Origin of the sequence: Nocardia xishanensis NBRC 101358 (assembly GCF_001613365.1) — a bacterium.
GTDB classification, from domain to species: domain Bacteria; phylum Actinomycetota; class Actinomycetes; order Mycobacteriales; family Mycobacteriaceae; genus Nocardia; species Nocardia xishanensis.
Window position 1 is genome coordinate 1 of record NZ_BDCF01000026.1, and the last position, 99317, is coordinate 99317.

The 99317-nt window shown below is 64.8% G+C and carries 81 protein-coding genes and 6 pseudogenes; 40 read left to right on the plus strand and 47 right to left on the minus strand.

Going from position 1 to position 99317, the window contains the following annotated elements:
• From NX1_RS37480 to NX1_RS20815, 4 genes and pseudogenes are all read left to right on the plus strand, one after another.
• Positions 1–308, plus strand: a 308-nt coding sequence (locus NX1_RS37480) for a hypothetical protein (protein ID WP_218024160.1), incomplete at its 5' end; no start/stop codon positions are given.
• A 981-nt stretch (positions 309–1289) separates the two neighbouring features.
• Positions 1290–1712: a MarR family winged helix-turn-helix transcriptional regulator gene (locus NX1_RS20805; RefSeq protein WP_084501617.1), complete on the plus strand. Its 423-nt coding sequence runs from the start codon at positions 1290–1292 to the stop codon at positions 1710–1712.
• A 162-nt stretch (positions 1713–1874) separates the two neighbouring features.
• The gene (locus NX1_RS20810; protein ID WP_068062039.1) at positions 1875–2147 is read left to right on the plus strand and encodes a hypothetical protein; all 273 of its coding nucleotides are present in this window, start codon (positions 1875–1877) and stop codon (positions 2145–2147) included.
• A pseudogene (locus tag NX1_RS20815) lies at positions 2123–2458 on the plus strand (transposase family protein); the annotation flags it as partial. The gene NX1_RS20810 and the pseudogene NX1_RS20815, both read left to right, overlap by 25 nt.
• A 171-nt stretch (positions 2459–2629) precedes the next feature.
• Here the strand turns inward: NX1_RS20815 and NX1_RS20820 are convergent.
• The 5 genes from NX1_RS20820 to NX1_RS20840 all read right to left on the minus strand — a co-directional run bounded on the left by NX1_RS20820 (position 2630) and on the right by NX1_RS20840 (position 7476).
• On the minus strand, positions 2630–3919 hold the full coding sequence (locus NX1_RS20820) for an NAD(P)/FAD-dependent oxidoreductase (RefSeq protein WP_084501618.1): 1290 nt from the start codon (positions 3917–3919) through the stop codon (positions 2630–2632).
• Positions 3920–3928: 9 nt separating this feature from the next.
• The gene (locus tag NX1_RS20825; RefSeq protein ID WP_373864896.1) at positions 3929–4240 is read right to left on the minus strand and encodes a 2Fe-2S iron-sulfur cluster-binding protein; all 312 of its coding nucleotides are present in this window, start codon (positions 4238–4240) and stop codon (positions 3929–3931) included.
• Between the two features lie 51 nt (positions 4241–4291).
• Entirely contained in the window at positions 4292–5155 is an 864-nt protein-coding gene (locus tag NX1_RS20830) for an SDR family NAD(P)-dependent oxidoreductase (RefSeq protein WP_068062051.1), read from the minus strand.
• Positions 5156–5514: 359 nt separating this feature from the next.
• On the minus strand, positions 5515–6969 hold the full coding sequence (locus NX1_RS20835; RefSeq protein ID WP_084501635.1) for an aldehyde dehydrogenase: 1455 nt from the start codon (positions 6967–6969) through the stop codon (positions 5515–5517).
• Between the two features lie 177 nt (positions 6970–7146).
• Positions 7147–7476, minus strand: a complete 330-nt coding sequence (locus NX1_RS20840; protein WP_068062055.1) for a hypothetical protein — start codon at positions 7474–7476, stop codon at positions 7147–7149.
• Between the two features lie 319 nt (positions 7477–7795).
• Here NX1_RS20840 and NX1_RS20845 point away from each other — a divergent pair, with 319 nt between their 5' ends.
• From NX1_RS20845 to NX1_RS20855, 3 genes are all read left to right on the plus strand, one after another.
• Entirely contained in the window at positions 7796–9082 is a 1287-nt protein-coding gene (locus tag NX1_RS20845) for an alpha/beta fold hydrolase (RefSeq protein ID WP_068062057.1), read from the plus strand.
• Between the two features lie 42 nt (positions 9083–9124).
• A complete protein-coding gene (locus tag NX1_RS20850; RefSeq protein WP_068062060.1) occupies positions 9125–10561 on the plus strand; it encodes an aldehyde dehydrogenase family protein in 1437 nt (478 codons plus the stop codon).
• Positions 10562–10661: 100 nt separating this feature from the next.
• A complete protein-coding gene (locus tag NX1_RS20855; RefSeq protein WP_068062063.1) occupies positions 10662–11171 on the plus strand; it encodes a nuclear transport factor 2 family protein in 510 nt (169 codons plus the stop codon).
• Between the two features lie 104 nt (positions 11172–11275).
• Here NX1_RS20855 and NX1_RS20860 read toward each other — a convergent pair whose 3' ends face one another.
• On the minus strand, positions 11276–12580 hold the full coding sequence (locus tag NX1_RS20860; protein WP_169812260.1) for an MFS transporter: 1305 nt from the start codon (positions 12578–12580) through the stop codon (positions 11276–11278).
• A gap of 454 nt (positions 12581–13034) precedes the next feature.
• Between NX1_RS20860 and NX1_RS20865 the strand changes: the two genes are divergently transcribed.
• Entirely contained in the window at positions 13035–13829 is a 795-nt protein-coding gene (locus NX1_RS20865; RefSeq protein ID WP_068062068.1) for an enoyl-CoA hydratase/isomerase family protein, read from the plus strand.
• 86 nt (positions 13830–13915) lie between these two features.
• Here the strand turns inward: NX1_RS20865 and NX1_RS20870 are convergent, their stop codons facing one another.
• Positions 13916–15169 (minus strand): cytochrome P450, encoded by a 1254-nt coding sequence (locus NX1_RS20870; RefSeq protein ID WP_068062071.1) that lies wholly within the window; start codon positions 15167–15169, stop codon positions 13916–13918.
• 812 nt (positions 15170–15981) lie between these two features.
• Here NX1_RS20870 and NX1_RS38065 point away from each other — a divergent pair.
• A pseudogene (locus tag NX1_RS38065) lies at positions 15982–16653 on the plus strand (thiolase family protein); the annotation flags it as partial.
• Between the two features lie 439 nt (positions 16654–17092).
• On the opposite strand, the gene NX1_RS20880 reads toward NX1_RS38065, so the two are convergent.
• Positions 17093–18349, minus strand: a complete 1257-nt coding sequence (locus tag NX1_RS20880; protein WP_068062078.1) for an acyl-CoA dehydrogenase family protein — start codon at positions 18347–18349, stop codon at positions 17093–17095.
• A 135-nt stretch (positions 18350–18484) separates the two neighbouring features.
• Positions 18485–19732: a cytochrome P450 gene (locus NX1_RS20885; RefSeq protein WP_068062081.1), complete on the minus strand. Its 1248-nt coding sequence runs from the start codon at positions 19730–19732 to the stop codon at positions 18485–18487.
• A 185-nt stretch (positions 19733–19917) separates the two neighbouring features.
• On the opposite strand from NX1_RS20885, the gene NX1_RS20890 reads away from it, so the two are divergent.
• The gene (locus NX1_RS20890; protein ID WP_245668607.1) at positions 19918–20847 is read left to right on the plus strand and encodes an enoyl-CoA hydratase/isomerase family protein; all 930 of its coding nucleotides are present in this window, start codon (positions 19918–19920) and stop codon (positions 20845–20847) included.
• Positions 20848–21437: 590 nt separating this feature from the next.
• On the opposite strand, the gene NX1_RS20895 is transcribed toward NX1_RS20890, so the two are convergent.
• The 9 genes and pseudogenes from NX1_RS20895 to NX1_RS38830 form a co-directional block, all read right to left on the minus strand.
• Entirely contained in the window at positions 21438–22631 is a 1194-nt protein-coding gene (locus NX1_RS20895) for an acyl-CoA dehydrogenase family protein (protein ID WP_068062086.1), read from the minus strand.
• Between the two features lie 198 nt (positions 22632–22829).
• Positions 22830–23672, minus strand: a complete 843-nt coding sequence (locus tag NX1_RS20900; protein ID WP_084501621.1) for an SDR family NAD(P)-dependent oxidoreductase — start codon at positions 23670–23672, stop codon at positions 22830–22832.
• 34 nt (positions 23673–23706) lie between these two features.
• Positions 23707–24924, minus strand: a complete 1218-nt coding sequence (locus NX1_RS20905) for an iron-containing alcohol dehydrogenase (protein ID WP_084501622.1) — start codon at positions 24922–24924, stop codon at positions 23707–23709.
• Positions 24925–25138: 214 nt separating this feature from the next.
• Positions 25139–25906, minus strand: a complete 768-nt coding sequence (locus NX1_RS20910) for an enoyl-CoA hydratase/isomerase family protein (protein WP_068062092.1) — start codon at positions 25904–25906, stop codon at positions 25139–25141.
• Between the two features lie 38 nt (positions 25907–25944).
• On the minus strand, positions 25945–26748 hold the full coding sequence (locus NX1_RS20915) for an SDR family oxidoreductase (RefSeq protein ID WP_068062095.1): 804 nt from the start codon (positions 26746–26748) through the stop codon (positions 25945–25947).
• 41 nt (positions 26749–26789) lie between these two features.
• Positions 26790–27401, minus strand: coding sequence for an SDR family oxidoreductase (locus tag NX1_RS20920; protein ID WP_068062098.1), 612 nt, complete (start codon positions 27399–27401; stop codon positions 26790–26792).
• 429 nt (positions 27402–27830) lie between these two features.
• The gene (locus tag NX1_RS20925; RefSeq protein ID WP_068062101.1) at positions 27831–28967 is read right to left on the minus strand and encodes a thiolase family protein; all 1137 of its coding nucleotides are present in this window, start codon (positions 28965–28967) and stop codon (positions 27831–27833) included.
• Positions 28968–29004: 37 nt separating this feature from the next.
• Positions 29005–29301, minus strand: a complete 297-nt coding sequence (locus NX1_RS20930; protein WP_068062102.1) for an OB-fold domain-containing protein — start codon at positions 29299–29301, stop codon at positions 29005–29007.
• Between the two features lie 257 nt (positions 29302–29558).
• Positions 29559–29756: pseudogene (locus tag NX1_RS38830) on the minus strand (hypothetical protein); the annotation flags it as partial.
• An 87-nt stretch (positions 29757–29843) separates the two neighbouring features.
• On the opposite strand from NX1_RS38830, the gene NX1_RS20935 reads away from it, so the two are divergent.
• Both NX1_RS20935 and NX1_RS20940 read left to right on the plus strand, forming a co-directional pair.
• Positions 29844–30941, plus strand: coding sequence for a CaiB/BaiF CoA transferase family protein (locus NX1_RS20935; RefSeq protein ID WP_068062105.1), 1098 nt, complete (start codon positions 29844–29846; stop codon positions 30939–30941).
• A gap of 91 nt (positions 30942–31032) precedes the next feature.
• Positions 31033–32868, plus strand: a complete 1836-nt coding sequence (locus NX1_RS20940; protein WP_068062108.1) for an acyl-CoA dehydrogenase — start codon at positions 31033–31035, stop codon at positions 32866–32868.
• A gap of 151 nt (positions 32869–33019) precedes the next feature.
• On the opposite strand, the gene NX1_RS20945 is transcribed toward NX1_RS20940, so the two are convergent.
• Both NX1_RS20945 and NX1_RS20950 read right to left on the minus strand, forming a co-directional pair.
• Positions 33020–33835, minus strand: coding sequence for an SDR family oxidoreductase (locus NX1_RS20945; RefSeq protein WP_068062109.1), 816 nt, complete (start codon positions 33833–33835; stop codon positions 33020–33022).
• A 48-nt stretch (positions 33836–33883) separates the two neighbouring features.
• Positions 33884–34555, minus strand: a complete 672-nt coding sequence (locus NX1_RS20950; protein WP_373864897.1) for a TetR/AcrR family transcriptional regulator — start codon at positions 34553–34555, stop codon at positions 33884–33886.
• Between the two features lie 256 nt (positions 34556–34811).
• On the opposite strand from NX1_RS20950, the gene NX1_RS20955 reads away from it, so the two are divergent.
• The 3 genes from NX1_RS20955 to NX1_RS20965 are packed head-to-tail and all read left to right on the plus strand — an operon-like array spanning position 34812 to position 37705.
• A complete protein-coding gene (locus tag NX1_RS20955; RefSeq protein ID WP_068062113.1) occupies positions 34812–35942 on the plus strand; it encodes a Re/Si-specific NAD(P)(+) transhydrogenase subunit alpha in 1131 nt (376 codons plus the stop codon).
• Positions 35942–36283 (plus strand): NAD(P) transhydrogenase subunit alpha part 2, encoded by a 342-nt coding sequence (locus tag NX1_RS20960; protein ID WP_068062115.1) that lies wholly within the window; start codon positions 35942–35944, stop codon positions 36281–36283. Before NX1_RS20955 ends, NX1_RS20960 begins: the two co-directional genes overlap by 1 nt.
• Before the next feature lie 3 nt (positions 36284–36286).
• On the plus strand, positions 36287–37705 hold the full coding sequence (locus NX1_RS20965; RefSeq protein ID WP_068062117.1) for an NAD(P)(+) transhydrogenase (Re/Si-specific) subunit beta: 1419 nt from the start codon (positions 36287–36289) through the stop codon (positions 37703–37705).
• 399 nt (positions 37706–38104) lie between these two features.
• Here NX1_RS20965 and NX1_RS20970 read toward each other — a convergent pair whose 3' ends face one another.
• From NX1_RS20970 to NX1_RS38440, 7 genes and pseudogenes are all read right to left on the minus strand, one after another.
• On the minus strand, positions 38105–38779 hold the full coding sequence (locus tag NX1_RS20970; protein WP_068062120.1) for a TetR/AcrR family transcriptional regulator: 675 nt from the start codon (positions 38777–38779) through the stop codon (positions 38105–38107).
• A 122-nt stretch (positions 38780–38901) separates the two neighbouring features.
• On the minus strand, positions 38902–39291 hold the full coding sequence (locus NX1_RS20975; RefSeq protein WP_068062122.1) for a hypothetical protein: 390 nt from the start codon (positions 39289–39291) through the stop codon (positions 38902–38904).
• A gap of 355 nt (positions 39292–39646) precedes the next feature.
• On the minus strand, positions 39647–40099 hold the full coding sequence (locus tag NX1_RS20980) for a MaoC family dehydratase (RefSeq protein WP_068062125.1): 453 nt from the start codon (positions 40097–40099) through the stop codon (positions 39647–39649).
• A gap of 19 nt (positions 40100–40118) precedes the next feature.
• Positions 40119–40880 carry a 3-oxoacyl-ACP reductase FabG gene (fabG, locus tag NX1_RS20985; protein ID WP_068062128.1) on the minus strand — a complete coding sequence of 254 codons (762 nt, stop codon included), beginning with the start codon at positions 40878–40880 and terminating at the stop codon, positions 40119–40121.
• Between the two features lie 164 nt (positions 40881–41044).
• Positions 41045–41921, minus strand: a pseudogene (locus NX1_RS35535) (IS5 family transposase).
• Between the two features lie 72 nt (positions 41922–41993).
• Positions 41994–42527, minus strand: a complete 534-nt coding sequence (locus NX1_RS21000) for a TetR/AcrR family transcriptional regulator (protein ID WP_245668608.1) — start codon at positions 42525–42527, stop codon at positions 41994–41996.
• A gap of 356 nt (positions 42528–42883) precedes the next feature.
• The gene (locus NX1_RS38440; RefSeq protein ID WP_084501636.1) at positions 42884–45967 is read right to left on the minus strand and encodes a protein kinase domain-containing protein; all 3084 of its coding nucleotides are present in this window, start codon (positions 45965–45967) and stop codon (positions 42884–42886) included.
• Between the two features lie 311 nt (positions 45968–46278).
• Between NX1_RS38440 and NX1_RS21010 the strand changes: the two genes are divergently transcribed.
• On the plus strand, positions 46279–47262 hold the full coding sequence (locus NX1_RS21010; RefSeq protein ID WP_068062143.1) for an LLM class F420-dependent oxidoreductase: 984 nt from the start codon (positions 46279–46281) through the stop codon (positions 47260–47262).
• Between the two features lie 14 nt (positions 47263–47276).
• Here NX1_RS21010 and NX1_RS21015 read toward each other — a convergent pair whose 3' ends face one another.
• The 5 genes from NX1_RS21015 to NX1_RS21035 all read right to left on the minus strand — a co-directional run bounded on the left by NX1_RS21015 (position 47277) and on the right by NX1_RS21035 (position 52153).
• Positions 47277–48467 carry a thiolase family protein gene (locus NX1_RS21015; protein ID WP_068062146.1) on the minus strand — a complete coding sequence of 397 codons (1191 nt, stop codon included), beginning with the start codon at positions 48465–48467 and terminating at the stop codon, positions 47277–47279.
• A 67-nt stretch (positions 48468–48534) separates the two neighbouring features.
• On the minus strand, positions 48535–49569 hold the full coding sequence (locus NX1_RS21020; protein WP_068062148.1) for a phosphotransferase family protein: 1035 nt from the start codon (positions 49567–49569) through the stop codon (positions 48535–48537).
• Positions 49566–50780 carry an acyl-CoA dehydrogenase family protein gene (locus tag NX1_RS21025; RefSeq protein WP_068062149.1) on the minus strand — a complete coding sequence of 405 codons (1215 nt, stop codon included), beginning with the start codon at positions 50778–50780 and terminating at the stop codon, positions 49566–49568. Before NX1_RS21025 ends, NX1_RS21020 begins: the two co-directional genes overlap by 4 nt.
• Positions 50781–50871: 91 nt before the next feature.
• Entirely contained in the window at positions 50872–51192 is a 321-nt protein-coding gene (locus NX1_RS21030) for a 2Fe-2S iron-sulfur cluster-binding protein (RefSeq protein ID WP_068062150.1), read from the minus strand.
• A gap of 70 nt (positions 51193–51262) precedes the next feature.
• A complete protein-coding gene (locus tag NX1_RS21035; RefSeq protein WP_169812261.1) occupies positions 51263–52153 on the minus strand; it encodes an SDR family NAD(P)-dependent oxidoreductase in 891 nt (296 codons plus the stop codon).
• A gap of 401 nt (positions 52154–52554) precedes the next feature.
• On the opposite strand from NX1_RS21035, the gene NX1_RS21045 reads away from it, so the two are divergent.
• Positions 52555–53196, plus strand: coding sequence for a TetR-type transcription factor C-terminal domain-containing protein (locus tag NX1_RS21045; RefSeq protein WP_068062159.1), 642 nt, complete (start codon positions 52555–52557; stop codon positions 53194–53196).
• Positions 53197–53334: 138 nt separating this feature from the next.
• Here the strand turns inward: NX1_RS21045 and NX1_RS21050 are convergent, their stop codons facing one another.
• Positions 53335–54684, minus strand: coding sequence for a phosphotransferase family protein (locus tag NX1_RS21050; protein WP_068062291.1), 1350 nt, complete (start codon positions 54682–54684; stop codon positions 53335–53337).
• A 500-nt stretch (positions 54685–55184) separates the two neighbouring features.
• On the opposite strand from NX1_RS21050, the gene NX1_RS21055 reads away from it, so the two are divergent.
• The gene (locus NX1_RS21055; protein WP_068062161.1) at positions 55185–56438 is read left to right on the plus strand and encodes an acyl-CoA dehydrogenase family protein; all 1254 of its coding nucleotides are present in this window, start codon (positions 55185–55187) and stop codon (positions 56436–56438) included.
• 994 nt (positions 56439–57432) lie between these two features.
• Here NX1_RS21055 and NX1_RS21065 read toward each other — a convergent pair.
• Positions 57433–59841 carry a CaiB/BaiF CoA-transferase family protein gene (locus NX1_RS21065; RefSeq protein WP_068062167.1) on the minus strand — a complete coding sequence of 803 codons (2409 nt, stop codon included), beginning with the start codon at positions 59839–59841 and terminating at the stop codon, positions 57433–57435.
• Positions 59842–60598: 757 nt separating this feature from the next.
• Positions 60599–61225 (minus strand): GntR family transcriptional regulator, encoded by a 627-nt coding sequence (locus NX1_RS21070; RefSeq protein ID WP_169812262.1) that lies wholly within the window; start codon positions 61223–61225, stop codon positions 60599–60601.
• 248 nt (positions 61226–61473) lie between these two features.
• On the opposite strand from NX1_RS21070, the gene NX1_RS21075 reads away from it, so the two are divergent.
• From NX1_RS21075 to NX1_RS21115, 9 genes are all read left to right on the plus strand, one after another.
• Positions 61474–62721: a cytochrome P450 gene (locus NX1_RS21075; RefSeq protein ID WP_068062173.1), complete on the plus strand. Its 1248-nt coding sequence runs from the start codon at positions 61474–61476 to the stop codon at positions 62719–62721.
• A gap of 402 nt (positions 62722–63123) precedes the next feature.
• Positions 63124–65394 (plus strand): sensor histidine kinase, encoded by a 2271-nt coding sequence (locus NX1_RS21080; RefSeq protein ID WP_068062175.1) that lies wholly within the window; start codon positions 63124–63126, stop codon positions 65392–65394.
• A 17-nt stretch (positions 65395–65411) separates the two neighbouring features.
• A complete protein-coding gene (locus tag NX1_RS21085) occupies positions 65412–65855 on the plus strand; it encodes a roadblock/LC7 domain-containing protein (RefSeq protein ID WP_068062177.1) in 444 nt (147 codons plus the stop codon).
• A complete protein-coding gene (locus NX1_RS21090; protein ID WP_068062179.1) occupies positions 65852–66232 on the plus strand; it encodes a DUF742 domain-containing protein in 381 nt (126 codons plus the stop codon). Before NX1_RS21085 ends, NX1_RS21090 begins: the two co-directional genes overlap by 4 nt.
• Positions 66213–66824, plus strand: a complete 612-nt coding sequence (locus NX1_RS21095) for a GTP-binding protein (RefSeq protein ID WP_068062181.1) — start codon at positions 66213–66215, stop codon at positions 66822–66824. The genes NX1_RS21090 and NX1_RS21095 overlap by 20 nt, the downstream gene beginning before the upstream one ends.
• An 850-nt stretch (positions 66825–67674) precedes the next feature.
• Positions 67675–68418, plus strand: a complete 744-nt coding sequence (locus NX1_RS21100; protein WP_068062183.1) for an SDR family NAD(P)-dependent oxidoreductase — start codon at positions 67675–67677, stop codon at positions 68416–68418.
• A gap of 5 nt (positions 68419–68423) precedes the next feature.
• Positions 68424–69485: a phosphotransferase family protein gene (locus NX1_RS21105; protein WP_068062294.1), complete on the plus strand. Its 1062-nt coding sequence runs from the start codon at positions 68424–68426 to the stop codon at positions 69483–69485.
• A gap of 19 nt (positions 69486–69504) precedes the next feature.
• Positions 69505–70818, plus strand: coding sequence for an acyl-CoA dehydrogenase family protein (locus NX1_RS21110; protein WP_068062185.1), 1314 nt, complete (start codon positions 69505–69507; stop codon positions 70816–70818).
• Between the two features lie 30 nt (positions 70819–70848).
• Complete coding sequence (locus NX1_RS21115; RefSeq protein WP_068062197.1) at positions 70849–71073, plus strand: hypothetical protein; 225 nt, start codon at positions 70849–70851, stop codon at positions 71071–71073.
• Between the two features lie 542 nt (positions 71074–71615).
• On the opposite strand, the gene NX1_RS35540 is transcribed toward NX1_RS21115, so the two are convergent.
• Positions 71616–72044, minus strand: coding sequence for an SRPBCC family protein (locus NX1_RS35540; protein WP_084501626.1), 429 nt, complete (start codon positions 72042–72044; stop codon positions 71616–71618).
• A gap of 623 nt (positions 72045–72667) precedes the next feature.
• On the opposite strand from NX1_RS35540, the gene NX1_RS21120 reads away from it, so the two are divergent.
• The 10 genes and pseudogenes from NX1_RS21120 (at position 72668) to NX1_RS21165 (ending at position 85043) form a co-directional block, all read left to right on the plus strand.
• Positions 72668–73906 carry a PucR family transcriptional regulator gene (locus tag NX1_RS21120; protein WP_068062200.1) on the plus strand — a complete coding sequence of 413 codons (1239 nt, stop codon included), beginning with the start codon at positions 72668–72670 and terminating at the stop codon, positions 73904–73906.
• Positions 73907–74020: 114 nt separating this feature from the next.
• On the plus strand, positions 74021–75667 hold the full coding sequence (locus NX1_RS21125; RefSeq protein ID WP_068062201.1) for a flavin-containing monooxygenase: 1647 nt from the start codon (positions 74021–74023) through the stop codon (positions 75665–75667).
• 120 nt (positions 75668–75787) lie between these two features.
• Positions 75788–76717: an alpha/beta hydrolase gene (locus NX1_RS21130; RefSeq protein WP_068062203.1), complete on the plus strand. Its 930-nt coding sequence runs from the start codon at positions 75788–75790 to the stop codon at positions 76715–76717.
• Positions 76714–78327: an AMP-binding protein gene (locus NX1_RS21135; RefSeq protein WP_068062206.1), complete on the plus strand. Its 1614-nt coding sequence runs from the start codon at positions 76714–76716 to the stop codon at positions 78325–78327. Before NX1_RS21130 ends, NX1_RS21135 begins: the two co-directional genes overlap by 4 nt.
• 36 nt (positions 78328–78363) lie before the next feature.
• Positions 78364–79521, plus strand: a complete 1158-nt coding sequence (locus tag NX1_RS21140) for an acetyl-CoA C-acetyltransferase (protein ID WP_068062234.1) — start codon at positions 78364–78366, stop codon at positions 79519–79521.
• Between the two features lie 245 nt (positions 79522–79766).
• Entirely contained in the window at positions 79767–81446 is a 1680-nt protein-coding gene (locus NX1_RS21145; protein WP_084501627.1) for an acetate--CoA ligase, read from the plus strand.
• Between the two features lie 68 nt (positions 81447–81514).
• Positions 81515–81919 carry a hypothetical protein gene (locus NX1_RS21150; RefSeq protein ID WP_157119911.1) on the plus strand — a complete coding sequence of 135 codons (405 nt, stop codon included), beginning with the start codon at positions 81515–81517 and terminating at the stop codon, positions 81917–81919.
• Between the two features lie 35 nt (positions 81920–81954).
• Positions 81955–83010: an alpha/beta fold hydrolase gene (locus tag NX1_RS21155; RefSeq protein ID WP_169812263.1), complete on the plus strand. Its 1056-nt coding sequence runs from the start codon at positions 81955–81957 to the stop codon at positions 83008–83010.
• 43 nt (positions 83011–83053) lie between these two features.
• Positions 83054–83989 (plus strand): alpha/beta fold hydrolase, encoded by a 936-nt coding sequence (locus NX1_RS21160; RefSeq protein ID WP_084501628.1) that lies wholly within the window; start codon positions 83054–83056, stop codon positions 83987–83989.
• Positions 83990–84063: 74 nt separating this feature from the next.
• Positions 84064–85043: pseudogene (locus NX1_RS21165) on the plus strand (LLM class F420-dependent oxidoreductase).
• Positions 85044–85093: 50 nt separating this feature from the next.
• On the opposite strand, the gene nicT reads toward NX1_RS21165, so the two are convergent.
• From nicT to NX1_RS21210, 9 genes are all read right to left on the minus strand, one after another.
• Entirely contained in the window at positions 85094–86224 is a 1131-nt protein-coding gene (gene nicT, locus NX1_RS21170; RefSeq protein ID WP_373864898.1) for a Nickel transporter NicT, read from the minus strand.
• Positions 86225–86281: 57 nt separating this feature from the next.
• Entirely contained in the window at positions 86282–87100 is an 819-nt protein-coding gene (gene larE / locus NX1_RS21175) for an ATP-dependent sacrificial sulfur transferase LarE (protein WP_068062303.1), read from the minus strand.
• Complete coding sequence (gene larB, locus NX1_RS21180) at positions 87097–87756, minus strand: nickel pincer cofactor biosynthesis protein LarB (RefSeq protein ID WP_068062251.1); 660 nt, start codon at positions 87754–87756, stop codon at positions 87097–87099. The genes larE and larB overlap by 4 nt, the downstream gene beginning before the upstream one ends.
• Complete coding sequence (locus NX1_RS21185) at positions 87753–88658, minus strand: molybdopterin-binding protein (protein WP_068062261.1); 906 nt, start codon at positions 88656–88658, stop codon at positions 87753–87755. Before NX1_RS21185 ends, larB begins: the two co-directional genes overlap by 4 nt.
• Positions 88655–89452 (minus strand): beta/alpha barrel domain-containing protein, encoded by a 798-nt coding sequence (locus NX1_RS21190; RefSeq protein WP_068062264.1) that lies wholly within the window; start codon positions 89450–89452, stop codon positions 88655–88657. The genes NX1_RS21185 and NX1_RS21190 overlap by 4 nt, the downstream gene beginning before the upstream one ends.
• The gene (locus tag NX1_RS35545) at positions 89445–90437 is read right to left on the minus strand and encodes an LLM class flavin-dependent oxidoreductase (RefSeq protein WP_169812264.1); all 993 of its coding nucleotides are present in this window, start codon (positions 90435–90437) and stop codon (positions 89445–89447) included. The genes NX1_RS21190 and NX1_RS35545 overlap by 8 nt, the downstream gene beginning before the upstream one ends.
• 80 nt (positions 90438–90517) lie before the next feature.
• A complete protein-coding gene (locus NX1_RS21200) occupies positions 90518–91882 on the minus strand; it encodes a hypothetical protein (RefSeq protein ID WP_068062275.1) in 1365 nt (454 codons plus the stop codon).
• The gene (locus NX1_RS21205) at positions 91879–92526 is read right to left on the minus strand and encodes a ferredoxin family protein (protein WP_169812265.1); all 648 of its coding nucleotides are present in this window, start codon (positions 92524–92526) and stop codon (positions 91879–91881) included. Before NX1_RS21205 ends, NX1_RS21200 begins: the two co-directional genes overlap by 4 nt.
• A gap of 17 nt (positions 92527–92543) precedes the next feature.
• Positions 92544–93164, minus strand: a complete 621-nt coding sequence (locus NX1_RS21210; RefSeq protein WP_169812266.1) for a TetR/AcrR family transcriptional regulator — start codon at positions 93162–93164, stop codon at positions 92544–92546.
• Between NX1_RS21210 and larC the strand changes: the two genes are divergently transcribed.
• The 3 genes and pseudogenes from larC to NX1_RS21225 form a co-directional block, all read left to right on the plus strand.
• Positions 93133–94440 carry a nickel pincer cofactor biosynthesis protein LarC gene (gene larC, locus NX1_RS21215; RefSeq protein ID WP_157119913.1) on the plus strand — a complete coding sequence of 436 codons (1308 nt, stop codon included), beginning with the start codon at positions 93133–93135 and terminating at the stop codon, positions 94438–94440. The two genes, NX1_RS21210 and larC, sit on opposite strands and share 32 nt — an antisense overlap.
• A gap of 42 nt (positions 94441–94482) precedes the next feature.
• On the plus strand, positions 94483–96165 hold the full coding sequence (locus tag NX1_RS21220) for an FAD-dependent oxidoreductase (RefSeq protein WP_068062282.1): 1683 nt from the start codon (positions 94483–94485) through the stop codon (positions 96163–96165).
• Positions 96166–96775: 610 nt separating this feature from the next.
• Positions 96776–98182, plus strand: a pseudogene (locus tag NX1_RS21225) (ISL3 family transposase); the annotation flags it as partial.
• Positions 98183–98810: 628 nt separating this feature from the next.
• On the opposite strand, the gene NX1_RS36450 reads toward NX1_RS21225, so the two are convergent.
• Together NX1_RS36450 and NX1_RS38865 are read right to left on the minus strand one after the other, a co-directional pair.
• A complete protein-coding gene (locus tag NX1_RS36450; protein WP_156094773.1) occupies positions 98811–99065 on the minus strand; it encodes a hypothetical protein in 255 nt (84 codons plus the stop codon).
• Positions 99066–99173: 108 nt separating this feature from the next.
• Positions 99174–99251 carry a hypothetical protein gene (locus tag NX1_RS38865; protein WP_507762102.1) on the minus strand — a complete coding sequence of 26 codons (78 nt, stop codon included), beginning with the start codon at positions 99249–99251 and terminating at the stop codon, positions 99174–99176.
• Positions 99252–99317: the final 66 nt, after the last annotated feature.

Below are 99317 nucleotides of genomic sequence, written 5' to 3' on the forward strand. Positions count from 1 at the left end.
CGTCTCGGCGACTGAGTGTGTCCGCTGAACGCGCGCTCGTGCCGATGACAGCTAGTCATGAACTTCAGCGGTGCGAGCCCAATCGCGATGCGAGAATGAAGCCCCTCAGCTGCATGCGTTTTCAGGAGCAGGTATGGGTAGCACGGGGGGCGATCCTCAACGCGGTCAGGAGCCGGATTCTGGGACAGCGGGTGGTACCGTACCGCTGCCGAGCCAAGACCTTGGCCCCCGCCAGCCCTGTTCTGGCCGAGCACCCACCCTCGGTCAACCTGCGCGAAGACCACCTCGTCGCACCGATCGACCGCTGACTGGCCACCCTGTTCCATCGGCCCCATCGCGACCGCACCATCGCCAGCCTCCTCTCAGCCCAAGACGACAACGACCACGACACACACCGCGCACTGCTTCGCCGCCGTATCGCCGACGCCGAAGCCAAACTCGAACGCCACCTCGCCGCCATCGAAGCAGGAGTAGATCCCCAAGTCCTCGTCACCGCGATGAACACCGCCCACGCCGACAAAGCCGCAGCACAAACAGAGCTACAAAACCTGCCCACCATCCCCCGACTGACCGAGACCGAGATACGCCAGCTCATCGAATCCCTCGGCGATATTTCAGCTGTCCTCGCCGCAGGTGCCCGATCCGACAAAGCCGAGCTCTACCAGGCCCTCCACCTCGACATACGATATCGGCCCCGACAGCAGCTCGCTGCTGTCGGGGCCGACTTTGGGTTTAACACTGGTGTCCGGAGGGGGACACATGCCTTAACCACAGAGATTCACCTGGGGAAACGGTGACCCTCCGCGTGTTCACTCTGTCTGCCGCGCCTACCTCGACGCAACGGTCGTCGGCGATTTGCCTGACGTGTTACTCGTGCTGTCGACCGCGCTCGACATCGGAGATGATGGGGGGGCGCCCATGAGAGGCTGGAAGGGGTTCTGCAGTCGGGCTGACAGGATTTGAACCTGCGACCACTTGACACCGGTTCCAGTTTTCTGGATGCTCCTCAAAAGCTCCCATTGGTACTGGGCGACAAGACATTCGAGCTCTCGCCGCGTACTGGGCAGCCCCCATCAGACCCGGTTGAATCCCATCAAAAATGTGAGATTTTGGTGAGACGGTCCCGTGAGCGCGAGGAGTGGCCAGACCGTCCGATGCGCACGGTGGACCGATCTAGGGGATTTGGGCGAGGGCGACGATATCGGGCCGGTGACGTGTCGAGCCGGACCGCCTTGGGTAGCCTCGTTCGGTTCCTTTGATCGGCGTGTCGATTCGCGACGCGCCGATCGATGTACAACGATAGCTACTTCTTGGCAAACTGTGAGTCTGCGGCGGAACTTGCGCGTTCGCAGCAAGGAGCGGAACCAGTAACCGTGCTGTCGGATGAGGGACCGGTGGCGCCCTCTCGCATAGCGGCCGCCCTGCAGATGGCCCCCTCCACGCTGAGCAATCTGCTCAAGGCGATGACCGACGCCGGGTTGATCGAACGCGCCCAACGAGCCGACGATCTGCGACGAGTCGACGGCGCGATTTCGTCACTCGCCCGGGAACTGATGGAAACCTACGACGCGACCAGCCTGCGAACCATCGAGAACTTCCTCGACGACCTCGCCGACCATGAGCAGGCGGCCTTCGAGGCGGCTGTCCCGATCTTGCGCCGCAAGTGCGCCACCTTCGCCACCACCCCCGAACACGTCGCGAACCACGACTAGAGCCCCCACGTGCTTGGATTCCGAAGTATGCGGCAGTGCCCCGGCGCAGCAGCCCGCGGACACCGCAGGGAACAGGAGGAACTGGGACGCGATTCTGCCGCCGCCGACCGACGTGCAGGCAAGCGCGCATACGGAGCTTCGAATCACTCCGACCACACAGACGTGACGACTTTGGGCGCCACCGTGGTCGGCCTGGATCAATTCGTGGAGTACAACTTCGCCTTCATCGATGCCATCCCCGACTGGCGTTACGACCCGATTCCGGGACAGTCCTACATCGACGTCACACCGGAGGGCGAGGTACGCATGGTCGTCCGCTACTACGGCAGTGGTCACCTCGCCGACCCACTGGAACTGGACCCCTACGGCGACGACGCCGTCGCCATCCCGGGCAACGGCGCCTTGATCCAATGCACGGCGGTGGACCGAAAGTGAATGTTCCTGTCGACGTCACTTTTTCGGGATTGTCGCCGTTGTTGGTGGAAGCGGTGAGCGACGAGGGCTGCTCGATCGGGGTGCGGGCTCGAACACCAGGCGATCCGGCGGCCTGCCCGGGCTGCGGTGCGGCTTCGGACAATGTGCACAGCTATCAGCACCGCACTGTCACCGACTTGCCGATCGACGGGCGCACGGTGCGTGTCCGCGTGCAGGTGCGGCGGTCGGTCTGCCCAACCATGGGTTGCCGCAACACATTTCGCGAACAGGTGCTCGGAGTGCTGGAACGCTACCAGAGGCGCACCACGCGCCCTATCACACGTGACCACGGCGTGCCGATCCTATAACTGACCGCCGAGATCAAGCACTCGGCTACCGGCGGGCAGAACCTGCTCTACCGCCGTATCAACACACCGCGCCTACAACCCTGCCCGTGATCTCGACGACCACGAGATTCGAGCCGTCGGCCTGCACGGTCTTCCTCACTTCCTTTCGCGGCCCGACACCGCGAGCAGTTCCTTCAGCGGAACCGCCGGATCTGACAGTCGTGCCGGGTCGACCCGAACCTGCGTGGCAACCATCTTCTTCGCGAACATGAAATCCCGAGGGTTGCTGACGACATTGGCGGCACGGACGGTCCCGTCCTTGAGATAGAACAGGCTGAAGCTGCGGCCTTCATCGATACATCCGCGGACGACGATCTCGTCATGGCTCGGGCAGAGCCCCACTGCTTGCAGCTTCACGTCGTACTGATCGGACCAGAACCACGGCACTGCGTCGTGGGGCCGTGCGTCGCCGGTCAGGGTGGCAGCGGCGACCTTCGCCTGTTCCAGGGCATTGGGCACGGACTCCACCCGCCGCAAACCGCCGTTCTGGGCACAGGGATGCTTGGTGCAGTCGCCGATCGCGAGGATGCGGAGGTCGGTCGTGCGACAGAACTCGTCGACCACGACACCTCCGTCGACAGCGAGTCCGGCCTCATGGGCCAGCTCATCGTTCGCCTCCATGCCGATCCCGACGACGACCACATCAGCCGACAGCGTCACGCCATCGGTCAGCTTCACGGCCATGGCCCTGCCGTCCGCCCCGACCTCCACCGAATCCACCGAGGAACTGGTCCGGATGTCGACGCCATGCTGCTTGTGAACCCGTTCATAGAACTCGCTCACGACGGGTACGGTGACTCGTGCCAGCACTCGCGGCGCCGCCTCGATGACGGTTACGTCGAGCCCGGACTTTCGGGCGACGGCAGCCACCTCGAGCCCGACGTAGCCCCCGCCGAGTACGACGAGCCGCGCTCCAGGGGTGAACTGCGAACGCATCTCGTCGATGTCGGCGAGTCGGCGGAGCGTGTGGACGTTGGGGGCGGCGTGCACCGTCGCATCCGGCAGCAGTCGCGCTCGGCCACCTGTTGCCAGGACGAGCCAGTCGTACGACACGTCGTGGACACCGTCAGGGCCCTCGGTGCGGACGGTCTGCGTCGCTCGGTCGATTCCTGTCACCCGAGTCTCGAGCCTGACATCGACCCGCTGGTCGTCGTACGTCGCCGGCGGTCGGATGTGCAGGTCGGCCGAGGCGACGTCGCCCAACAGATAGCCCTTGGACAAGGGCGGTCTGCTGTAGGGGTGCGTCGACTCCTCGGCGAGAATCGTGATCGGTCCGGCGAAGCCGAGCATTCGCAAGGTGACAGCGCACTCCGCGCCGGCCTGGCCACCGCCGACGATCACCACTCGATCGTCGGAGCGTGCGGATTCGATGTTCGGGAGTTTCATGCTTATCTCCTATTGCACATCCGGCACGGTCACCACGATGCCGTCGATGTCGGACGAGAACTTCACCTGGCATGAGAGTCGGCTGCACTCGGTCGGTTCGGCCGCAGCGACCTCCAGCATGTCCTCCTCCTCCTCCGATCGCGGCGGCAGGAGCGAGACCCATCGCTCGTCCACGAACACATGGCAGGTGGCACAGGACAACTCGCCACCGCATTCGGCCTGGATTCCCGGCACCAGGTTGGCGCGCGCCACCTGCATCAAAGACTGCCCATCTTCGGCGGTGGCGTCCGTCTTGGTGCCGTCGGCGCGGATGAAGACCACATGTCCCATAGCGTCACTTTCCTTTTACTGCGAAATCTGCGAGGGCGCCTGTCAGCGGGCGCCCATGAACGGGCACGTCCCGACGTCACCGGATCCGTCATGGGCGTGCTCGCCAGGGGCTTCGACGAGAGGCAACTCCTGCACGTCGATCATGAGCGCACGGGCGTGTTCCATTGCGAATGCCCGGCTGAAGGGGTTCGTCGCGATGACGCGAGTGCCCCCGAGGAAGCCGTCGAACGCCTTCGCCGCGACAACCGACGACTCCTGCGCGAAGGGCAGGATCGCTTGCGCTACCGCCGGATCGGCGTCCACAGCGGCTTGGACCTTCTCGGTCAGCGTCCATCCAGGCGCAAGCATCGAGACGCCGACACCCCAGTCGGCCAGATCGCGATGTGCTGTGAGGGTCAATCCCAGGGTCGCGAACTTGGTGGTGGTGTAGACGCTGAAGGGCTCGACATGCGGGGGGACGCCGAGCGAATGCTCGGAGCCGGTGTTGAGCAGATACGACGGTCGACCGGCCGCCGCGGCGTCGCGCAGGAACGGCGCAAAGACGTGAACGATGTTGATGGCGCCCTCGACGTTGACTCGCACCACGCGGCCTGCGAGCTCGGGGTCCGTCTCCTGCAGTGTGCCCGGCACGGCGAAGACCGCGTTGTTGCACACCACGTTTACTTCACCGAATCGCTCGACGGTCTCGTTTGCCAGGCGTCGCACGTCCTCGATATTCGAGATATCGGACACGACGGAAGCAGCGTCGCCACCGGCCTCACGGAGCTCGTCGACCGCGGCCGTCGCGTCGTCGATGTCCGCGATCATGACCTTCGCACCGCGGTTGACCGCTTCGCGCGCCAGCGCCAGACCGATACCCGTGGCACCGCCGGTCACCACGACCACCGCGTTGCTCAGATCACTCATTCTGGCTGTCTTTCTACTTGGGGCCGTGACGGCCATCACTTTGTATGACGGTATCCCGTAGACTATTTTTCGTCAACTGCCTCGGATAGCCGGAACCCGTTGGCCACACTCCGGCGCGCACCACAGGGCACGACAGGCGGCAACGGGACCGACCGACACCCGAAGAGATCGGCGCATGTCAGAAGACCGGGAAAGAGCCACGACCGCCTGACTGCACGGGCCCGCTGACGCGGGTTCAGATGGCCGCGCCTCAAGGTGGCGAGCCATTGTGCAGCACGGCCGGGATCCGCCTGGCAGCGGCAACAGCGACCCGACCGGCACGAGGCCCTGGGCACCCGAGCCGGTCCAATTGCAAGAGTTCAGTGGCGCCCGAACGTTTGCTGGTTACCCTCATCGATGTACACGGATTTGACCTCGGTGTAAGCATCGAGCGCATTCACCCCGAGCTCGCGCCCGAGTCCGCTCTGCTTGAAGCCGCCGAACGGGGTGGCGTAGTGGACGACCCGGTAGGTGTTGACCCACACGGTTCCGGCCCGCAGGCGCTTGACCATGCGATGGGCGCGGGCGACGTCGGAGGTCCACACAGCAGCCGCGAGGCCGAAATCGACGTCGTTGGCCAGGCGCACAGCCTCGTCCTCGCCGCTGAACCGGACGAGACTCGCCACAGGACCGAAAATCTCCTCCTGGGCAAGGCGCGAACGGTTCTCGACACCAGAGAAGACAGTGGGGCGGACGAACAGCCCCCGCTCGGTCTCCGGAGTGTTCTCGCGTGCGCCGCCGGCGGCAACCACGGCGCCTTCGTCCTGACCGATCTGGATGTACTCGAGCACACGATCGAACTGGTTACGACTGGCCACGGGACCGACATCGACTGTTGGATCCAAGGGGTCGCCGAGCTTGAGGTTCGACGCCGCCTCGGACAGCCGCGCCACGACGTCGTCGTACACCTCGTCCTCGACCAGGACGCGAGATCCCGCCATGCAGGTCTGCCCGGTGGCCGCAAAGATCCCTGCCATCACGCCGTGGACCGCGTTGTCCAGATCGGCATCACGGAAGATGATGTTGGGCGACTTGCCGCCGAGCTCGAGGGTGACGCGCCCGATGCGCGGCGCCGCCGCAGCCAGCATGGCTTTCCCCGCAGCGGTCGACCCGGTGAAGCCGATCTTGTCGACGTCCGGGTGCGAAGCGAGCGCCGCACCAGTGGGCTGACCGAACCCGGTGACGACGTTGACGACGCCGGCAGGGAAGCCCGCCTCCTCGCAGAGCTCGGCAAGGCGAAGAGTGGAGGTGGGCGTCACCTCGGAGGGCTTGATGACGATGGTGCATCCGGCCGCGAGAGCCGGAAACAGCTTCCAGCACAGGAGCATGAGCGGAGAGTTCCACGGCGTGATCGCCGCGACGACTCCGACCGGTTCCCGGACGTTGTAGACAGTGTGACCGGGAACCCCCTGGACAGTCGACCCACCCATTGTTTCTGCCAGCCCCGCAACGAACCGAGCCGTTGCGGCCATGCCGTGCGAGCCGCCGGTCATCTCGCCGATGAGCTTGCCGTTTTCGTGGATCTGGATGCGAGCCAACTCGTCGGCGTTCGCCTCGATCAAGTCGGCGAGCCTACGCAGCATGGTGGCGCGGGTGACAGCTGACGTCTGCGGCCAACCGCCCTCGTCGAAGGCGTGCCGTGCGGCGGCGACGGCACGGTCGACATCCTCGACGGTCCCCACGGGCACACGCCCCCAGGGTTGGTTGTCGAATGGATCGACACAGGTGAATGTGTCGCGCTCCCCGATCTCGATCCACTCGCCACCGATGTACATCGCGTAGTCGCGATCAGTTTCTGCCGGAAATCGGGTCGCCGTGGATTTCACTGGTGCGGTCACACTGAATCAGTCCCTTCGATTGCGGGTCGCCGGCCGCTGGTTCACACGCCGCAGGCAGGCATCTCAGACCTCCCGGCGGCGAAAGACGTTTGTACGACGGTATCCCGTCCGACATTACGTGTCAACGGTCACAAGTTGTGGTCGGCCTCCACTTCGACGTACACGTCGCGCCCAATCCTCGACACTGTCGAGGATGATGACTTCCGACCTGGTGACCGGATCGCCAGGATCGCCCATCGGGACGAGACCACCGGCGCGGACCACGGCGATGCGATGCCGGCTCACCCATCCGATCTCGGCGAACAGCGAGCCCGAGAAGAGCGGCCGTCGCCCGACGACCCCGCCCTCACAGCCCTCGACAGCGACGATGCCCCAGTCGGCCGCCGCCTCCGGCGAGGCCACGGCCAACCCCGCCACGTCGGCCGCCGGTGCGGATGAACTCACCCGGCTCGCGTGTGCCACCGACCCCGGCGATCCGTCACTGACGACACCGTCGCCAGCCGCTCGTTGACAAGTGTATGACATAGGCCCATACTACGAACGTGAGTGAGCAGGGTCACATGACTGCGACTCTGGCTGTGCCATACGGAGATACAACCCTCCGTGGACGGTGGGCCGTTCGCCCGTCGAATGCCGACGCGACAACTCATAGGCGCAGGTGAATAGCAATCCCAGCTGTGCGCGCCGAAGAAGTCTCCAGCCCTGCGGATCAGGCCACTGTGGCCACATTCGGTGGGCTATGTAATGAACAGGATCAATTGCGATGGTGACAAGCAATCAGAACGACCTTCTACAGAGGCTCGGCTCGGACGGGCGCCTGCACATGCTGCTTGCCGGCTTCGATGGAATCGCCGATTTCCGGTTGGGCGGAGATCCGCTCCGCCTGCGAATCCGCGATGGCGCCATCGAGGCGGACTCGAGCGTCGCCGATCCAGACGTGCTGGTTGAGTTCCCGCCGGAACTGTGGGCTGCTGCGACACAGTTGGAGGCACCCCCGGGGACGGAGAGCCTGTCGAGTGCGCTGTCACACGGAGCGACCCTGACCGGTGACTGGCGGGCCGTCATCGCACCGTACCTGGCGGCGTGGAGCCGCATTGTGCGAATCGCGTCGGATGCAGCCGCCGGCCGCAGGGAGGTACATGTGGCGTGCGATCCTTTCGTCGACTCGGACGACGCGGTGGGTCGATACGTCCGCTACTCGGTCGGGTCGGAGAATTACCGCGTCTACTACGAACAGTCGGGCCATGGCGAGATTCCGGTGCTGTTCATGCACACGGCGGGCGGTGATGGCCGGCAGTACCGCAACGTTCTGGCGCATCCCCGGTTGCAGGAGAAGTACACACTTGTCGCGATAGACCTTCCCTACCATGGCAAATCACTGCCGCCGGTCGGTACCTCGTGGTGGGAACGGCCGCTGGAGATCACGAAAGACCTTCTGATGGATTGGATTACCGGGTTCATCAAGGCGACGGGGCTGGACCGGCCCATCTTCGTCGGATGCTCGGTCGGCGGACAACTTGCGTCGGATCTGTGTGCCCACCACCCGGAGTCGATTCGCGGCGCGATCGGCGTGAACGGGCTGTACGACATGCGAGGCCTGACCGAACTCGCAGCCATGAACGCGATGTACCACAATCCGGCGATATCGCCGAATGTGGTGCCGGCGATCATGTATGACGCGAGTGGCCCCGGCGCACCCGAGGAGTTTCGTCACGAGTTGGCCTGGATCTACGCGTCCAACCAACGCGACACGTACCCATCGGACTGCGACTACTACTATTTCGGCCACGACCTGAGTGAGAACGGACATCTGATCGACACCAGCCGAACGCCGTTGACGATGCTCACCGGCGAGTACGACCTCAGTGCTGTCATCCCCGAGCATGGTGGTGAGGCGATCGCTCAGACGATCCCGGGAGCTACTCACCGGGTGATGAAGGGTCTGTCACATTTCGCGCCATCTGATGATCCGGTGCGATTCACCGCGGAACTCGAGCGCGCCCTGGACGAGACAGTCGCCCAATGTACTCCGACACGGGTGTCAGCATGACCTGTCCTGATGTCAGGTGATCAGTGTGCGGAAAAGAGTGTGATGAGCAGACATTCTGAGACCTCGACTGTCCGGCATTACATCGAAGGACAGTGGTCGGGCGCCGACGGATCCGATTTCGCCGAGTTGACGAATCCGGCGACCGGCGGAGTCAGCGGACTACTCCAACTCGGCACTCAGAGCGATGTCGACCGCGCGGTGGAGGCGGCGCAACGGGCCTTCATCTCGTACTCGTCGACGTCGCTCGATGAGCGAGTCGACTTGTTGCGCGCGGTCATCGCAGAAATCGAGAAGCGTGGCGACGACCTCGCCGAGGCAGTCACCACCGATATGGGCATGCCTATCGAGCTCAGCAAGCTGGTGATCGGCTCGGCAGTCCAGTCGTTCCAGGTGCTCGTCGACGAATTGCCGTCGTATCCTTTCGAGAAGCGGCACGGGGACTACCTGGTTGTTCGGGAACCGATCGGTGTTGCCGCGCTGATCCCCCCATGGAACTACCCCTCCAGGCAGATTGCCGGCAAGGTGGCGCCCGCGATCGCGGTCGGATGCACCGCCGTCCTCAAACCGGCCGAACTCGCCGCGCACAGCGGGGCCGTCTTTGCCGAGATCTTCCACAGTGCCGGGGTGCCCGCCGGCGTGGTCAACGTGGTGAACGGGTTCGGGTCCGTCGTCGGTTCGGCCTTGAGCAGGCACAACCACATCGACGTGGTCTCGTTCACGGGATCTACGACGGTGGGAGTGCAGGTGCAAAGAGACGCTGCCGACACCGTGAAGCGGGTGAGCCAGGAACTGGGAGGGAAGTCCGCGCACATCGTCTTGCCCGATGCAGACTTCGAGGCAGCGGTGAAGACGTCGGTGGACGGGGTCATGCGCAACTCCGGCCAGACGTGCTACGCGCCGACACGAACCATCATTCCGCGAGCCGAACGTGACCGGTTCGTCGAACTCGTGCGAAAAGCGGTCGACGCCATCACCGTTGGTGATCCTTCCTCGCCCGTCGCGATGGGTCCGGTCGCATCCGAGAAGCAGTGGCAAACGGTGCAGCGGTACATCGAGACCGGCATCCGAGAAGGCGCAACTCTCGTCGTCGGCGGAACGGGCCGCCCCGAGGGCCTTCCGGACAGGGGCTGGTTCGTACGGCCGACCGTGTTTGCAGACGTCAGCAACGACATGACCATCGCCAGGGAAGAGATCTTCGGACCGGTGATGTCGATAATCGGTTACGACACAATCGAGGAGGCAATCGACATCGCCAATGACACCCCCTACGGTCTGGCCGCTTTCGTCGACGGCGCAGACGTCGAGAAAGCGAAGCAGGTGGCACGTCGGATACGAGCCGGGCAGGTATCGGTCAACGCATCGGCCCTGAACCCGAACGCTCCGTTCGGCGGCTACAAGCGGTCAGGTAACGGACGCGCTTGGGGGATATGGGCCATCGAGGAGTTCCTGGAAACGAAAGCGCTCGTCGGCGCGGTGTGAAAATGACCGAGCGCACATGAGCGGGGAACACAATACCACCTGAGTTCGGCGTCTGCGCTCTCGGCGCAGACGCCGAACTCTCTGCGCGAGAGAGAGAATCATGACGGATACACCCAGCGGCGCCCAAGGCAATGCAGAAAAGTTGCAATGGATGTGGGACATTCTGAGTATCCAACAGATCATCGCGCGGTATGTGCCTGCGCTCGACGGTGAGGTAGGCGAGGTAGTCGCAGGCGACTTCATCGAACATGGTGTTTTCGATCTGGGAACCATAGGTCGATTCGAGGGCCGCGACGAGATCCGCGCGTTCGCCACGCGTGAAACCTGGCAACCCGAGCAACTGGCGACGATCGCCCGGGGCGGCGGACACTTTCTCAGCCCACCCATGATCGAGATCGACCGGGACGAGGCGGTTGCGACGTGTTCTTCCCTTTTCTTCCTCCGCGACGGTGACTACTACACGTTGACCAGGCTGACCGCGGTGCGCCTCGAACTACGCAGGATCGAGGACGAATGGAAGATCGTGCGCCGATTCAATCGGCTGATCGACGAGACCGGCGACGGGGTCGCACTGTACCGGCAAGCGTTCGAGCGTCCGTCGACACGGTAACGTGCGCGCGATCGACCAGCAGACGACACAAATCATGGTCGGCATCGGCAGCGAGCGCCTGTCGCCGAGTCTCCGGCAGGAGTCACTAGTTGCCTACGAACAGGTCATCGGGTAGCTGGAAGCCCCCGGTCTCCCACCACCATGACGACCACGACACCGGCGAGTATCACCATGGTGCATGCGATTCCGGTCAGCCCTGCATCGTTGGCGCCGACTGGATACCAGAATGCGATCACGCCGCTCGAAACGATCGCCGCAACATTGGCGCCCGCTCTCATCGCTCCCGCCGCATTGCCCATGCGCTCGCGTGGCGCCTGCATCAACAGGGCCGACTGGTTGGCCACCGTGGTCAACCCGGTCATGAGCCCCACTCCGATCGCCGTGGGCAGCGCCCACCACAGCGACCCGGAAAGCCCTATTCCGGCCAGCGCTGCGGTTCCGGCCACACCGAGCACGGCGCCGACTACTAGAGGACGGCGGATGCGCGCACTGCGTGCAGCCAAGCCCGCGGTCGCAATCGAGATCAGTGTCGTCGGCGCGACCACTGCGGCTGCCACAAGGCTGCTCGCAGTGCGCATATCCTGCAGCCATTGGACGAAACCGTAGAGGTAGCAGTACATCACGACAGAGGTCAACGCGTTACGCATGAGTGTCATCGCCAGGGCAGGATGAAGCCTGATCATCGTCACGTCCAGGAAAGGCGATCGGGCTCGACTTTCCCGAAATGCGAACAGGATCGCCGCTGCGCCCGCCACCGAGTACATTTCCCAACCTCCGCGAGGGTCGGGTATCAGTGCCAGCGACAACGCCGTCACCACGCCGGCGAACAGGGTCACTCCCCCGATGTCGAGCTGACCGAACACCGATCGCAGTTCGAGATTTTGGCCGCGGTGATCGTCGCGCGGGAACCACGCCAGGCCCGCCAATGCCAAGGCCACTCCCAGTGGAGCGTTGACCCAGAAAACGGCGCGCCAGCCCCACATCGCGGTGAGCACACCTCCCACCGGGAGCCCGAGTGCGCTCGTCACCTGGACCGCGATCGCGATCGCTCCGAGGATGCTCGACGGCACCCTGACACCCGTACTCGACTCACGTTGACGTAGCAGCACCATCGCGGTCGGATATCCAGCAGCGGTTCCGATGCCGGCGAGAACACGCGCCGCCAGAAGCCCGGCAAGGGATCCGGCAGTACCCCCCACCAGCCCGGCAACTGCGACGACGCACATTCCGGCAACGAAAGTGCGCCGCGGACCGACCAGATCGGCCACAGCCCCCAACATCGGCTGCGCGATGGCACTGGCCACATACAGTGTCGACACGAGCGCTATCGCAGCACTAGGCGCGACGCCGAGGTCATCACCGAGGGGCACCAACGCCGTCGCGATCATCGAGGTGTTCAACGCATTCACCGAGGCGCCCCCGACCACCGGCCAGACGATCACACGCGGGTAGGCCCCCGTATGCCACCCCGACTTCATGAGGCGCGCTCACTGCAGGGGTGACCGCTCCGAGAGGCGACCGCTCGTCTCCAAGGCAATGGTGAAGTCACCTCACTGTCTCCATTTCTCGACTGCATCGACGAGGAGGCGACCTCCTCGGCACGACGCAAGCCCAGAAACAACCTCACCCACAAGACATTTCGGGCTGACCAGCCTGTCTTGTCGCGAAGCCTCGGTCACGGGAGAGCGTTGTTCCCCTCACCCGCCTGGACCGAAGCGCGATGGTTTAGTATTACATACTACAAGTCGCATCAGGTCTGTGACTCGAGAGGCCACCGAGGGACACTCCGCGGCGACCGGCCCCTCAGCGCCCTGTCTGGATGCCGCGCCAGGTACTCCCGTCCCCACACCAGAAAGAAGCGGAATGACGCACGATGAACACCTCCCGCCTCTCGTCGAAGACAAAGCCGGGGTTCTCTCCATCACTGTCTCCACGTCGCGAGCAGGTGGCTCCCTCTCGCCCGAAGCAGTCAGCGACGGAACGGTCGCGCTCAAGGAGCTGGCACGTGGCGAGCGAACGTCCGGCGCGATCCTTCTGCTCGGTTCCGGACCGAATTTCTGCGCTGGCGGCAACGTGAAAGTCTTCGCCGACCCCGGCGATCGTCCGCCCCGAACGCGTAAGGCGGCCGACGACTTTCACGACTTCATCTCGGCCCTGGTCGAAGCCCGCCGGCCAATTGTCGCCGCGATTCGCGGTTGGGCGGCGGGTGCAGGCATGAGCGTCGCACTGCATGCCGACATTGCCATCGGGGGCACGTCCACTCGTCTTCGGCCCGCGTACCGCGGCATTGGACTCTCTCCCGACGGTGGGCTGACGTGGACACTGCCACGGGTGGTCGGTGACGCACGTGCGCGGCGGATCATCCTCACCGACGAGATCATCGATTCCGACGAAGCCTTGACCCTCGGACTTCTCGCACGAGTCGTCGAAGACGACGAGGTTCATGCGGCAGCAAGTGCGATCGCAGCCGATCTGGCCGCCGGGCCTCGGGACGCGCTGTCGGCGACCCGAGGCCTCCTCTCGGATTCGGCAACATCCAGCCTCAGTGACCACCTGGCCGCCGAAGCACGGTCGATCTCGCGGCTTGCCGGGCTACCGGACGGGATCGAAGGAGTGGATGCATTCGTCGCGAAACGTCCCGCGCAATTTGGCCGGTAGAGGCCGCGTGGGTGCATGACCTCGCTCCGCGATCGACCGACCCGGCTCACCAGAGGTGAGTACGGCCGGGTCGGCTGAGCTGCTTCTCACGACATGACACGGCGAACCGGAAGTTCCGTCAGCTGGTTGATGAAATTGGAGTAGCCGCGCCGCGGTTCTCCGTCCAGTTCCAGCTTGATTCCGCGCGCCCGCAGTTCTTGCCACAAAATCTGCAACTCGAGCATGGCCAGGTGCGCACCGATGCACCGGTGCGGACCTGTGCCGAACGTCAAGGAATCGACCTCTGCACGCCACGGGTCGAAACGGTCGGGATCGGAGTACACGGCAGGATCGCGATTCGCTGCGACGTAGTACATGACGACCACGTCGTTCTCGCGAATCTGCTGACCCGAGATGACCACGTCTCGCGTCGCGGTCCGAGCCATCTGCATCGGCGGAGTGATGAGCCTCAGGTACTCCTCGACCAAGCGCTCCGTGTGCCCCTCGTCGATGGCCCGGTCTGTGAGCGCCGCGATCTCTGGATCTTCGAGGTACATCCGCATCGACTGACCGATTGCGGTGTGCGTGGTCTCGAAGCCGGCGGCGATCATCACGTGCATCCATTGCAGATACTCGGACTGGTTGATCTCGCCGCGCTCGCGGACTCGAGCCAGTTCCGTGAACATGTCGTCGCCGGGCTCGGCAAGCTTGACCTTCTGCATCTTCTCGGCGTACCGCATCAGCTCCTCGAGGTGCGGGAGCACACTCTGCGCGCCGCCTTCACCCTCCTCGAGGTCCTCGGTCACCATCAGCGCGTCGAAATACGCAGTCACGGTGTCGACGATGTACTTGCGATCCTCGCGCGGGCTTCCGAGCACGGTGGCGATCACATACGCAGGGATGGTCCGAGCGAACTCTTCGACGAAATCGAACTGAGCACGGTCCGCGATCCCGTCGATGACCTCGGTGACGATCTCACGAATCCACGGCTCGAACTTGGCGACGATGCGTGGCGCGAACCCCTTCGCCGCCGCGCGACGCAGATAGTTGTGCCTCGGCGGATCGGTGAACATGATCTCGTCGAGATACGGATGATCACCCGTGATGTTCGTGAGCGGGTACGCCATCCCCTTCATCGATGTGAAGGTCGCCGGATCCTTCTCGATCTCGACGATCTCATCGTAGCGAGTGACGGCCCAGAATCCGCCGTTCGCGGTCGCCACTGTGGTCGGCACCCAGTGCAAGCCGGGCCTCCGGACCAATTCGGCGAAAGCGTCATGAGGTACGGCGGTGCCGAAGCTCGCCGGATCACTCAAATCTGGGATTTCGACGACGTCGGCGTGGTCGAGGGTTTGCGACATCAGTTCACCTTCGTTCGGCTCAGCACCGAGGCACGGGTACCGTTGGTGTCAATTGCCAATTGCCAATTGCCAGAATCTGTTTCGTGCGAGGGCTCAGCGTCCGTCCTGAGGCCGACGGGCCGATGATGATCGGCTATCTGAGGTTCGGCACTCTTTTCGGAACGCCGCGGCCACGATTGTCTGCTGTATCACCGTACCTCGTATGACGAAGCTTACAGGCGAGGTCCCTCACTTGCAAGACGAAAAGTGATGCTGCTCACCGCTATTCGCCAAACGCTTCACCTGACACGCCCCCGTCACGTGCCGCTAGAGGCTGCTATAGCCCTTGCGCGCCGTCACCGTTGATGAGCTATGGCGCCACGGGATATCGCCTTACAACCTGCGATGTCTTCAACGTGACCGAGTTCGGGTGGCGGTGCGGCGAAGTCGCGACAGGGAAACGCAGCGCAATGACCACGTCGAACACGACCGCCGGTTCCTTCCTGGCGAAGACCAGCGAGGGACTGGTCCCGGCCGAAGACCATGACGACTATCGGAGTAGCCTCCCGGCCAGCAGCTCCAACGACAGCGGTGAGACGGCTTCGGGAATCTGCTGCGCGAACTGCAGGATTGCCAGCGGACTGACCGCACTCGCCCCGCGCCGATCGATCAGCCACGCGGTCTCAGAACGGGTGCCGGAGCTGCTCGATTGTGATGCGTGCGTTGGCGATCCATTCACGGACCACGCCTTGACTCGCAAGGGGCGTCTGATTGCCACGCGCTTGCCTGCTCACTCCAAGAGCCTGCCGATCGGCACCTTTGCGAATCCGACCGGAACTGTCTCGCAGGTCGGAGACCAGGGTTTCAGCATCGCCCGCACTGCGACCCTTGTCGCCGGCTTCCCCGAGTCCGTGCCCGCGACCACGATTGACAGGCAATGTGGCTCGAGCCAGCAGGCCGCGCACTTCGCCGCTCCGGCTGTCATGGCCGGAGTCAACGACATAGTCATCGCCTGCGGCGTGGAGTCCATGAGCCGAATCCCTCTGGGCAGCGCCAAAGTCGACGGTGACCCGTTCGGCCCGCTGTCCGTGCGCTATCCCGATGGCCAAGCCAATCAGGGAATCGGTGCCGAACTCATCACAGCACGCTGGAATCTCACCCGCCCCGAACTCGACGAGTTCGCCGCGACCTCCCATGAACGCGCCGCGAAGACAGCAGCGAACGGCGGCTTCGACAACGAGATCATCCCGGTGAATGTGACTCAACCGGACGGATCGACCGCCCCGCACACCGTCGACCAGACCGTACGGGCCGGTTCCACTGTCGAAAGCCTGGCCGGTTTGCGCCCCTTGTTCCGCACAGACGAGTTCGATGCTCGCTTCCCCGAGGTCAACTGGTCCATCACAGCCGGAAACTCGTCACCGTTGACCGACGGTGCCTCGGCCGCGCTGATCATGAGCCGGGCGAAGGCGACAGCACTCGGACTGCGTCCACGCGCCCGCTTTTCTAGGAATCGCCAGTAGTGCCCGTCACGACCCGTTCGGGTAGTGATTGCAGCTACTTGCCGGAATTGCTCGCCTAGCCAGCTCCCACCCGGCGGGCGCCGCGGCATCGACTGCACACACTCGGGGTGGGTCGGGGTGATGACGTGTGGCAGCTCGGCGATTGAGCCGGCGTGTTGGTGGCGTCGGGCGCAGGCGCGCGCAACGCGCCATGCATTCCGGCGCCAGACCGGAGCGGCTGCCGGTGTCCGGTCGTGGGTGTCTGCAACACACTTCGCTGCATGATCGAGACACCGTGAACTCGAGCCCGACCGGAGCCACCACATCTTCCGATCACCCACCGACCAGGGCTTGCCGAGCACCTGCCTGAACTCGGCATCACCGCCCTGTCCGCGCCACGGGGTGGGGCCATCCGGGCGGTTCGACTGTGGTACAGCGTTTCTCAGTCGTCGGTCTTCCGGAGCTCTGCCTTGGCCAGAGTGCGCAGGTGCACCTCGTCGGGTCCGTCGAAGATTCGCATCGCGCGGTGCCAGCCGTACATCGCCGCGAGCGGCACGTCATCACTGACTCCGGCACCGCCGTAAACCTGGATCGCACGGTCGATGACGTCGAGGGCCACGCGGGGAACCGCGACCTTCGCGGCCGACACCAGCGTTGCCGCGGCCTTGTTGCCATGGACATCGATGGTCCGGGACGCAAGCTGGCAGAGTAGCCGCGCCTGATCGATGGCCACTCGGGACTCGGCGATCTGTTGCTGAACCACACCTTGATCCGCGAGCGGCTTGCCGAACGCCACGCGAGACTTCGCGCGTGTCGTGAGCAGGCTCAGAGCCCGCTCCGCCGCGCCCAGCGCGCGCATGCAATGGTGAATCCGCCCAGGACCCAACCGCGCTTGAGCGAGCGCGAAGCCCGCACCCTCCTCCCCCAGCATGTTGCTCACCGGGACACGGACGTCCTCGTAGACCACCTCGCAGTGACCGTGCTGGTCGTAACGGCCGAAAACCGGCACGTCCCGAACTACGGTCACGCCAGGCGTATCCATCGGCACGAGAACCATCGATTGCTGACGATGACGCTCCGCATTGGGATCGGTCTTGCCCATGACGACAAGAAGGGCGCACCGCGGATCGGCGGCGCCGCTCGTCCACCACTTGCGGCCATTGATGACGTACGAGTCACCGTCGCGGACGATCCGAGTCTCGATGTTCGTGGCGTCCGAACTCGCCACCCCGATCTCGGTCATCGAGAACGCCGAGCGGATTCTTCCGTCCAGCAGGGGCTCGAGCCACTGCTTCCGCTGCTCCTGAGTCGCGAACAGGTGCAGCAACTCCATGTTCCCCGTGTCCGGCGCTTGTCCGTTCGTCGCTTCGGGCGCCAGATGGAGACTCCAGCCGGTGATCTCGGCAAGTCCGGCGTAGTCCAGCTGGCTGATGCCGGACTCGGCGGGGAGGAACAGGTTCCACAGTCCCCGTTTGCGCGCCTCTCGCTTGAGCTCTTCGACGACCGGGGGAACTGTGCTGTCGTGCGGCCCTGCCTTTGCGCGGTAGTCCTCGTACACCTGTTCAGCCGGGAAGACGTGCGTGTGCATGAAGTCGACCAGCGCGTCATGCAACTCCAGCGCTCGCGCAGTGGGCCGGAGATCGAGCGATTCGACGTCAGGGATTCCAGACAAGGTGGCAGTGCTCGCGATGTGGTTCATCGAGTCCTCAGATCGTTACGACACAGCAGTATTGAGATATTCCCGAACCGGTTTCGTGGGCCGGCCGACAACAGACCAGCGCGGTTCGGTGGCCTGTTGATCGTGACCACCGAACCGCGCCGCTTCGCCTGACTCTCAGGCCCTCCGCACCGGGAGCTCGGTCAGTAGATTGATGTAGTTGGACCAGCCCCGCTTTGGCTCTCCCGCGAGCTCGAGCTTCACTCCGCGCTTGTGCAACTCTTCCCACAAGATTTGCAGCTCCAGCTTGGCCAAGTGGTAGCCGATGCAGCGATGCACCCCCGACCCGAAGGCCAGCGAGTCTGTCTCCGAACGGGAGGGATTGAACCGATCGGGCTCCGAGAACACCGCCGGATCACGGTTGGCGGCAACGTAATACAGCACCATCACATCGTTCCTACGAATTTGCTCGCCGGCGAACGTCAGATCGCGCGTGGCAGTGCGAGCCATCTGATATACGGGAGTGATGTATCGGAGCAGTTCGGCCACCATCCGCTCCGTCTGCCCGGACTTGACGGCGCTGTCGATTGCTTCGGCAGCTTCGGGATCCTGCAAGTACATCCGCATCGACTGCGCGATCATGGTGTGTGTGGTCTCGTAACCCGCAGCCATCATGACCCACATCCACTGCAGATACTCGTCCTGGTTGATCTCCCCTCGCTCGACACACCGCGCAAGCTCGGTGAACATGTCGTTCTCGGGTTCGGCCAGCTTCTGCTGCTGCATTTTGCGGGCATAGTCGGTGAGTTGCTCGATGATCGGCACGGCGCTGTCGAAGCCTGAGGCACCGTCATCGAGGCCATCGACGTCTTGTTCCGCCTCGAAGTGCTCGGTCACCACCCGGATCATCCACTCGCGGTCTTCGCGAGGACTGCCGAGCACTCTCGCCACGACGTAGGCCGGGATCGTTCGAGCGAATTCATCGATGTAGTCGAACTCGGACTTGCCCTCGACTCCGTCGATCACCTCCGTGACGACCTCGCGGATCCAGGGCTCGAAGTTACTTACGATCCGTGGCGCAAAACCTTTCGCCGCCGCACGGCGCAGATAGTTGTGACGTGGGGGGTCCGTGCACATGATCATGTTCGCCGCCGGATTGTCAGGGCCCATGTTCGTCAACGGAAACGCGGGCCCCTTCGTCGACGTGAAAGCGTCCGGGTCCTTCTCGATCTCGACGATGTCCGAGAATCGGGTGACCGCCCAGATCCCGCCGTTCTCGTTCGCGAGCTTGGTAGGTATCCAATGCAGGCCGGGCCGCTCTCGAACAGCCGCGAAGGCCGAATGCGGCACCTCATCGGCATAGGTGGCGGCATCACTGAAGTCAGGAATGGGCAGTACCTCTGCTTTTTCGTCCAACAACGACACAATGGCTCCTTCTGGGAAATTCGCGAAATAGCGCAGATCGTTCCGGCGGACTGGGATCGAAGCAACAGCGCCGTTTCTGGCGCACGGTCGCGCACTCAAAAGGCGACATACCGATGGTCAACACTTCGACTGGTGTGACCATAACACGTATGACGGTCGACCGTGAAGCGCACCACACTCAATGTATGCTGTATGACAGTGATACCAACTTGGTGACCGCGTCCTCACCAACCTTCAAGGAGAGGCATGATGCGCAGCACAGTCCGATCGAACTACCATGGCCGCCGACTGGGCCAAGGTCTCGACTCATGAGCCGCCAGTCCTACCAGGGACTCACGCTGAGCCGTGAGCATGCCGGCGTTCTTCAGGTGACACTTGATCGGCCTGAGAAGTTCAACGCCCTGACGTTCGACATGTTCGACTCGATCCGCGATCTGTGCGCCGACCTCGAGGGCGACAACGAGACACGTGCCGTCGTGCTCACCGGTGCAGGCCGCGGATTCTGCGGCGGGCTGGACCTCGAGGCGGTGGCCCAGTTGCTCGAAATGTCTCCTTACGAGTTCCTCCGCGGCCAGGAAAAGTGGGCAGGGGCCGCATTGGCGCTGCGCCGACTCACTACCCCGGTCATCGCCGCGGTCAACGGAGCCGCCGCAGGCGCCGGTCTCTCACTCGCCCTCGCGTGTGACATCCGAATCGCCTCGACCCGAGCCAAGTTCAATGCGGCATTCATCCGAGTCGGCCTCACAGGTGGCGACATGGGCAGCTCTTGGCTCCTACCACGCATCGTCGGGGCCGGAATCGCCAATGAGCTATTACTCACTGGACGTTTCGTCGACTCCCAGGAGGCGCTGCGCATCGGTCTCGTCAACCGCGTCTGCGAACCCGATCAGCTGCTCGAGGCCGCATACGAGATCGCGGACGCGATCGCTGCGAACAGCCCGTTCGGCGTCCGATTGACCAAACAGGTCATCCAAGCGAACCTCGGAGCTGGCAGCCTGGAACAGGGTATCGAGCTCGAAAACCGCAACCAGGCGCTCACTGCCGCGACCAACGACATGCGAGAGGCTCTCGAAGCCTTCACCAATCGCCGAACACCGAACTTCACCGGCACCTGAGCACGGTTCGGGCGGACCATAGAGTCCGGAACGTGCGGCCATGGCGATCGTGCGGCTCACCGGCAGCCTGTCGTTGACACAGCCGAACCGCCCTGGAATGTCCGGGGCGGTTGTCCGTATTCGGCCGCGCATCTATCCGGTGAATGTAGAACGCCGCACTCCCTGCTTCCGCAGGCGAACCGCTTCTCCCCGCTGATCAACCACAAGCCCCGCGCTTCGACTGCCGCCTGCAACGGCCGGACCATCCGGACGAACTCCGGATCGTGGATGCCCCACCGACTGCCGACCGACCACTGCCAATTCGACGGAGCTGGTTGTGCCACAAAGTGTCGGGTTGCCTGGGTGATGGCGGAGACACCCCAAGCCAGGGTTCCGGCGACTTGCCACCAGCCGACACGCTCAGGGTCGGGCTGTTCGCCACCAGCCGAAGCGTGCGCGTCGAACAGGTCGGCGAATGAGCCGACGCCGACCACTGGATACCGCTGGCAAGGATCGACCCGGTGGGACGGGCTTGCCGTGACGTGATCTCCCAGCTGGCATCTACGACCCCGGCTGTGAGGCAAGTCGGGTGACCACGTGCGCGTTGACTCTCAGGCCGAGGTGGGCGTCGAATGGAGGGTCCCGCGAGTGTCTTCGGTCATCGAGCGGGCGATGATCGACTTCATGATCTCGTTGGTACCGCCATAGATGCGTTGCACTCGAGCATCCTCATACATCCGACCGATCAGGTATTCGCGCATGTACCCGTATCCGCCGTGGAGCTGAACACACCGATCGACTACCTCACAATGGCGATCGGTGAGCCAGTACTTGGCCATCGCCGCGGTCGTAGCGTCGAGTTCACCACGTAGACGCTGTTCAACGCAGTGGTCGAAGAAGACCCGGCCCGTGTGCGCCATGGTGTGGCATTCGGCCAGCTCGAATGCCGTGTTCTGGAACTCGAACACACTCTGCCCGAATGCTCGACGCTCGGTGGTGTACCGCACTGTTTCCTCGACCGCGCGGCGCATCGCTCCCACCGATTGCGCAGCGATGATCAACCGCTCCTGCCCGAGCTGAGCCATCATCTGCCCGAACCCGCGGCCCTCCTGACCGCCGAGCAGGTTGTCGACAGGCACACGCACATCGGTGAATGACAGCTCCGACGTGTCCGCACCGTGTTGTCCCACCTTGTCCAACACGCGACCGACCGCGAAACCAGGACAATCCCGCACATCGACGAGAATCAACGACACACCCTTGGCTCCCGCTCTGGGGTCTGTCTTGACCGCCAGCACGATCAAGTCCGCGCAGGAACCGTTCGTGATGAACGTCTTGGAACCATTGATCACATAGTGGTCACCGTCGCGCACCGCGCGTGTGGTGATGTTCTTGAGATCCGAACCCGTCCCCGGCTCGGTCATCCCCAGAGCGCCGACGACCTCACCGGCAGCCATCGCCGGCAACCAGGTACTCTTCTGATCCGTTGACCCGTACTCGTTGATGTAATGCGGAACAATCCCGCTGTGAATGCTCAGCCCCAGCGCGAAGTCACCTGAATAGCCTTGTGCTTCGAACACCGCCAGGTCATGCGCAATCGTGCCACCACCGCCGCCGAACTCCTCCGGAATCGAACACAGCAGAAGTCCGAGTTCTCCGGCCCTGCGCCACACCTCTCGCCCCACGTGCCGCTGCGCATCCCAACGCTCCGCATGCGCCACGACCTCGCGCCGAAAGAAGTCGGAAGCGAGTTCGGACACGGCCGCGATCTCGTCATCGTGCCAGGAAGGAGTGTGGGTGATCATCGATATTCTCTCTACGGTCGATCAGGCTGGGCGCCACGTGTACGGACATCGGACGCTGAGTACTCGGCGATATTGGCGCCGAGCGCGATAGCATTGTGCTGCAACTACTTTCGCAATTTCCTGGCACTGTCGGCTGCGCGAAGCAGCTGGCAGTCGCCTCGACCGCTCTCCACAGAGCCGGCCTCGTTCCCCGCGGCACTACAGGTCTGTGGGCCTTCCCACGACGGGTAGCTGCTCGATGTCGGCGATGAGATCTCGCGCCTGCTCCAGCGCGAAGTCCCGGGAGTAGGGATTGGTGGCGATGACCCGTCTGCCTGCCAGCAGGCCGTCGAAAGCCATCAAGGCCACCTCGGCGGTCTCCTGCGCGTAGGGGGCGATTGTCGTCTGTGCTTTCGGATCGGCAGCGATCATCGCCCGGACCCCGTCGGTCAGGGTCCATCCAGGAGCGAGCAACGAAACGCCGACACCGGAGGAGCTCAGATCTCGTGAAGCAGTCCTCGCCAGACCCAGCACCGCATACTTCGTGGCCGTGTAGATGCTGATCGGCTCGACGTGCGGCGGCACTCCGAGCGAGTGCTCGGACCCGGTCAGCATCAGATACGCCGGCCGGCCGGCCGCCGCCGACTTCCGCAATTGATCCGCAAAGACGTGGATCATGTTGAACGTCCCCTCGACGTTCACCCGAATCACTCGTGCGGCGTCCTCCGGCTCGACACTGTCGAGTGGCCCGAAGGCCGCTGCGCCGGCGTTGCTGCAGACGACGTCGACGTTGCCGAAGCGCTGGATCGTCTCATCGAGCACTCGGCGCACATCGGCAACCTCGGAAACGTCGGCCTGCGTCGACTCGACCTCGGCGCCCGACTCCCGCAGGGCCTCAACGGCTTCAGCCGCATCGTTGACGTCGACGATCATCAGCCGTGCCCCGCGTGCCGCGGCTTCCTGCGCCAGTGCGAACCCGATACCCGATGCCCCGCCGGTGACCACCGTTACAGCGTCGCGTAGATCTACGTTGGCCACGCTTCTCCCCATTTCATAAGTCATTTCCAAATACTCTCGTCGACCGTCTTGGACCGGACTAGCCCGACACAGTCGCCAAAGCCCGCCTGATGTCGTCTGCTGTGGTGATCGGAACGACGTTGTGCAGGGTGACGTAGGGATGCGCAAGGGTATGCGGTATCACTTCCTCGACCTGTGCCGCATCGAGCCCGATCTCCGCGAGAGTGGTCGGCATCTCGCACTCGCGCAGCAGATCGAACAAGATCTCGTCAATGGGGTCGTCAGGGCGGCCCATCGCCGCTGCCACCTGCCCGAGCCGCGGATCGCTGTGACCGCGCCACCACCGCGCCTGGGCAAGCATCATGACGCACGCGGTCTCACTGTGTCCGATGTGCGCCCACGGAGCGATCACATGAACCATGAAGTGGCTGAACCCGTGCGGCACCGACATCTGGCACACTCCGCCCAGCCAGGAAGCCTTCTGTAGCGTCGGCATCGCGGTGTCGAGGTCATCTCGCGCTAGAGCACGAATGCCCTTGTGGAACTGCTGGACCGCCTGCAATGCCAGCACGGTGACGATGTCGTTGGGTGCGGTCGTCAACACATTGTTGATCGAGTGGTCCAATCCGCGGATCGCCGTTTTGAGGGCCAGCCCCTTCGGGGTGTGGCGCACTATCGCAGGGTCGAACACGATTGCACGACCGACTCCACGTGGTATCCGCAGGGTGATCTTCTTGTCGGTCTCGTCATCGACGGGCGTTCCTGCGGGCGTCCACTCCGACAGGGAGAACGTGGTCGGGATCGTGATCTGACGCAGCTGCGGATTATCGTCGAGCACCGGCGACTGATCAACCCGTAGCGCACGGAAACAATCGCGGGTCCGGACTCCTTGCGTGACTCCGAGCTGCACGAACTTTCCAAAATCCATGACCGAACCGCCGCCGATACAGATCAGCACGTCCGCGCCGGCGTCGCGAACCTCGTCGATCGCCGCCAGCACATTGGTGATCGGCGCGTGCTCGCCGACCCGGTCACTGACGTTCACCACACTGCCGCCGAGGCCCTCGACGATATCGTTAACCACGTCGGTGGTGCGATTGAGCGTGCGCGAGGTGAACACGAAGGGCCGCTGATATCCGAACTTCTCCACCAGCCGCGGCACATCCCGAGCGGCTGTCGCGCGGAAGAGAACTTCGTCGCAACCGTTGGGAAAGAAGAAGCGTTGCGCCGCGTCTTCGCCTTCGTATGGAAAATAGAAGCGCTCAGAGCGCGCTCTGTCATTAACGGGCACAGTCATTGTTCACCTCTTGCCTGGCCCCGTCTTCGACGAGACCTCGTCATCCCGAGCAACAGCAGCGCCGCCGATCCGTCCGGCGCGGCCCAGACTCTGCCGGTCTGGCCGATGACTACCTGTTGACTTCATTTGTCTCTCGCCGCTCAACTCGGCGCATGGCGCCAAAGCATCAGCCACCTCATCGCCGGTCGGCGCATTTCACCCGCCGGTCGTGCGGCTACCTTGCCTTGTAGACGGGGGGTCGCTTCTCGGCGAATGCACGTCGCCCTTCGATTCGATCCTCGCTGTCCCGGAGCGAGCCCCATAGCAACTGCTCGTAGGAACATCCGTCGTCCAAGTCCAGCATGTCGGCAGCGTCGAGCGCCTTCTTCACGGCGCGCACGGCCAACGGCGCATTCGAGCAAATCTGTTCGGCGAGCACGATCGCCCGCTCCCGCACCGTGCCGACCGGCACCAGCTCTGACACGAGGCCCAACTGCAATGCTGTCTCGGCGTCGATCGGCTCCCCCGTGAGTGCCATACGACGAGCCACGCTCCGCGGGATCGCCCGACCGATCCGCTGGGTACCGCCCGCACCCGGCACCGAACCGATCTTCACCTCCGGCAGCGCGAATCGCGCGGATGAACTCGCAATGTGAAGATCGGCGGACAACATGAGTTCCAAGCCGGCGCCGTAGGCCAATCCGTTCACTGCACAAATCACAGGTTTGAGATACCCGGTGGGAACGGTGAACGGCTCGGCCCCACCGCCCAGAAAGGTACCGGCGAAACTACGTTCCGAGGGAGGCGTCTTGAGGTCGGCACCAGCACTGAACGCACGGGTGCCGACCGCGGTGAGTACGATTACCCACACATCATCATCTGCGGCGAGGCGCGCCCACGCGCTGCGTAACGCGTCACCGAGCGCAGGGTCGACCGCATTCAGCGACTTCGGTCGATTGATGGTCAAGACCGCCGTCTGGCCGACACGCTCCTCCAGCAGCACGTCACCAGTATTCTCGTTTGCTTCTGACACGTCTGCTCCTACCGCTTCGCAGGCATGGCGAAAATACTCTTCCCGCCACACGAATAGATCACCTGACCGGTGATGGAATGGGCACGATCATCAATCAGGAACCGGACCAGATGTGCGATGTCGTCAGCACTTCCCAGAGTCCGTGTCGGCTGCGCGAGGATCAGGTTGTCGAGAATGCTCTGCGGTCCTTTTTCGACTGCGGGCGTGCGGATGAGTCCCGGTGCCACCGCGTTGACCGTGATACCGCTTCGCGCGAGCTCGAGGGCCAACGCCCTGGTCAAGCTCACCACGCCACCCTTGGTCGCCGAGTAGTTCGCCTGGCCCCACCACCCCAGCCATGCTCGCGATGCGATATTGACGATGCGGCCCGACCGCTGCTCACGCATGACCTCCCCGGCGGCCTGACAACCATGGAAGACGCCCGACAGGTTGATACCGGTGACTCGGTCCCACGAGTCGGCCGTAATCTTCCGCAGTGCGGTGTCCTCTCCGATCCCGGCGTTGTTGACGAAGAAGTCCAGGCGGCCCCAGTTGTCGGTCGCTGCTTTGACGAGGGCTCGCACAGCATCCGGATCCCGCACGTCGGCGTGCAGAGCCACCGACTCGGTTCCGTCGTTGGCGCGCAGCGAGTCGGCCACTGCTTCCGCACGCTCCGTGCTGACGTCACTGACGATGACGTGCGCCCCGTCGGACGACAGGCGTCGTGCTATGCCCTCTCCGATGCCGCTACCCGACCCCGTCACAATGGCGACACGACCCGCCAGCCCGCCTTTTCGCGGCGCTCTACGCTCGGAGGCTTGCTCGAGCTTCATGACAATCCTTTCCTGCCGAACGTTTCTTGCACGGCGTCGACTCAGGCACTGAGAGAGCTGAGGACACTGAGTCCGCCGGACACGTGGAGTACCTGGCCGGTGATGTAGCGGGATTCCGGATGCGAGAGAAACTCGACTGCGAATGCGACGTCCTCGGCATCGACCGGTCCCGTGATCGGCGGCGGAGGAGCTGCCCATGGATCGTCGGTGGCCTCGACTGCTCCGAGTTCGTAGGGCGGGCACACGGTGTTCACCGTGAGTCCACGCTGCCCCAGTTCGAGGGCAAGGCTGCGTCCCATGGCCACGATGCCGGCGAGGTCGATCGACGCCTCGGTTCGGCCGGGCCATCCGAGATAGTCACGACCGGACAGCAGGACCACTCGTCCCTCGTCGCGCACCAGGAAGGCTTCGCAGTCGCGCACGATGCGCAATGCGTGCGCTGCGACGCTTCCCGTGTTTCCATCTGGTTCGAACCCCAGAATCAGCGCGGTGATCGCGCACTTGCCATCAGCCGTGAGCTCCGCAACCGCTCGCAGTTGCTCGCTGCGGTCGGCCGACTCGACACGGACGACCGAGTCGCCACGATTGTCGAGCTCTACCTGTACGGCGTTCAGCGCCTGATGATCGCCGATGATGAGTGAGATCGACTCCATTGGACCTCCCAATCTCGTAGTTGCCCCGAGTCGATGTACGCAGCTCGCATGCCACCGCCCGTTGATATTCATGGCCTTCGCCGGGCGGTATGAATCCGCCATATGTCTACCGTATTACATACTATGACATACCGGCAAGGACCCCGCTCTGAATCGATTCGCCTGCGACAGGAGAAGCACCACACAGTTCGAGCGCGCACACGACGTCACCGGAATGGCCACAGGAGAATGTCGATGAGTCCACCGCGCCACCGACACAGTCGATCGCCAGGATCGACTTTGCCGAGAGCAGCTGCGTGGCAATGTGTTTCACCACGACGCCAGCCATTGACCGAATCTCTCCCGCCCACGACGCATCAGGGGCGCCGTCCTGCGGCGGCAAGGTCACATAACGCTTCGCCTCCGCCCCCGCGGCAACGTTGCGAGATCTCACACCGTCAGAACGTGCACTCCGCAAGCACCGTTGTCGACGCCGGAGATGCCGCCTCCGGTCACGTGGGTGACGGCTACGGAGGCATCGGGCACCTGCCGCTTCCCCGCCCGGCCGGTGAGCTGTTCGTACGCTTCGCCGAGTTGCGCGACTCCTGTGGCGCCCACCGGATGGCCGCGGGCGATGAGGCCTCCGCTGGGGTTGACTGCAACATCTCCGCCGATGTGCGCCCTCCCATCTGCAAGGAAGCGTGCTCCTTGGCCTCGTTCACAGAAGCCGAGCGTCTCGTAGTACAGCACTTCGGCGATGCTGAACGCGTCATGCACCTCGGCCAGATCCACATCACCCGGCCCGATATCGGCCTGGGCGTACGCTTCCTTGATCGCTCGAAGCGTGACATCCGGCAGCGTCAGATCGCGCGGCCCGTCGCTGAACAATCCCGACGTGATCACCGACGCTCTCACCTTGATGCTGTCAAGATTCAGTTCACGTGCGGCGTCTTCCGTGCACACGAGTACCGCGCTGGAGCCGTCGCTGTTCGGCGAACACTGCAAGAGGGTCAACGGATCAGCGATGGGCTTCGACTCCAGCACCTCGTCGAGCGTTACCTCGCTTTGGAACCGCGCGATCGGATTGAGCGCACCATTGGCGCGGTTTTTGACCGAAACGCCAGCGATGTCCCGGGGCTTCAGACCGTTCTCCCAGAGGTATCGCGTGGCGCGCATCGCGTACGAAGCCGGCATGATGTTGCCCTGCGCGGCTTCGATGTCGGTGGGATCGAGTCTGAGCGACCCGCCCCCGAACGCGGAAAGTCGCTCGGTGGCCACGACAACGACAACGCGCGCCTGTCCCGACCGCACCATGCTGATGGCGAGATGCGCGGCCGAAGCACCCGAGGCGCACGCGTTCTCCACGTTGAACACCGGAATGCCGGTCATCGACAGACGAGTCAGGATCCGCTGCCCCAGCAGCGTTCCTCCATTGCCACTGGCCGACACGACCGCGTCAACCGCGCCGCGGTCGATGCCGGTGGAGGCGAGTAGCCCGTGAACAGCGCCGGTGCCCAGCGCGACCATGTCGTCGGACTGCTTGACAAAAGGCACGGTGTGCGCCCCGGCGATGACGGGAATCGTCATGAAACTTCCTCTCGTGAATACTCAGTCATCCGCAGGCCTAGAGCGCCGCGACGGTTTCGGTATCGCCGACGGCCGTACGCACCCGGCGAACGATCTTGATGAGCGGGAGGCCCGCATCGGATCTACCCACTTCGGCGACCACGACGGCCGACTCGGGCTGGATAGAACGGTCGTCCTCAACGTCGTACGCAGCCAGGACCCGCAGGCCTACCTCGAGATCGACGTGCGCAAGTCCGTAGGGGAGCTTGCGATCCTTCGGACCGGATCGGACCACCGTGGAGGAGTAGACGATGCCCACGCCGCTGACGGCGTCATCCTCGATGTCTGCACTCATGCAGATCGGACATACCCGTGGTCGAGGAAGTGAGAAATGTGCACAGTCACGACAGCGGCCACCAGAGACGGTAGTTGGACGATCCTCGGTTCCTGGATTGTGTTCGGTCACAGCCGAAAACCTCTCTCCATTTAGCGATGTGTGTTCGACGAGAGCGACACCGCAGTCCGCGGTTGCGACACCACCGCTCTGTCTACGGTATTACATACTACAACAGACCTAGGTATTCGCCGAACGGCAGTAGCGGCCTATCCGCATCACGGAACAGCAGTGGGCGGTGCACGCGATCGGCCATGCTGCGGCGGCTTCCTCACCCTCGACGATGACGCCGCGTTCGAAACAGGCGCGTCTGCGCGCACGGGACCGACCAGGTGCGGCGCGCTGACCGCGCGCCACCGGTTCAGAGCGGCCTCGATCAGCGTGAATGCCATCCCAATGCCGGCGGCGAGTGATCCGAAGACCTCGCCGACCGGACCAATCCTTGAATATATACTGAGTGCTCGCTACATTGATCGGATTACAAACCAGAACCGAGGTAGGTCGTGAGAAGTCCATCCACTGCCAAGCAGGGCCCGCTCGCGGGTATCCGAATTGTCGAACTGGCAGGCATCGGGCCGGGTCCGCACGCCGCACTGCTCCTCGCCGACCTCGGCGCGGACGTAGTGCGGGTACAACGCCTCGGCCAGTTCCCCGGACACACGGAACGTCCGCAGTGGCGCGGGCGGACCATCGTCGAGGCGAACCTGAAGGATCCGGCCGACATCGAGAAGGTGCTCGGGCTGATCGAGAAGGCCGACGTCCTCATCGAGGGCTTCCGCCCCGGCGTCACCGAGCGCATGGGCCTCGGCCCCGACGAGGCGCTGGCGCGCAATCCGCGGCTGGTGTACGGCCGGATGACCGGCTGGGGTCAGGACGGCCCGCTGGCCGACCGCGCGGGCCACGACATCAACTACATCTCGCTGACCGGCGTGCTCAACGCGATCGGCCGCAAGGGCGAGCGGCCGGTGCCGCCGCTGAACATGGTCGGCGACTTCGGCGGCGGCTCGATGTTCCTGGTGTTCGGCATCCTGGCCGCGCTGGTGGAACGGCAGAGCTCGGGCAAGGGTCAGGTGATCGACGCCGCGATGATCGATGGCACGCTTGCCCTTTCGCACATCTTCTGGAGTCTCAAGGGTGTCGGCCTGTGGTCCGACGAGCGCGGCACCAACCTGCTCGACACCGGTATGGCCTTCTACGACACCTACGAGACCTCCGACGGCAAGTACATGGCCGTCGGCGCCATCGAACCGCAGTTCTACGCGCAACTACTCGCGGGACTCGAATTCGATCCCGAGTACCTGCCGCCACAGAACGATCCCGACGGTCAGGAACAGCTGCGCAAGTTGTTCGCGGACAAATTCAAGACCAGGACCCGAGACGAGTGGACGGAAGTGTTCGACGGCACGGACGCCTGCTGCACTCCGGTGTTGACCTGGAGCGAAGCCGAGCAGAACGCTCACATCTCCGCGCGCGACAGCCTGATCGAGCTGGAGGGCGTCGTGCAACACGCGCCCGCGCCGCGCTTCTCACGGACCCCGGCCTACGCTCCGACACCACCGCCGCCGGCGGCCACGACCATCGACCGGATCTGGGTGGACTGAGCGCCCGCCCGGATCGGAATGGCCGACCGGCCCTGTCCCCCATGTTGCCGCGTGCCGATCCGCACGCCGCGCGCCACGGAAAGAACCACTGATGAGCCATTACAAGAGCAACGTCCGAGACATCGAATTCGATCTTTTCGAAGTTCTCCGGATAGGCGAGCTCCTCGACACCGGACACTACGGCGATCTGGACTCGGAGACCGCGCACGATATTCTCGCCGAGGTATCCCGGCTGGCCGAGGGACCGGTCGCGGAATCTTTCGTCCAGGCCGATCGCGACCCGGTGGTCTTCGACGCCACCGCGCACGAGATCCGAGTGCCCGATCCGCTGCGTAAGTCGGTGCTGGCACTCCACGAGGCGGGTTGGTGGCGGCTGGGCCTCCCGGAGGAGCTGGGCGGCGTCCCGGCTCCGATGCCCCTGGTATGGGCCGTGCGGGAGATGTTGTGCGCCGCGAATTCGTCGGCGAAATTCTTCCAGATGGGTCCGCAGATGGCGGAGGTGCTGTTCGAAGTCGGCACACCGCAGCAAAAGCACTGGGCCGCAGCGGGCTTGGAGCGCGGCTGGGCGGGCACCATGGTGCTCACCGAGCCCGACGCCGGGTCCGACGTCGGCGCGGGCCGGACCAAGGCGATCCCACAGCAGGACGGCACCTGGCATATCGAGGGCGTGAAGCGGTTCATCTCGGGGGCGGACGTGGGTGACACGGCGGAGAACGTCTTCCACCTGGTACTGGCCCGTCCGGTCGGCGCGGGACCTGGCACCAAGGGCCTGAGCCTGTTCTATGTTCCGAAGTACCACTTCGACCCGCAGACGCTGGAATTGGGTGAGCGCAACGGCGTTTTCGTCACCGGTGTCGAGCACAAGATGGGCATCAAGTCTTCACCGACCTGCGAGGTCACCTTCGGCAGCACTGACGTGCCCGCCGTCGGCTGGTTGGTCGGCGAGGTCCACAACGGCATCGCTCAGATGTTCAAGGTGATCGAAGGCGCCCGAATGATGGTGGGCAACAAGGCCGCGGGCACTCTTTCCACCGGATATCTGAATGCTCTCGAGTACGCCAAGCAACGCGTCCAGGGCTCGGACCTCATCCAGTTCACCGACAAGACCGCGCCGTGGGTGACCATCACCCGTCATCCCGAGGTGCGCCGCTCCCTCCTGACGCAGAAGGCCTATGCCGAGGGGCTCCGGTCGCTGTATCTGTTCACCGCTGCCCACCAAGGCAACGTTCCGCGTCTGGCAGAGGTCGTTTCGGGTGCGGACGCGGAGCTGGCGGCCCGGGTCAACGACTTCCTCCTGCCGATCGTGAAAGGCGTGGGCTCCGAACGCGCCTACGACACACTCAAACTGAGCCTCCAGACCCTCGGCGGCTCCGGATTTCTGCAGGACTACCCCCATGAGCAGTACATACGCGACACGATGATCGACACCCTCTACGAGGGCACCACCGCCATCCAGGCACAGGACTTCTTCTTCCGCAAGATCGTCCGAGACGGCGGGCGCGCACTCGGCCATGTCTCCGGCTTGATCACCACGTTCCTGGCCACCGGCGATCCGCAGGGGCGCCTCACTACCGAAAGGCGACTGCTGGCAACGGCGCTCGATGATGTGCGGGCGATGGTGGAAACGCTCACCGAGTACCGGAGCGCCGCCGACTCCGATCCGAAACAGATTTACAAGGTCGGCCTCGGCTCGGTGCCGCTGCTGCACGCGGCAGGGGATCTGTTGGTCGGCTGGCGACTGCTCGAACAAGCAGCGGTGGCGCTGGAGGCTCTCGCCAGCGGCGCCGAGAACGACGCCTTCTACCACGGCAAGATCATGGTCGCGTCGTTCTTCGCCAAGAACTTTCTGCCGCAACTCACTTCGACTCGCGCGATCCTCGTGTCGCTGGACACCACGGTCATGGAAATGGACGAGGCGGCCTTCTGACGGGAACGTCGGACGGCGTAGGTATGGCAGGCGGTTACTGCCCGCCATCGACCGATAGCGCCCTGTCCCACGAAAGCCCCCGCACACTCTCCGGGGGCTTTCGTCGTCGAACACCATCGGGACAGACGATCAGAACCGCTGGAGCCGCTGACTAGCCCTGAGCTTCGACCGCCACCTCGGCCCAGTCCGCCCAAGTTTTCAGCCGATCGGCGTAGATGCCGGGGATGATCTCCAGCGGCATGGAGCCGAAGAACACCCGCAGCGGAGGTTCGGCGGCGTCGACGATCCTCAGCAGAGCCCGGCCTGCCGCGACCGGGTCACCCAGAACAGCCGATTCGAATTGCTTCGCTACGGCGGCGCGGACACCGTCGTAGACCGGCATCGGTTCGGCCAGCACCGCCGAAGATCCGGCCCAATCGGTCGCGAACCCGCCCGGCTCGACCAAAGTGACCTTGATGCCGAATCCCGCGACCTCCTTGGCCAGCGATTCGGTCAAACCTTCCAGCGCCCACTTCGACGCATGGTATCCGCCGAGAGTCGGAAACGTGGTGACACCGCCGATGGTGGAGATCTGAACGATATGGCCGCTGCCCTGCTCACGCAGCAGCGGCAGCACCGCTTGCGTCACCCACAGCGCACCGAACACGTTCGTTTCGAACTGGTCACGGATATCGGTCTCGCCGAGTTCTTCGACGACACCGAACAAACCGTAGCCCGCGTTGTTCACGACGACGTCCAGACCGCCGAAGTGCGCGTGGGCGCGCTTGACTGCCTCGTTGACGGCCGCCTTGTCGGTGACGTCCAATCGGAGCGGGAGGATCGCGTCGCCATGGTCCGCGACCAGGTCGGCGAGCGATTGGGTGTCGCGCGCGGTCGCGGCGACTTTGTCTCCGCGGTCGAGCGCCGCCTCGACGAACTGGCGGCCGAGACCGCGGGACGAACCAGTGATGAACCAGATCTTGCTCATGTGCCTCCGATACTGATACTTGGATTTCCGATAGAGAGCTGAATTTCGTCATGTGGCGGCCACGCGCAGGCTCCGATCGAGCGGAACGCGAGACAGACCGCCCCAGCAGAGCGTGACCACGGCTTCCACCGCATCCGGCTTGGCGATGACTCGGCCGGTTTCGAGCCAGTACTGCGCCGCCAACCGGCTGGCGCCGACCAATCCCGCGGCGAGCACGCGAGCCCGCTGCGCATCGAGTGCGGATTCCTCCGCGACGAGTTGAGCAACAGCCTCCACACAGGCATCGGTTCCACGCCCCACTCGCCATTGCACCGATGGCTCCCACGTGGCATCCGAGTCGAAGACCAACCGGAAGCGCTGAATGTCCTGGTCGACGAAATCGAAGTACGCCTCGACCGCACCGCGGACCCGCTCCCGATTGCTCACGGGCGAGCTCAGCGCTCGCCTCACGCCCTCGACCAGGATGTCTATGGGGTCGCACAACACCGCCAAGTACAGATCGAGCTTTGTCGAGAAGTGTTCGTAGAGCATCGGTTTGCTATATCCGGCATGCTGGGCGATCTGGTCCATGGTGGCGGCGTGATAGCCGCGTGCGGCGAAGACTTCGGTTGCCGCCGCAAGGGCACGCCGCCGACGGAAGTCGCGCCCGGCGCGGGCATCGCGTCTGCCCATCCCGCCGCGGCCGACCCGTTGCCGGTAGTCGAGTGGCGCTGCCGTCATCGTCATCAATCCTCTCGATCGGCGAAGCGTGGCGCCGGTGTCCGGACTGCTCCGTCACCGCTTCGACCTGTTCGCGCTGCCGATCGCTCCGCCGAGGGATGGACATCGCCTCGAGGCGCGCCTCAGGCGCCAGGTCTTCTCAATATTATTGTAGTGTACGCTCAATACAATTACTTTCCTCGGTAGACCCGGATGCGCCGCAGTACCGGAGGGTTACCGGGACCGCGGCCGCACGACGAGTAAGGAACATCGACCAGTGGAGACAGCGCAGATCGACGACGCGGGGCGCCGTAACCGGCCCCGGGTCGGCGTCGTTCGTGAGACCGATGTCGGAGAGCGCCGGGTGGCCTTGGTGCCCAAGCTCGTGCCGAGCTTGACGCAGCAAGGTGTGGACGTGATCGTCGAGTCCGGTGCCGGTCTGGGAGCCTCGATACCGGACGCGGCGTATGTCGAAGCCGGCGCGGCGATCGGTGATCCATGGGACGCGGACGTGGTCGTGAAGGTTGCGCCACCCAATGACGCCGAGGTGCGGAGGATGTTTATCGGGCAGACGTTGATCGGCTTTCTCGCGCCGCGTAGTGCGGACAACAAGATCAAGGCGTTGTATTCGGCGGGCGTGCGGGCGTTTGCGGTGGAGGCGATTCCGCGGATCTCGCGTGCGCAGGTGATGGACGCGTTGTCCTCCCAGGCGAACGTCTCCGGATACAAGGCCGTCCTCTTGGCGGCGTCGGAGTCCACGCGGTTCTTCCCGATGCTGACCACCGCCGCGGGCACGGTGAAACCGGCGACGGTGCTGGTGCTCGGCGTGGGTGTCGCGGGCCTGCAGGCGCTGGCGACCGCCAAGCGCCTCGGCGCCCGCACCACCGGCTACGACGTGCGCCCGGAAGTCTCCGATCAGGTGCGTTCGGTGGGTGCGCAGTGGCTGGACCTGGGTATCGACGCCGCGGGTGAAGGCGGTTACGCCCGGGAACTGACCGACGAGGAGAAGTCCGAGCAGCAGCAGGCGTTGGAAGAGGCGATCAAAGGTTTCGATGTGGTGATCACCACCGCGCTCGTGCCGGGTCGCCCGGCCCCGCGGCTGGTCACCGCCGCCGCTGTCGAGGGCATGAAGCCGGGCAGCGTCATCGTCGATCTCGCCGGCGAGACCGGCGGTAACTGCGAACTCACCGAGCCGGGCAAAACCATTGTGCGCCACGATGTCACGATCGCCTCGCCGTTGAATCTGCCCGCCACGATGCCCGAGCACGCCTCGGAGCTCTACTCCAAGAACATCATGGCTCTGCTGGAGCTCATGCTGAAAGACGGCGTGCTGCGACCAGATTTCAGTGATCAGATACTGGCCGACTCCTGCGTGACCCGTAACCCGATCGACGGCGAGGTGAGCTGATGTATACCGAACTGCTGGCGAACATCGCGATCCTGGTGCTGTCCGGGTTCGTCGGTTTCGCCGTCATCTCCAAGGTCCCCAACACCCTGCACACCCCACTCATGTCGGGTACCAACGCCATTCACGGCATCGTCGTACTCGGCGCGCTGGTGACGTTGGGCCGGGTGGCCGATCCCTCGATCGGCATCCAGATCATTCTGTTCGTCGCCGTGGTCTTCGGAACCCTGAACGTGATCGGTGGTTTCGTGGTCACCGACCGGATGCTGGGCATGTTCAAGGGCAAGAAGCCGGTCGCCAGCGAAGCCAAGGGCAGCGATGACACTGTGAAGGCGGGCCGCTGAGTCATGGACAACTTGGTCAACATCCTCTACATCGTCGCGTTCTCGCTGTTCATCTACGGTCTGATGGGCCTGACGGGTCCGAAGACCGCGGTGCGCGGCAACTGGATCGCCGCGGTCGGTATGGGCATCGCGGTGGTCGCGACCCTGATCGCGGTGCGCGACACCAGCAACTGGATCATCATCGTCGCGGGCCTGGTAGTCGGTGTCGCGCTCGGTGTGCCACCGGCCCGGTTCACCAAGATGACCGCGATGCCGCAGCTGGTGGCCGCGTTCAACGGTGTCGGCGGTGGCACGGTCGCGCTCATCGCGTGGGCCGAATTCCTCGACACCACCGGGTTCTCGGACTTCCAGCACGGTGAGGAACCGACCGTGCACATCATCGTCGGCTCGCTGTTCGCCGCGATCATCGGCTCGGTGTCGTTCTGGGGTTCGCTGATCGCGTTCGGCAAGCTGCAGGAGATCCTGCCCGGCAAACCGATCGGGATCGGCAAGCTGCAGCAGCCGCTGAACCTGCTGCTGCTGGTGGTCGCGATCGCCGCGGCCGTGGTCATCGGCCTGGGCGCCGCCGACGGTGGCGCACCCTGGTGGTGGATGGTGCTGCTGCTGCTCGCGGCCGGTGTGCTCGGCCTGATGGTGGTGCTGCCCATCGGTGGCGCGGACATGCCCGTCGTCATCTCCCTGCTCAACGCGCTCACCGGTCTGTCCGCCGCGGCCGCCGGTCTGGCGTTGAACAACACCGCGATGATCGTGGCGGGCATGATCGTCGGCGCGTCCGGCACCATCCTGACCAACCTGATGGCCAAGGCCATGAACCGCTCCATCCCGGCCATCGTCGCCGGTGGATTCGGTGGCGGCGGCACCGCACCCGGCGCCGGTGGTGGCGAGCAGAAGCAGGCCAAGGCCACCTCCGCCGCGGACGCCGCGATCCAGATGGCCTACGCCAACCAGGTGATCGTGGTCCCCGGCTACGGCATGGCCGTCGCCCAGGCCCAGCACGCGGTCAAGGAAATGGCCGAGCTGCTCGAGAAGAAGGGTGTGGAGGTCAAATACGCCATCCACCCCGTCGCCGGTCGCATGCCCGGACACATGAACGTGCTGCTCGCCGAGGCCGAAGTCTCCTACGACGCGATGAAGGAAATGGACGACATCAACGGCGAGTTCGGCCGCACCGATGTCGCCCTGGTCATCGGCGCCAACGACGTCACCAACCCCGCCGCCCGCGAGGACGCCTCCAGCCCCATCTACGGCATGCCCGTCCTCAACGTCGACCAAGCCAAGTCCGTGATCGTGCTCAAGCGGTCGATGAACTCCGGCTTCGCCGGCATCGACAACCCGCTGTTCTACGCCGACACCACCTCCATGCTGTTCGGCGACGCCAAGAAATCCGTCAGCACAGTCACCGAAGAACTCAAGGCGCTATAGGAAACGCCTTTCCAAGCCCGCGCCACAACCGTCAATGGCGCGCCGTGCCGCCACCGCGAACACCTCCCTGACTCGCGGTGGCGGCACACCCCAAGAGCCCGCGCCACAGCCGTGCAATCCCCTCCGTGGCGTGCCTGCCGCCACCGCGGTTACCCCCGCGGTGGCGGCAGTTTCTGTTTCCTGTGCCGAGAGCAGGATTGCAGAAGTAAAGTTGAAGAACCGATCGACTCGCGGAGCCATCGCCGAGTCGATGACTGCTGCTGGCGGGCACGATCGTGGCCTCGGGCGTGTCGGCGCTGACCTCGCATACGAGGGCGGGGCAACCGAATTCGGCGCGAATATGCGCACACGTCGATCAACGGTCAGCGCAACTCGCCCGGTGGATACCCCGAGGTCCGATCAGCGTCGACGACTCGCTACCGCGATCTTCCGCGCCTGCCTTATCTGTTCGACGCTGAGCGCCGACGGTTGAAGAGGCAGACCGCGGCCGCGATCCGATCGAATTCCGTTCAGCAGCAAGTTCAGGTATCGCCGCCAGTGGTCCGGGTCCACTGGTTGGGTGAAGACCGCCACGCCATGCACCATCGAGATGACACCGAAGATGTCACCTATCGCTATCTCCGGACGCACCAGCTTGTCGACCCGTGCACGTTCGAGAATTTCGCCGAGCGGGCGGCTGATCATCGCCTCGTGCCGCTCGAAAACGGCTGAGCCCTCTCGCGATCCGGTCATGGCTGCCATGAAGGCTCGGTTGCTGGCGACGAGTTCGCAAGTCTGCTCCAGCATTTGAACCAAACCGCACCACGGATCACGTCGCTGGGCAGCCGATTCAGCGATCTCGCCGATCCACCCGAGGTACTGCTCGAGGATTTCGGTGATGAGATCATGCTTGTTGCCGAAATGCCGATAAGCCGTGCCCACGCCCACTCCTGCGGCCTTGGCTACCTCGTCGAGCGTCACGTGCTCGCCGTACTGCGCCAGCAGTTCGTCGGCCGCTTCGAGGATGCGTCGACGGTTGCGCGCGGCATCTGCCCGCATGGGGCGGGGACTGGACGTCCGTTTGCGGTCGGTCATCGGCTCTCTGCGGTTGGCGAATCTCGGTCGCGGCACCGTAATCGGTCGCCGCCTGCGCGGTCTCTGTGTACCACTGCGGTTTCAGCCCGAACCCATCGAGAAATCCGGCACCGGCACGCCCATCAATGCGTCGGGGTGAGCGCGGCGTGTTTGTCGAGCTCGACCTCTCCGCGGCCCCGATCGCTGGTTGGCGCGACTGCACGGGCCATCACAATGAAGGCCAGAACGAGGAAGATCATCGCCAATCCGAAGGCGATGATCGATGTGAGTATTCGGTAATCGAGACGACGCTTGCGAGATCCATCCGACCGCACCTCGTTGCTGATCAACCCCTCCGATCCTGCGACCGTGAGGGTGTTGGAGATCTGGTCGGGACCGTAGTCGCAGCCGTCGCCGTGCCAGAACGTCACCGAGTTCAGCACCGTGCCGACCGGAAATGCGTCACGGTCGGCGATCCGACCGATGTGAGCGGCTCGTGGATCGGCGTGGCGACGCAGGATCTCGAACAGCAACTCCTCTTCGGAACCTAGGTGGTGGCGGACAGCGCTTCGCCCGACTCGGGAGCGATGTCCGTTCTCGATGCCATCGGACTCGTGAACGCTCGTCTCGCGGAGTCCGATGGTTTCCGCCGCAGGGTGGCATACCCTCTTGGCTATCGATTCCGTCATGGCCGCTCGATCCCACCGGGCCGGCCACACCGAAATCGGCGCGGGAACTCGCGCGCGATTCTGTGGATCGACGCGTCGAGTTCGCCAGGACGCCGCGCGGCAACGATAGCCGTCGAACCGGCGAAGGCGTATCCGATTTCGGTGCAGTTCATGGCCCGAGGCTCCATGTCGGCTCGTGCTCCGCGGAAGGTCTATGCCGTCAATCCACCAGCAGCAGCACCCATTCGGCCACGCAGGCAGGCTTGGCGCCGCCTTCGATCTCGGCGGTCGCCGTGATCGTGACCTGGGTGCCCGCAGGCGTCGAAGCGGCGGCGGTCAGTTCGGCGCCCGCCCGCACCCGATTACCGACCTTCACCACGGAAGGGAAGCGAATCTTGTTGCAGCCGTAGTTGATTCCCATCTTCAGCCCGTCGATACGCCAGATCTGCTCGGTGAGCACCGGCAGCAGCGACAAGGTGAGGAAACCGTGCGCGATAGGCGCACCGAAGGGCCCCTTCGCGGCCGCCTCCGGATCGACGTGGATCCACTGGTGGTCACCGGTGGCGTCGGCGAACAGATCAACCTGCTTCTGGGTGACTTCGTACCAGCCGCTGTAGCCCAGATGGCTGCCGACCGCCTGCTGGAACTCGGCGATTCCGTCGAAAATCTTCATCTTTCGCGTTCCTGTTCGTTCAGACCGCCGGACCGCCGGACACGTACAGTGTCTGGCCCGAAATGAATCCCGCTCCATCTCCCGCCAGGAAGGCCACCGCGCTCGCGATATCCTCGGGCCTGCCCGAGCGGCCGACCGCGATCCCCTTCACCACAGCCTCACGGAACTGCTCGAAGGGCATGCCCATGCGCTCGGCCGTCGCCTGGGTCATCTCGGTTTCGATGAATCCGGGCGCGATCGCGTTCGCGGTGATGCCGAACTTGCCGAGTTCGAGCGCGAGAGTCTTGGTGAACCCCTGCAGTCCGGCTTTCGCCGCGGAGTAGTTCGCCTGGCCTCGGTTACCCAGTGCCGAGGTACTGGACAGGTTGACGATCCGGCCCCATTTGGCCTCGGTCATGTACTTCTGCGCGACCCGGCTCATGAGGAAAGATCCGCGCAGGTGCACGTTCATGACCGTGTCCCAGTCGTTCGCGGTCATCTTGAACAGCAGATTGTCTCGAATAACCCCGGCATTGTTCACCAGCACCAGCGGCGCGCCCAGTTCGTCGGCCACCCGGGACACCGCCGATGCCACACTGCTTTCGTCCGAGACGTCGGCTCCGATGGCAAGTGCGGAACCGCCTGTCGCCTCGATATCGGAAACAACCGTCTTGCAGGCCGATTCGTCCAGATCGAGAACGGCGACGGCGAACCCCTCGGCGGCCAACCGCTTCGCGGTGGCCGCGCCGATGCCACGTGCGGCGCCGGTGACGATAGCTGCCCGGACGGTGTCAGTGCTCATGTGCTTGATCTCCTGAAGATGGCTGGTCGGGTCCGTTTCGCACCCATCAATTGTAGTGAGTGTACACTCTATTAAATTAGACGCACGTGCGGCCTGCCCCGGGGTTCGCCGATCCGATCGGCGACTCGGCACTGTGGCCGCGTGAGCCGCCCTAGGGAGTGTCCTCAAAGCCACATGAGCAGGGTGGCCAGGTCGAGCATGCCTCGGTAGGACTGTGCGGTTTTGTCGTATCTGGTGGCGATAGCTCGATACTGTTTGAGCCGGTTGAAGCAACGCTCGACCACATTGCGGCGGTAAGCGGTCGGGTCGAAAGTGGGTGGGCCGCCAGCCGGGCCGCGGCGACGGCGGTTGTGTTGTTGGTCGACTCGTTCGGGGATCGTGGCGGCGATTCCACGCCGACGCAGGTACTGCCGAATCGCCTTGGAGGAGTAGCCCTTGTCTGCCAGCACCCGCCGCGGCCGCGTCCACGGCCGACCGCGCCCAGGGCGTGGCATTCGGATACCGGCCAGCACGCGGGTGAACATGGTGCAGTCGTTGACGTTGCCGCCGGTCAGCACGATCGACAACGGCCGCCCGAGCCCGTCGCGGGCCAGGTGGATCTTCGTGCTCGGCCCGCCACGGGAACGGCCGATCGCGTGGTCAGCGGGCTCGCCGTCCACCTCGGGGTAGAACCCGGCCTCCGCCGGTGTGAATCACCCGGCCGCGGCGGGCGCCGGCGGCGTGCTGATGCGCACGCACGATCGAGGAATCCACCGACACCTCCCGGTCGAGTTCGGCAACCGCCTCGGCGATTACCCGCACCCGCCCGACCAGCACAGTGAGGGTGCCGTTGCGTGACCAGCGCCAGAACCGGTTGTAGACGGTCTTCCACGGCCCATACCGCTCGGGCAGATCCCGCCACGCGATCCCGGTCTTGGCCTTGTACAACATGCCGTTGACCACCCGCCGGTCATCGACCCGCGGGCGGCCCTTGGCCCCCGACACCGGCAGCAACGCCGCCACGACCTGCCATTGCTCGTCGGTCAACTCATGCCTACGCACCACAACGCGACATCAAAGCAGACCCTCACCGGCCACAAAGCAGATCAGCCACAACAACTTTGAGGACGCACCCTAGCGCGCCAGACCGTCGATGACCATTGCCCGGAACTCGCGCGCGATTTCATCGATACTTTGGCCGCGTCGAGGCCGGTACCACTGCGGCAACGAATTCACCATTCCCAGTAGGCCATTGGCCACGATGCGATTGGCGCGGGTCAACGCGCCTGCGCGATAGCCGTCTTCCAGCACGCCTTCCCAGCAGTCCTGCACTTCTTGCCGCAGTGCCTGCAGCTGCCGCATGTGCTCCGCGCTGAGCGCTTCCGCGTCTCGTAGCTGGATGAGCACTTCGCGCCGATGCCGGGCGATGATGCCGACATGAACGTCGATGAGCTTCCCAAGTTTCTCGACCGGATCGGCGTCCATCGCAACTACGCGTTGCGCGCCGGCCAGCGCGATTTCGGTATAGCGGCGCAGGATCTCCCACAGGAGTTCTTCCTTGGACTTGATGTGGTAATACAGTGCGCCTGCCTGCAGGTCTGTCCGGTTCCCGATCTCCGCGACACTCGCGGCGTGGTAGCCCACCGTGGAGAAGAGCTCGATCGCCACGTCGAGAATCCGTTCGCGCGTCGCCTCGGTATTGCTGGCAACACTCCCCCGCGGCCGGCCCGGACGTCGCGGACCGCTGCTAGTCGACTGATCAGATGCACCCACGACGACACAGTCTAGGGTCAGTCCCCGAGAATCTTTGCCCTCCGCGCGGCTCGCGGCCCTGCGCGATCAGAATCGAGGCCGCTGCTACCGCGGCATGACAAGACCGCTGTGTCGCGGCTACGACGCTGCGGCGTGGGTGCGTGTCGAGGCGAATTCGGGTGCTGCCGACCATAGATACTGGCCGACGCGGCGCCGCCGCGCCCGTAAGCCTCAAATGGCGGACACGAACAGGATCAGCACGGTCGGCTGCTTTATCGCTCGGTGTCTTCCGAAAGCCTGGTGTCGGCAGGTTGCTCGCCGAGTGCGTACGACACGGCTTCGTCCATGCTCATTTCCTGACCGCGCCGGAAGGCCGAATCGAATCGATGTGCCCCGAGGGCAGATCGCGCCAGCCGTTCACATTCGTCGTGATACCGCGGCATTGGGACGATGCTCGCGGGGTTACCCACCGACCGCCATAGTCCTTGCGCGGCACCCAGCAGAACCGCCGCGCGCTCGGCGTCACCGCCGTCGACGACCATCCAAGCCAGCGCCTCGAGGCTCATCGCCGCATTGACCGGGCTTCCCATTCGCCGGTTCAGACGCAGCGCGTTCTCGACCAGCTCGATCGCCCGGGGCCGCTCACCTTGCCGCCAAGCGCCAATGCCGATGTCCCGCAATGCGGAAGACCGGAAGAGCGACTCGCCGCACGCCTCGGTGATGGAGAGGACTTGCTGGTGATACTCCATCGCCCGTTTCGTGTCGCCGGACATTTCGTGCACCCAACCGAGCACGGTCAGAGCAGCAACGTAAAGATATCCTCGTGGATTGGAACTGAATCCTTCGGCGGCTCGTTCGAAACAGGCGGAAGCCTTGGCAAGCCCACCCCAGTAGAACTGCAAGGCGCCGTCGCAGTAAGCGATCAACGCCTGAGCCATCGGGGTGGGAGCCTGCTCGGCCAGCACGCGGGCCTGCTCCGCCAAGGTATCGGCCTCCTGCAAGTCACCCTGCATCGCCGCCAGGACGCAGCCCACATACAGTGCTTTGACACGATCGGGCACTGGTTGTCGCGCAGGATGGTCGAGGACTCGCCGAATCCAGGATCGAGCCTCGCCGTACATGCCTCGGAAATTCCAAAACATGAACAGTGCGGTGGTGGTCTGTAGCCCGGCTTCGGCGGCCTGCTCGCTGTCTTCGGCCAGGCAGTATTCGAGCGTGTCGCGCAGGTTCGTTTGCTCCCTCTGGAGCCTGGCAAGCCAGTATGGCTGCCGGTCGCTGATCCATCCGGCTTCCGCGTCCAGCGCCAACCGCTGGTACCAGTCGCGGTGCCGCTTACGCATATCGGCGTATTCGCCGACCTCCCGCAACTTCTGCCTGCCGTATTCCCGCACCGTCTCCAGCATCCGGAACCGCACCACACCCTTGGCCTCGTTCCGGATCAAGATCGACTTGTCCACCAGCGAGGACAACACATCCAACGGGTCCTCCGGCGCCAGATCAGCACCGCAGACATCTTCGGCGGCATCGAGCTCGAAGCCGCCCGCGAACACCGACAATCGGGCCCACAGCCGCTGCTCAGCCGGGTCGCACAATCCGTAGCTCCAGTCGATACACCACCGCAGCGTCTGCTGCCGCGCGGGCGCGGTACGGCCGCCGCGGGTCAGCAGCGCATACCGGTCGTCGAGACGCTGCAAGATCTGCTCCGACGACATCGCGCGCATCCGAGCCGCCGCCAGCTCGATCGCCAGCGGTAATCCGTCCAGCCGGGCGCAGATGCGGGCGATGGCGGCCTTGTTGTCGTCGGAGAGTTCGAAACCCGGCACGACAGCGGTCGCCCGGTCGGCGAACAAAGTCACCGCGTCATAGCTCGGCAGTCCCCGCGACGACGGCTCCGGATCCGGCACCGTCAGCGGCGGCACCCGAAAGACCGTCTCCCCTGCGATATCCAGCGGTTCGCGGCTGGTGGCCAGGACCCGCAGCCCGGCGCAATCCCGCAACCAGGTCTCGACCACACCCGCCACCGCCGCCACTACCTGCTCACAGTTGTCCAGCACCAACAGCGGCTCCCGGTCGGACAGGAACTCGGACACCAACTCTGGCAGCGGCCGCGTCGACTCGTCGCGCAACCCCAGGGCGGCCGCCACCACCGCGATCAGCAGCGAGGGATCGGACACGTCGGCCAACTCGACCAACCACACCCCGTCGGCGAACTCCCCGCGCACGGCGGACGCGGCACGCAGCGCCAAGCGCGTCTTGCCGACCCCGCCGATCCCCGTCAGCGTCACAAGCCGGGTCGAGGCCAGCAGATTCTTCAGCTCTGCCAACTCAGCGCGACGGCCAACGAAACTGGTCAACTCGAGCGGCAGAGTATTACCGCCACGGCGACCCGCGAACGGCGCGGCAGGCGCGCGCCAGCCCCGCGCGGGCGGCTTCCCATCTCGGCGCAGCGGGCCCGGTTCGGCCTGCAGCGCCATCTCATCGACCGCGAATCCATGCCGGCGCTGCGCCTGTCGGATCATCTCTCCCAGCGCCGCCGCCGAGGGCCGATCGCGCGGATCGCGGCTCATCGCTGTGGCCACCAGCGCCGATACGTCCTCGGCGATGCCGCTCTCACGCAGGTCCGGCGTCGGCTGTGTGGTGATCCGCAGGAACTGGGTCACCACGTTCTCCCCGCTGCGCCGCTCGAACGCCGCGTGCCCGGTCAACGCGCAGAACAGGGTGGCACCCAACCCGTAGACATCCGCAGCCGGGCCCGGAGTATCGCCCTCGAGCACCTCCGGAGCGGTGAACGCAGGCGACCCGGTCAAAGTGCCCGCTTCCGTTTGGAATCCCCCGGCGATGCGCGCGATACCGAAATCGGTCAACGCCGGCTCGCCGTAATCGGTCAGCAGAATGTTTCCCGGCTTGACATCCCGATGCACCATATCGAGGCGATGTGCGCTCTCCAGGGCCCCGGCGATCTTCACCCCGATCCACAACACGGCCTCCACCGGCAGCGGACCCTGTCCGCGGATCCGGGCGTCCAAGGAGTCCAACTGGTGATACGGCATGACCAGAAACGGGCGCCCGCTCACGGTCGCACCCGCCTGCAGCATGGTGACGATGTTCGGATGCCCGGTCAGACGAGCCATCGCTTGCTGTTCCCGAAAAAACCGTGCCCGATTCTCTGTGTCCAGCTCGGCGGTCAGGACTTTGACCGCTACAGTCCGGTCCAGCCCCACCTGGGTGCACCGATACACCACACCGAAACCACCTCGGCCGATCTCCTCGGCATCGGCGAACCCGGCCTCGCGCAACTCCGCGATGACCGGCTCGGACACGTCACGCGCCGTCCGGAATGGGTCATCCTCGGCCATCAGCAGCACACCATCCGACACCGCGTCCCCACGACCGGGAGCACGCGTCAACACTTGGTTAACGACCAGCGTATCCCACTGGACGTCGACGATTGAACTATTCGGAAGGCGAATCGAATCACCGATAGCCGATCAGGATTTCCCCCTCTGAACGACCGTTTTCCAGAATAACATCGCCAGATGCTCTCGACTCGCTATCGAAGAACCAGTTCGTACCCCGCTATCGCAGTATCGCGGCCTGCTAGGTTGAATGAGTGTTCAGCAGCTCCGGTCGCCTTGGTGCGACCGGATGAAACGGGAAAGAGGACCTCATGAGCCGACTCGGCCTGACAATTCCGTTCGGCGATACACCGCTCGCACGGCAACGTGAGCACCTCGACAGCATCGAAGCGAGCGGCTTCACCGATCTGTGGTCGGCGGAGGCATCGGGCGCCGACGCGTTCACCCCGCTGGTGGCCGCAGCGGTCAGCCATCCCTCGTTCCGGCTCGGCACGGCGATCGTTCCCGCGTACACCCGCAGTCCCGCACTGATGGCGATGTCGGCCGCGGCCTTGGCCGACGTCGCGGAGGGCGAGGTGGTACTGGGCATCGGCACCAGTTCCGATGTGATCGTGGAGAAGTGGAACGGTCTGAGTTTCCGCGCGCCCTATCAGCGGGTGCGCGATGTAGCGACCTTCGTACGCCGGGCCCTGTCCGGCGAACGGATCGACATGGCGTGTGCCAGCTTCAGCATCAACGGGTTTCGGCTCGACCGGGCCCCACAGCGGCAACCCAAGATCATGATCGCCGCGCTGCGGCCGGGCATGCTCCGTTTGGCGGGGACCGTCGGTGACGGAGCGATCGTCAACTGGCTGTCTCCCACCGACGTCCACCGGGTGACGCCCTACGTTCTCGAGGCCAATCCGCAAGCCGACATCGTGGCACGGCTGTTCGTCGTTCCCAGCCGAGACCTGACCGCGGTGCGCGCGACCGCCCGGCGGGCGATCGCGGCCTACCTGAACGTGCCGGTTTACGCGGAATTTCACCGCTGGCTCGGCCGGGGCGAACAGTTGGAGCCGATGTGGCAGGCATGGCAGGCCGGTGACCGCTCGGCCGCGCTGGCCGCGATACCCGACGAGCTCGTAGACGAGCTGTTCCTTTACGGCACGCCCGATCAAATCAGCACTCGCATCAGAGATTACGCCGACGCAGGCGTCACCACGCCAGTCCTCGCGATCATGCAGGCCGCCGGAGAAGCGCCTCCCTCCGCCGCATCAATAGCGGAAATCGGACGCGCCTACACCGGCGATCGCTGATCGGCTTCGACGTATCAAATGCGCTCGATGAGCGTGGCGTTGGCCATGCCGCCGCCTTCGCACATCGTCTGCAGTCCGTATCGGCCGCCGGTCTGCTCGAGGTGATTGAGCATTGTCGCGAGCAGTTTGGTCCCGGATCCGCCGAGCGGATGTCCGAGCGCGATCGCCCCGCCCCGCGGATTGACCTTCGCCAGGTCCGCTCCGACCTCACGCGCCCACGCCAGGGGAACCGAAGCAAAGGCTTCGTTGACCTCGAACGCGTCGATCTCGTCGATGCCGAGCCCGGTCCGCTGCAGAATTCGCTGTGTCGCCGGGATGGGACCGGTAAGCATCAACAGCGGGTCGCTGCCGACCACGGCGAAGGAGTGGAATCGCGCACGTGGGCGCAGACCCAGCCGTTCGGCGCGCTCGCGGCTCATGATGAGCACAGCGGATGCCCCGTCCGTCAGCGGCGAGGAGTTCCCCGGTGTGATCGACCATTCGATCTCGGGGAAGCGCTGCGCGAACTGAGGCGTGTAGAACGACGGGTTCAGGCCGGCGAGACCCTCGACAGTAGTGTTCGGCCGGACCGTCTCGTCCAAGTCGTGAACCACTGAGTCTCCGTCGGAGCCGGGCACGGCCACCGGGATGATCTCCGCGTCGAACGCGCCGGCGGCCTGCGCCTCGGCCGCCCGTCGATGCGAGGCCGCGGCATACTCGTCGAGCTCGCTTCGCGACAGCTTCCAACGGCTCGCGATGAGCTCCGCACCGACGCCCTGATTCGCCATGCCATCCGAATACCGTTGCGACAGTGGGGCGAAAGGATCGCCGCCGACCGCGGAGGCCCCCATCGGCACTCTGCTCATAGACTCCACGCCGCAGGCGATGACAATGTCGTTCACTCCCGCCATGATCGACTGGGCGGCGAAATGCGCGGCTTGCTGACTCGAACCACATTGCCTGTCGATCGTGGTGGCCGGGACGGCCTCGGGGAACCCCGCCGTCAACAGGGCAGTACGCGCGACGTTGTAACTCTGATCCCCCACCTGCGAAACGCAGCCGGCGAAGACGTCGTCGACGAGAGCCGGATCGAGCTGGTTGCGATCCGCCAGTGTTCGCAGTGTGCTGCCGAGCAACTCGGCGGGATGGAGGGCAGAGAGCGCTCCGCCCGGCTTGCCGCGTCCGACAGCGGTTCGAACGGCGTCGACGATGACGGCTTCTGACATAGGAAATCTCCGATCGATTGTTCAACTCACGCGCTTCGTAGTCGAAGCGTCTGTTCTGAAACTGCCGTCAAAGAAGCGCCTCTCGCGCAGCGGCGGCCAGCTCGCGAGGTCGGGCGGCGAGCACGTCGAGCGGGGTCGGCGGGCGCCCCATCATTCCCGCCGCGTAGCGCTGATATACGCCCTCGCTGATGCACGCGAGCCGCCACAGCGCGAACGCGATGTAGTACGGGATATCGGACGTGTCGTGGCCGGTCAGTCGCTGGTAGTCGGCGGCGAGCTCCGCGGCGGTGGGGAATCCGTCGGCGCGGTCCGGCGACCAGCCGTCGTCGGTGTCGAGGATCCACCAGGCGGCAAGCCACCCGAGGTCGGCGAGCGGATCGCCGACCGTCCAGAGCTCCCAGTCGAGGACCGCCGCGATCTTCCCTTCCGCCGTCACCAGCATGTTGCCCAAGCGGAAGTCGCCGTGGGTCAGCCCTGTCCATCTCTGCGGTGGCCTGCGCTCGCTGAGGATCTTGTGGACGTCGACGATCTCTCGAGTGCGTGGGCCGCCCGCACCGTCGATCTGGCGCAGCCACAGTCCGAGTTGCTTGGTGACGTAAGAGTCGGTCTGCGTACCGGGCCGCCGACCGACAACGCCGGGATCGACCTGATGCAGTCGCACCAGCGTCGCGACGATGTCGTCGGAAAGGCGGCGCCGCGCGTGCGGGGTGAGGGCCGCCGCGCTCTCCGCGCTGTCGATCACGATCCCCTCAACGTGGTCCATGACGTAGAACTCGGCCCCGGTCACCCCCGGATCAGCGCAGAACGCGGCCGTCGGCGGCACCGGAACGGCGCTCGTTTGCAGGGCTGTGAGAATGCGCCACTCGCGCTCCATGCTGTGCGCACCGGGACGCAGCGGTCCGGCGGGCGGGCGGCGCAGCACCCACGATCGGCCGCGCTGATCGGCGACCCGATACGTGAGGTTCGAATATCCGCCCGCCAGCACGTGGAACGACAGCGGTGGCCTCGTGTCCGGCACCGCGGCACCGAACCACCGCTCGACGGCTTGCAGATCCAGGCCGACCGCCTCGGGGATGGCCGACCGCGAAGGGTGCGCACTCATGCGCTGGCCAGCTCGGACCGGGCGATCGACCGGAGGTGCACCTCGTCGGGTCCATCCGCGATTCGCATGGCACGCGCCGTCGCCCAGAGCAGCGCCAGCGGAGTGTCACCGCTCACCCCGGCGCCGCCGTAGAGTTGCACGGCGTCGTCCAGGATGCGGCACACCCCACGCGGGACAGCCACCTTGATCGCCGAGATCTCCGTGCGGGCCGCGCTCGCTCCGTGCCGGTCGATCAACCACGCCGTCTTCAAGACCAGCAGCCGCAGCTGTTCGACGGTGATGCGCGCGTTGGCGATCCACTCGCCGACCACCCCCTGGCTCGCGAGGGGGCGGCCGAATGTGACCCGCTCCCCCGCCCGCTCCTTCATCAGAGAGATTCCACGCTCGGCCATGCCGATCGCCCGCATGCAGTGGTGGATACGCCCCGGCCCGAGTCGTGCCTGCGCCATGGCGAATCCGGCTCCCGGCTCGCCGATCAGGTTCGCGAGGGGGACCCGTACGTCGGCGAAGCGGACTTCTCCGTGACCGTTCTGGTCGGTGTATCCGTAGTAGCTGAGATCGCGGACCACCGTCACACCGGGGGCATCGGCGGGAACGATCACGAACGAGTGCCGCCTCGACCGATCGGCCTCGGGGTCGCTGACGCCCATCACGATGTAGAACGCGGTGCGCGGATCCAGCGCCCCGGTGGTCCACCACTTGCGTCCGTTGACGACGACCTCGTCGCCCTCGATCCGCACGCTGGTACCGATATTGCTCGCGTCGCTGCTCGCGACGTCCGGCTCGGTCATGGCGAAGGCGCTGCGGATTTCGCCTCGCAGCAGCGGATCCAGCCAGCGCTCACGCTGGGCATCGGTCGCGAAGAGGTCGAGCAGCTCCATGTTGCCGGTGTCGGGCGCGGAGCAGTTCATCGCCTCGGGGGCGAGTTGCGGATACCAGCCCGCCCGCTCGGCGAGCGGCGCGTAGTCGAGCACCGACAGTCCGTGCGCGGGATCCGTCGAGTGCGGGAGGAACAGATTCCACAGCCCCCGCGCGCGGGCCTCGGCCTTGAGCTCCTCGAGAACGCCCGGCACCGCGTGCGGGGTTCCCGCGGCGGCGAGCTCGCGCCGCTGCTGTTCGAAACGCGCCTCCGCGGGGGCGACCCGGCCGTCGATGAAGGCATCGACGCGCTCGAGATAGCCCCGCGCGCGCTCGCTCGGTTCAAAATCCATTGAGAATCCTTCCTTGATCCTGTCAAGCCTGTGCTCGGTCAGGTCGCGGTTGCGACGACGTGCTCCGCCACCTCGCAATCGGACCGCTCGACTACTGGGTCTCGGGGATGGTGACGACCATCCCGTCCAGAGCAACCTCGAACCGAACCTGACAAGAAAGCCTGCTCGACTCCGTCGGCTCCTCCGCAGCCACCTCGAGCATGTCCACCTCCTCGTCCGACGGGCCCGGCAACAACCCAGCCCACTGCCCACCGATGAACACATGACAAGTCGCACAAGACAACTCACCCCCGCACTCGGCCACGATGCCAGGCACCAGATTCGCTCGCGCCACCTGCATCACCGACTGCCCGTCGACCGCCTCGACCTCCTGCTTCGACCCGTCCGGCTGGACGAAAACCACACGACCCATTACCTGTTCCTCACGATTCCTTGTTGATTCACGGCAGCGACCTGGAGAGACCGGCCGCCTCCGTCAGCGACTAACGCCCACCGGCGACCGGGCAAGCGCTCACATCGCCCGAGCCGTCATGGAGGTGATCTTCCGGGGCGTCGACGACGGGAAGCTGCTGGATGTCGATCATCAGATTGCGTGCGTGTTCCATCGCGAACGCTCGACTATGGGGATTGGTGGCGATGACCCTGGTCCCCGCCAGCAGACCGTCGAAGGCCCGCGTGGCGACCTCCGCGGGCTCTTGCGCATACGGCATGATTGCCGCCGCTGATTCAGGATTCGCCTCGATCAAGCCTCGTACGTTCTCGGTGAGGGTCCAGCCCGGAGCCAGCATCGACACACCGATCCCCGCCGGACCCAGATCGCGGTGCGCGGTCATCGTCAACCCGAGGACGGCGTACTTGCTCACTGTGTAGATGCTGATCGGCTCGACAAACGGCGGCACTCCCAGTGAATGCTCCGATCCCGTGTTCAGCAGATAGGCGGGGCGGCCCACGGCGGCAGACTCCAGGAGCGCCGGAGCGAAGACATGGATCACGTGATAGGCGCCCTCCACGTTGACCCGCAGAACGCGGCTCGCGTCCTCCGGCTGCACGTCCTGCAACATGCCGAACGCCGCTGTGCCCGCGTTGTTGCACACGACATCGACGCCACCGAAACGCTCGATGGTCTCGGCCGCTGCCCGCCGGACGTCGGCCACATCGGCCACATTCGCGATCGTCGACTCCACGGTGGCGCCCTCACGACGCAGCGTCGCGACCGTCTCGCTTGCGTCGTCGACATCCACGATCATCACCCGGGCGCCACGCCGCACCGCCTCGCGGACGAGCGCCAGTCCGATTCCCGTGGCACCGCCAGTGACCACGACGACCGCATCGTTGAGATCAGTCACGCCTTGCCTCTCTTTCCGACGGGTCACCCTGCGCCCCGGATCACTTTGTATGACGGTATCCCGTACACGGTCTGCTCGTCAACCATAGGTCCGGTCCGGTCCCCTTACCTTGTTGGTCAGCCCGGCGAGGGCTTGCAGGTCGCCGATCGACCTGACGACCCACTTCGCCGGGGCACGATGCGCTCACCCTTGTTCCTTCATCGAGGGCGCCTGCCAGAACTTCTGTGACGCGGCGGGCGAGGCGCTCGCGGATCGCGGCCATGGCGACGTTCGCACCGCCCGCCGGGCAGTTCGGCCAGCAGTTCCCGCACGCATCAGACGCCTGCACCCATCTCGTCATCGAACGAGGTTTCAACGCATTCCAAGGCGGCCTGCAGTGCACCGCGCCCCACCTTCGAACGATCGTTCAGATCGCTTAGGGTGACAGCATGGTCAACGCCGAGAAGTCGCGCCCCGGCTCCGGGCTGCCTTCCACCACCCTCACGCTGCCGGGCGATGAGCCGACCGCCGCCGCGCTGATCACCGCCGCCGTCGAGGTGATGGGGACGCACGGCTACCACGGCACTTCCGTGCGGGACATCGCCGCAGCCGCCGGCACCAGCCCGGCGATCCTCTACCACCATTTCGGCTCGAAGCAGGTGCTGCTCGCAACCCTGCTCGACCGGGGGCTCGACATGCTCATCGCGGCGACCGAACAGGCGCTCGACCTCGCCGGAGACGATCCGGCCGACCGGCTCAGGGCGATTGTCGAGGCGCACGTGCGGGTGCACTTGGAGGCGCAGCGAGAAAGCTTCTTGGGCAACAGCGAGCTGCGTGCGCTAGAGCCGGGGTGGCGACGGGTCGTGGTGGCCAAGCGGGACGTCCAGCAGCGGATCTTCGATCGGGTCGTGCGAGACGGCGTGCGCCGCGGGGTGTTCGCCGCCCCACACGCCGAGGACGCCGCCCGGTTCGTCACCGCTGCCTGCACCTCCGTCGCTGCCTGGTATCGACCGGGCGGGCCACTCGGCCCGGACGAGATCATCCGACGACACCAGGAGATCGCGCTCGACGCCGTGCGTTATCACCGATGAGCCCGGCGCAGACCCCTTGCCGCTGAGGCAGAATCTCGAGTGCCGAGCACGGCGACCGGGTCGCCACGACCTCCGCGATCTGGGCGTTCATAGAGGTCGTCGCGTCGGCGCGAGCCGGAGGGGCACAACGAGCGGGCGTCACGTACTGCGGGCAGGCGCGAGGTAGCGCGGATTCGCGACGACCACCTGCGCGGTGATCGAACTCCGCACGACCGCAACGATATCGGGGTCGTCGTCCGGCACCGTGCCGTTACGAATGCGAGCGGCCAACTCACCGTCGTCCGCACAGCCAATGGCAGCCAGCCGGGTGCGGTGCGCGGCCCGCTCCTCCCGCCCGAGCCGCATCTCCCGGCGGACGATGGTAAGCGCGTTCGCGGAGACCTTGGCGAGATAGGCGCTGCGCGGGTCCTCGGTCGTCAATTCCTCCCGTAGGAACCCCGTGACGGCGTTCAACAGTTCGTCGATGGTCGGGCGGTCGTACATATCGGGTTGCTCGACGGGAGCGTGCTCGCGGAGGGGGTCCGCGATCACCTCGGCACCGGTGAGGCCGAGGGCGAGCAGGGCGTCGTGCTCGGCCTCCGCGATCCGCCTGCCCAGGACGGCCAGCTCCACGGACTGCTCGGTCCCGCCGAGGTGCCGTTCGGCCTGAATTCGACAGAGCACAGCCCAACGGGCGCAGGCGTAGGCCTCCCACCATCGCACCGCTTCCGGATCGGGGTAGGCCCCCGTGGCCCGTCCATAGCTCGCGAGCAGGTCCTCGAAGGACCCGAAGCCGCCGACCTCTGGTCTTTCGCCGAACCTCCAGGCACGCGCACACAACCAACCGAGGTCCTCGCGCGGATCGCCGATATGGGCAAGCTCCCAGTCGAGCACGGCCCGCACCCCGCCGTCGTCGATGAGCAGGTTGCCGTTGCGGAAGTCGCCGTGCACCAGAGTGGGCGGGACCGGCTCCGGACGCGTCCGTTCCAACCGGCGGAAGATCAGTTCCATCGCAGGCCGGTCCTCGCCGAAGACTGCGTGGCTCTCGCGCAGACGGGTGAGCGGGTCACCATCCTCCTCGAGCCTGGGCACCTCCGCTGGAGCGATCGCATGGATGCGTCCGAGAATCTCGCCGAACTGGTGGACCAGCTTCGGCCTGACCGTGGCCCAGCGGTCTTCCCTGAGCAGCCGGTGCGGAATGGTCTCGCCGTCGAGCCGTTCCATGAGCAGGTACGGGCTGCCCACACCGTCCGTACCGTCGCCATGGGCCACCAAGGCCGGGACGGGTACGCCCGCACGCGCACACGCGCGGAAGCAGTCGGCCTCTCGCGCCATCCCCGCAGCGTCCGGAGCCGCAGGCGGGTCGCGGCGCAGTATCAGCCCGCGGCCCTCGGCATCCATCGCCCACGTCTCGCGGCTGGCCCCGGCCGAAAGCCGGCGCAGACCAGCGATCTGGGCGCCGACCACACGCTCGAGCGAGTCGGCCAGAGCGTTCGCGCCCGCCGTCATCGAGGGCACCTCGAATTCTTGCGCCACGAATCCGCGAGCGCTGCCCGCCCGACGAATCTGATGGACGGCGAGTCGGCCGTCCGTCCCTCTACTTCGAATCCAACCATGAACACACCATAGCTTCCTTGACCAATTGTTCAACCGTTGATTGACAGTCCAGGTGAGGAGTCATACATTGTGTTGAACGCTCGTTCCATCGAGTCGATCGACGACAGGATGCGCGACACAGCGCCACACGGCCTGCTTCGGGTACGCGCTGCGGATCACCAAGCCGGGAGCCGCGCAAACGCTGCTACAGCAACTGGCTCGATGGATCTCGGGCGTACGACGCCGAGCGGCAGGCCGCGGCGGTCTCGACCTTCCACGGGCCATCGGCGAGGGCGTTCTGGGGCCGCCCCTCGCTTCGCAACCCATCACACACCCACATCGAGAAAAGGACGACTGATGATCACTGATCCCACGGCCACCTCGGCCGGACGACGCGCAGCCGGGTGGCAGGCATGAGCAATGCATTGCCACCGGACGTGACCGACCTGCTGCATCGGCTCGACGCGTTCATCGACGCCGAGATCGCTCCGTTGGAGGAGCAGGACGACAACCGCCGCTTCTTCGACCACCGCAGGGAGTGGGCTCGCACGGACTTCGAGAACGACGGCCTGCCCCGGCACGAGTGGGAGGAACTCCTCGACGAAGTCCGTAGGAGGGCAGACGCGGCCGGTTTCTACCGCTATTCGCTGCCGAAGGATCTGGGCGGCAACGACGGCTCCGATACGGCCATGGCCGCTATCCGAGAACATCTCGCCCATCGGGGGCTTGGACTACACAATGACCTCCAGAACGAACACTCGGTCGTGGGCAACCTCGTCTTCGCACACCTGATCCACCTCTTCGGCACGGAGGCGCAGCGCGAGGAGCTCGTGGAAGGTCTGATCACCGGCGGCAAGGGCCTGACGTTCGGGCTGACCGAGCCGGAGCACGGCAGCGACGCGACGTGGCTGGAGACGACCGCCCGTCGTGTTGGGGACGACTGGGTCATCAACGGGGCCAAGCGGTGGAATACCGGAATCCACACGGCTACCCACGCTCTCATCTTCGCGAGGACGTCCGGCGAGCCCGGCTCGGCGAAAGGGATCACAGCCTTCCTCGTCCCCACTCACGCACGGGGCTTTCAGGTCCCGTTCTACTGGTGGACGCTCAACATGCCCACCGACCACGGTGAAGTCGTGCTCCAGGACGTGCGCGTGCCCGCGTCGGCGGTGTTCGGCGCGGAGGGCGAGGCATTGACCATCGCGCAGACCTTCCTGCACGAGAACCGGATTCGGCAAGCCGCTTCCAGTCTCGGAGCCGCGCAGTACTGTATCGACCGCGCGGTCGCCTACGCCAAGGAGCGGCATACCTTCGGGCGCCCCTTGTCCACTCGGCAGGCGATCCAGTGGCCCTTGGTGGAACTGCACACCGAGGCCGAGATGTGCCGGGCGCTGATCCGCCAGACGGCCGCGGACCTCGACGAGTGCCGAGCCGAGGGACGGCCCGCAGTCTCGGTCGGCCACAAGGTTTCGATGTGCAACTACCGGAGTAACAGGCTCGTCTGCGAGGCCGCCGATCGCGCGATGCAGGTGCTTGGCGGCATCGGCTACTCGCGACACGAACCGTTCGAGCACATCTACCGCCATCACCGCCGCTACCGCATCACCGAAGGCGCCGAAGAGGTCCAGATGCGCCGGGTCGCCGGCCAGCTGTTCGGATTTCTCTGAGCGCCATAGACGGTCGACCTCGTTGTGATAAAGGCTGCCCGCTCGATGCTGGGCAGCCTTTATCGATCATCGTTCCTACTTCCGGAGAAGCCGACGGGCGCTTGCCGCGGAATCCCTCTCGACAGGCGTCAGATGTGAACAACTGAAGCTGTCCCCGAGCGCTCGATCGCGAACGCCTGCTCGAGACCCGCCAAGACAGAGCGTTCAGCGTTTCTGCCGGGCGCGACGGTCAGGTTGGCGGCCATGGCCTGACTCAGAGTCGGCCCGCACCTCCCAGACAGCACTGGCGCCGGGGCGGCGAGCACATTGACACGCTGGTCCGAGAAACCGGCCTCGGCAGAGCGGGTGATGGCCTCCACTATCCCGACGGACTCCCGGAAGGCTACGGGTGGTGTCGTCCGCAGACATTGCGCAGCTGAGCCGCCTCGACAAGTCCCGCAACGCATCTGGCGTGCGCGGCCAGCGCATGCGCGGTCGCCGTCATCTCTCCGCTCGCCCTTGGAATCCTGCGCGCGTCACGACGGTCGGGTGCCGCGGACGGCTTCCAGCGCTGCCGCCTTCGCGGCAAGTACATGTCGGCGCGCACTTGCCGCAGCGCCGCTTGCGTCCCGTTCATGTATCAGGCGGGCCATCTGGCGGATCTCGTTCGCGTTCGCGTCGCCGCGACCAGCGATGCGTAGCGAGAGACTGCGGAGCGCAGTGATACGCGCCTCGATCGGCCCGAACATCTTGGCAGCCGTGCACCAACACGTCGGCCTCGGCCAGTAGCTCCAGAAAGTGCGGCGATCGCGAGACCCGCCGCACCAAAGCTGGCGGCGGCCAGGTCCGGTTATCGGGAAGGCGGACTTCAACGCTCGCTCACCGGTGCTCTCCACCCCTGCTCACCTCGACCGGCGCGCTACCGAGCGCTACCCATATCTGGGTGAGCAGGCCCGTGGCCGTGCTTCGCGACGGCGCTCCGATCCCGGCGACCGGCTGGGCCGGTCGCCGGGGCTTATCGCGCCTCCGCTCGTTCCGCCGCTTTGCTGCTGTCTGATCGCATTGACGACAGACCGGGAATTTTCCCGTCCAGCTCGGGCAAAAGATTGGTCAGGAAGGTGGTGTATTCGTTCGACCGCGGATCGGCTACGTCCTCGCCGAGGCCGGGAGCCGGACCCGGATCGGCGGGGGCGAAGCCGCGAAGGATCATCGGGAAGCCCTTCAGCCACCCGCCATCGGCACCGCGCAGAGCGAGGCGCCGCTCGCGGTAGCGCGACTGGATGGCTCGGTCGGCCGCGGTGCACACCGGCACCGCGGGCACACCGGCTGCGCGCAGCTCGGCCACGGCCTGGCCCCTCGTTCGGGTCGACGCCCATTCGGTGATCCGCGCATCGACGTCGTCCTGGTTGTCCCACCACCGCTGTTCGTCTTCAGCGACCGGCAGCCCGGGAACGAGGGTGCCGAGTGCCCGCCGATGCACGTCCTCGGTGCAGGAAAGAGCGATCCACGCCGTCTCCGCGGTCGGGTAGACATCGTGTGGCGTCGCGCCCGGCCTGCGGTTGCCCGTCGGATGCATCGGCCGACCTTCCCAGACGAAGGCAGCGAGCTGGTCGGCGAGCGTCCACGCCACCAGCTCTCGCTGCGACACGTCGAGCCATGTCCCGACGCGGCGCGTCGCGGTAGCGTGCGCCACCAGGGCCGCGCCCGCCAGCGCCACGATCTGGTCGGGAAAATTCACGTCGCCCGACGACCAGATCGGCGCCTCACCGCGATAACCCGTGGCAGCGGCGAGACCGGAGAGCAGATCGAGGGTGGAACCGTAAGAGCTGTATTGGGATTCCGGTCCCACACTGCCCTGACTCGACAGGGACAGATAGATCAGATCGGGGTTCAGTTCCCGGGCGGTGTCCGGGTCGATCCCCATCCGGCGGGTGACTCCGGCCCGGAAGTTTTCGACCAGTACATCGGCCCGCCGGATGAGGTCGTGCACGATCCGCCGCCCACCCTCGCTCTTGAGGTCGACGCACAGGCCGATCTTGCCGACGTTGTTCGAAGCGAACATCGGCGAGACCGTGGGAATCACGCCGGCGTCCGCCCCCGGCATCGCCCACTGGCGGAACCGGTCTGGACGGGCATTCGACTCGATCTTGATGACGGTCGCGCCGTAGTCCGCGAGCAGTCTGCTCGTGGCCGCGCCCGCGGTGATCGTGCCGAAGTCCAGTACGAGCATGCCTGCCAAAGGCGCGTCACCCAGTCGGCCGACTCCCCCCTCGGCTGCAGGCGTCACCCCGGCGACCGCAGCGCGACGGACGATCGCGTCCTCGCCGAGCGCGGGCGCCCGCTCGGCTTCGACGGTCCTCGCATCGGGCAGGAGGAAAGACACCACCGGGGCGTCTCGCCGGCGCCGGTCGGGAGGGATCACGAAACCCCTCTTCGCGAGCTGGTCGGCGGCGAGCAGATCCGCTGCCGTGGCCGCGTAGCCGAACGGAAGTCCCAGGCGCTGGGCCGAGGCGTAGACCTCGGCGGCCTGCCGCCACCTGATCGCGTCGGCGATGACCGGCCACAGTTCCTCCGCCCGTTCGAGCCGGACGCGCGCGTCGAGAAACTCCGGGTCGCCGAGGCGGTCGTCACCGATCAGCTCGACGACCGCGGGCCACTGGTGGTCCAGGAAGATAACACCGACCCAGCCGTCCTTCGCCTCCACAATCCGCCATGACCCGCGCGACGCGCCAGTGCGGCAGGGAACCGCGGCGCCGAGCTCGTATGTCACATCGCTTTTCCAGTCCATATACGCGGCGACATCGCTCAGGGCGACCTCGACGTGGTCGCCGGTTCCGGTTCGAGTGCGTCGGTGCAGGGCGAGCGAGGCGCCGAAGAGACCGACGAACGCGGCCGCATACGCCGCCTGCTCGCCGCCCAGTGTCAACGGCGACCGGTCCGGCTCGCCGACCATCTGCGCCAACCCGCCGTAGGCCTCCGCGAGCAAACTGTCTCCCGCGGTCTCGGCGAACTCTCCCTCCAGACCGAACGCCGTCAGCGAAACGGTAACCAGCTGCGGAAACCGTTGCGCCAGACGCTTGGGGTCCAGCCCGAGTTCCCGTGCTCGGCTCGGGGACAGATCGATGAGCAGCACGTCAGCGGACGTCAGCAAGGCTTCCCAGTCGGCGGGGGCGAGGGCCGGATCGCACACCACGCTGCGCTTGCCCGCTGCTGTCGCGGTGAACGTGAACTCACGCGCCCGGAGCGGGTGCCCGGCTGCGGGCTCACACAGCGTGACCTCGTGCCCCAGCCCGGCGAACAGCCTGCCGCACGCCGCGCCTGCCACCGACCGAGTCAGCTCGATGACCCGAAGAACCTCCGGAACATCCATTCCGCCGTCTCCGGCGAGCTCGCAGTGACGACCGTTGCTGTGGGACTTCGTCATCGCCGATACCTCCTCCCCCGCCTGGCCTGCGCCAGGTAGGACGTGTGCCCGACCCTGGGCGCGCCCCTCGGCGGGCCGACCCTTTGTCACAGGCGCATATGTCGAGATCGATGGCAGGAAAGACGACTACCCGTCGGTACACCCGGCGGAAGGCAGTCGGCTTCGTCATCTATATTTTGTATGACGGTATCCAGTATGCCGTAGATTCGTCAATTTGCGCCGGTTGATCGGACGCGACGACGTGCACCGGCTCTCCGCGGGCGGCACGCAACGACGCCCGGTGCCGCACCCGACCGAAAATGCCGCTGGCGAGGTGGAATTCGGGCGCACCACGAACTCCGTCCTTCCGGCATCGAATCGCGTTTGGGAGTGAAGCGCCCGGCCGACGCTGATCGATAGCAGCGCGACAGCCCGAATCCTCGGTGCAATCAACCGGAAGTCACGAAAATTGTTCCCGTTCTGGGCTCGCGTACCACCGCAAGGTAAACGTGGATTCCGTCGGGGCGCTTGTTCCTCCCTTGCGCATCGCCCCGATTGGACAGCTCGTCGAGCCCCCGGGCAGCCACCGGGTTCAGGCCACCCTCCCGCGCGACCCACTGGCACCGAACATGGCGAGATGCCAGCCCGCGACGGACCGCCAGCCGCTACACCGTTCACGACGGTAGCGGTCACACAAACCGCCCCACGTCAGCCGATGGCCCGGACATCGAGAGCGCGGCATCGAGCCTCGATCGTGACCGATCGCCGATTCGAAGCGTCAGCCGGGGCCGCGCCCGAGCGCCGCCAGTGCCGCAGCCTTCGCCGCGAGCACGTGCGCACGTGCCGCCGCGGCGGCAGCCGGCCCATCTCGCTCGGCGATGAGGTCGATAATCTCCATCAGCTCTCGCCGACTGACCTCGGCACGGCCGCCGATCCGCAGGGAAACCCGGCGCAGCGCATGGATCCGCGCTTCGATCGACCCGAACATCTGCTGAAGAATCGAGTTGCCCGCGGCTTCGAGAAGAAGGTCGTAAAACCTCCGAGTAGCGGCGAGCTCGTCATCGAGCTCACCGGAATCGGCCGACATCATAACGGCGCGGAGGTCCGCCACTTGGGCATCCGAGGCGTTCCGCACGACGAGTTCCACCGCAGCCGCCTCGAGCGGTGCGCGCACGTCGTACAGCTCGTTCACCACCTCCGCGGTCAGCATCGCGACCCGTAATCCCCTCGGGCCGGACCTCTCGACGAGCCCCTCCGCCTGCAGGCTCCGGAGCGCCTCACGCAGGGACGTCCTGCTTACACCGGTCAGCTCGACGAGCTCCCGCTCGGTGAGCCTGCGGCCCGGCTCCAGATCACCCCGCGTAATGGCCTCGCGTACCGCGTCGGTGACCCGCTCCCGCAGCAACCGCTCTGGACGCTCGACCAGGAGTCCGAGATCACCGTCTGCCACTGAGACCTCCTTGGTTTTTGTAGGACCGACACATCATACAGGCCGACAGCCCTGGCGCCGCAATCCCGACCAGGACGAACAGCGACGTTCCAATCGGGTCGGATCACCCATCACCGACACGTTGACAGATTTCGTATTACGTAGTCCAATACTACAACGTGCGGCTAGTGAGAGCGCCGTCACACTCTGCAAAGGAGCATCTTGTGCCGTTGACCTACGAACAGACGGGGAACGTCCACATTCCGGACTTCAGTGACCCGGCCACCTTCACCGAGGAAGTCCCCCGCGCAGCCTTCGCCGAGATCCAGCGCCGACCGGGCCTGCACTGGGTCCCCACGACCGTCGCCAACAAGAACGGCGGGTACTGGGCGGTGACTCGGTTCGCCGACATCGTCGCGGTCGAGAAGGATCCGGCCACGTTCAGCTCTACCGGGGGCCCGTCCTTCCCGTACACGAACCTCTCGCCCGACCACCCGTCGGTGGACATGATCATGTGCACCGACCCGCCGCGGCACAACTACCTGCGCCGAGCGGCAGCGAAAGGGTTCGGCCCGCGTATCGTCGCGAACTTCGAGCCGTGGGTCCGGGAAGTCGTCACCCAGGCGATCGACGCGGTCGAGGGCAGGTCGGAGTTCGACTACGTCGAGGAGTTCGCCCGCACGATTCCCGCGTACGTCATCGCCACGGTGCTCGGCGCGCCGCGCGAGGACCGCGCGTATCTCGTCGAGCTGCTGACCGACTTCTTCGACGCCGCACAGCATTTCGAGGGGCTCGAGGAGGGAGAGGGGACGGCCGACCGTGTGATCCCGTTGCTCGGGCAGCTCACGGAGTACGCCGCGAAGATGCAGCAGGTCAAGCTGGCGAATCCGGGGGACGACATGTTCACCGAGCTGAGCCGGTGCGTCGAGCGTGGCGAGATCAACCAGGCGGAGTACCTCCAGTGGATGTTCGTCATGATCGCCGCGGGCTTCGAGACCACGCACACGACGATCGGTCAGTCGATGCGGATGTATCTGGAGGACCCGGAGATCGCGGCCCTGACCGACAAGGCCGTGGAGGAGGGTCAGGCCGGCCGCGCGGTCGACGAGTTCCTCAGGGTCATCAGCCCGGTGTATCAGATGGCCCGGACCGCCACCCGTGACCTGACCTTCGCCGGGGAACAGATCCGCGAGAACGATGTCATGGTCCTCTACTACACCGCCGCGAACCGGGATCCGGCAGTCTTCTCCGACCCCGATCGCTTCGACCCGTGGCGCCCCGAGAAGGAGATGCTCGCCTTCGGCACCGGCGTGCACCGCTGCATCGGCGCCCACCTGGCGAAACTGGAGCTGACCATCCTCTGGGAGGAACTGCGGGCCCGCAATGTGCGGCTCGAGCTCGCGGGCGAACCGCGCCGCGGCTGGTCCAACTACATCAACCTGCTGACCGAACTCCCGGTACGCCGGGTCTAACGCCAGGGTCGCAGCCGGCGCTGGACCGCCGATCGTCAGGGTGCTGGGCCATTCGATCTGTCCGACGCGCAATCGAATTCCAAGAACAGGACGCTCCGACGCGGCATGACGGTGGCAGCCCGGCTGCCGCGCACTCGACATCAAGGAAGCTCGATTGACCGACCACCCACCCCCCGCGCCGAGGGAGCAGTACGGCCCGGGTTCGTGCGATGGCCTTTGGCACCTCACGCCCGAACCGGCATGGCGCACAGTTCGCGTCATCGAACACAATCCTTCGTCGAAGACCAGGCACGAGGCCCGTCGGTGCGAGCTTCGATAGGACCGCGGACCGAGAAGGGCGCTGCCCCGAGTGCACCGGCTTCCCGATCCAGTGCTCGGCCCGGCCACGGTATTCGCACCCGCGTGCTGGCCATCGCGTTGATTCCGTGCGCGGCCTTTCTTGTCACGGGTACGACATTCGTCGTCACTCTGGCCAACGAGGCACGAGCGGCGGATCGCTGGGCCGAGTACCTGAACGAGCAGCTGGATTCGTTCGTCGGCTTCATCGTCGCGGTGCAGGATGAGCGAACCACCAGCTTCGCCGCCCTCAACGGCGACCCGTCGGCGATGTCCGACCTCGTGGCGCGGCGGGCGAAGACCGATTCGGCGCTCAGTGATGCCGCCCGAATCGCGCCGACGATGCAGGAACTGAATCCCGAGGCCGTCGTGAAGGCCAATCCGGCGTTCATGCGACTCGCGGTCGGCACGCCGATCATGCGGCGAGCCGTAGATGTCCGTCAGGCCACCACCGCAGAGGTGGACGACTTCTATACGCAGCTCGCCGGTGTCGTGGCGACCGGAATCGAGGGGCTGGCACGCCATACTCCGGAAGCATTGACGTCCTCCGAGTTGATGACCGCTTCGGCACTGATGCAGGCGGCCGAACTCCACTCGCGCGCCGCGGGGATCGCGGCCGCGACGGCGGCCGATGGACCGCTCTTCCCCGAGGACCGGCGAATGGTTGCCCAACTCGTCGGCGGCTATCGGCACCAACTCGAGGGACTGGTTTCCCAGCTTGCTGACGACGATCGGGCGCGATACCGGAAACTGATCGAAAGCCCCGAGTGGCACACGGCGACCCAGGGGCAGGATGAGCTGGCCGAGCAGGGGATCCTCGCGGTCCCGTACCCCGAGTGGCAGGCTGCCGAGCGTGCCGTCGACGCCGAACTCGTGGCCATGTTCCGAGACCACTTCGAGTTCGCGACCACGACGGCCGCCGATGCCGCCGACCGGACGCTTGATCGGTTGATCCTGGCCGGTGCGGCCGTGGCGATCGCCGCGACCCTCGCGTTCGTGCCGGCCCTGCTGCTGGCCAACCGCCTTGTCCGGCGCCTGCGGTCGCTGCGTTCGCGAAGCCTGGAACTGGCCAACGAGACACTGCCGTCGATCATCCAGCGCCTCCACGACGGCGAGCTCATCGACCTCGATGCCGAAGTGACGGTGGTCGACAGCGGCAGCGACGAGATCGGGCAGGTGGCGGACGCGTTCAGCACGGCGCAGCGCACGGCCATGACTGTAGCCGCCACCGAGGCGCGGACCCGGAGCGGATTCAACAGGGTCTTCCTCGACATCGCCCGCCGCAACCAGGTCGTGGTTCGCAGACAGCTGGACGTACTGGACATCGCCGAGGCCAAGCAGAACGATCCTGAACACCTCGAATTGCTGTTCCAGCTGGACCATTTGGCGACCAGGGCGCGACGGAACGCCGAGAACCTGCTGATCCTCGGCGGCGGTCAAGCCGGTCGCCGCTGGCGTGATCCGGTCGCGCTGGAGCAGATCGTGCGCAGCGCGGTCTCCGAAACCCACGATCTCACCCGAGTGAGCGCGATACGCCTGCCGGAGGCGTACGTCCTCGGCAACGTTGTCGCGGACCTCATTCACCTGCTGGCTGAGCTGATCGACAACGCGACGACGTTCTCCCCGCCGCAGGCGCTCGTATCGGTGCATGGGAACCTCGTCGGCCGCGGCGTCGTGGTCCAGGTGGAGGACCAAGGCCTCGGCCTGCGGTCCGATGAACGGGAACGACTCAACCAGCTGCTCGCCGACCCGCCCGACTTCCAGAAGATGGCGCTGGCGGGACAGCGGAACCTGGGCTTGTTCGTGGTCGGCAGGCTGGCGCGACGGCACAGCATCGCGGTGAACCTAGAGGATTCGGCGTACGGAGGGATCAAGGCCGTCGTGCTGATTCCGGTCGCCTTGCTGAGCGCCGATCCGTCTGCGGATGACGCCGATCCGAGCGGCGCACCGGGGACGGGCGCGCATCGGCGCATACCGCCCCCGCCTCCGTCCGCGGCCAGCGAGCAAGTGCACCACCTACCCGGCCGTAACGGTCCGCAGGAGCAGCCGCAGCCGTCCGGCGAACCAGTCGGGCTGCCGACAGCAGAGCCCCCCGTCAACGGCGCTTCCCACCGGTTGGAGCCGCCGCGCCCGACCTCGCGCCAGCGGGCACCGCTGCCGCGGCGGCAACGCCTCGCCCACCTCGCACCGGAACTGCAATGGGACGAAGCGAATCCCGACAGGAACCAGCCGCTCCACCAATCCCGGCGCCCCGCTGACGAAATACGAAACTCCATGTCCTCCTTTCAACGAGGAACACACCATGCACGCGAGTCCGCAGCGGACTCCAACCAGTGAAAGTCGACCCTCTGAAGATGAGAAACGAAGTGGCAGACCAGAAGTCCGGTCGGAACGCACTGGACTGGCTCCTCGACGGCCTCGTCACCCGGGTACCGGGAGCCGAGCACGCGATGGTCCTTTCGGCCGACGGACTCCCGGTGGCCCGTTCGAACGAACTGAAACGCGAGGATTCCGAACATCTCGCCGCCATCGCGTCCGCGCTGCACAGCCTGGCTCGCGGTGTGGGTACCCGCTTCGACAAAGGTCAGTTCCGGCAAACGGTCGTCGAACTCGAGGACGGGTACATGGTTGTCACCGAAGCCGGGCAGGGCGCATGTCTAGCGCTGCTGGCGGCGATCGATGCCGACCTCGGCATCGTCGCCTATCAAATGAACGTTATCGTCGGACAGGTCGGCACTCAGCTATCGGCGACGCCCCGCACTCCACAAGGCACACTGCGCGCATCGTCGGTGCGATGAACCGCCACGAAGGCGACTCCTGGGCATTCGCCGACGATCCCGGACCCCTGGTCCGGCCGTTCGCGGTGACCCGCGGCCGAGCCGGGACGAACCTTCACTCCCTCGATATCCTCACCCTGGTCGTGGCCGTACGGACGGACCCCCACGCCGCCACCCTCGATCGGGAGTATGAGGAGATAATGCGGCTGTGCCAGGGCAGGCCGATATCGATCGCCGAGCTCGCCGCCCACCTGAACCTTTTGCTGGCGGCCGTCAAGGTCTTGGTCAGCGACTTGATCGACTCCGGGCACGTAATTTTCAGATCTCCGCCGCCGCCCGCGGACGGCCCCGACCCATTCCTGCTGCAGATGGTGCTCGATGGTATTCGCAAACTTTGATCCCGTGACTGCCGACATCGACGCGGTACAGGTCATCAAACTGCTGATCGCAGGCGGTTTCGGCGTCGGCAAGACGACACTGGTGACCGCGGTCAGCGAGATCACACCGCTGCGCACCGAGGAACGGCTGTCCGAACTCGGCGCCGCGGTCGACGACCTGACCGGTGTCGAGGGCAAGACGACAACCACCGTGGCGCTGGACTTCGGCCGCATCACGATCAATCCGCAGGTGATGGTGTACCTGTTCGGCACACCCGGGCAGGACCGATTCTGGTTCATGTGGAAGGAACTGTCGCTCGGCGCCTTCGGCGCGGTCGTCCTCGCCGATACCCGGCGACTGGAGGACTCGTTCGCCGCGGTGGACTACTTCGAGTCCCGCAAGATCCCGTTCATCGTCGCGGTGAACTGCTTCGCCGGGGCCGATATCTACGAAGCGGACGAAGTCCGCGCCGCCCTCGACCTCCCGTCCCACGTCCCGGTCGTCTTCTGCGACGTACGAAACCGGCAATCAGCGAAGGATGTGCTCGTGCACCTGCTCGAGCACATCGCGACCACATCGCCTGCTGGAAGCCACCGAACCTCTACCCCCTGAGGCGAACAGGCAGTCGTCACGTGACGCGTCGCCGATCATGTGCTTCCTCGACATTCAGCAGCATCCGGATAATCCGATCGCCCACTCCCCCGGGCGATGCGGGCTGCAGCATGACACCGCAAGACTGCGTAATCGAGCGCCCCAGAGCGACTTCGACGCACAGCGGGTCAATGCGAGGCAATTCGCCGGACCCTGCGCCAATCTCGACGCCATCGCTCCATACTGCTCCACATCGTCGCGCAGCCGCTGCACGTCACGACGGCAGGGTCCACAGTCAGCGATTCGATCTCGCAGCATCACCCACAGCTCGAGCCGGCGGTCGGCCGCTTGTCGCATCTGCTCACGCACGAGTTCGTACAGCTTTCTCGGAGGCGCTGAGATCCGAGCACAACCGCTCGGTACCGAGGCGCAGCACGTTCTCGATATGCGCGCGGCAGATCGTGTGAACAGCAACTTCTCCGTGGAGCCGATGCGGTGATACAGCGCGCCGCGGCCGATATCGGCCGAATGGCTGAGTTGCGCGACCCTGGTAAGCGACATAGCCCTGGCGAGCGAAAAGTACGGTCGCCAAGGCGATGATCGATCTCGAGCGTCGCCGGTGCATGGGGTCAGCGCCACCGTCCTCCCCGGGACGCTACAGTGCCACCGCACACGCGCAGTCGATACCCCCGTCCTCGACGTGCTCACCAATCGTGCCTATAATGTAGTGGTCACTCAATACAACGATTGGGCGGATGCGGCAGGAATGCGGCCTGGAAAGGGGTCCTCCCGGGACACCGAACCAACGACGATCCCGAGACCGGAGCACGTCGGCCCGAACACTAAATTCCACTGAATCAACGAGGTCACAATGGAATTCGATGGCAAGGTAGTAGTCGTCACCGGAGGTAGCCGAGGGATGGGCCAGGAGATGGTCCGCGCCTTCGCCGCCGAGGGCGCCCATGTCGTGGTGGCGAGCCGCAAGCTCGCCGATTGCGAGGTGGTGGCGAAGGCGGCCGAAGCACTGCACGATCGCCGGGCGCTAGCCGTACCTTGCAACGTCAGCGACTGGGCGCAGTGCGACGCCCTGATCGATACCGTGTACCAGGAATTCGACCGGGTCGACGTGCTGGTCAACAACGCCGGACTGTCGCCGTTGTACCCGTCGGTCGATCAGATCACCGAGGCGTACTTCGACAAAGTGATCGGCGTGAACCTCAAGGGTCCGTTCCGGTTGGCATCAGTCATCGGTGCCCGGATGGCGGCGACCGGGGGCGGCTCGATCATCAACATCTCCTCGATCGAGGCGATACGCCCGGATCCCAACGCGGTCCCCTACGCGGCCGCCAAGGCCGCGCTCAACAACCTCACCGAGGGCTTGGCGCAGACCTTCGGATCGTCCGGCGTTCGAGTCAACGCGATCCAGTGTGGACCATTCCTCACCGACATCTCTCATGCCTGGACCGAGGAAATGCGCGCGCATTTCGACAGCCAGGCGGCCCTGCGCCGGTGTGGCAACCCCGACGAAATCGTCGGAGCGGCATTGTATTTCGCGAGCGAAAGGGCATCCTTCTGCACTGGTGCCGTACTACGGCTCGACGGCGGGGTCCGATGACCGCCATGTACGCGGACGCGAACGTCGGTGTCCCCGGGGTCGAGCTTTCCGCGCTCACCGACTGGATGGACACCCAGGGCCTCGAGTACGGACCACTGACCGAAGTGCGCGCCATCGGCGGCGGCACCCAGAACATCATGCTGCGATTCACCCGTGGCGCACGGGAGTTCGTACTGCGCCGCGGCCCACTGCATCCGCGTGCCACGACCAATGACAACCTGCGCCGGGAGATGCGGCTGTTGGCGGCGTTGTCCGACACCGCGGTGCCACATGCCCGGCTGATCGCCGCCTGCCTCGACGAATCGGTGCTTGGCGAGTCGGTCTTCTACCTCATGGAGCCGCTGGACGGTTTCAACGCCGCGGTGGAGCTGCCCGCACTGCACGCCACGAACGAAGGCGTTCGCTATCGGATGGGACTCGCGGTCGTCGACGCGCTGGCCACGTTGAGCACGGTCGACTACGAGGCAGCAGGGCTGGCCGATTTCGGACGGCCCGAGGGCTTCCTCGAACGTCAAGTGCCGCGCTGGCTGCACGAGCTGGATTCCTATGCACGGCTCGACAACTACCCCGGCCACGGCCTACCTGTCGAGTTCGTGTCCGAATGGCTCACTCGTAACCGACCGTCCAGCGGGCCGATCGGGATCATGCACGGCGACTACCACCTCGCCAACGTCATGTTCGCACCCGACGGACCGCAGGTGGCAGCGATCGTTGACTGGGAGATGTGCACGATCGGCGATCCGATGCTGGATCTGGGGTGGCTGCTGGCCACCTGGCCGGAATCGGATGAGCGCAGCGACGTCCTTGGCTCCACACTCGCGGGCGCGGGCGGGCTGCCACCGGCACAGGAGCTGGTCCGACGCTACGGCGAACGCACCGGATTCGATGTGTCGGCCGCGGACTGGTACACCGTGCTGGCCTGTTTCAAACTCGGCATCATCCTCGAGGGCACCCACGCGCGGTCCTGCGCCGGATTCGCCCCCGCCGACGTGGGGCAACGGCTGCACACCAGCGCAACAACCCTGTTCGCCCGGGCATGCAACCTGATCAACCGCAACCAATCGTAATCACGAATCGAGGACCGCAATGGCGTGGGATTTCTCTACCGAACCAGAATTTCAGAAGAAGCTGGACTGGATCCAGGATTTCGTCCGCAGCGAGGTAATTCCGCTGGAGACGCTCGATCTGGATTGGACGCAGCTGCGTCGCGCGATCGCGCCACTGCAGCAGCAGGTCAAACAGCAGGATCTGTGGGCCGCACATCTCGACCCGGAACTGGGCGGCCAGGGCTACGGCCAGGTCAAGCTCGGGTTGATGCACGAGATCATCGGCTCGAGCTGGCTGGCGCCGCTGGTTTTCGGCAATCAGGCACCCGATTCGGGCAACAGCGAAATCCTCGCCGCCGCGGGCACGCCCGAGCAGAAGGCGCGGTGGCTCGAGCCGCTGCTGTCCGGCGAGATGTACTCGGCGTTCGCGCTGACCGAGCCCGACTATGCCGGTTCGGACCCGACTCGCTTGTCCACCACGGCCGTGCGCGACGGCGACGACTGGGTCATCAACGGACACAAGTGGTTCGTCTCCAACGCCTCGACAGCGGACTTCATCATCGTCGTGGCCGTGACCGACCCCGAAGCCGAAAAGCACCGGCGCGCATCGCAATTCATCGTCCCGGTCGGCACCCCCGGCGTGCGAATCCTGCGCGACCTGGCCACGATGGAGCACCCGACCATCCAGCCGAACCACTACCCTTCGCACGCCGAGGTACAGTTCGACAACGTCCGGGTGCCGGCGGACGCACTGCTCGGCGGCGTCGGCGACGGCTTCCGCATCGCCCAGAAGCGGCTGGGTCCGGGCCGCATCCATCACTGCATGCGCTGGATCGGGCAGGCCAAGCGCGCCTTCGACATGATGTGCGAACGCGCCGCCTCCCGCGAGCTGCACGCCGGCGTGCTGGCTGACAAGCAGACCATCCGAAACTGGATCGCCGACTCGGCCGCCGAAATTCAGGCCGCCCGCCTGATGACGTTGAACGCGGCCTGGATGATCGACAACCACGGCACCTCGGCAGCACGCAAGGAAATCGCCTTCATCAAGTATTACGGCGCGAAAGTGCTGCACGACGTCATCGACCGCGCCATCCAGACTTGCGGCTCCCTCGGCTACTCCGCCGACCTGCCGTTGGAGGGGATGTACCGGGCGGCCCGCGCGGCCCGCTTCTACGACGGCCCCGACGAGGTGCACCGCGACAGCGTCGCCAAGCTGATCCTGCGCGGCTACACACCCCCGGCGACAGGTGTGCCGACCGAACACGTGCCCACGCGTAGAGCTGCGGCCCAAGAGCGATTCGCGGAACTGCTCACCGCCACAGCCGACGCCTCGTCCGAGAAATCCGACCTGTAACCGCCGCTCGCTGTCCAAGGAGTCAAGCCCATGACCGCAGATGCACCGCTGCCACCCGAAGTCGATGTGCACTTGCGGATCTGGCTTGCCGACATGATGTTCGACTACATCGCTACCGCCAGAGCGGCACGCAATCTGATCGATGACTGGCAGCGGCGGAAACATCAGCATTCGGTCGAACTGATCCGCAGTACGGTCGAGGAGCGTCGACTGTTGCCACGCCTGCCGTGCGAACGATTGTTCGCCTGCCCTTGACGGCCCGCTGCGAAATGCTGAATCAGGTCAGTTCGATCAGGTAGCGCCCCGAGTTCGGTCCATGAGGCAATCGCCCCCGACAGCTCGTTGAGCTGTAGTTTTCCGAATCTGGAGAGCCACAAGTTGCGGGTGTCAGCGTGCTGAAGACTGAGGTTCAGTGCGCGGCGTATGCCACTGACGAAGTGTGGACACACAGATCCAACCCTCCGGTAGCTCCGCGGAAATCCAATGAAGTTCGCGGAGCTACCGGAGCACGGCGGCAGGCTTATTTCCAGGCAGATACCGGACGCGGTTCAGAAAACAGTCGCCAGAGCCGCGATAGACACTGAACCTGCAGGTCTGTCCGGCGGTGTCTGCCCACGAGGCCCACCCTTCGCTGTCGATGTCACCGACAACCCCACCAGGCACCCACCTTCGCGGAAGCCACTGCGGTGGAACGGCCTATGCCACTGGCCGCGCCCGCGACCAGCACGCGCTTGCCATCGAACACACCCATAACTTGCCGTTCCCCATTTCCCCCACGAGCTTTTCGCCCAACGCCTTTATCGCGCACGCTCCAGACCATCTATGAATGCCGAATAGATTTGGCCAGCATGGGCGGCGAATTCATCCTCCGTTACCGGAAATCTGTCGTCCGCAGTAAATTCGGATACTTGAATCCAATGAACCTCGGTGCGACCCGGCCCCGCCCAACGCAAGCGAACTGTGGAAACATAATTCTTCAGAGGAACGTCGGCAGGCGGCAAGATTGTGTAGGCCAAAGTGAATGTCTCTGGATCGCACACGATGCAGAGTTCCGTTGCACTCCCACCGCTGGCGAGCTCGATTGTGCGTACTGCACCAACGCCCCGACCTTCGGAGTGTTTTGTGGTGATAGTTTCGTCGACCAAGTGAGGATTCCCGAAGTCCGACAGGCTCGTCCAGACCTTGTCTATGGAGTTCTCGATGGTCTTTCTTACTTCGACACGCATTTCTTGTCCTATTCTCTTGCTGATCCGACATTCGACACCATTGTCCGCGCCCCGCGGCCGGTTTCAGATCCTTGGTCGACGGCACGACTGGCCGCCCGAAAGACCTGTCACGCCAAATGCGGCTCGCCGAAGATCGCCCTGGCGAAATTTATCAGCCGAGGAGCAGCTCTTGTTGTCACCGCAGCGGATTGATTTGATTCACCGAGCGGCCAGTTCGAGCACATGTCAAACCATCTCAGCGTCGAGCTCTGTTTATTTGCGCGGACCCGATTGCGAGTCGCCGACCACAGCAGACACTACGCGTGTGCGGCATCACACCTGAAGTGTCGGTTGCCTAACGAGAACATGATCTCGTGTGCGGCTGCACAAGTTCTGCGGAGGCTGGCCGGGTCGGCGACTGGGCACGAGCACTCCTTCGAATGATGCGGCGCGCTACGACGTAACCTGCGGCGGACTCGCCCGTCCGCCTCATAGCCCTCCCGTGCGTCTGCGACCGCGCATTCGGCGACCGCCAAGGCCGCGGTCTCGCCGGTAGCGCGGCTCGCTCGTCTGAGTCGGGCACGATTCGTTCCCTCCGCCAGATCCCCGGCGAGGATCCAATGCGGCCGCGATAGTGTGAGCTGATGTCCACCTCGACGCTGGGATGGGAGCCACCGTCGGCGCACGTGTCCGGGTTGATCACTGCGACCGTCGAGGGATTCGTGGCGAATCTGGACGGGCTAGTCGACGAGATGGCGGCAGCTGCCATCGCCGCGGCGCCCGCGCTGGCTGGTGACGCCGCGCTCGAAGAGAGCGTGCGCGCGAGTGTCCGGGCGATGACGTTGCGCTGGGTCGACGCCCAGCGCCGCCGACCGGGCGGGCGGGTTCCCGTCGATGTGCCTCCCGCCGCCCTCGACGTCGCCCGTGACTTGATCCGGCACGGGGTCGACTTCCAGCAGCTGCTGACCGGCTACCGGTGCGCCGAGAATGTCGGGTGCCGACGGTGGGTGCTGGCCGCGGCGCAGGCGGTGCCACCACAGGAGGTCGCCGTGGTAGCCGACTTCGGTCTGCGTTCCATCAACGATTGGGTAGACGCGGCGCTCGCCTTGATCAACCGTCAAATCGAGCGGGAGCGCGACGATTTGATGGGCGGCGTACTCACCCGCCGTCTGGAAACGGTCACGCTGATCATCGACGGTGCGCCGATTCGGGAAGAAGTGGCGCGTGAACGCCTCGCATACGATCTGTCGGCCTGGCACACCGGAATGGTGTTGTGGTCCGCATCGCCGGATCACGAGCAAGGCCTGCTCGAGAAGACGGCTCGTTCGATCGCGATGGAAGCAGGCCTGCGACCACCACTGATTCTTCCGGCCACCACCGCGACGACGTGGGTATGGCTCAGTGGCGACCAGCGGCTCGATGTACGCCTGCTCCGCGAGGTCATGGCCAAGGCGCCGGAGGGAGTGCTGGCGACCGCGGGGTCCAGCAGGGAGCGCATGGCCGGATTCCGCAGAACCCACCGGGAAGCAGTCGCCGCGCGGCGCGTGGCCGAGCGAAACCCCGGCAGGGAACGGTTCACCGCCTACGACGATGTGCGTATCGCGGTGCTGGCGTCGCAGGACGAGGAGACCGCCGGGCAGTTCGTTTCCGACACGCTGGGTGAGCTCGCCGGCGCGGATGCCGACCTGCGCGAGACGTTGCGCGTCTACCTGCAGGAGGACGGCAACACCGCCCGCACCGCGGCGCGGCTGTTCACACATCGCAACACCGTATTGAACCGCCTGGAACGCGCGGAGCGGCTGCTACCGCAACCGCTGTCGGGGCGCCGTCTCAGCGTGGGGTTGGCGCTGGAGCTGGTTCATTGGTCAGGCGGGTGGCGCTAGGCGACCCTCGCCAGGTTGTGCAGACACACAGCAACTGGTTCCTATTCTGTGCAGCGAACACTTCTGGAGTGACGCCGATCACGCGTAGCGTCGGCGGTCGTCGCGAAAGGAGAAATGGTGAGCGACTCAATTGACTTCGACGCTGTGGTTATTGGGGCGGGATTCGGCGGTCTGCGGGCCTTGCACGATCTGACGCAAATGGGATTGTCGACGGTTCTCCTCGAGGCCGGAACGGATGTCGGCGGTGTGTGGTACTGGAATCGCTATCCGGGAGCACGGACCGACAGCGAGGCCTGGTACTACTGCTACTCGTTCTCCAAAGAAGTACTCACTGAATGGGACTGGTCGCAGCGTTATCCCACCCAAGCCGAGATGTCGCGGTACTTTCAGTTCGTCGCGGATCGGCTCGATTTGCGCAAGCACATCCGATTCCAGACCCGCCTGACGGCTGCCGTGTGGGATGAGTCGGCCAATGTTTGGAAGGTTCAGACCGACGACGGGCAATCGCTCACGTGCCGGTATCTGGTTTCGGCGGCAGGTCCGCTCTCCAAGCCCTTCCTGCCCGACATCCCGGGATTGGATTCCTTCACTGGCGAGTGGTACCAAACCGCGTTCTGGCCGAAGCACGACATCGATTTCACCGGCAAGCGAGTCGCCGTAATAGGCACCGGCGCCTCCGGCGTTCAGGTCGTACCGGTGGTCGCACTGTCCGCGACGGAGGTCACCGTATTCCAGCGGACGCCGAACTACGTGCTGCCGGCGCGGAACCGACCGCTCGATGAGGCCGAGCGTGCGGCGATCAAGGCCGATTACGAGAACATCTGGGCGCGCGCCCGTCGCCAGTTCTATGCGATGGACTTGCCGGTGTGCGAGCAGAGCGCGGCCGACTTCAGCCCGGCAGACCAGCAGCGGGTACTCGAACGAGCCTGGGAGGTAGGTGGATTCCGCTTCCTGTTCGACACATTCAATGATCTGTGGCTCGACGGCGAGGCCAATGAGATCGCCTCGGAGTTCATCCGATCCAAGATCCGGGCGATCGTCAAGGACCCCACCACCGCGGAACTGCTGTGCCCGCAGTACCCGCTGGCCGCCAAGCGTCCCCCGTGCGGGCACGGATACTACGAGGCGTACAACCGCGAGAACGTCTCGCTCGTGGATGTCAGCAAGAACCCGATCACGGAGATCCTCCCGACGGGCCTGCGCACGGCCACCGATGTCTACGAGGCCGATGTCATCATCTTCGCTACGGGCTTCGACGCCATCACCGGACCCGCGCAGGGTGTCGATATCCGCGGCCGTGGCGGTCGGCGCCTGAGCGAAGTGTGGGAGACCGTCCCGCGCAGCTACCTCGGAATGGCAGTCGACGGGTTCCCCAACATGTTCACCGTGGCAGGTCCGCTGGGCCCCTTCGCCAATGGCCCGACCATGGTGGAGGGGCAGGTCGAATGGGTCACCGCCGCCATTTCGCATATGCAGCGACGCGGCGCGGTCGCGCTGGAACCGATCCCTGACGCCGTCGATTCCTGGGTCCGTCATGCCGAGGAGATCCTCGAGGGCACGGTCTTGGCCAACGCCGCGACAGCCAACTCCTGGTTCCTGGGAGCGAACATCCCTGGTAAACCGCGTGGCATTCTGGCCTACTTCGGCGGCGCGGGAACGTATTTCGACCGACTCGAGAGCGAAGTCGAGTCGGATTTCCCTGGGTTCGCCTTCACGGCACAAGCCGAATCCGCGCAGCAGGCCGTCGCCGTCAACAGCTGAGGCCTCACGTCCGCCCGCCCGCGATGAATGAAGTCACGGACCGGAAGGCCCGATCACATCGGGCTTTTCGGTAGCGGGTGCGACCGGAGTCCGGCAATCGGTTCAGAAAGGAATGTGCAGATGAACGAAGTCGAGTTCATCAGCGGCGGCCAGCGTTGCGCCGCCTGGTATTTGCGTGGCGTGGACTCGGAGCTGGACGTCGGCAGAGGACGGCCCTGCGTGGTGATGGCACATGGGTTCGGCGGAACACGCGACAGCGGTTTGTTGCCGTTCGCTCGAGCCTTCGCCGACGCCGGAATCGACGTTCTCGTTTTCGATTACCGTGGTTTCGGTGATTCGGCGGGCACTCCGCGTCAGCTGGTCTCATTCCGACGCCATCGCCGCGATTACGCCGCGGCCATCGAGTTCGCGCGCGCGCTCGACGGCGTCGACCCCGACCGAATCGCGCTGTGGGGGACCTCCTACGGCGGTGGTCATGTTCTTGCGGTCGCGGCTCACGATCCCCGGATCGCCGCGGTTGTGGCGCAGGTGGCCGCCGTCGACGGCATGGCGTCGCTGGCCGGCACCGTCAAAGCGAACGGTCTCGGTTTCGTACTGAAGGTCAGCGTCGCGGCATTGCGTGACCTCGCGAGATCCCTGACGGGCCGGCCGCCGTTGCTGGTACCCGTCGTCGGATCGCCCGGTACTGTCGCGGCGATGAACTCGCCCGACGCCGTGTCCGGCATGCGGGCCTTCGCCGGGCCCATGTGGCGCAACGAGTTCGCGGCCCGAGAGCTGCTCGCGATACCCCTGAATCGCCCGATCACCAAGGTCGGCCGAGTGAAGTGTCCGGTGCTGCTGCAGATCGGAGAGCACGATGCGGTGGCGCCGCCGGCGACCCTCGAGCGCGTCGCGCGACGAGTCGGCAGCCGTGCCGAGGTGTGCCGTTACCCGGTAGGACATTTCGACGTCTACGTCGAGCCATGGCTGACACCGAACGCAGACGACCAAGTCGCCTTTCTCAGAAAACATTTGACGCCGACGGCGGTCGGCACCGCGGAGATGCAATGATCACGACATCCGGTCAACACCCGACGGCCGAGGCGAACATCGACCTCGCGCGCGCACGGCGGCGCCATTGGAACAACCAGGTTCGCCGCCACGCTCAGATGATTCCCGACCGTCCCGCACTGCGGTATCTGGGCCGCACCGTGACCTGGAAAGAACTCCACGATCAGTCGACCGCACTGGCGCGCGCCCTGCGGCAGCGTGGAGTCGAGCCCGGCGATCGCGTCATGGTCCTCATGCTCAATCGGCCCGAATACGTCGAAACGCTTCTCGCGGTCACAGCCGTCGGCGCCATCGCAGTACCTGTCAACATCAGGATGAGTCCGGCCGAGGCCGTCTTCGTAGCCACCGATGTCGGCGCGAAGGCGGTCGTCACGGACCGAGCCATGACCGAACTGGCAGCCGCTGTCGCCGCGGACTCTCCCGCCGTCGAGTTCGTTGTCACCGTCGATGACGCAGAGCAGGGGCAACTGAGTTCCCAGCAGTTGATCGCCGACAATATTGGCGAGCTGCCCGATGTCGACGTGCCCGATGAATCCACCGCCTTGATCCTCTACACATCGGGCACCACGGGAAGACCCAAGGGCGCGATGATCTCCCACGCGAATCTCAACGCGATCTGCATGGCGTTCATCGATTCCCTGTCCTGCCGACGCGGCGATGTGGTTTCGGTCGCGGTACCGCTCTTTCACATCGGGGGCATCGCATCGGTCCTGCCGCAGTTGTACTTCGGCGGTCCATCGGTGATCCATCCGCTCGGTGAGTTCGATGGCGACCGCACCCTCGACGTCTTCGAGCAAGAGGGGACGACGTGGGTGTTTCTGGTGCCCGCCCAATGGCAGGCGGTGGCGGACGCCCAGTTGCGACGACCGCGCCCAGTAAGTCTGCGTGTGCTGAGCTGGGGCGCGGCCCCCGCTTCCGACACCCTGCTGCGGGCGATGGGCGACGCCTTCCCCGCCGCCGAAACGGTGGCGGTGTTCGGGCAAACCGAAAGCACCGGTTTCGCCTGCTATCTGGACGGTCGCTACAGCCTGAGCAAACTCGGCTCCGTGGGGGTGGCGACGTCAGCGCTCGAAGTGCGCGTGGTCGACGACGAGATGCGTGATGTACCCGTGGGTGAAGTCGGTGAGATCGTCTTCCGAGGGCCGACGGTGATGGCCGGCTACTGGCAGCGGCCGGACGCTACGGCCGATGCGTTCGCCGGAGGCTGGCTGCACTCCGGCGACCTCGGCCGTCAGGACTTCGAGGGATTCCTGTACATCGTGGACAGGAAGAAGGACATGATCATCTCCGGCGGCGAGAACATCTACTGCGCCGAAGTCGAGAACGCGCTGATGGACCACCCCGACATCGCCGAGGTCGCCGTCATCGGGCGCGCCGACGAACGCTGGGGCGAGATCGCCGTAGCGGTACTGGCGCTGCACGAAGACCGGCCGCTGGAGTTGCACGAGATCGTCGAGTTCCTCGGACCTCGACTCGCGCGGTTCAAGCACCCCAAGGATCTCGTCGTGGTCGACGAGCTACCCCGCAATGTGGGCGGAAAGGTTCTCAAGACCGTTCTGCGCGACACGTTCGGCAGCAAGGATCACGGCCTGTCCCAGCCCACCGCTTGACGGTTGGGCCCCAGTACGACATTACGGAGTTACTTCATGCCCGAGGCATACATCGTCGACGCCATCCGGACACCGGTCGGCGTCGGCAAGCTCACCGGTGGCTTCGCCGCCATTCATCCCGCTGATCTCGGCGCGCATCCGATCGACACCCTCGTACAGCGCGGCGACTTCGACCCGGCCGCAATCGACGATGTCGTCTACGGCTGTCTCGACACCATCGGTTCGCAAGCGGGGAATATCGCCCGCACCTGCGCTCTGGTCGCCGGGTTACCGCTGACCGTGCCGGGTGTGACCATCGATCGACAGTGCGGATCCTCGCAGCAGGCAGTGCATTTCGCGGCGCAGGCGGTCATGAGTGGCACGGCCGATCTGATCGTCGCCGGCGGCGTCCAGAAGATGAGCCAGTTCCCGATCGGTTCGTCCTACTCCGCGGGCGACCCCTACGGCGCGACCGATCCTTGGAGCGGCTCGCCGGGGTGGATCCGACGTTTCGGCGCCGGTGAGGTCTCCCAGTTCGCCAGCGCCGAACGCATCGCATCCGACTGGGGCTTCTCCCGGCTGGATATGGAGGAGTTCGCACTGACCAGCCACCAGCGGGCGGCCGTCGCGCAACAAGAGGGCCGCTTCGACCGCGAGATCACCCCGTTCGCCGGTGTCACCGCGGACGAGGGCCCCCGACCGGGCACCACCCTGGAGAAGATGGCCCGCCTCGGGACATTGCGTCCAAACGGACAGCTCACCGCAGCCGTTTCCAGTCAGATCTCCGATGGCGCCTCCGCCGTCCTGATCGCCTCGGAGCACGCCGTCGAAACGCACGGCCTGACCCCGCGGGCGCGAATCCACCACATCTCGGTACTCGGCGACGACGCGGTCAACATCCTCACCGCTCCCCTACCCGCCACCGAACACGCGCTGCGCCGCGCAGGCATGACAATCTCCGACATCGACCTCTACGAGGTCAACGAGGCCTTCGCCAGCGTCCCCATGGCGTGGCTGAAACACATCGGCGCCGACCCGGACAAACTCAACGTCAACGGCGGCGCCATCGCGCTCGGACATCCTCTTGGCGCCTCCGGCGCGCGGCTGATGATCACGCTTCTGCACGAACTCGAACGCACCGGCGGTCGCTATGGTCTGCAAACCATGTGCGAAGGCGGCGGCGTGGCCAACGTGACCATCGTCGAACGCCTGTAGGAGGCCACGGCAGGCTCCTCGGGACCGAGTAGCCGCATATCGACCGGCACGAGCCAACACATTGCTCTCGCCCACCGATTTCGTTGCACCGCAGGTGTCTCCGTGGTGACCCTGTGTCACCACGGAGACCGCGCGGAGTAGGAGATTCGCTCCTGGTTTGACCCATTTACGACAGCATTTTAATATAGTGTCCACTCAATACATTCGAGCGAACCTCGAAGCGAGTGCGAAGGGGAGATCACGCCATGGTGCGAGCCGAGATCGATGAGCTGTTGGCCGAACGCTCGATGAGTGCCGACGACTACTGGGCGGTGGTGGAGAATCGCCTGGACCGTCCGATCGCGGACGGCTTCAACTCCGCGCACGAGGCCTGTGACCGATGGGCTCGTGACCGCGGGCGGCTCGCCATGATCGTTCGGCATCCCGACGGCAGTAGCGAACGCTGGACTTTCGCCGATATGGCCGAGGCATCCCGCCGGCTGGCCAATGCACTACACGAGGCCGGACTGAAGCGCGGCGACAGGTTCGCGGCGCTGCTGAACCAGGGCGTCGATGCGTATATCTGCGCACTCGCCGCGTGGCGCTCCGGGATGGTCTACATGCCGTTGTTCGTCGGTTTCGGCCGCGACGCCTTGGCGGAGCGCCTCAACGGCGGCGAGCCTGCTGCCATCGTGGTCGACCACCGGCACCGAGACACCTTCGAGGCCACCCGCGAGTTGCTCACCTGCGATCCCGCCGTGTACACCGTCGCCGGGTCACAAGGGCGTGGCCTCATGGCGGGAGATCGCAGCTTGTGGGCCGAGATCGATCGGCACCCCGCTGATCACGAAATGGCCGATACGTCGGTCTCGGACCCGGCGACGCTCATCTATACCAGCGGGACCACCGGAGCTCCGAAAGGCTGCATTCAGCCGCACGGCATGCTTCTGACGCTGCTCCCCTTCGTACGTCACACCTTTGCGCTGCGACCGCACGACATGCTGTTCACGGGGGCGAGTCCCGGCTGGGCGTACGGCCTGTACACGACCGGCTTCGCAGTCATGGCGCAGGGCTCGCCACGAGTCGTCTATACCGGCGACTTCGATCCCGCGGTCTGGCTGAGCATTATGGACGAAGAACGGGTGACCTACCTGGCCGCTGCCCCCAGTGCGTACCGGCAACTCGTTCGAACCGCTCAGCGTCGCGGTCTTCCCGAACAGCTCCGCGGTGCAACCAGCGCGGGCGAGCCCCTCGACGCTCCGCTTGTGGAGGCCTGGCGGGCATTGGGACGGCAGAGCGGCCGTGAGGTAGGCGATATACAAGATGGATACGGCCAGAGCGAGGGCGCGATGGCGCTGGCCAACCTGGCATATCCCGATGAACCGGTCGTGCCGGGAGCCTTGGCGTCGACCGTTCCGGGCTTCGATGTCGGACTCGTCGACGAGGATGGCAACGAGCAATCCGAACAGGGGATCATCGCTCTGCGGAACCCTCGATACCTCGGCAGTATCGGATATCGGAACGCACAGCAGAAGTGGGATGCGCGGTGGCGCGGTGAGTGGTTTCTCACCGGCGATGTGGCCCGCCGCGACGACAAGGGGCGCTATTGGTTCGTCGGCCGCGACGACGACCTGATCGTCACCTCCGGTTACAACGTCGGACCGACCGAGGTGGAGAACATCGTTCTCGCCCAGCCCGGGGTCGCCGACGCCGCTGTGGTCGCCGCCCCGGACCAGATGCGCGGTGCCGTGGTGCGCGCCGTCGTTGTCGCCGACGGAACCGTTCCACAGACAACGCTCACACGTGACATCCAAGCCGCGGTCAAGGAAAGACTCGGCAGGCACGCGTATCCGCGCATCATCGACTTCGTCGAAGCGCTACCGCGCACCGAGACCGGGAAGATCCGGCGCAACGTACTCAGATCTACCCAAAGCGAAGACTCGTAACGTCTCTCAACACAACGTCGTGTGCTGCAACACCTTTGAACACCCCCGCTAACTCGGAGAACAACAATATGAATACGCCGTTGCATGGACACACGACCGCAGAAACCCCTCACCACGAACCAGGAACGACCGCTCCTGTCAGCGCAACGGTCGTCTCTCCACGCCGACGTCCGGAACCTCCGGCATGGCGGCAGGCGTTCAACCAGGTGGAAGTCTTTGTCGGACGGCCCCTGGAGTCGGTGACCAATTCGCCCGAAGCCGCAGCGATCCTGATCGTGACCGACCGGCTCGCTCGCGGGGTATTCCAGCAGATCGATGCGCTCGCGTCGTGGGGCATACATCAGCTACATCTGCCCTCCCAACGCGATGTGCGGATGCTTCAGCGTCAATTGAGCGCAATTCAGCGCCAGCTCAGCGATGTTCACGCGGAGCTCTACGATCTTCGGGGCCGTGATGACAGGCCGGGCCGATGATCTCCTGGCTTCCCGGCGCAGACACCCTCCGGTCGATGGGCCTGGAAATCGATCGCACACGAGTGCGCGCGCTGAATGGGATCAAGATCGTAGCCGGCGTCAATCCGCCGCCGCGCATCGGAACAACACCGAAAGAACTTGTCTGGTCCAGAGGTAAAGCGCGGGTCTGGCGCTATCGGTCCGACAATATCCGTTTTCGCGAGCCGGTAGTGTTGTTCATCGGGCTCATGTCCCGCTCCTACATCTTCGACCTGCGTCCGGGAAATTCCTTCGTCGAACGTTTGGTGGACGCCGGATTCGACGTCTACCTCATCGATTGGGGGGTTCCCGACGCGGCCGAGGGAAACCACACCCTCGACACCTATGTCGACGACTACCTCGCACCGGCACTCGAGGCGATCCACCGGTCCTCCGATGACGCCGAGCTCAGCGTCCTCGGGTACTGCATGGGAGCGATGATGGCTCTGCTGCTGTTGGGCAGCCGCGACGCCCCGGTCGCGAATCTGATCGCCGTCACCGCACCAGTCGACTTCACCCACGTCCCGGAGCCGCTGAAATCGATCGCCGAAGGAAGTCTCGACGCCGATGACCTGATAGACGAGCCAACCGAAACGGTGCCGCCCGATGTACTCGAAGCCTTTTTCAAACTGCGCCGACCCACCGCGAGAATCGTCCAGTACGTGGACCTTTGGGACAACCTCTGGCGAGACGATTACATCGAGGGTCACATGGCCATGTCCCGTTGGGCCTGGGACCATATTCCCCTCGCGGCAGCGACATTCCGTCAGATGATCGACGAATATATGCGCGGCAATGCGTTGACAAAGGGAACGGCGCGCGTTTCGGGTCGACCGGTCCGGCTCGACCGGATCGACATTCCGCTCCTGCACGTCGTTGCCGAGATGGACGATTTCGTTCCCCCGGCATGCTCGGACACATTGCTCGACCTGATCGGCAGTGAAGACGTCGAGCAAGCACGCGTACCAGCCGGGCACGCGGGACTCATCGTCGGCAGGCAAGGAGCAAAGATCAGCATCCCCGCGATCATCGACTGGCTCAAGCGACACTCAACCACCAAGGAGCTCACATGACCACGGCAATCGGTACGCTCGAACGCGCTGTCCCAGGACCGAAATGACGTCACAAGTCAGCGTGTGCGGACTCCGGATCGCGGTGGACGTGCGTGGCTCCGGCCAGCCGGTGTTGCTGATCAACGGGCTCGGCGGAAGCCTCGGACTCTGGGAGCCACTCCGTCGCGATCTCGCGGATCTCGAGGTCATCAGCTTCGACGCGCCCGGGGCTGGACGATCGACGACACCACGCAAAATGTACACGATGTCGGACCTCGCACGGTTCGTCACTCGCCTGCTCGACACCCTCGGTTACGACACCGTCGACGTCGTCGGCCACTCGTTCGGCGGCGCGCTCGCACAACAATTGGCGCACCAGGCACCCGATCGAATCCGGCGCATAGTGCTCGCCACGACAACATGTGGTTGGGGCGGGGTGCCGGGCACACTCGGGAGCGCCGTTACGGCGCTCACCCCCTTCCGACTGTGGTCCAAACGGGTATACCGGCTCACCATCCCATTGCTTGCCGGCGGCCACAATGACGAAGCCGAGCTGTTGCGCGCATGGGCTGGAGAGCGATTGAGCAAACGCCCGTCGTTCGGCGGTTACTCCAAGCAGCTTCTCGCGGGGTGGACTTGGTCAAGCCTGCCCTGGCTGACCACTATCGAGCACCCCGTCCTGGTCGTCGCGGGAAGCGACGATCGATTGCTCCCCCTCGCCAACAGTCAGATTCTCGCCACGCACCTGCCGAACGCACGCATGCTCGTGTTCGAGGGACACGGCCACTACCTTCTGCTCGACCAGCAATCGGGGGCCAGCGCAGCGATCGGCGATTTCATCCGCTCATCGGACCTGAACGAAAGCCAGACCTGGCGCACAGCTCACGTCGTTTCACCTGACGACTTGGACGACAGCCTCCGATCACAGAAACGATGGTCACCGATCGCAATGCCGCACACACTCTTGCGGCACCGCTGGCAGAGTTCCACGAGATACTGATCCAGGCGCCACATTGCCTGTCCGAGATCGGATCGGACTTCCACCCACCCGGATGCCCCAGAAGAAAGGACCTCATGAGCCGACTCGGATCGACCATTCCACTCGACTCGACGCCGCTCGCGGGGCAACGGGAGCAGCTCGACGACATCGCAGCGAGTGGATTCACCGATCTGTGGTCGGCAGAGGCATCCGGCGCCGACGCCTTCACCCCGCTCGTCGCCGCCTCGGTCAGCCATCCCTCGTTCCGGCTCGGCACCGCGATCATCCCCGCATACCCCCGCAGCCCCGCGCTCATGACGATGTCGGCTGCGGCCTTGGCCAACGTCGCACACAGCGAGGTGGTACTCGGCATCGGCGCCAGCTCCGACGTGATCGTCGAGAAGTGGAACGGCCTGCGATTTCACGCCCCCTATCAACGCGTGCGCGATGTGGCAACCTTCGTACGCCGGGCACTGACCGGCGAGAAGGTCGATTTGGTCTGTGAAAGCTTCAGCATCAACAGGTTCCGGCTCGACCGCGTTCCAAAGCGACAGCCCAAGATCATGATCGCCGCGCTGCGACCGGGCATGCTGCCCCTCGCCGGAACAGTCGCAGACGGAGCAATCGTCAACTGGCTGTCTCCCGCCGACGTCCACCGGGTCACGCCCTACGTATTCGAGGCCAACCCGCAAGCCGACATCGTGGCGCGGCTCTTCGTCGTTCCCAGCCGGGATCTCACCGCGGTGCATTGCGTGCGACCGAGCGACGGGCTATCGCGGCCTACCTGAATGTGCCTGTATACGGGGAATTCCACCGCTGGCTGGGTCGAGGCGAACAGCTGGATCCGATGTGGCGGCATGGCAGGCCGGAGACCGTGCTGGCCGCGATACCTGACAAGCTCATCGACGAGCTGCGCCTTCACGGCACGCCAGCTGAAATCCGCGCTCGTGTCAAGGATTACGTCGACGCTGGCGTCACCACACCAGTCCTCGCGATTATGCCCGCCGCCGGAGAAGCGCCGCCCTCCACCGTATCCATAGCGGCAATCGGCCGCGCCTGTCGATTGCAGACGTAGTTCTGTCACCAGCCGCAGATGGCGAGGCCGCTGCAGGCCGGAGATCGGGTTCAGCCGCTGGTACCAGGGCGGGTCTCCAGTCCGGCCGTCCATTTCTCCTCGATTCGACCAAAGCGCCAGGTCAGCAAGGCGACAGCCCACGTCAGGACGAACAGGCCGACGATGAGGAATCCGATGAGGTTGAGATTCAAGCCGGCGATCCAATCCCAGAGCCCGCCGGTCCAGCCGAATTGTTCGGCGAGCAGGTCGAGCAGTTCGGCGGTCCCGATGAGCAGGGCGACGGCGACCGACAGCGCGGTGATGGTGATGTTGTAGTAGACCTTGCGGACGGGTTCGGCGAAGGCCCAGCCGTAGGCGAAGTTCATGAAGCTGCCGTCGATGGTGTCGAGCAGGCTCATGCCGGCGGCGAACAGGATGGGCAGGCAAAGGATCGCGTACCAGGGCAGACCTACCGCGGCACTGGTGCCGGCGAGCACCAGCAGTGCAACCTCGGTGGCGGTGTCGAAGCCGAGGCCGAACAGCAGCCCGATCGGATACATATGCCACGGCTTGGTGACCGATTTCATCACGGGTCCGAGCAGACGGTTCACCAAACCACGCTGCGCCAACTGCTTCTCCAGCTCGACCTCGCTGTACTCTCCTCGACGCATGCGTCGGAACACCCGCAGGATGCCGACGAGCACTGCAATGTTGACGATCGCGACGATGTAGAGAAACGTCCCGGACACGGTCGTGCCGATCAGCCCGGCGTACTGGTGCAGGGCCGAGGATTCGTCCTCGAGGGGCCCAACGATAGCCTTGACCCCGATCGAAAGCAGCAGCGCCAGGCCGAACACAACGGTGGAATGCCCCAGCGAGAAAAAGAATCCCACCGACAGCGGTCGCTGCCCGTCATGCATCAGTTTGCGCGTGGTGTTGTCGATCGCGGCGATATGGTCGGCGTCGAAGGCGTGGCGCATGCCCAGGGTGTAGGCGGTCAGGCCGACCCCGACGCCGAGGGCACTGTCACCGACGCTGAAGTGCTGCGGAGCGACGAACGCAACCAAAGTTACCCAGCCCAACACGTGCAATCCGACAATCGCCCCGGCCATTGCGGCCAGCCGCAACCATTCCGCCCGCGTCAGTGCAAATCTACTGGCCAGGGATCGAAATGACCTGCTTTGCTGCACCGTTGAAGCCACGATATGTCCTCTCGATGGAATCCGGGTTGTCGAGCTGAATCAACTATTTTGAACGGCTTATTTGGGGCGATCAGAAAAGTGCGATACACCGACGAAGGCGCTACCCCGGACATACCGTTCGATCACTACTGCTGTGCCGGATTCAGGCCATTCTCGCTCGACCCATCGCTCGATCAGCCCGCGACGTTGGTCTGTCAGGCTTCCGAGCGTGTCGTCGTCGAGTTCGATCACCACACCGCGGTCGCGCAATCGACACCGGACCGCGCTTGGAGACACCATCGACCGCAGGCCCCTTTCGACTCTGTTCACAGCCAACAGAATCTGCGGATCAATCGGTATGCCGGTCTCGATCCGACTTGCCAGACAAGGTGCCGCAGGCAAGTCCGCGACGTCTCCCAGCCCGAGTTCCCTTGCCATGGACCTGATCTCGGCCTTGCCGATCCCGGCTTCTACGTATGGATGCCCGACGCCGAACTTGTCTGCAGCGATCAAACCCGGCCTGAATTCACCGATGTCGTCGGCATTGGTGCCGGACACCACTGCACTATCTGTAAGGCTCGCAATCGCGCCATAGAGATGGGACTTACAGGTAAAGCACCGATTGAGAGGATTACTTGTGTATGCCGGATCGTCGAACTCTCCGGCATTGATAACGTGGAGGTCCCATCCCTCGGCAGTCGCCAACCGGCGGACGAGATCGGTCGCCTCAGGCGGCACTGCAGGTGACACCGCATGGAACACTTCCACCACATCGTCGCTGCGTGCTCGCTGTGCAAACGCGGCAAGAGTGAGACTGTCAACTCCCCCACTCACCGCTATCGCCAGGCGGCTCGGCATTCGGATGGTGCGCTCGAGAATCGCACGTCGCGCGTTCATGAGAGAGCCCGCATCGCCGCACACGCCGCACCATAGCCATTATCGATGTTCACGACGACTACCCCTGGTACGCAACTCGCGAGCACGCTTCGAAGCGCCGTTTCTCCACCTCCGGATACGCCGTACCCCACCGATGTCGGCACAGCGACGACAAGGGAGGGAATGAGACCGGCCAGTACCGTCGGCAACGCGGCCTCCATACCCGCGACGGCGATCACAATCCGGTGGCGGGATATATCGGGCAAGCGCTCCTGTAGTCGCCACAGCCCTGCGACTCCCACGTCATAAACCTCGGTCACCGGACGACCGTGAAATGTCAACGTTCTGACGGCTTCACGAGCCACCGAAACGTCCGATGTCCCCCCGGAAACCACGGCGATCTCTGGGTCACCCGCGATGTCCGCCGCGGAACCGAAGAATGCGGTCCGGGAGACGGAGTCGTAGTCCATCCGGCACTGAAATCTATCGGGGAGAGCGCTGAAACGACTCGCAGACAATCTCGTCAACAGAATGGATCGGTCTGCGGCGTCTACCCGTCCGAGCACATCGACCAGCTGTTCAAGTGATTTGGCATCCGAAAGGACCGCCTCGCCGAAACCGATTCGTCGGGCACGATCGAAATCCAGGTTGACCTCAGCCGCTTCGACCGGGTTCATCGGTGTTCTCCTGAGTGTTGGTACCGAAAGCGGTCTCTGAGTGCCACGGCGACAGCAGCAGCCACCTCCCGTTTGTCTCGGGTGTGCGATAGCGCGTCGACGAGTGTCGTTGCGCCGAGCGTCGCTTCCGCGTGGGGCCCGGGAAGACACACGACAAGGGCGGTGCCGACCTCTCCGACGCCTATACGCACCTGCCCTTTTTGGTGGCGTCCAGATCCGGCTGTCACCGTGAACAGAGCCGGAGTGGCGGCGTCGTTGTCCAACAAGAGCAGCGCTTCTACGGTGTGGTCTTTCCCTTCGGCTCCCACACCGCCAGTGGTTACGACGACTCCGAATCCACGGTCGAATCCCGCGCTGCTCAACGCAGCGGCGATCGTGTCGGTGTCGTCAGGAAGATTCTCGCCTTCGGCGACGGTGAAACCTGCCTCGCGCAAGCGCGCGGAGATCCACGGTTTGTTCGTATCCCGGATCTGGCCGGAGATCACTTCGGGGCCGGTGGAGAACACGATCGCGCGCCCGGCGATCCTGCGCGAGATCTCATCGGCCATCTGGTCACCTACCCGAAGCGACTCGAGCGCGGTGTCTCTGTCACCTGCTATCCAACCGAGCATGCCCTCAGCGCACACGGTGGTATTGTCGGCGACCGTAATGCCGGGCAGCGATGCGAGCGCGGCGAATAGTGAAGTCTGTTGTCCTGCAATCGCATACGGGTCCACACCGCGGCTCAGAAGGTCCAGCGCCAGGACATCGTCTCGTGCATCGATGACCAGTACCTCCGGGTGAGGTAGCGACAGCACGTCTGCGACGGTCGCGGCGACAGAGGTCAGATCCACGCCGTCGAGCCCGATCCCTTCGATCCGCAGTTCGGTCTTCTGAAGCAAGTTTCCGTTGCGATCACTCATGGTCGCCCCTCGACTCGGAGGTTCATATCCAACAGCGGCGCATCGACGATGGACCTGCCGACATCGATGACATCTACGTCCATGCTGCGAAGCACATCGACATCTTCGATCGAGAGGCCGCCTCCGAACGCGAGCTCGACATCCGAACGCAGGCCATGTGAGCGCAGCCCATCCGAGATCAGCGAGAGATCAGCCAGTCGGCCGGTGTCGACGAAGACAGTCTGTGCACCGCTGCGGGCGGCCACAAGCGCCTCATCTGCGGTCGTGACCTGAATGACCCGGCGATAGCTTGCCAACTCGGGATGGGAATCGACCGCCGACAGCGTCTCGGCTACACCGCCCAGCATGGACACGAAGTTCTTGTCCAAGTATGCGAACGGCCACTCGGCGATCCTCGGCTCCATACCTCCGGCCGCAATCGCCGTCCGGATCATCGACTTCTGGCTGAACGGGAGCTTCTTCCAGGCTCCGGAGACGACACGTATCGAGCCTGCCGCGCGTTCCACGAAGCGTGCGGCCGCAGTCGCGATGCCTGACGGTTTTGCCATGATGCCGACGAGACGCTCTTCCGCCAACGCTATCGAGAGCGGGTTGCCTTCGATGGACAGCACGGTCCGACCCGCGTCAACCCGTTCCGCCTCCTCGATACGGTGGCCCACAACCGCACCCACTTCGGCGGTAGCCTTCGCCGCTTCTTCGACTCCGACGATGATCCCGGGCTCTTGCGCGACCACGTCCGCGCGGATGATGGTGTCGGAGATGCTTGCGAAGAGCAGCGGACGAGGGTCAGACATAGGACCGGCTCCAGTTGCCGGGCGCGAACGTAGAGAAGGTTTCTCGTTGCATGTCAGGGTCATCGGAGAGGCAGTAAAGAATCGGCGTCGTGATCCCGGCGTCGACATATCGCTCCACCCGTTCCACACAGTGCTGCCGATCCCCGATGACCGCGATCGAATCGACGAGCTCATCGGGCAGCGCCGCACGGGCGCGCTTCCAGTCACGGCTGCGTCCCGCTTCCAGGATGATTGCGGCTTCGTCGGGGTAGCCGGCCGATGACAAAAATCTGTTGTACACCGGGTTCGCGTAGTACGGAGCGAATTGATAGCGAAACTCGTCGCGGGCGGATGCGACGTCGTCGGTCACCATGACCTGGAATCGGCTGGCGATTTCGATCTGATCGATACCGCGGCGATGGCGCGCTACCGCGTCACGGAACCGGCCGACGACGGTGTCGAGTACCGACAGTGGGAACAGGTTCAGGATCACACCGTCAGCCACCTCGGCGGCAAGATCGAGCATTTTCGGTCCGAGCGCGGCCATCAACAACGGCACCGTGCTCTCGGTCGCCGGTTGCTGATAGCCGTGACTGCGCAGCGTCGCGCCGTCGAAGTCGGTTTTGAGCCCGGCGAGCATCTGCTGGAGCAGGATAGTGGTTTCACGCATACGCGCCAACGGCCTGTCCAGTGACAGCCCATGCCACCCTCCGATCATCCTCTCCGAGGAGGTGCCCAGCCCCAATGCAAACCGTTCAGGTGCGATGTCGGCAAGTGTCGCGACCGTGGCGGCGAACACGGCTGGCGTCCGCGTGTATGCGGGAACGACCGCTATGCCCACGCGGATTCGATCAACGCGTCCCAGGACAACGGCAGCGAGCGTCAAGGCGTCGACCCCACCGCGGTCTGCGAGCCACACATCTTGGTAGCCAATGGATTCCGCCCACGTGATCAGCTCGATGTTGCGCTCTACCGCTCCGGCACCGCTCCAGAATGGCGGCGTCAACGCCGCTCGATACCTCCGGGTGCCGCCCGACGTCACGCGGACTCCAGTCGACTGTTCGCCACGAGGTGTCCTTTCCTCCACTACAGATCGCTTTCCGAAAGATTGCGTTGGCGAAGCCATTTGGGCAGCAACTCTTCGTCGACTCGCCGCGACACCTCGGGTGCCATCGCGAGCAGGTGTTCGGCCATGGATCGGGTCAAATTGATCGAGCCGTAGCAACCGTCGAACACGATGCCCTTGTCGGTGCCGGTCTGTTCAGTCGCGATTCTCACCGCGTGGGCTAGATCGTCCGCGATGATCACCGGCTTGTCGGTGTGGATACGGGTGAGGTCTCGCCCGACATCGCCGTCCGCGGCCACCGTGAGATCGGCTGCCGCGAAGAGTTTCCACGCATAGTTCATCACGACTGCCTTCACCGGTCCCTTGATGGGATTCTTGTCCGTAGCGGCGGGCCGGTGAGCCGGAAAGTCGAGATCCAAGTGGTCGTGCCCGCTTTCGTACAGCGCGCAGGCGGTGAGCCCGCCGGCGTGCTGATACGGCAGCCACCGGGTGTCATCGGCGATGGCAAAACATGTATCGATGGTCTCGAAGAGCTGCAGCATCTTTCCGTACCGACGCAACATCGCGGCACCGGTACGCCGATCCAGCGCGATCAGGTCGTTGTCCGCATCGATCCCCCTGGTTCCGGTCGGGGAAGTCGAGAGCACTGTCGAGAACGCCCACCGGTCACGGATATAGGCCGATTCGTAGATCGCACGCGGCACGATGTTCGCGCTGCGCGTGGGGAAGTTCGTATGGAACACCGATCGAGTCTCCATCCGGGCATAGCTCATCGTGAAAGACTTGAGTAGCCGCCCGTTGATGTGATGGAAGTGCACTTCTCGCGGGTCGTCGTAATGAGCGTGGATCAATCGATCCGCGGCATAGGCACTGCGGATGCCGTACAGCCGGCCGATTTCGGTATCGATGGCGACGCCGCGATCGTATGGCCCGAAGGCGAACGTCTTTCCTTCGAAATAATCGTCGAGTCCGTACTTCGGCACGATCTCGTCCTTCTCCGACTTGCTTGCCGCAGACGACACCGCCAGCCTGATCCGGGTTGCTCCGGTGCGCTCGATGACGACGTCCCGGATCATCTTGATCATTTCGGCGTATGCGTGACCACCCATCATCCCGAACCCGTGTTCAGAGCACAGGATGTTGACCGAATCGCCGGGGCCGATCATGCTCATGTCGATCCGGGAAAGAGCCGCTTCGGCGGCGTCACGTACCGGAGTCAGGTCTTCGCCGTACTGATGGATCGGATCGGGAATGTCGTCGAACAGGTCCTGCACTCGCACCGAACACATCTCGGGCAGTTCGGCGGCGCGCATCGCGGGAGCCTTACGCCCATAAGCGAACTTCGACTTGCTGAGCGGCGGCGGTGTCACCGCGGGCCGGATCATGCCGGATTCCCATCGAGGTCCTGTCCGGGTTGGACATCGGGAAACCATGGTGTCGGACTGTTGAGGGCCAGTCCGGACTCCACCGCTGCCAGGTTTTCGCGCAGCCGATACTCCGGGTACTTGTCGGCCACATCGTCGGGAATGGTCCAGATCGCGACGTCGGTGCATCCGTCGGGATACAGTCGCCGATCGTTGTAGGGACGCGTGACTTCGACTCCGTGGGCAGCGAGCAACCGCATTGTCGGTGTAAGACACCACATTCCGCACTTCGATCGCACGCCGGTCGCCAGCGTCAGTTGCTCGGGCTCCTCGACACCTGCCAGCACGGCGGCCGCGATCTCGGCGGCGCTAGTGCCGGTACACACGCACACCTTGGCATCTGGAGACAGCCTCGCACGCCGACACAGCTCATCGACCTCAGGCTGCGAATACTCCTCGGCCGGTACGGTCAGCACCCTCGGATTCGGATCCCGAACCACCGAGATCGCGCCGAACGGCGCACACGCTTCGACGCACTTGAAGCATCCGACACACGCCGATTCGTCCACGACTGCCTGGCGGCCTTCCATCGACAGCGCATCCGCCGGGCACACGGCTACGCACTGCCGACAGCCCACGCACGCCTCGCCGCTCACCGCGACCACGGCCGACGTTTCGAACATCACTCGACTCCGATCATCCGGCACAACAGCAGCTCGATGCGATCGAACAAATCGTCGTCATCGAGATCGAACCTCTCGAGCACCGCGAGAGCAGCCCGAGCCGACCACTCGACGTCCTTCTCGAATTCCACTCCCGGCGAGCCTGGTACGGCATCACGCAGAAGGCGAGCCAGGATGCGCGGCGGTTTTCCCATCAGTTGGTCGTACTGCTCACCGACGTCGGGATCATTGATCATCAGCGACAACATCGGCCGGTACATACGACAGAAGTTCACCGCACCCTTCGTCCAGCTGCCGATGATTTCGCGGGGTAGCGCCGTCTGCCACCTGGGTCGCGCGCCCCACGCCTCCATGGTCTCCGCGGAGCGGACCGCGAATCGCTCGTGAGCGGCAAGCGCCAGACCCCGTTTGTCTCCGAATCGGCCATACAAGGCACCCGAGGTCAACCCGGCGCGACGTGCGATCTCCGCCACCCCGATGTCCGCGTAAGGCCGCTCGTCGAGCAATGAGACGAAGGCATCAAGCAGGGCATCACGGGTCTCGCGAGAACGTTGCTGCTTCGGCTCGCCCACACCGACCACTGCCGACGTGCCTTCATGCAGGTCGGTCGTTTCAATCAACGCAGCCTCCTCACTCGGTCTTGTAAAAAAAATAATAGAAGAATTATCATTTGTCCACAGCCCTCTTCAGTGGGCCGGTATACGACGAGGAGAGGTAGTGACGACAAGGCTGTACCTGGACTGCGTCGGCGGCGCGGCGGGCGACATGCTGCTGGCGGCTCTCATCAGCGCCGGAGCGGATATCGAGAGGATCGAGTCGCAGCTTCCGCGGTGCGGAGTGGCACTGCGGACCGAGCGGACCGAGCGGCACGGTGCGGGCTCGACGCGGGTGATCGTCGACACCTACGCGGATGATCACCCGCACCGACATTGGTCGGACATCCGCCAGATGATCGACTCGTCGGCGATGCGGCCTCGGGCGCGTCAGCTTGCCCACGCAGCATTCGAAAGGCTCGCCCGTGCCGAGGCGAGAGTGCACGGGGTCACCCCCGAGGATGTCGTCTTCCACGAGGTGGGCGCCCTCGATGCCATAGCCGACATCTGCGGCGTCGCAATCGCAGTGGACGAACTGGGAATCGACCAAATCACATGCTCGCCCCTGCCCCTTGGCCACGGCACGACCGTTGGTGCACACGGAGTGCTCCCCCTTCCGGCGCCGGCAACCCTGGAAATGCTCCGGCAGGTGCCCATTCGGGGAGTCGAGATCGACGCCGAAACAGTGACGCCGACCGGCGCGGCGCTGATCACCTCGATGGCATCATCCTTCGGCAGGTGCCCCGAGATGCGATTACTTACGGTCGGAAGCGGTGCGGGCACAGCGAATTTCGAAGCGGTTCCGAATATAGTCCGGGCTCTCGTCGGCGAGTCTCCCACTCGAATCGACGAGGCATCGACACCACTGGTACTCGAGACCAACCTCGACGACCTCAACCCCGAGTTCGTTCCCGACGTCGTCGCCGCCTGCCTGTCCGCGGGCGCCGCCGACGTATGGACCACACCGATCGTCATGAAGCACGGCCGCCCTGGTGTCACGCTCGCCGCAATCGTCCCGCCGGACGCCGAGCGCTCCGTCGCCGAAGCAATGTTTCGGCATTCGACCGCCCTCGGAATACGACTACGCCGATCCGAACACCGCTGGACACTCGATCGGCAGTTCTATTCCGTTGAGGTAGACGGACATTCGGTAGCAGTGAAGATCGGACTACTCGATGGCGACATCGTCAACGTCAAGCCGGAGCACCGCGACTGCGAGCGCGTCGCCGAGCGCACCGGCCGTTCGGTCAAGTCGGTCTGGATGACAGCGCTTTCGGCCGCCGAACGCCTTCTCGCCAACTGAAGCTTTGCGAAACCTATCCCCCACGAAAGCGGAGAAGAGTCCTTGGTCCACGTAATCACACAGTCCTGCTGTAATGACGCGGGCTGTGTCACCGCATGCCCGGCCAACGCCATCCATCCGACGCCTGACGAGCCTGGCTTCGCGACGGCGGAGATGCTCTACATCGATCCGAGCACGTGTATCGATTGCGGCGCCTGCATCGACGAGTGCCCGGTGGATGCGATCTCCCCCGAAACCGAACTCGACGCCAAGGGCGAGCGCTATCTCGCGATCAACGCCGCCTACTACACCGATCACCCCTCGGCCGCCGATGCCCGGGGATCAGCCGAATCAAGTGAACCTTCGATGGCGAAGACATCGCCCGAACGCACGCTGCGTGTCGCGATTGTCGGTGCCGGACCTGCCGGCTTCTACGCCGCCGAAGAGTTGCTCCGGCACCCCGGGGTCGAGGTCGATATGTTCGACCGGTTGCCCACGCCCTACGGACTGGTCCGTGCCGGTGTCGCGCCCGATCATCCGTCGACCAAAGGTGTCGAACGGGCGTTCGCCTCGATCGCGGCCAGCAAGTCATTCCGTTACCTGCTCAACGTTGAAGTCGGAAAGCACGTCATGCACGCAGACTTGACTTCTCGCTACAGCGCGGTGATCTATTCGTCAGGCGCCTCCACCGACAACAGACTCGGAATCAGCGGCGAGGATCTCACTGGGTCCATTCCAGCGACCGAATTCGTGGCGTGGTACAACGGCCACCCTGACAACGCTGACGACACATTCGATCTTTCCGTCCATACCGCTGTGGTGGTCGGCAACGGGAACGTTGCCCTCGACGTCGCACGAATCCTGGTCACCGACGTCAAAGCGCTGGCGAAGACGGATATCGCCGACCACGCACTGGCGGCGCTTGCCGAGTCTCGAGTACGAGAAGTCCAGATCGTCGGACGCCGCGGTATCGCCCAAGCGGCCTACACCAACTCCGAGTTCCTCGCGCTCTCTGACCTACCGGGCGTCGACGTCGTCATCGACCCTTCCGAGTTGACATTGGATCCGTCGACCGCGGCGGCATTCGACGATCGAACTCTCGACAGCACGATCATGACCAAGATCAGTCTGGCTCGCGCTGTCGCTGGGCGTCGGCCGACCGCGGGTAACAAGCGTGTCGTTTTTCGGTACTTGCTGTCTCCTACCGAGATTCGTGGAGCCAACGGAGTGTCCGCGCTGGCATGCGTACGTAACGAATTCACCGGCAGCCCTTCCGGCTCGGTTACTTCGACCGATGATCTGTCTGTCGTCGACTGCGGCCTCGTCATGCGCGCCATCGGCTACCGAGGTCGACCGATCGACTGCCTCCCCTTCGACGCGTCGCGTTCGGTGGTGCCAAACGACCGGGGCCGGGTCCTGAGCGAGCCTGCTGGAGAAACGATCGCGGGCGTGTACGTCGCCGGCTGGATCAAGCGTGGCGCCTCGGGCGGCATCGGCATGAACAAACGATGCGGGCAAGAGACCGCCACTTCGGTGCTCACAGACTTCGCCAACGACCGATTGACCATGCCCACCACGTCACACCATGACCTGGAAGAACTGATCGCCGCCCGGGGCGGCACACCGGTCGGCAGCCTAGGCTGGCTGAACATCGACAGAGCTGAACGCACAGCTGGTGCACGCCGCGGTCGCCGTCGCGTGAAGATCGTGCGCACCGACGACCTGCTACGCGCGGCCGCCCGGTAACGGACCGAGCGCCATCGCAATCGGTGAGGCTGCGCTACGGTGGGACGGTCATTCGAGCCCAAGGCGGCGCAGCGGACGCACCACCGGGTGAGCGTGGCCGCCGCCCTGGTCACCTCTCAGGCCCATCTTTTGCGCCACTTCGATGCCCCCGTCCTGCCCACGCTAGTGTGCTGATTCGCTGTTTGGCGCCGTAAGTTGTTGCTACCGTTTGTGGGTGGTGCGGACTGGGCGGCCGAAGGCTGCCAGCAGTTGTGCACGCCCCCTTGCCGAGACGCGCAAGCGAGCTTGCTGTAGGGAGCAGAGGCGGCGGAGGGTTGACCGGGCTGTCCACGCATCAGGGTGACGCCGCGGTATTGCGGCATGTCCGTGAACAAGCTCGACCGGCGACCCCCTATCACCAACTCGTGTCGCCTGCCGGGGTGATGGGTTCTGGCGCGGATAGCGTGATGTCGCTGGTCTGGGGGTGCCATTCGGCCGCTCTCACTGATACTGATCTGGTATTTGATATCGGGCGTGCATTGGTGATCTGGCGCGAAAGCTGTTGCCACACTTGAACTCCCTCGTGGTGAGCGATGTTCGTGGTGACGAGGAATCGGTGGTCGTGAAGGCGGTGGTTGCCACGAAGACGGCCCACTGCCCGCGGTGCGGAACCGGTTCCGAGCGGGTGCATTCCCGCTACCGGCGGCGGCTGGCCGACGCGGCTGTGGCCGGGCGGGCGATGATCCTGCGGCTGATGGTGCGGCGGTTCTTCTGTGTGAACAGCGCGTGCTCGGCGAAGACCTTCGCCGAGCAGGTCGACGGGCTCACCACGAAGCGCTCGCGGCGGACGAACCAGTTGACCGGGATGCTGACCACGATCGGGCTGGCCCTGGCCGGACGCGCCGGTGCGCGTGTGGCGAGGCAGCTGGGCCTGGCGGCCAGCCGCGACACGTTGCTGCGGCTGGTCCGCGCGCTCCCGGATCCGCCGGTCGGTGCGGTGAAAGTGCTGGGTGTGGACGATTTCGCGGTGAAACGGGGCAGAAGGTATGCGACCGTCCTACTGGACATGGCCACGCATCGGCCCATCGATGTGCTCGACGGTCGCGAGGCCGACACCCTGGCGCAATGGCTTGCCGCGCACCCGGAGATCGAGATCATCACCCGCGACCGCGCCGGAGCCTACGCCGAGGGCGCGCGACGCGGCGCACCACAGGCCACCCAATGCGCTGATCGCTGGCATTTGTGGCACAACCTGGGCCAGGCCGTGGACAAGACCGTCATAGCGCACCGCGCCTGCCTGAACGTATCAGCCACTCCAACAACAGATTCCGAAGGGGAGAAGCGCAACTCCCGAACAATCGGGAACGCTACCCCCACCTCGACTGCACGGGCCCGGCCCGCCCCCGAGGATAAGTATTCGCGGTTGCGGACGCGCACCCTGGAACGCTACGACGCTGTCCAACGGTTACACCGCCAAGGCATCGGCCTGCGCACGATCGCGAAAGAACTTGGTATCGACCGGAAAACGGCACGCCGATTCGCCACCGCCACCGATCCAGAGGATGTGATCGCCGCCGCTACCTCCCGCATCTCGCTGCTCGACGAACACATTCCGCACCTGCTGCAACGATGGAACGCCGGCTGCACCGACGTCGCCGTCCTCACCGCAGAGTTGCGGCAATTCGGCTACCGCGGCAGCCAACGCACCGTCTACCGCTACCTGCAGCCTTTTCGTGACGGCCGAGAAACGTCACGGCCAGTGGCGATCCCGTCAAAAGCGCCGAAGATCCGCACCGTCACCGCGTGGATCATGCGCGACCCTGACACCCTCGCCCACGACGACAGCCAGCAACTGGCCGCGAATCTGGCCCACTGCCCAGAACTGGAGGCCACCCGCCGCCACGTCGGCGCCTTTGCGGTCATGATGCGCGACCTGCGCGGTGACCGGCTCGCGGAATGGATCGCGCAGGTCCGCAGCGATACCCTGCCCGCGCTGCACTCGTTCGTCACCGGCCTCGAACACGACCTCGCCGCCGTTACCGCCGGGCTGACCCTGCCGTGTAGCAACGGTCCCACCGAGGGCACCGTCAACAAGCTTTTAAGATGCTCAAACGGAAGATGTTCGGCCGCGCGAAAACCGACCTTCTCAGGAAACGAATTCTGTTGAGCGACTGAATAACCCGACATACGACATCACGAAATTTGTGCCCGATCCAGCATTGGCGCGATGTTGACACCCCGTGCTACCGAGACGTTGGGAGGGGCTTTTGCCGACTATCCCTGGTTACCTCATGTGGTGGCATCCGAACGAGTGAGCGCGATGCAGCGGCTGTTGGTGGGACACGTCGGGTTGAAACACGGTCGGGTCTGGGTCGCCGACGATGGTGACGCGGTGGCGGTGTGGACGCATCCCGACACGGACGGGGCTGCGGCTATCGTTGCAAGGCAGAGGTTTTGGTAAAGCCATCGTATTGCCCGGCATGCAAGCCGCCGAGCAGGCCGGTGTCCCTGCGTTTCTGGAAACCTCGGATGAGCGCAACCTACGGTTCTACCGGCGGCTCGGCTTCGAAGTGACTGCCGAGGTGGCCGCCACGCACGGGCACCTGACCTTGCACCGCGTGCGCGTCTGTGGTCATGAAGCCCCAACCTTCGGGAGGTAGCCGGGTTCAAGAATGAGTCGGCGGAATATGGAAGCGCTCGTGATTGTGGAAGCGGCCGTGGTCATGAATGCAACTGGGGTCACTGACGCGCAACCCGTTGCGCACGCGCGTCTTCTCATCGATGCAAAAGCCGTCATCCCGAGTCGGCGGCGCCTCGGCAGTCGCCGTCACCGCGCTCGGCGCCCCGATCGCCGCGGCAATCAGCGCTACAACCAGGGTGCGGCGTACCGGCGCGGCAGTCGCGGGAATTGTTCGCCCCATTGGGTTCCTTCCGTTGCGGGATCTCACACCGTTCTATCAGCGCACGCAGCATGGCAACACCCGCCGATTCCAGGGGCGACTCGACGACCATCGACCGCGGCCCCTTCCTCATCGACCGGTCAGATCCCGGTCCAGTACGGCGAGTTGGGCTCGCACCTGTGCGTACAGCGACGAATCTCGGTCCAGCGAAGCTGGATAGGCCGCCCACGTCGCGGCCGTCTACGGAGGCTATCCACCAGCCGAGGATGGCCG

What these genes read in the sequence shown, in the direction of transcription:
- NX1_RS20980 (WP_068062125.1), bottom strand. Translation starts at nt 40,099, where the DNA reads ATGAAGATTTTCGACGGAATCGCCGAGTTCCAGCAGGCGGTCGGCAGC.
- larB (WP_068062251.1), bottom strand. Translation starts at nt 87,756, where the DNA reads ATGAACCCGGTCGAAGCGGCTGAGGTCAACCTGGATTTCGATCGTGCC.
- NX1_RS36450 (WP_156094773.1), bottom strand. Translation starts at nt 99,065, where the DNA reads ATGGGGCGAACAATTCCCGCGACTGCCGCGCCGGTACGCCGCACCCTG.
- NX1_RS20845 (WP_068062057.1), top strand. Translation starts at nt 7,796, where the DNA reads ATGGTGACAAGCAATCAGAACGACCTTCTACAGAGGCTCGGCTCGGAC.
- NX1_RS20830 (WP_068062051.1), bottom strand. Translation starts at nt 5,155, where the DNA reads ATGAGTGATCTGAGCAACGCGGTGGTCGTGGTGACCGGCGGTGCCACG.
- NX1_RS20820 (WP_084501618.1), bottom strand. Translation starts at nt 3,919, where the DNA reads ATGAAACTCCCGAACATCGAATCCGCACGCTCCGACGATCGAGTGGTG.
- NX1_RS20950 (WP_373864897.1), bottom strand. Translation starts at nt 34,555, where the DNA reads ATGACGGCAGCGCCACTCGACTACCGGCAACGGGTCGGCCGCGGCGGG.
- NX1_RS20850 (WP_068062060.1), top strand. Translation starts at nt 9,125, where the DNA reads ATGAGCAGACATTCTGAGACCTCGACTGTCCGGCATTACATCGAAGGA.
- NX1_RS21110 (WP_068062185.1), top strand. Translation starts at nt 69,505, where the DNA reads ATGGCGTGGGATTTCTCTACCGAACCAGAATTTCAGAAGAAGCTGGAC.
- NX1_RS21160 (WP_084501628.1), top strand. Translation starts at nt 83,054, where the DNA reads ATGACGTCACAAGTCAGCGTGTGCGGACTCCGGATCGCGGTGGACGTG.
- NX1_RS21055 (WP_068062161.1), top strand. Translation starts at nt 55,185, where the DNA reads ATGAGCAATGCATTGCCACCGGACGTGACCGACCTGCTGCATCGGCTC.
- NX1_RS20965 (WP_068062117.1), top strand. Translation starts at nt 36,287, where the DNA reads ATGGACAACTTGGTCAACATCCTCTACATCGTCGCGTTCTCGCTGTTC.
- NX1_RS21155 (WP_169812263.1), top strand. Translation starts at nt 81,955, where the DNA reads ATGGGCCTGGAAATCGATCGCACACGAGTGCGCGCGCTGAATGGGATC.
- NX1_RS20870 (WP_068062071.1), bottom strand. Translation starts at nt 15,169, where the DNA reads ATGTCGCAAACCCTCGACCACGCCGACGTCGTCGAAATCCCAGATTTG.
- NX1_RS21200 (WP_068062275.1), bottom strand. Translation starts at nt 91,882, where the DNA reads ATGATCCGGCCCGCGGTGACACCGCCGCCGCTCAGCAAGTCGAAGTTC.
- NX1_RS21015 (WP_068062146.1), bottom strand. Translation starts at nt 48,467, where the DNA reads ATGTCAGAAGCCGTCATCGTCGACGCCGTTCGAACCGCTGTCGGACGC.
- NX1_RS21185 (WP_068062261.1), bottom strand. Translation starts at nt 88,658, where the DNA reads ATGAGTGATCGCAACGGAAACTTGCTTCAGAAGACCGAACTGCGGATC.
- NX1_RS38440 (WP_084501636.1), bottom strand. Translation starts at nt 45,967, where the DNA reads ATGGCCGAGGATGACCCATTCCGGACGGCGCGTGACGTGTCCGAGCCG.
- NX1_RS20940 (WP_068062108.1), top strand. Translation starts at nt 31,033, where the DNA reads ATGAGCCATTACAAGAGCAACGTCCGAGACATCGAATTCGATCTTTTC.
- NX1_RS21145 (WP_084501627.1), top strand. Translation starts at nt 79,767, where the DNA reads ATGGTGCGAGCCGAGATCGATGAGCTGTTGGCCGAACGCTCGATGAGT.
- NX1_RS21095 (WP_068062181.1), top strand. Translation starts at nt 66,213, where the DNA reads ATGGTATTCGCAAACTTTGATCCCGTGACTGCCGACATCGACGCGGTA.
- larE (WP_068062303.1), bottom strand. Translation starts at nt 87,100, where the DNA reads ATGAACGCGCGACGTGCGATTCTCGAGCGCACCATCCGAATGCCGAGC.
- NX1_RS21010 (WP_068062143.1), top strand. Translation starts at nt 46,279, where the DNA reads ATGAGCCGACTCGGCCTGACAATTCCGTTCGGCGATACACCGCTCGCA.
- NX1_RS21100 (WP_068062183.1), top strand. Translation starts at nt 67,675, where the DNA reads ATGGAATTCGATGGCAAGGTAGTAGTCGTCACCGGAGGTAGCCGAGGG.
- NX1_RS21025 (WP_068062149.1), bottom strand. Translation starts at nt 50,780, where the DNA reads ATGGATTTTGAACCGAGCGAGCGCGCGCGGGGCTATCTCGAGCGCGTC.
- NX1_RS21115 (WP_068062197.1), top strand. Translation starts at nt 70,849, where the DNA reads ATGACCGCAGATGCACCGCTGCCACCCGAAGTCGATGTGCACTTGCGG.
- NX1_RS21045 (WP_068062159.1), top strand. Translation starts at nt 52,555, where the DNA reads ATGGTCAACGCCGAGAAGTCGCGCCCCGGCTCCGGGCTGCCTTCCACC.
- NX1_RS20960 (WP_068062115.1), top strand. Translation starts at nt 35,942, where the DNA reads ATGTATACCGAACTGCTGGCGAACATCGCGATCCTGGTGCTGTCCGGG.
- NX1_RS20855 (WP_068062063.1), top strand. Translation starts at nt 10,662, where the DNA reads ATGACGGATACACCCAGCGGCGCCCAAGGCAATGCAGAAAAGTTGCAA.
- NX1_RS20835 (WP_084501635.1), bottom strand. Translation starts at nt 6,969, where the DNA reads ATGTACATCGGTGGCGAGTGGATCGAGATCGGGGAGCGCGACACATTC.
- NX1_RS35540 (WP_084501626.1), bottom strand. Translation starts at nt 72,044, where the DNA reads ATGCGTGTCGAAGTAAGAAAGACCATCGAGAACTCCATAGACAAGGTC.
- NX1_RS21065 (WP_068062167.1), bottom strand. Translation starts at nt 59,841, where the DNA reads ATGACGAAGTCCCACAGCAACGGTCGTCACTGCGAGCTCGCCGGAGAC.
- NX1_RS20890 (WP_245668607.1), top strand. Translation starts at nt 19,918, where the DNA reads ATGCTGTATGACAGTGATACCAACTTGGTGACCGCGTCCTCACCAACC.
- NX1_RS21085 (WP_068062177.1), top strand. Translation starts at nt 65,412, where the DNA reads ATGAGAAACGAAGTGGCAGACCAGAAGTCCGGTCGGAACGCACTGGAC.
- fabG (WP_068062128.1), bottom strand. Translation starts at nt 40,880, where the DNA reads ATGAGCACTGACACCGTCCGGGCAGCTATCGTCACCGGCGCCGCACGT.
- NX1_RS20900 (WP_084501621.1), bottom strand. Translation starts at nt 23,672, where the DNA reads ATGACTTATGAAATGGGGAGAAGCGTGGCCAACGTAGATCTACGCGAC.
- NX1_RS20970 (WP_068062120.1), bottom strand. Translation starts at nt 38,779, where the DNA reads ATGACCGACCGCAAACGGACGTCCAGTCCCCGCCCCATGCGGGCAGAT.
- NX1_RS20805 (WP_084501617.1), top strand. Translation starts at nt 1,290, where the DNA reads ATGTACAACGATAGCTACTTCTTGGCAAACTGTGAGTCTGCGGCGGAA.
- NX1_RS21140 (WP_068062234.1), top strand. Translation starts at nt 78,364, where the DNA reads ATGCCCGAGGCATACATCGTCGACGCCATCCGGACACCGGTCGGCGTC.
- NX1_RS20920 (WP_068062098.1), bottom strand. Translation starts at nt 27,401, where the DNA reads ATGGAGTCGATCTCACTCATCATCGGCGATCATCAGGCGCTGAACGCC.
- NX1_RS20915 (WP_068062095.1), bottom strand. Translation starts at nt 26,748, where the DNA reads ATGAAGCTCGAGCAAGCCTCCGAGCGTAGAGCGCCGCGAAAAGGCGGG.
- NX1_RS20865 (WP_068062068.1), top strand. Translation starts at nt 13,035, where the DNA reads ATGACGCACGATGAACACCTCCCGCCTCTCGTCGAAGACAAAGCCGGG.
- NX1_RS20880 (WP_068062078.1), bottom strand. Translation starts at nt 18,349, where the DNA reads ATGAACCACATCGCGAGCACTGCCACCTTGTCTGGAATCCCTGACGTC.
- NX1_RS21125 (WP_068062201.1), top strand. Translation starts at nt 74,021, where the DNA reads ATGGTGAGCGACTCAATTGACTTCGACGCTGTGGTTATTGGGGCGGGA.
- NX1_RS20895 (WP_068062086.1), bottom strand. Translation starts at nt 22,631, where the DNA reads ATGATCACCCACACTCCTTCCTGGCACGATGACGAGATCGCGGCCGTG.
- NX1_RS20930 (WP_068062102.1), bottom strand. Translation starts at nt 29,301, where the DNA reads ATGAGTGCAGACATCGAGGATGACGCCGTCAGCGGCGTGGGCATCGTC.
- NX1_RS20925 (WP_068062101.1), bottom strand. Translation starts at nt 28,967, where the DNA reads ATGACGATTCCCGTCATCGCCGGGGCGCACACCGTGCCTTTTGTCAAG.
- NX1_RS21020 (WP_068062148.1), bottom strand. Translation starts at nt 49,569, where the DNA reads ATGAGTGCGCACCCTTCGCGGTCGGCCATCCCCGAGGCGGTCGGCCTG.
- NX1_RS21135 (WP_068062206.1), top strand. Translation starts at nt 76,714, where the DNA reads ATGATCACGACATCCGGTCAACACCCGACGGCCGAGGCGAACATCGAC.
- NX1_RS21190 (WP_068062264.1), bottom strand. Translation starts at nt 89,452, where the DNA reads ATGTCTGACCCTCGTCCGCTGCTCTTCGCAAGCATCTCCGACACCATC.
- NX1_RS21030 (WP_068062150.1), bottom strand. Translation starts at nt 51,192, where the DNA reads ATGGGTCGTGTGGTTTTCGTCCAGCCGGACGGGTCGAAGCAGGAGGTC.
- NX1_RS21050 (WP_068062291.1), bottom strand. Translation starts at nt 54,684, where the DNA reads ATGACGGCGGGCGCGAACGCTCTGGCCGACTCGCTCGAGCGTGTGGTC.
- NX1_RS20905 (WP_084501622.1), bottom strand. Translation starts at nt 24,924, where the DNA reads ATGACTGTGCCCGTTAATGACAGAGCGCGCTCTGAGCGCTTCTATTTT.
- NX1_RS20945 (WP_068062109.1), bottom strand. Translation starts at nt 33,835, where the DNA reads ATGAGCAAGATCTGGTTCATCACTGGTTCGTCCCGCGGTCTCGGCCGC.
- NX1_RS21130 (WP_068062203.1), top strand. Translation starts at nt 75,788, where the DNA reads ATGAACGAAGTCGAGTTCATCAGCGGCGGCCAGCGTTGCGCCGCCTGG.
- NX1_RS21120 (WP_068062200.1), top strand. Translation starts at nt 72,668, where the DNA reads ATGTCCACCTCGACGCTGGGATGGGAGCCACCGTCGGCGCACGTGTCC.
- NX1_RS21105 (WP_068062294.1), top strand. Translation starts at nt 68,424, where the DNA reads ATGTACGCGGACGCGAACGTCGGTGTCCCCGGGGTCGAGCTTTCCGCG.
- NX1_RS21150 (WP_157119911.1), top strand. Translation starts at nt 81,515, where the DNA reads ATGAATACGCCGTTGCATGGACACACGACCGCAGAAACCCCTCACCAC.
- NX1_RS21090 (WP_068062179.1), top strand. Translation starts at nt 65,852, where the DNA reads ATGAACCGCCACGAAGGCGACTCCTGGGCATTCGCCGACGATCCCGGA.